Here is a 115,343-nt window from a genome sequence, read left to right as displayed (position 1 = left end):
CGCGCCGATATTCGCATCGACCTTGTAGGTGCGCTTCAGGATGTCGACCTTGATGTCGAGATGGAGCTCGCCCATGCCCTTGAGGATGGTCTGGCCCGACTCGTGATCGGTCGACACGCGGAAGGACGGATCCTCCGCGGCGAGCTTCGCCAAAGCGATGCCCAGCTTCTCCTGGTCGGCCTTCGACTTCGGCTCGATCGCGATCTCGATGACCGGCTCCGGGAATTCCATCTTTTCCAGGATCACCTGGTTGTTGGGATCGCAGAGCGTGTCGCCGGTGCGGGCTTCCTTGAGGCCGGCAAGAGCGACGATGTCGCCCGCATAGGCTTCCTTGATGTCCTCGCGGTTGTTCGCGTGCATCAGCAGCATGCGGCCGATGCGCTCCTTCTTCTCGCGGGTCGAGTTCACGACGCCGGTGCCCGAGGTCAGGATGCCCGAATAGATGCGGCAGAAGGTGATGGTGCCGACGAACGGGTCGTCCATGATCTTGAACGCCAGCAGCGACAGCGGCTCCTTGTCGTCCGCCTTGCGCACGACCTCGTTGCCGCGGTCGTCGGTGCCCTTGATCGCGGGCACGTCGAGCGGCGACGGCAGATAGTCGACGACAGCGTCGAGCAAGGGCTGCACGCCCTTGTTCTTGAAGGCCGAGCCGCACAGGACGGGATAGAACGCGCCGGTCAGCACGGCCTTGCGGATCAGCTGCTTCAGCGTCGCCTCGTCCGGCTCCTTGCCGTCCAGGAACGCGGTCAGCGCGTCGTCGTCGAGCTCGACGGCGGCTTCCACCAGCTTCTCGCGATATTCCTTGGCCTGGTCGGCCAGCTCAGCCGGGATCTCGACATGATCGAACTTAGCGCCGAGCGACTCGTCGTTCCAGACGATCGCCTTCATGGTCACGAGATCGATGCAGCCCTTGAAGTTGTTCTCGGCGCCGATCGGCAGCTGGATGGCCACCGGCTTCGCGCCCAGGCGGTCGACGATGTCGGACAGGCACTTGAAGAAGTCGGCGCCGGTCTTGTCCATCTTGTTCGCGAAGACGATCCGCGGCACCTTGTACTTGTCGCCCTGGCGCCAGACGGTCTCGGTCTGCGGCTCAACGCCCTGGTTGGAATCGAGCACGCAAACGGCGCCGTCGAGCACGCGGAGCGAACGCTCGACCTCAATGGTGAAGTCGACGTGGCCGGGAGTGTCGATGATGTTCAGGCGCTTGCCGTTCCAGAACGCGGTGGTGGCAGCCGAAGTGATCGTGATGCCACGCTCCTGCTCCTGCTCCATCCAGTCCATCGTCGCGGCACCTTCGTGCACTTCGCCGATCTTGTGGCTCTTGCCGGTGTAATACAGGATGCGCTCGGTCGTCGTCGTCTTACCGGCGTCGATATGCGCCATGATACCGAAGTTACGATAGTCTTCGATGGCGTGTTGGCGGGGCATGGATCTGTTCCCTGATTTCCGTTCGGGCCGCTGTTACCAGCGGTAGTGCGAGAAGGCGCGGTTGGCTTCCGCCATCCGGTGCACGTCTTCACGCTTCTTCACGGCGTTACCCCGGTTGTTCGAGGCATCGAGCAGCTCCGCAGAAAGCCGCTCGGTCATGGTCTTCTCGTTGCGGTCGCGGGCCGCCGAGATCAGCCAGCGGATGCCCAGCGCCTGGCGGCGGGTCGAGCGGACCTCGACCGGCACCTGGTAGGTCGCACCACCGACGCGGCGCGAGCGCACTTCGATGGTCGGCATGACGTTCTCGAGCGCCTGCTCGAACACCGTCAGCGGGCTCTGCTTGGTCTTCGCTTCGATGATGCCGAACGCGCCGTAGACGATTCCTTCGGCGACCGACTTCTTGCCGGCGTACATCACCGAGTTCATGAACTTGGTGACGATGATGTTCCCGAACTTCGGATCCGGAAGCACTTCACGCTTTTCGGCTGAATGGCGACGCGACATATGATCTGTTCCCGCTTTATCTCGAACGTCTTACCTAAGCGACTTACTTGGGCCGCTTCGCGCCGTACTTCGAACGACGCTGCTTACGGTTCTTGACGCCCTGGGTATCCAGCACGCCGCGGAGGATGTGGTAGCGCACGCCCGGCAAGTCCTTGACGCGGCCGCCGCGGATCATGACCACCGAGTGCTCCTGCAGGTTATGGCCTTCACCCGGGATGTATCCGATCACCTCGAAGCCGTTGGTCAGGCGCACCTTGGCGACCTTACGAAGCGCCGAGTTCGGCTTCTTCGGGGTCGTGGTGTAGACGCGCGTGCAAACGCCCCGCTTCTGCGGCGACTGCTGCAGCGCCGGCACCTTCTTGCGCGACTTCTGCACTTCGCGCGGATTTGCGATCAGCTGGTTGATCGTCGGCATCTTGGCCTTCACCCTTCTCAACGTTCACACGAAAACCGTCACCGGCTTCCGCAAATTCTGTTCGAGGTTCCCCGCCTCACCGGGCCGCCCAGCGCGACGAAAATCCGCGCAAAACGAAATCGCGCCAACCGTTCATCGCTGAACGGAAAGCGCTTGACGCCACAGAGGACCGCGATCACCCTCCTCTCGCTTGCGCTCGAGGCGGCCTACCGAGGTCATGCATCCGAAATTGGTCTCAAGAGAACGAGCTCGAGAGATCTAAAATCGTTCTGGCATTGCCTAGCTATGATCGACAGCGTTTGAGCGGCATTCGTCGAGGTTGGTGCCCATCGTGCCCTGTTCGGGCGGTCCGGGTGATCCGTACCGACGCTGGCGAAGCTCACCGCCTGTCGTTGAGTGCCGGCCTTTTATAAGTGGTAAAACCCCAAGTCAAGCAAAACGACGCCGCAGGACGCGCAAACCAGCCGTTTCTATGTCGCTGCCGGCTCCGATAGACCGGCGCGAGGCCTCCAAGACCGGATGAGCTTACCTATTCATTCAAGTCGGCCGGTCAAGTCTCTGACGATGTTGGAGATTGCGAGGTCGTAGGGTGGACAAAGTGGCCGCCGGAGGCGGCAGCGCGCCCACCGTCTCACCACGGAGCTTCCCGCCCGACGGTGGGCACGGCGCCATCACCGTCACGGGCCGAGGATGCAGCGGGTCGGCGCCTTTGCCCACTCTACGAGGCTGTGAATCTTTCGATGCCTATTCTCGCTGACTATGATTCTCTGAGCGGAGCGGTTTGCTGGAGGTCATGATGGCTAAGGACGAGCTTTTCGATGGATTGCCGGAGCAGTCGGGTCCCAAAGCGCGGGAGCTTCCGAAGGGTGCGCCTCGTCTGCGGGTTCCGGAGCGCAACCAGGTCGAGCTGCGCGCGGTCGATATCGACAGCCTGATCGGGCAGGATCATCCGGCGCGGATGATCTGGACCTATGTCGAGACGCTCGACCTGAGCGAGTTGGAAGACCGAGTGAAGGCGCGGGAGAACAGGCCTGGTCATCCGGCACCGTCGCCACGCCTTTTGCTGGCGCTCTGGCTCTATGCCACCAGCGACGGCGTCGGCAGTGCTCGGGCGCTGGATCGCCTGTGCGAGAGCCATGATGCCTATCGCTGGCTGTGTGGCGGGGTATCGCTGAACTATCACACGCTATCGGACTTCCGCGTCGGCTGTGCCGATGTGCTCGACCGCCTGATGAGCGAACATCTGGCGGCGTTGAGCGAGGCCGGGCTGGTCGATCTCGATACGCTGGCACAGGACGGGGTGCGGATCCGCGCCAATGCGGGGGCCAGCTCGTTCCGGCGCGAAGCGAGGCTGCAGCAGAAGCTGGCGGAAGCAACGGAGGTGGTGGAAGAGCTCAAGCGGGAAGTCGATGCAGATCCAGAAGCCAGCAACCGGCGCATCCGCGCGGCGCGTGAGCGCGCCGCACGCGAGCATAAACAGAAGGTCGAAGCGGCGCAGGCGGCGCTGGAGGAGATCAAGCGCAAGCGCCAGAAGCTCGAGGAAAAAGGCGGTAACGGCAAGAAGCCGAAGGAGCCTCGGGCCTCCACCACCGATCCGCAGGCGCGGCGGATGAAGATGGCCGATGCCGGCTTCCGTCCCGCCTACAACGTGCAGGTCGTCAGCGCTGCAGCTGCGATGATCGTGGTCGCAATCGACATCGACAACAACGGATCAGACGGCGGCCTGATGCGACCGATGCTGGAGCGGCTGCGCGACAAGCTGCAACGCCTGCCCAGGCGCTACCTCGTCGATGGCGGATACTGCCGTGGCGACGACATCGAATGGGCGCATGGCCAGAACATCGAGATCTACTGTCCGCCGCGCTCGCAAAAAAGCGGTGTTGATCCTTATCTGCCCCGAGATACCGATGGCCCTGGTGTGGCGGCCTGGCGAGCGCGCATGGCGAGCGAAGCCGGCAAGGCTCAGTATCAGCTCCGCTCGCTGTGCGAATGCATCCACGCCCGCTGGCGCAACTGGGACCTCCGGCAAGTGACGGTACGCGGCATCGACAAGGTTCGCGCCGTCGTGAGCTGGTACGCGTTCACCAACAACCTTCTGCAAGGATTGCACCTCATCGCCTGTCAAAAAGCAGCATCATAGTCGCCGGGAGCGGCATCCGAGGGATCCTCCGGGACAATCCGCCGCACAGAGCCGCCCACAACGGCTATCCCGCGGCGACAGCCCCCTCGTCGCAAACTCAGCCCTGAACTCAAATTGGCTCACAAGCTCTACGGACCACGGCGCCTCCGATTTTCGGTTCACCCTCCGCAACAATCTGAAACATCGCGGCTAAGGCTTTGTTCGGCTTTCGGAGCCAAGGATGGCGCTTCGACGAGGCGTCACATGCCCCACTATACCGACATCGCGATCATCGGCGGCGGGCTGGCCGGCTCGATCACGGCGGCCATGCTCGGGCGCGCCGGCATCGCGGCGATTCTGGTCGATCCGCACGTGGTTTATCCGCCGGATTTCCGAATCGAGAAGATCTCGGGCGCGGAGCAGATCGCGCGCTTCCGCTGCACCGGGGTGGCCGACAAGGCGCTGCACCGGGCGACCTTGGCGGCCGAGAACTGGATCGCCCGATTCGGCTATGTGCTCGATCGGGCGCCGGTCCATCAATACGGCATTCTCTACGATGCGCTGGTCGCGGCCGTTCGCGAGGAGATCCCCTCTCCAGTCCTGAAAATCGCGGCCAAGGCCACCGCGATCACCCCCGGCGAGGACCGACAGTCCGTCGTTCTCTCCAACGGCGAGACGATCTCGGCCCGGCTGGTCGTGCTCTCCAATGGCCTGAACGTCGGCCTGCGGCATCAGCTGGGAATCACTCGCACCATCACCAGCCCTGCCCATTCAATCTCGGTCGGTTTCGACCTGGAGCCGGTCGGCAGCGCTGCGTTCCCGTTCCCTGCCATGACCTATTTCCAGGAGCGCGCCGGCGCCCGCGTGCCCTACATCACCCTGTTCCCGATCGGCGCCCGCATGCGGGCGAATCTGTTCGCCTACCGCGAGGTCGACGATCCCTGGCTGCGGGCGGTCCGGCACCATCCAGCTGAGACGCTCGCGGCTGCCCTGCCCGGCCTCAAGCGGATCACCGGCGAGACCGCCGTCAGCGGTGAGGTCAAGGTCCGGCCGGCCGACCTCATTGTAAACAGCGGCTACAGAATGCCCGGCGTGGTTCTGGTCGGCGATGCCTTCTGCACCACCTGCCCGGTCACCGGCACCGGCTCCGACAAGGTCTTCACCGACGTCGAGCGGCTGTGCAACGTCCACATCCCGCGTTGGCTGGCCACCCACGGCATGAGCGAAGCCAAGATCGCGACCTATTACGATGACCCGGTCAAGACCGCCTGCGATGCCTGGTCGCTGCAGAAGGCTTGGCAATTCCGCGAGGTGTCGGTCGGCACAGGCCCGTATTGGCTAGCGCAACGCTGGGCGCGCTTCGCGGTGTCGCTCGGCCGCGGCGTGCGGCATCGGATGGTCGGCGCCCCGGTCGCGGCTACCGCTCGTAGCCCGGATGAGCGCAGCGATATCCGGGGTCTCACACACAGCCCATGAGGCCCCGCATGTCGCTGCGCTCATGCGGGCTACGGACTATTCCTCTTCCTCGTCGTCGTCCTCGTCATCCTTGAGGTCGTCTTCGTCATCGTCATCATCGTCTTCGTCGTCGACCTGATCCTGCCGGCCCGGCTGGTGACCCTGGTCGTCCCATAGCTTGCGGTAGGTGCCGTTCTTGGCGAGCAACTCGGCGTGGCTGCCGCGCTCGATCGCGCGGCCGCCGGAGATGACGATGATCTCGTCCATCTCGACCACTGACGTGAGGCGGTGGGTCGACCAGATCATGGTGCGACCTTTGGCGACCTTCAGCAGCGTACGGTTGATCGCGGCTTCCGTGGTCTGGTCGAGCGCCGAGGTCGCCTCGTCGAGCAGCAGCACGGAAGGATTGCGGATGATGGCGCGGGCGATCGCGATGCGCTGGCGCTGGCCGCCGGACAGCGTGTCGCCGCGCTCGCCGACCAGGGTGTCGTATTTCTGCGGCAGGCTCATGATGTAGCGGTGGATCTCGGCCTTCTTGGCCGCCTCCTCCACTTCCTCGTCCGTTGCGCCTTCCTTGCCGAGCCGGATGTTCTCCCGCAGCGACATGTTGAACAGCATGTTCTCCTGGAACACGACCGCCATGCTGCCGCGGAGCGAATCGCGCGTCACCTTGCGGATGTCGACGCCGTCGATGGTAACGCGGCCCTCGTCCGGCACGTAGAGCCGCAGAATGAGATTGAGCAGCGTGCTCTTGCCGGAGCCGGACGGGCCGACGATGGCGATGCGCTTGCCGACATCGAGCTTGAGGCTGAGATTGTCGAGTACCGGCGTCTCGCTGCCCTCATATTGGAAGCTGACGCGCTCGAAGGTGATGTCGTGGCTGATGCGCGGCAGGTCCGGCGCGCCGGGCCGGTCGGCGCCGCGCGTCGGCTCGTCGAGCAGCTCCTGCATGTGGCGGATCGCGGCGGCCGACGAGATCGACACCGGGATGAAGTGCATGACGTGGGCGATGTTATAGGACACCTCCCAGAATGCGCTCTCGAAGGTGACGAAGGTGCCGACCGTGATCTGGCCCTTGGTCGCCAAATAGGCGCCGAGCGCGAGCACGACCAGATGCAGCAGCAGCACCGCGATGGTCACAGTGCGCTCGACCATGGTCGAGAGGAACATCGCATCCGCGATCTTGCGCCGTGCCTCGTCGTTACGGAAGGAGAACCAGCCGAACACCTTGCGGTGCAAGCTGAAGGCCTTGATCACCGCTTGGGCTGCGATGTTCTCCTGGATCACGCCGAGCAGCGTGGCCTCGTTGAGCTTCTGCTCGTAATTGGCCTGCACGGCCTTGGGCGTCAGGATGCGCGGGCCGATCAGGGTGATCGGGAACACCAGCAGCGCGATCGCGGCGAGCTGCCAGTTGAGGAACAGCATCAGGATGATGCCGGCGATGAGCTCGAGCAGCGGCAGCGCGGCGCTGTTGGCGAAGGACTTGATCACGCCCTCGAAGGCCGACATGTCGACCGAGAAGCGCGACAGGATCTCGCCGCGCTTGGTGCGCTGGAAATAGGCCGCCGGCAGGTTCTGCACATGGTCGAACAGCCGGGTGCGGACATCCGAGATGACGCAGGCCGCCAGCCGCGCGTCCCAGCGCTCGTAGAGCACCGCGACGATCGAGGTGAAGATGCCTGCGACCGCGAGCACGCCGAGGATCCGATACAGCGCCTCGAAATCCTCCTCGCCGAGCGCGTCGTCGATCAGGAACTTCAGGCTCAGCGGCATGATGACGTTGAACAGCGTCTCGATCAGCACGCCGATCGTGACGAAGGCCAGCATCTTCTTGTATTTGCCGAGCAGCGGCGAGACGAAGCCATAGATCGTCGCGAGCGCGCCGGCGGCCTCGCGGGCGCTATAGACGACGAGATCCTCGTCATCATCGTCGTCGTCGAGATCGTCCTCGTCGTCCTCCTCGTCGTCTTCGTCGGAGGGCGGCGGCACGGGCTTGCCTGCCTGGGGCGGCTTGCTTGCCTGCGGCGGCTTGGTTGCCTGCGGCGGCCTGACGGCCTGCACCGGCTTCGATGCTTGCTGCGGTTTGGCCGCCTCCGGCACTTTGGCGGCCTGTGGCTGCTCGGAGGCCTGCGGCGCTTCGGATGTCAGCGGCGGGTCGGCGACCAGCGGGGTCTCCGGCGCTTGAGAGGCCTGCGGCGCTTGAGAGGCCTGCGGCGCTTGAGAGGCCTGCGGCGCTTGGGGAGCCTCTGGCGCTGGCGGCGACGGGGCGGTTCCGGACAGGCGCTTCGCGATCTCGGCTGCGGCGCCCGCGGCCGCTGCGATTCGTTCGCCGGCGATCCGATCGTCCGCGCTCTCGCCGGGCGACCCCGAGGTCGAACTGGATTTCGAACCTCGCTTCTTGCCCGATTTGGAGGCCGGGCCCGACCCCGACTTGGACTCTGGTTTCTTGGGCGACATGCAACCAACCGCAGCAGCGCGGCCGACGAGAGCGCCAGCCTTGCGCGTCAGGCCTTTAACATCTGCACGGCGCCGCGGCCAGCGTCCTCAATCCTCGTCCTCGACCTTGTCGAAGAACGAGTAGCGCAGGCTGTCCGCGTCGGCATACCACTGGCCCGGGCCCTTGTTCGCGGCGAGCGTCGCTGCCCAGACCTCGTCGGTGCAGTCGCGGCGGTGCATCGCCAGATCGAAGCCGTTGCCGAAGAACAGCTCTGACCACTCCCACCAGGTGCCGAGCTTCTTCACCCCGCGCAACAGGTCGTAGCGGTCGACCAGCGCGGGCGCCATGTCGGAGGTGATCGAGCCGAACACCAGGCCCGTCTTGACCACGCGGTTGAGCTCGCGAATCGCGCGCGCGACCTGCTTGTCGCCGAGATGGCACAGGCTGGTCTCGAACACGAAGTCGAACTCGCCCTTCTTGAACGGCAGGTCGGTGATCGAGCCGAGCTTGTTGTACTTCTTCAGCGCCTTCGGCGTCTTGCCATGGATGTAGCGGTTGTTCTCGATGCCCCAGGCATCGATGCCGCGCTCGCGCAGCGCGCCGACCAGCTCGCCGCTCGCGGAGCCCGCGACCAAGAGCTTGTAGCCTTTGCCCTTGCTCTTGTTCCAGACGATCTTGATCAGACCGAGCAGATAGTCCGGGTCGGTGAACTGCGACCAGGCTTCGCTGTACGGCCCCTGCCCGCGATAATTATCGAAATAGTCGCGATCGATCTTGTCCGACAGCGGCGTCTCCGCCTGCGACTTGACGCGGCGCAACCGCATCATCTCGGTGAGGATGATGTCGGTCGCGGCATCCGAGGAATCGAGCAGGCCGTTGAGCGTCGAATCGAACAGATAGTCGCCGACCACCACGATCCCCGGATGCTCCTTCGGCTCGGGGCGATGGTTGGTCATGACATCGCGCACCGGCAGGCCGCCGGGCAAGGCGTTGACCGACGACAGCCAGCGGTGGATCTTGCCCTCCATGAAATGCGCCCTGCAATCGCCGAGCGCGGCCGGCAGGGACTTGAGCGCGGCGTCGATCAGCTCCTGGTCGGAGAGATTGGCGAAGGCGAGCGCGTCGGAACCGGCGATCAGCCAGTTCAGCACGCCGTGCTTGCCGACGTCGTGGCGCGAGCCCTCGTTGTAGATGCAGCAGCCGCCGAAGGCCTCCGACATGAACCAGGAGCCCGGGATCTTGTCGCCCCAGAACGGGGAATCGAACAGGATCGAGACGCGCAGATAGTGCGCCGGACGATCGAAATAGGCGATGTGCTTGACCATCGAGCGGCGCAGCTTCTCGCCCTCCCAGCCCACCGTCGACAGCCAGGAATGCGGCAAGCACACCAGCACGAGATCGAACTCGCGCGTCTCCGGGCCCTTGCCATTCATCATGTTGAGGCGGTAGCGGCCCTGCTCGGTCTTGCCGATGCGCAGCACACGGTGGTTGAGCTGGATGTCGGCGTCGACCTCCGAGCGCAGGCACTCGATCAGCTGCTCATTGCCGTTCTGGATGGAATAAAGCCCGATGTAGTCGTCGATATCCATCACGAAGTTCTTGAGCGCGTTGAGGCCGTTGGTATTGTGGGCCTCGGTCGCGAGATCGGAACGCGCCATCACCTTGAAGAAGCGCTTGGCGGTGGGGTCCTCAACCTCCTCGTCGAGTAGCTCCTCGCAGGTCTTGTAGGCCCAGGGGTGCTCGTTGTCGTGCGCGCCAACGCCCTCGTAATACTCGACGGGCGAAATCACCTCGGTGCAACGCTTGCGGAACGCCTCGACGGCCGCCGCCGTCTTCGGCCCGTATTTGCGGCGCAGGCCCGGCACGTCGTCGAGCAGTTCGCCGTCGAGCTGCACCTGCATCGCGTCCATCGGAATCGTCTGCAGGCCGAAATGCTGGATCAGCTCGCGCAGCGGATCGGGGCCGGTCATCGAGTAGTCGTAGATCTCGGCGACACCGGCTTCGTACATCGCGGGCGCCGTGTCGAACTTGCGCGTGACGATCTTGCCGCCGAGCCGGTCGGATGCTTCGAAGATCGTCACCTTGCAGAGATCACCGAGCTTCCGCCGCAGATACCAGGCGCTCATCAGGCCGCCCGGGCCGCCACCAACAATCGCAAGGTCAAGCATAGAAATTCCGCCATCTCCGGCTGTCTGCGATATCGCCGGTCGTCCGTATCACGGGTCCTGCCACCCTCGGGGCTCGATCGGCCATAGCCTATCCGGCCCGCACAGGGTTTGCGCCCGAGCAAATCGGCGCAGCGCCACGGCAGTGGACGGGAATCAGCTCAGCGGATCTGATGCTCCCAGAAGCGCCTTTGTGCCTGAAGGGAAGATGAACAACGGGGCAGCAGCGCGGCAACGGGAGAATATCTTGTCAAAAAAAGGCCGGCGAATGCCGGCCTTTTCTAAGGTCGATGAACGGACGGCAGCACCGGACACCGTCAGGCGCTGCCGCAGCGTTCTGTTCACTCCGCGGGCGGCAACGCCAGCGGCTGCGGCTCGGGCTGCGACGGCACGATCGCGGCCTGCTTCTCGCGCTCGTCGAGAATCAGCTTGTCGCGCTTGAGAGCGACCTCGCGGATGCGAGCCATGGAGGCGCCGGTGCCGGCCGGGATGAGACGGCCGACGATGACGTTCTCCTTGAGACCCTCGAGCGGATCGATCTTGCCGTTCACCGCCGCCTCGGTGAGAACGCGGGTGGTCTCCTGGAACGAGGCCGCCGAGAAGAACGACCGGGTCTGCAAGCTCGCCTTGGTGATGCCGAGCAGAACCGGATTGCCGGAGGCGGGCTTCTTGCCCTCCTCCTGCGCCTTCGCGTTCAGCGCGTCGAACTCGATCTTGTCGACCTGCTCGCCGGCGATCATGTCGGTGTCGCCCTGGTCGGTGACCTCGATCTTCTGCAGCATCTGACGGACAATCACCTCGATGTGCTTGTCGTTGATGAGCACGCCCTGCAGCCGGTAGACCTCCTGGATCTCGTTGACGAGATAGGCCGCGAGCTCCTCGATGCCCTTGATCGCCAGGATGTCGTGCGGCGCCGGGTTGCCTTCGACGATGAAGTCACCCTTCTCGACGATGTCGCCATCCTGAAGGTGGATGTGCTTGCCCTTCGGGATCAGGTACTCGCGTGCCTCCTCGGTCTTGTCCACCGGCTCGATCGAGATGCGACGCTTGTTCTTGTAGTCGCGGCCGAACCGGATGGTACCGGCGATCTCGGCGATGATCGCGGCATCCTTCGGCTTGCGCGCTTCGAACAGCTCCGCTACCCGCGGCAGACCGCCGGTGATGTCGCGCGTCTTGGCGCTCTCGGTCGAGATACGCGCCAGGATGTCGCCCGGCTTGACCGTCGCCCCGATGTCGACCGACAGAATGGCGTCGACCGACAGCATGTAGCGGGCATCGCCGCCACGGGCGAGCTTGAGCACCTTGCCGTCCTTGCCCTTGATCACGATCGCCGGACGCAGATCCGCGCCACCGCGCGTTCCACGCCAGTCGATGACCACGCGCTTGGCGATACCGGTGGACTCGTCGAGCGTCTCCGAGATCGACAGACCTTCGGTGAGATCCTCGAACCCGATCGTGCCCTCCGCCTCGGTGAGGATCGGGCGGGTGTAAGGATCCCACTCGGCGATGCGCTGGCCGCGCTTGATCATGTCGCCGTCGTCCACATGCATGCGCGAACCGTACTGGATACGGTGCGTCGCACGCTCGGTGCCGTCGGGGTCGACGATCGTCACGACCATGTTGCGGACCATCGCAATCAGGTGACCCTCGCTGTTGCGAGCGATCGCCTTGTTGCGGATGACCACCTTGCCTTCGAAGTTCGATTCCACGAAGGACTGCTCGTTCAGCTGCGCCGCGCCGCCGATGTGGAAGGTGCGCATCGTCAGCTGGGTGCCGGGCTCACCGATCGACTGCGCGGCGATGACGCCGACAGCCTCACCATGGTTGACCGGCGTACCGCGCGCGAGGTCGCGGCCGTAGCACATCTTGCAGATGCCGTTGACCAGCTCGCAGGTCAGCGCCGAACGGATCTTCACCTCCTGCACGCCGGCCTGCTGGATGGCGTCGATGTGGCTCTCCTCCATCAAGGTGCCGGCCTTGACCAGCACCGCATTGGTGGCGGGATCGCGCACGTCGTCGCAAGGCACGCGACCGAGGATACGCGAGCCGAGCGAGGCCACCAGCGTGCCGGCGTCGACGATCGCGCGCATCTTGATGCCGAGATGGGTGCCGCAATCGTCCTGCGTGATGATGCAGTCCTGCGCGACGTCGACCAGACGACGGGTCAGGTAGCCCGAGTTCGCGGTCTTCAACGCGGTGTCCGCGAGACCCTTGCGGGCGCCGTGAGTCGAGTTGAAGTACTCGAGAACCGAGAGGCCTTCCTTGAAGTTCGAGATGATCGGCGTCTCGATGATCTCACCCGACGGCTTGGCCATCAGGCCGCGCATGCCGGCGAGCTGACGCATCTGTGCCGGCGAACCACGCGCACCGGAGTGAGACATCATGTAGATCGAGTTGATGTCGGCATCGGCCCCCGTCGCCGTCTTCTTGGTGACGGAGATCTCCTTCATCATCTCCTTGGCGATCTCTTCCGAGGCCTTCGACCAGGCGTCGACGACCTTGTTATACTTCTCGCCATGGGTGATCAGGCCGTCATTGTACTGCTGCTCGAAGTCCTTCGCCAGCGTACGCGTCGTGTCCACGATCTTCCACTTGCCGGCCGGCACGACCATGTCGTCCTTGCCGAACGAGATGCCCGCCTTGAAGGCGTTGTAGAAGCCGAGCGCCATGATGCGGTCGCAGAAGATCACCGTCTCCTTCTGACCGCAGTGACGGTAGACCTGATCGATGACGCCCGAGATCTCGCGCTTGGTCATCAGCTTGTTGATGACCTCGAAGGTCACGCGCGGATGCTTCGGCAGGAGGTTGCCGAGCATGACGCGGCCCGCGGTGGTCTCGATCCAGCGCTTGGCGATCTTGCCTTCCTCGTTCATCCCTTCCCAGCGATACTTGATCTTGCTGTGGAGATGGATAGCCTTGGCGTGCAGCGCATGCTCGAGCTCGGCCATGTTGCCGAACGTCATGCCCTGACCGGGCATGCCTTCGCGCATGATCGAGACGTAGTAGAGGCCGAGAACGATGTCCTGCGACGGCACGATGATTGGCTGGCCGTTCGCCGGATGCAGGATGTTGTTGGTCGACATCATCAGGACGCGCGCTTCCAGCTGCGCTTCGAGCGACAGCGGGACGTGCACGGCCATCTGGTCGCCGTCGAAGTCGGCGTTGAAGGCCGAGCAGACCAGCGGATGCAGCTGGATCGCCTTGCCCTCGATCAGCACCGGCTCGAACGCCTGAATGCCGAGGCGATGCAGCGTCGGCGCGCGGTTCAGCAGCACCGGATGCTCGCGGATGACCTCGTCAAGGATGTCCCAGACCTCCGGACGCTCCTTCTCGACCAGCTTCTTGGCCTGCTTGACGGTGGTCGACAGGCCCTTGGCGTCGAGCCGTGAGTAGATGAACGGCTTGAACAGCTCGAGCGCCATCTTCTTCGGCAGGCCGCACTGATGCAGGCGCAGCTCGGGACCGACGACGATGACCGAGCGGCCGGAATAGTCGACGCGCTTGCCGAGCAGGTTCTGACGGAAGCGGCCCTGCTTGCCCTTGAGCATGTCGGCGAGCGACTTCAACGGACGCTTGTTGGCGCCGGTGATGACGCGGCCGCGGCGGCCGTTGTCGAACAGCGCATCCACCGCCTCCTGAAGCATGCGCTTCTCGTTGCGGATGATGATATCCGGCGCGCGCAGCTCCATCAGCCGCTTCAGGCGGTTGTTGCGGTTGATGACGCGGCGATAGAGGTCGTTGAGATCCGAGGTCGCGAAGCGGCCGCCATCGAGCGGCACCAGCGGCCGCAGATCCGGCGGGATCACCGGAACGACGGTCATGATCATCCATTCCGGCTTGTTGCCGGAGTGGCGGAAGGCCTCGACGATCTTCAGGCGCTTGGCGAGCTTCTTGTGCTTGATGTCGGAGTCGGTCTCCTGCATCTCGGCACGCAGCGTCTGCTCGAGCTTCTCCAGCTCGAGGCCGCGCAGCAGCTCACGGATGGCCTCGGCGCCGATCATGGCGGTGAAGCTGTCCTGGCCGTATTCGTCCTGCGCCTTGAGGTATTCGTCCTCGGACAGCAGCTGCCGGTCCTTGAGCGCGGTCAGACCCGGCTCGAGGACGACGTAGTATTCGAAGTACAGGATCCGCTCGAGATCCTTCAGCGTCATGTCCAGCAGGAGGCCGATGCGCGACGGCAGCGACTTCAGGAACCAGATGTGCGCGACGGGGGCGGCGAGCTCGATGTGGCCCATGCGCTCGCGCCGGACGCGCGACAGCGTCACCTCGACCGAGCACTTCTCGCAGATGATGCCCTTGTACTTCATCCGCTTGTACTTGCCGCACAAGCACTCGTAGTCCTTGATCGGCCCGAAGATGCGGGCGCAGAACAGACCGTCGCGCTCCGGCTTGAAGGTGCGGTAGTTGATCGTTTCCGGCTTCTTGATCTCGCCGTAGGACCAGGACAGAATCTTTTCCGGCGATGCGATCGAGATCCGGATCTGGTCGAAGACCTGAGCCGGAGTCGTCGGATTGAAGAGATTCATAATTTCTTGGTTCATCGTATTCTCCTCGCGGACCGATCGGGGGTCAGCCGCAAATTCGAAAATCTCTCAGCAGAGGGCGCCCTGCCCCGACCCGCGGGAGGAAGGCGCCTGCACCCGGCCGCTTGAGGCGGCCGGGCTTGATCGCTTGAACTACTCGGCGGCTTCCGACGTCGGCGCCGGTCCGAGCTTGGAGTTGTGCAGGTCGACGTTGAGGCCGAGCGAGCGCATTTCCTTGACCAGCACGTTGAACGATTCCGGAATACCGGCCTCGAACGTGTCGTCGCCGCGCACGATCGCCTCGTAGACCTTGGTGCGGCCGGCGACGTCGTCCGACTTCACCGTCAGCATCTCCTGCAGCGTGTAGGCCGCGCCATAGGCTTCGAGCGCCCACACCTCCATTTCGCCGAAGCGCTGGCCGCCGAACTGGGCCTTTCCGCCCAGCGGCTGCTGGGTGACCAGCGAGTACGGGCCGATCGAACGCGCATGGATCTTGTCGTCGACCAGATGGTGCAGCTTCAGCATGTAGATGTAGCCGACGGTGACCTTGCGATCGAACGGGTCGCCGGTGCGGCCGTCATAGACGGTCGACTGGCCGGACGCATCCATTCCGGCGAGCTTCAACATCTCCTCGATGTCGCTCTCCTTGGCACCGTCGAACACTGGGGTGGCGATCGGCACGCCGCGGCTCAGATTGTGACCGAGTTCAAGAAGCTCATTGTCGTTGAGCGTCTTGATGGTCTCGTCCTCACCATAGATCCGCTTCAAGGTCTCCTTCAGCGGCTTGACGTCCTGCTTCGACAGATAGGCATCGACCGTCTGGGCGATGCGCTTGCCGAGGCCGGCGCAGGCCCAGCCGAGATGGGTCTCGAGGATCTGGCCGACGTTCATGCGCGAGGGCACGCCCAGCGGGTTCAGCACGATGTCCGCATGGGTGCCGTCCTCCAGGAACGGCATGTCCTCGATCGGAACGATCTTGGAGACGACGCCCTTGTTGCCGTGACGGCCGGCCATCTTGTCGCCCGGCTGGATCTTGCGCTTCACAGCGACGAAGACCTTGACCATCTTCATGACGCCCGGCGGCAGCTCGTCGCCGCGCTGCAGCTTCTCGACCTTGTCGAGGAAGCGCTGCTCGAGGCCCTTCTTCGACTCGTCGTACTGCTTCCGCATGGCCTCGATCTCGGCCATCAGCTTGTCGTTCGACGCCGCGAACAGCCACCACTGCGACTTCGGATACTCGTCGAGCACCGCACGGGTGATCTTGGTGTCCTTCTTGAACCCCTTCGGGCCGGAGATGCCCTGGCGGCCATCCAGCATGTCGGCGAGACGGCTGTAGACGTTGCGGTCCAGGATCGCCTGCTCGTCGTCACGGTCCTTGGCGAGACGCTCGATCTCTTCCCGCTCGATCGCCAGCGCACGCTCATCTTTGTCGACGCCGTGGCGGTTGAACACGCGGACCTCGACGATCGTGCCCTGCACGCCCGGCGGCACCCGCAGCGAGGTGTCGCGGACATCCGAGGCCTTCTCACCGAAGATGGCGCGCAGCAGCTTCTCTTCCGGCGTCATCGGGCTCTCGCCCTTCGGCGTGATCTTGCCGACCAGGATGTCGCCGGCACGCACTTCCGCGCCGATATAGACGATGCCGGCTTCGTCGAGGTTCTTCAGCGCCTCTTCCGACACGTTCGGAATGTCGCGCGTGATTTCCTCCGGACCCAGCTTGGTGTCGCGGGCCATCACCTCGAACTCCTCGATGTGGATCGAGGTGAAGACGTCCTCCTTCACGATCCGCTCGGAGAGCAGGATCGAGTCTTCGAAGTTGTAGCCGTTCCACGGCATGAACGCGACCAGCACGTTGCGGCCGAGCGCGAGCTCGCCGAGATCGGTCGAGGGACCGTCGGCGATGATGTCGCCCTTCTTGACGATGTCGCCGACCTTCACCAGCGGACGCTGGTTGATGCAGGTCGACTGGTTGGAGCGCTGGAACTTCATCAGCCGGTAGATGTCGACGCCCGACTTGGTCGGATCGAGATCTTCGGTGGCGCGGATGACGACGCGGGTGGCGTCGATCTGGTCGATCACGCCCGAACGGCGCGCCGCGATCGCGGCACCCGAGTCACGAGCGACCACGCCTTCCATGCCGGTGCCGACGAACGGCGCCTCGGCGCGAACCAGCGGCACCGCCTGGCGCTGCATGTTCGAGCCCATCAGCGCGCGGTTGGCGTCGTCGTTCTCAAGGAACGGAATCAGCGCCGCGGCGACCGAAACCAGCTGCTTCGGAGACACGTCCATGTAGTCGACCTTGTCCGGCGTCATCGGCACGACTTCGCCGGCATGACGGCAGACCACGAGGTCCTCGGTGAAGCGGCCCTTGGCATCGAGCGGCACGTTGGCCTGCGCGACGCGGTAGCGCCCCTCCTCCATGGCGGACAGATACACCACCTCGTCGGTGACGCGGCCGTCCTTGACCTTGCGGTACGGCGTCTCGACGAAGCCATACTTGTTGACGCGGGCGAACGTCGCCAGCGAGTTGATCAGGCCGATGTTCGGACCTTCCGGCGTCTCGATCGGGCAGATGCGGCCGTAATGCGTCGGATGCACGTCGCGCACCTCGAAGCCGGCGCGCTCGCGGGTCAGACCGCCCGGTCCAAGCGCCGACAGGCGGCGCTTGTGGGTGATCTCCGACAGCGGGTTGGTCTGGTCCATGAACTGCGACAGCTGCGACGAGCCGAAGAACTCGCGCACCGCGGCCGCGGCCGGCTTGGCGTTGATCAGGTCCTGCGGCATCACGGTGTCGATGTCGACGCTCGACATGCGCTCCTTGATGGCGCGCTCCATGCGCAAGAGACCGATGCGGTATTGGTTCTCCATCAGCTCGCCGACCGAGCGGACGCGGCGGTTGCCGAGATGGTCGATGTCGTCGATCTCGCCCTTGCCGTCGCGCAGGTCCACAAGGGTCTTGATGACCGCGAGGATGTCCTCCTTGCGCAGCGTGCGCTGGGTGTCCGGCGCATCGAGCTCGAGGCGCATGTTCATCTTGACGCGGCCGACCGCGGAGAGGTCGTAGCGCTCGGCGTCGAAGAACAGCGACTGGAACATCGCCTGCGCGGAATCGAGTGTCGGCGGCTCGCCCGGACGCATCACGCGATAGATGTCGAACAGCGCGTCCTCACGCGTCATGTTCTTGTCGGCCGACAGCGTGTTGCGGATGTAGGGACCGACATTGACGTGGTCGATGTCGAGCAGCGGCAGGTCCTTGTAGCCCTGCTCGTTCAGCACCTTGAACAGCTTGTCGGTGATCTCCTCGCCGGCCTCGGCGTAGATCTCGCCGGTCTTCGGGTTCACGAGATCCTCGGCGATGTAGTTGCCGAGCAGCTCCTCGTCCGACATGCGCAGCGCCTTCAGCCCCTTCTCCTGGAGCTGGCGGGCGGCGCGGACGGTGAGCTTCTTGCCGGCCTCGAGCACGACCTTGCCGGTGTCGGCGTCGATCAGGTCGTTGACGGTCGAATAGCCGCGGAAACGGTTGGCGTCGAACGGAACGCGCCAGCCTTCCTTGATGCGCTTGTAGATCAGCTTCTTGTAGAAGGTCGCCAGGATCTGCTCGCCGTCGAGGCCGAGCGCGAACATCAGCGACGTCACCGGCAGCTTGCGGCGACGGTCGATGCGCGCGAACACGATGTCCTTGGCGTCGAACTCGATGTCGAGCCAGGAGCCGCGATACGGGATGACGCGGGCGGCGAACAAGAGCTTGCCGGACGAATGGGTCTTGCCCTTGTCATGGTCGAAGAACACGCCCGGCGAACGGTGCATCTGCGAGACGATGACGCGCTCGGTGCCGTTGACGATGAAGGTGCCGTTCATGGTCATGAGCGGGATGTCGCCCATGTACACGTCCTGCTCCTTGATGTCCTTGACCGACTTCGCGCCGGTCTCCTCGTCGATATCGAACACGATGAGGCGCAGCGTCACCTTGAGCGGCGCAGCGAAGGTCATGCCGCGCTGGCGGCACTCGTCGACGTCATATTTCGGCGGCTCGAACTCGTAGCGGACGAACTCCAGCATCGAGGTGCCGGAGAAGTCCGAGATCGGGAACACCGAGCGGAACACCGCCTGCAGGCCCTCATCCGGCCGCCCGCCCGTGGGCTCGTCCACCATCAGGAACTGGTCGTAGGACGCCTTCTGAACCTCAATGAGGTTCGGCATCTCCGCGACTTCCTTGATGTGTCCAAAGAACTTGCGAACACGTTTGCGACCGGTGAATGTCTGCTGCGCCATCGTGGCCTCTCATGTCGTCGCCCGAAGGGGCGATCCTTCCGAAACAGCGGCTGCCACCGCCGTCCCGGGTTGAATTTCGATCCATTTCGAAGGTCGGAGGAACGGAACGCGGAACGGAAACGTCCCAGATCTGTTCTTCAGACCACCAAAACGCAAAACGACGCGCGAGGCGCGAGGGCGCACCCGCTCGTCAGAACCAGTTCGTCACGGACTGCAAAAGCCCGAAATTGCCTATCTCCCAACGGCTTACGACGGAGACGCCACTCCATCGCCAAAACCGGCTTTTCGTGCTGCCGACCCAATATGGGTTGACATTAGTCGAGATTCGAGAGCGACGTCCCCAAATCTCCACACTTTTCCGTGTTCGGCTCGCAACGGACTGAACCGTTGCACGCCTTTTGCAATGATTCCGGCCGATCCGGATACCCCCGCAAACGTCTTTGTCATTACGATGACCGGGCGATCTTACCACCCGGTCACCGAAATCGCCGGGAAGCGCCCCGCCGAGCCATGAGGCCACGGTGCGCTCCGCCGGAAATCGCCGATTACTTGAGCTCGACCTTGGCGCCAGCCTTCTCGAGCTGACCCTTGATCTTCTCGGCCTCTTCCTTGTTGACGCCTTCCTTGACCGGCTTCGGAGCACCCTCGACGAGGTCCTTGGCTTCCTTCAGGCCCAGGCCGGTGATGGCGCGGACTTCCTTGATGACCTCGATCTTCTTGTCGCCGGCCGAAGCCAGGACAACGGTGAACTCGGTCTTCTCTTCCGCCGGAGCGGCAGCGGCGCCACCACCGCCCGGAGCGGCGACGGCCACGGCGGCCGCGGCGGACACGCCCCACTTCTCTTCCAGGAGCTTTGCGAGCTCAGCGGCCTCGAGAACGGTGAGGGACGAGAGGTCGTCGACGATCTTCTGCAGGTCAGCCATTAGAGTACTTCCTTGATTTGATTCGGTTCGAAACCAGGTTGTGAGTGTTTGCGAAGGGCGTCAGGCCGCTTCGCCCTTTGAGGCATGAGCCTGAATGACGCGCGCGACCTTGGCCGCGGGAGCGTTGGCGAGCTGGGCCAGCTTGGTCGCCGGAGCCTGGATCAGGCCGACGAGCTTGCCGCGCAGTTCGTCCAGCGACGGCAGCGAGGCGAGAGCCTTGACGCTGTCGACATTCAGGACGGTTGAGCCCATCGAGCCGCCGAGGATGACGAACTTTTCGTTCGCCTTGGCGAATTCGATGGCAACCTTGGGCGCCGCGACAGGATCGTTCGAAGTTGCGATCACGGTCGGTCCCTTTAACAGGGGGCCGATGCCGACGACGTCCGTGCCTTCAAGAGCAATTTTGGCGAGACGGTTCTTCGAGACCTTCACCGATGCGCCAGCCTGCTTCATCTGCTTGCGCAGGTTCTGCATCTGAGCCACGGTAAGGCCGGAATAGTGAGCGACGACGGCAACGCCCGTGGTCTTGAAGACCTCGTGCAGTTGCTCGACCGCCTCTTTTTTTGCCGCTCGTTCCACAGCAAGCTCTCTCCGGTTGGCGGCCTTCGCCCGAAAGCGGGACCGCCGGGTTGCACCCGCCGCCCGCCAAACCTGACCTCCGGACCGATGACCCCGAGGACACGCAAGGCAAAACGGCGACGAATAGCCTGCCCTTCCACGCGGCCTTTTGGGCCCGGGGAGTGTCGAGGTTCGAACCAAACCTGCATGCCACAACGACCAGCGCAGTGGACATGCCGAAATCCGGTCTTCACCCGTCTATGCAGGCTGGATGATTAAGCCATTGAGGAAATTGGATTTCCGCGCCGGCGCCTGCAGTCTCGGACAGGATTCGGGGGATCGGCTGACCGACCTCCCCTGCGGCATTTCGAGAGCAGAAAGATCCTTCTTCCTTCCGAGAAATCCTGAAGGATATCCTCAAAAGGAATGCTGGCTCTCCACGTCTTTCGGAATGCGCGCACAGGCGCGCCGGCAACAGCCGACCCGCCCGGAAGCCGGTTCTTTAACGGGTCGATGACGGATTGCCAAGACCCCCTAGGGCAAAAATCGCACCAATTAGCGGCACGACCCACCTGCTAAGAGCTCCTAAACTCGCTCATAGGCCCCCGAGGATGCGGATACCGCGTAAGGCAGCTTCTCGCCGACGAAGAAAGCCGTGAGATTGGCTACCACGCAGGCCTGCATCGCCACATGCGACTCACGGGTGTTGCCGCCGATATGGGGTGTCACCACGACATTCGGAAGCGCCGTCAGTTCATCCGGCGCATGAGGTTCCTTCTCGAACACGTCGAGCCCGGCCCCTGCAATGGTGCCGTCCTTCAGCGCCGCGACCAGTGCCTGCTGGTCGATGACCGAGCCGCGCGAGATGTTGATGACGTGGCCGTCCGGGCCGAGCTTCTTCAGCAGATGCGCATTGACCACGTGGGTCGTCTCGGCGCTGGCGCGCACCGCGACCATCAGCACGGTGCACCACTCGGCGAGCGCATCCAGGCTCGAGACATACTGGTACGGCAGGTCGTCATAGCGGGTGCGATTGAAATACCCGACTTCGGTCTCGAACGCGGCGACGCGAGCGGCGATCTTGCGGCCGATCGCGCCCATGCCGTAGACGCCGACCTTGCAGCCAGCGAGGCTCGGCGGCGGCCTCATCAGCGGCGACGGCTTCGCCCCGGCCCAGCCGCCGTCGCGGACATAGGCGTCGGCGACGACCAGCCGCCGCGTGCTCGCCAGCATCAGCATGACCGCGACGTCGGCCACCGCCGCGGCATTAGCGCCGGGGCTGTGACCGACCGCGATATTGCGCGCCGCCGCCGCCTTCAGGTCGACCCCGTCATAGCCGGTGCCGTAGCAGACGATCGCCCCGAGTGCCGGCAGCCGGTCCATTTGCTCGGCCGCGAGCGGCGTCGCACCCGCCGTGATCAGCGCCCGGACCTGTGCCACCTCCTCCGCTGAAAACACCTCACGCGCCGGCTTGCCGCCGGTGTCGAGAAGGTCGAAGCGATCGGAAAACCGCTGGGTCATCGACTTTGGTAGGCGGGAGTAGATCAGGACTTTGTCGAGCATGCCGGATGGTACCACGAAATGCGAAGGGCGGGATCGTTGAACGATCCCGCCCTTCCTAATCTAGCTCATGCTTGGCCGCTTAGGCGAGCACGGTGCCCGGCTCGACCTTGACGCCCGGGCCCATCGTCGACGAGACGGCGACGCGCTGGACGTAGGTGCCCTTGGCGCCTGCCGGCTTGGCCTTCACGACCGCGTCCGCCAGCGCCTTGATGTTCTCCACCAGCTTGTCCTCAGTGAACGAGGCCTTGCCGACGCCGGCCTGGATGATGCCGGCCTTCTCGACGCGGAACTCGACCGAGCCGCCCTTTGCACCCTTGACGGCGCCGGTAACGTCCATGGTCACCGTGCCGATCTTCGGGTTCGGCATCATGCCGCGCGGACCGAGCACCTTACCGAGACGGCCGACCAGCGGCATCATGTCGGGAGTGGCGATACAACGGTCGAAGTCGATGTTGCCGTTCTGCACCTTCTCGACCAGGTCCTCCGCACCGACCACGTCGGCACCGGCGGCCTTGGCTTCTTCCGCTTTCGCGCCGCGGGCGAACACGCCGACGCGCAGCGTGCGGCCGGTGCCGTTCGGCAGCATGACGACGCCGCGAACCATCTGGTCGGCATGACGCGGATCCACGCCGAGGTTGATCGCGACCTCGATGGTCTCGTCGAACTTCGAGGTGGCGCGCTCCTTGATCATCTTGATCGCATCAGCAAGCGGGTAGAGCTTGGTGCGGTCGACGCCCTCGCGGGCCTTCTTCAAACGCTTTCCGAGTGCCATGGCCGCTTACCCCGCAACTTCCAAACCCATCGAGCGGGCGGAGCCCTCGACCATCTTCATGGCCGACTCGATCGAGTCGCAATTCAGGTCCTTCATCTTCTTCTCGGCGATCTCGCGCACCTGCGCCTTGGTCACCTTGCCGGCCTTGTCACGACCCGGGGCCTTGGAGCCCGACTGGATCTTGGCGGCCTGCTTGAGGAAGAAGGACATCGGCGGGGTCTTCATCTCGAAGGTGAAGGACCGGTCCGCGTAAATGGTGATGACCACCGGGATCGGGGTGTTCTTCTCTTCCTTCTGGGTCTGCGCGTTGAAAGCCTTGCAGAACTCCATGATATTGAGACCGCGCTGACCGAGCGCGGGGCCGATGGGGGGCGACGGGTTCGCCGCGCCGGCCGGGACCTGAAGCTTCAGGTAACCGGTTACTTTCTTTGCCATTGGACTCTCCAACGCGTTCGCTTGTTTGCCTGATGCGAACGCACCACCCTCCGGGCGACAAAACCCCTCGGGCGAGGTTTGGGACCGTGGTCCGGCGCGCTTCGATCCGGCTGGCAAAGCCGGCCGCGCCTCCCACGAACGAAATCGCCCCCCATTTGGGGAGCGGAGCGCGCCCGATACACGAGATCGGACGAAAAGGAAAGGGCTGGCCCTTTCGTAGCCCCGGCGAGCGCAGCGACTCCCGGGATCATCGCCGAGACCTGTGGGAACCCGGATGTCGCTGCGCTCATCCGGGCTACGGCCTTAGCCGACCACCTTCTCGACCTGGTTGAACTCCAGCTCGACCGGGGTGGCGCGGCCGAAGATCGACACCGCGACCTTGAGGCGAGAGCGCGCCTCGTCGATTTCCTCGACCACGCCGGAGAACGAGGCGAACGGGCCGTCGGCGACGCGGACATTCTCGCCGATCTCGAACGACACCGACGACTTCGGCCGCTCCACGCCTTCCTGCATCTGGTTCAGGATGCGCATCGCCTCGCCTTCGGAGATCGGCATCGGCTTGTTCTCGGCGCCGAGGAAGCCCGTCACCTTGGGCGTGTTCTTGATCAGGTGAAACGCCTCGTCGGTCAGCTTCATCTTCACCAGCACGTAGCCGGGGAAGAACTTGCGCTCGGCGTTGATCTTGCGGCCGCGGCGCACCTCGGTGACATTTTCGATCGGCACCAGCACCTGCTCGAACAGATCCTCGAGATTGCGCTGCTTGGCCTGCTCGCGGATCGACTCAGCGACCTTCTTCTCGAAGTTCGAATAGGCGTGGACGATGTACCAGCGCTTGTCGGACGATTGGGTTGCGATTGCCATCAGTGGATGCCCAACACGAGGGTGATGAGATAACGGATGATCTGATCGGCGGCGAAGAAGAACACCGAGGCCAGCGCCACCATCACGAACACCATGATCGTGGTGATGGTGACCTCGCGACGGCTCGGCCACGAGACCTTGGCGGTCTCCGAGCGCACTTCCTGCAGGAACTTGAACGGGCTTGTAGCCATCGTCAGGGGTCCTCGTCCGTCATCGGACGATTGAAGAGTTGACTGGGAAAACCGAACAGCCGACCGCTGCCCACCCTCTTGTCGGAGAGATGAGCCGGAATCCACGGGCTCGCTTGTTCGGGGAGTGAAAAGCCGCGCCGGATATCCGCTATCCGCGGGCCGGCTGCAGGTCCCCGATATCTACTGTCGGAGCGGCCTGAGGTCAAGATATGGGCAGGCCGGGTGTCCCCGGTCCTATCAGCGGCAAGCCCCCGCCTGCCGGGACCCGCATCGGTTTTTCGTGCCGCGGCAGGCCATTTCCGCACCACGGCAGGTTGAGCAGGTGCCGAGACGAAATGCCCGTGACGAGGCGGTTCCGGCCCTTGCCGCGCCCGCGACAGCCGCTCATGCTCGCGGGCACAATAATAACCAGGAGGAAACCCATGACCTTTGCCACGGGCAAGGGACGGACGTGCCTTGCCGCCGTCGGTCTCTTTGCCGGCCTTGCCCTCACCCTCACCGCCGCGCCTGCCCGCGCCCAGGCGCCGCTCAAGATCGGCGTGCTCAGCGACTTCTCGTCGGTCTATTCGGACATCGGCGGCCAGGGCAATCTCGAGGCAACCAAGCTCGCGATCGAGGAGTTCGGCGGCACCATGTTCGGCAAGCCGATCGAAGTGATCAGCGCCGATCCGCAGAACAAGGCCGACATCGCCGCCTCGATCGTGCGCAAATGGTACGAGAACGAGGCCGTCGACATGGTCATCGACATGCCGACCTCGGCGACCGCACTCGCCGGCATGGAGATGTCGAAGCAGTTCGAGAAGCTGATGATCGTGACGGACGCCGCGAGCTCCGACATCACCGGCAAATCCTGCTCGCCCTACACCATCCACTGGACCTACGACACCTACGGCAACGCCCACACCGTGGGCCAGGCCATCGTCAAGACCGGCGGCGACAGCTGGTTCTTCATCACCGCCGACTATCTGTTCGGCCATTCGATCGAGCGCGACACCGGCGACGTCGTGCGCGCGGCCGGCGGCAAGGTGGTCGGCAGCGCCAGGCATCCGCTCAACAACCAGGACTTCTCGTCCTTCCTGCTGCAGGCGCAGGCCTCCAAGGCCAAGATCATCGGCATGGCCAATGGCGGCGGCGACACCATCAACACCATCAAGCAGGCGGCCGAGTTCGGCATCGTCGCCGGCGGCCAGAACCTCGCCGGCATCGTGATGTTCATCTCCGACATCCACAGCCTCGGCCTGAAGCTCGCGCAGGGCCTGATCATCACCGAGGCCTATTATTGGGATCTCAACGACCGCACCCGCGCCTTCGGCAAGAGGTTCTTCGACAAGATGAAGCGGATGCCGACGATGAACCAGGCCGCGACCTACAGCGCCACCCTGCACTATCTCAACGCGGTGAAGGCCGCTGGTACCCGCGACACCAAGCCGGTGCTCGCCAAGATGCGCGAGACCCCCGTGCGCGACGCCTTCACCGACAATGGCGTCGTCCGCGAGGACGGCCGCATGGTGCACTCGATGTTCCTGTTCGAGGTCAAGAAGCCGGAGGAGTCGAAGGGCCCGTGGGACTATTACAAGGTGCTCGCCGAGGTGCCCGGCGACCAGGCGTTCCGGCCGCTGAAGGACGGCAATTGTCCCTACGTGAAGCAATAGGGCCCCGCCAAAACGCATTCGGGGCTCGCGCATCGCGGGCCCCGGGCAAACCGTCTTCGTCGATTTTTGAGTTAAGTGCTTGATCTCGCTGGCAGGAGTGGAGAGGCTCGAACTCCCAACCCCCGGTTTTGGAGACCGGTGCTCTACCAATTGAGCTACACTCCTAGCGAGCCGGGACTGTGTCGCCGGTTCGGGCGCTTTCAAGCATAGACCTCCCCCCGAATGCAAGGGTGCAATGGGGCAAATCGACTGGTCAGACCACAACTTCCGCGCCAGACTTGATGCAAACCGACAACATTGCCCAAGAGAACACTGCCCAAGGGAGAGCCCATGACCCCGTCCCCCGCCGCCTCGACCGCGCCCTTGTCCGCGCTCCGCTCCCTGAGCCCGCCGCTGCCGGATGAGCGCCCCGAGGCGCTCGGCCTGTCCCCGGCGCGGCTGCAGCGGGCGTCCGATGCGTTCAAGCGCGAGGCGGACAAGGGCACCATTCCCGGCGCGACCCTGCTGGTCGGCCGCCGCGGCCGGATCGGCTGGTTCGACGCCATCGGCCGCCAGGGCCCAGACGCCGACACGCCGATGCGGCCTGATTCGATCTTCCGCATCTTTTCGATGACCAAGCCGATCGTCTCGCTGGGCATCATGATGCTGGTCGAGGACGGCGATCTCCTGCTGTCCGATCCCGTCGCCAAGTTCATCCCCGAGTTCGGCGATCAGAAGGTCGGCGTCGACAATGGTGGCAAGCTCGAGCTGGTGCCGGTCACCCAGCCGATGACGGTGCAGGATCTGCTGCGCCACACCTCCGGCCTGGCGTACGAGCACACCGGCACCGGGCCGGTACACCAGCTCTACCAGCAGTCGCGGGTGCGCAGCCGCAAGATCACCAATGCTGAGCACGCAGCGATCGTGGCCGGCCTGCCGCTGATCTGCCAGCCCGGCGCGGAGTTCAACTACAGCCGCTCGACCGATATCCTGGGGCGCATCCTCGAGGTGGTCTCGGGTCAGTCGCTCGGCACGTTCCTCTCCGAGCGCATCTTGAAACCCCTCGGTATGAACGAGACCGCTTTCTTCACCAGCGAGGCCAATGCAGGCCGGCTGGCCGAGCCCTTCGCCAAGGACCCGTGGACCGGCGAGGCGGTCAATCTTTTCAAGATGACCGAGCAGCCGGTGATGGAATCCGGCGGCGGCGGTCTGGTCGCGACCACGATGGACTACGCCCGGTTCTGCGCGATGCTGCTCAACAAGGGCAGCCTCGATGGTGTCAGGCTGGTCGGCCGCAAGACGCTCGAACTGATGGCCTCCGACCATCTCGGCCCCGAAGTGAAGACGCAGGGCACCCTGCTGTCCCCCGGTCACGGCTTCGGCCTCGGCTTCGCGGTGCGCCGCGTGTCCGGCATCGCCCCCTTCCCCGGCTCGCCCGGCACCTTCTTCTGGAGCGGCATCGCCGGAACGTTCTTCTGGATCGACCCAAAGGAGGAGCTGTTCTGCGTGTTCATGGCGCAGGCCCCGGGACAGCGCGACTATTTGCGCACGCTGGTGCGCGACGTGGTGTACGCGGCGGTGGAGTGATCGCCTTGTAGCCCGGATGAGCGACTTGTCCGCCGAAGCCCGAAGGGCGAAGGCGGAAGCGACATCCGGGTTCTCCCGTGCTCCTCGTGTGAACCCGCATGTCGCTACGCTCATGCGGGCTACAAGCTCGACCGCGTTTGCCGCGATGCGTCGACACCCACCACCATCCCGGCGAACGCCGGGATCCATACCGCGTGATCTGTCGAGGGATGTCACTGCCAGTTGCCTGCCTCACACCGGCCGGTGGTTATGGGTCCCGGCGTTCGCCGGGACGACAATTGTGGGTGTGGCTGCACCGCGGGTTACGAGGAAAGCGGTCGATCAACTAATCGTCGCGCCGCCGTCGATCACCATGGTCTGGCCGGTCATGAAGTTGCCGGCGGCAGATCCCAGGAACACCGCGGCCCCCGCGATTTCGTCGGGGATGCCGATGCGCAGCAGCGGCGAGCGGGCGGTCGAGGCCTTCAGGTTCTCCGGATTGTCCCACAGTGCCTTGGCGAAGTCGGTCTTGATCAGGCCGGGCGCGATACAGTTCACGCGCACATTGTGCGGGCCGTATTCGCAGGCGAGATTGCGCGCGAGCTGCATGTCGGCCGCCTTGGAGATCGCGTAGGCGCCGAGGATGGTCGAGCCCTTCAGGCCGCCGATCGAGGAGACGATGATCACAGAGCCGTCCTTGCGCGCGATCATTTGCGGCACGACCATGCTGATCAGCCAGTTGTTGGCGACGATGTTGTTGTCGAGGATTTTCCGGAACTGATCGTCGGAGATGCCGGCCAGCGGCCCGTAATAGGGATTGGAGGCGGCGTTGCAGACCAGGACGTCGATCTTGCCGTAGATGCGGTTGGCCTCGTCGACGAGGTTCTGCAGGTTCTCCTTGCTGGAGATGTTGGCGGCGACCGCGGCCGCCGTACCCGCGCCGTGACGGTCGTTGATCTTCTTCGCCACGGCATCGCAGACATCGGCCTTGCGCGAGGAGATCACCACCTTGGCGCCGTGCTCGGCCATGCGCTCGGCAATGGCGAGCCCGATGCCGCGGGTGGAGCCGGTGATGACGGCCACCTTGCCGGTCATGTCGAACAGGGTCATGGGGAGTTCCTCCTGGTTATAGGTTTTGTTAGTTCAACGCGCACCGCACGGTCGGCATTGCTCCTCTACGGTGCCAGTTGATGTGCCCTCTCCTCTTGTGGGGAGAGGGCATGTCGGACGGCGCAGCACACCCGGTATGATCGCGCGACCGCGATCATACCACCCTCTCCGGCAAGGGGAGAGGGTGCACTGCCGTGTGGCGAAAGGTGTGCTGATATCGACCAACTTTAGGATACGGTGTTGTTGTGAACTTCGAGATGGCGGCCGCTGGCCCGACCGCGTAGCCCGGATGAGCGCAGCGACATCCGGGGTCTCACGAGCTCTCTCGGTGAACCCGCATGTCGCTACGCTTATGCGGGCTACAAACGTCCTCACGCCAGCTTGCTCGTCGTGACCTCCGGCCCCGCCGGCTGATGCATCGCCTTGTGCGCGGCGTCGGCGATCCAGGGCTGCTGATTGACCATCGGCAGGCGCCAGGTGCTGACGTCGCCCGCGACGATGTGATCGAGCCGGGTCACCGAGCAATTGTCGATGTCGAAGGCGAGGCCCTTCTCGACGAGGCCGCCGAGAGCGAGCCCGACCGCGGCCTTGATGGTGCCGCCATGCCCCACCGCGATGACGTCGCGGCCGGCTTCCGCCACCGTGATGCGCGCGATCGCGGCGGTGACGCGGGTGTACAGATCCATGTAGCTCTCGCCGCCCGGGGCCGGCTCGTCGATGGCGGCGAACCAGTTGCTGCCGGCGGGGCGGCTCGCCAGGAACGCCGCGCGGTTCATGCCCTGCCACTGGCCGAGATGCTGCTCGGCGAAGGCGGCTTCCTTGATCATGTCAACGGGGCGCGGAAAACCGGCCTGCCAGATCGCCTCCGCCGTCTGATGCGTGCGCATCAGATTGCTCGCATACCACACCGCGCTGCGCGGCAGGATCTTGGCCACCGCTCCGAACACCTCGCGATCGGAGGTGTCGCAGGCAATATCGGACTGGCCGTAGATGTTGCCACCGTCGCTGCGCACCGGCGCGTGGCGCACCCACCACCAACGTGTGGTGATCACGGCAGGCTTGCTCCCGTCACCCGTCATCGCTCACCCTTCCCTCGGCTCGTCTCTCGCTGTACGTGAAGGCATCAGTCGTCTCAAGCCGCTTGGCGATCCCGGCATGTTTGAAACGGCGTTCGAATTCCGTTGCGCGGGACGCAACTGATCAACAACGACACAGGAGGAAATATGGGCCGCCTCGAAGGCAAATCCGTCATCATCACCGGCGCCGGCAGCGGCATCGGCCGCGCCGCGTCCCTGATGTTCACGAAGGAAGGCGCGCGGCTGATCGCGGTCGATCGTACCGAAGGCGTCAAGGAGACGGTCGAACTTGTGAAGCAGCAGGGCGGCATCGCGGAAGCGGTGATGGCCGACGCCGGATCCGAGGCCGACATCTCCGGCTTCATCGATCGCGCGGTGGCGACCTATGGGAAGCTCGACGTGATCTGGGCGAATGCCGGCATCTCCGGCGGGCTGAAGCCGATCGCCGAGCAGACCGTGGAGCACTGGCAGGAGATCCTGCGCGTCAACCTGATCGGCCCGTTCCTGGCGGTGAAATACGCGATGCCGCACATGGTCCGGCAGCAGCGCGGCGCGATCGTCTGCACCGCTTCGGTCGCCGGCCTGAAGTCCGGCGCCTCCGGCCATCCCTACGCCGCCAGCAAGGCCGGCGTCATCAGCCTGGTGCAGACCACCGCCTATTCGCTGTCCGGCACCGGCGTGCGCATCAACGCGGTCTGTCCCGGCCTGATCGAGACCGGAATGACCAAGCCGATCTTCGACGGCGCCAAGGAGCGCGGCACCGAGGGCAAGATCGGTCAGCTCAATCCGCTGAAGCGTGCAGGCCAGCCGCACGAGATCGCCGCCATGGCCCTGTTCCTCGCCAGCGACGAAGCTTCCTACGTCAACGGCCAGGCCTTCCCGGTCGACGGCGGCCTCACGGCGTCGATGCCGTATGCGGGCAAGCCGATCTAGCCGAGTTGCCGCCTCGCTCTCCGCCGCCGTCCCGGCGAAAGCGGGGACCCATAACCACCGGCGGGAGTGAGGTCGGCAACTGACAGCGACATCCCCCGAGATATCACGCGGTATGGGTCCCCGCGTTCGCGGGGACGACACCTGTTGTTGCCGCGCGACTTCGGCCTTTTGACCACGACTGCGCGCAACACCCTCCGCTGTCGTCCCCGCGAACGCGGGGACCCATACCCCCAGGGAGCGGTTTGAGGCAGGCTGGCGGTTGGCTTTTTGCCCCACAGATCTACTGCGGCGTATGGATCCCGGCTCTGCGCACCGCCAGCGCAGTCGCGCTGCCGGTATTTTTCCGGGATGACAGTGTGTTTTGGAGCGGTCATCGCGAGCGCGGCGACGGGATCCAGGGTCGTATCCTAAGCGCTGAATTGCGCCGCGGAGGCGATCATCGGGCCGCGCTTCGCGTGGACCCTTCGGCTCGCAATGACAGAGTGCAATCATGCGCGTTCATCCCCGCAGCGCCTGCGCGCCCGAGTGATCCGATCGTCACCGCCCCTCGCAAATCGAAGGGCGCAGGGAAGGCCAGGCGTCGGCTGACGCCTGCGGCCCGCCTGCGAGAAAAAAATGCAGGCGGCAGGTACCACAGGTGCAGCCGGACAACGCCCGGCCTTCCCTGCGCGGTGGTCTTCACGCTTATACGCAGTCTGCCTGGTGCGCCGGGCTTGTTGGCCACCATGGCCCGTGCGGCGCGCATGCGCCGTCACGAACGTAGCACCAGCATCGGGGTGCCAGCACGCTGCGACTTCACGTCCGCGCCCTGCCGTTCGTCCGCGTAGCCAGGCTACGCTGCGACAGGATCGCGGCCACCGCTCCCCGCCCCGCGTGTCGTGACGATCGCGCGCAACGCCCCTTCGGTGGGACGGGATGGCTGCATCAGATCATGAAATTCGGAAAATCGCAAGATGAAATCTTGACTGGCCCGAGGTGGGTCGGACGATCGCTTTGATCGCGTTTACGAAATTTTTTCCTGCCGACCACGATCCAGCCTTCTCCCGCAAAGAGGACAAAGCATCGCGCACACACCGATTTGCCTGACGAGCGCCATGGACATCGCGAAGCCGCCGCAGCAAAGGGCGATGCAGGCCACCGTCGCGCAATAACCCTGTACGACATAGTCATGTCGCCGGCGCCTACCTATAGCCACGCCTCGCGGTTGCTGGCGCCGGTGCCAGCGACTCCTTATCGTGACGAGACCTCCCGCCCCAGCGCATGATGACAATGGATCAGAACCTCATCTTCCGCCTGCCGCTCTGGCCGACCATCCGACGTAGCTATGGGAGCTACCTACTCGGCTTCGGCGCGATCCTGCGCATCGCTTGGCCCTGGCTCGTGGTATGCGCGCTGCTGCCGGTGCTGGCCATGGCGCTGCGCATGGCCGGGCTGTTCGGCCCGGCGGGCACGACCGCGATCACGGTCATGGCCCAGCTCGTAGTGGTTCTCGCTTGCGCCAGCATCGCTGTTGCCTGGCATCGCTATCTGATCCTTGGCCAGGCGGCGGCTCCGAGCATCGGCAATGTCCTCACCCGTTATCTTTGGCGCTTCACGGCGGCCGCCGCTCTCGTCGGACTCATCGCGTGGCTCCCCATGCTGCTGACTGGATTCCTCCCCGAGCCCAACTTCGCGGGGCCGACGACAACAGGCGAGTTGATCGCTCTCGCGCTGCCTGCGGTGTTGGTCAGGCTCGTCCTCGTCACGCTGGTCTGCCGTTTGTGTCTGGCGATGCCCGCCAGCGCCATCAACGCCGGCGGGCTCGGGTTGTCCGCGTCATGGCGCGCCACGCGCGGCAACCTCGTGCGCCTGATGCTCTGCGTCGCAGCCTGTGTGATCTTGCCGAACGCGCTTCTCAGCCATCTGGAGGTGATGATCAATCGCGCTCTCCTGATCTCTGACACCGGCCTGCCAATCCTGCCGATGAAGGCGCTGCTCGTGTTGCAGGGGGCGACGAACATCGTCCACCTGCTCATGGTCCCACTAGCGGCAGGCCTGTTGTCGATCGTGTATCTGCAGCTCCGTCCAGTACCGATGACTCCGGCTGATTGAAGGCCGCACTCGATCCGGCCGAAGGACACTCAAAAGCACCGTACCTGATCCCCGCCGATCGGCGGCCGCGGACGATGATAGCGTACCACGTCGCAGTGAGCTGCGATCCGGTTCAGGCGTGGACGTCCCTGCGTGATGGGATTTTTCAGCTGTCATCTTCGAACCGCCCGCTCGGACGTGCCGTCGAACCTCGCAAGCGGACCATTCCGGCTTCGCCGAAATTAAGGATGGACACCATGTCGAGATTATCGAAGCTAGCCCTGCTCACCTGTATCGGCGCATTGGCAGCCGGTACGGCCATCACGAGCGCGAGCGCGCGCGAGGTCGTGTGGCCGGGCTGCGAGCTGGTGTCATGGACGGCGTGCGGCACTGACGTGCAGGTGCAGCAGGCCCAGCGGCGTCAGAGCCGCGACACCTCGCCGATCTACATGAAGCAGACCGACCCGCGCTACAGCAGTGCGATGACCGCGGCCGGCGGTGGTGGAGGTGGCGGCGGCGGTGGTGGCGGCCGGCGCTAGCTTAAACGGCTGCGAGGGGCCGTAGGGTGGGCAAAGGCGCAGCCGTGCAATCTCCACGTCCGCGATCGTCGTGGCGCCGTGCCCACCATGCTTGCCAATGAGTTTGCTGATGAGTTCAGATGGTGGGCACGCCGCCGCCGTCGGCGGCCGCTTTGCCCACCCTACGAGCTACACCGCCCCCGCCTTTTGCGCGTATTCCCAGGCCTGCTTGGTCATCGGCACCATGCGCTTGACCGACTCGATCGCCTTGTCGTTGGCGGCGGTGCCGTCGCGGATGCGGCCGATGATGCCCTGCAGAATGCCGGCGAGGCGGAACAGGTTGTAGGCGAAATACCAGTTGAGGTCGGGCAGCGCCGTGCCGGTGACCCCGCCATAGATCGCCGCCGCCTCCTCCAGGGTCGGGATGTTCAGCGCCTTGAGATCGACGCCGGCGAGGCCGGGCATGATCCACTGCATCAGGAGATAAGTGAAGTCGGCCATGGGGTCGCCGAGCGTCGACAGCTCCCAGTCGAGCACCGCGATGACGCGCGGCTCCGATGCGTGGAAGATCATGTTGTCGAGTCGGTAGTCGCCATGCACGATCGAGACGCGCTGCTGCACCGGCAAGGTGCGCGGCAGCCATTCGATCAGCTTTTCCATCTCCGGCAGATGCTCGGTCTCGGAGGCGCGGTACTGCTTGGTCCAGCGATCGACCTGGCGGGCAAAATAGTTGCCGGGCTTGCCGAAATCGGCGAGGCCAATCGCTGAGGGATCGTAGGTGTGCAGCTTCGCCAAGGTCTCGATCTTGCTCTCGAAGATCGCGCGACGCTCGGGAGCGGCGACATGCGGCAGGGTCGGATCCCAGAACACCCGGCCCTCCTCCATCGACATGATGTAGAAGGCCGAGCCGATGACGCTGTCGTCGTTGCACAGCGCATAGGCGTGCGCGACCGGAAAGCCCTGCTTGCCGAGCGCCGCGATGACGCGGAATTCGCGATCGACCGCATGCGCCGACGGCAGCAGCTTGCCGAACGGCTTTCGCCTGAGCACGTAGGAGCGCGACGGCGTGTTCAGCCGATAGGTCGGATTCGACTGGCCGCCCTTGAACTGCAGCACGGTCAGTGGGCCCTGGTAGCCCTCGACATGCTCGGCCATCCAGGCCGCGAGCCTGGCCTCGTCGAACCGATGCCGCTCCTCGACCGGCTTGGTGCCGGAGAATTCTTCGTCCTTCTTGACGCCGTCGGCCACGACGAACTCCCTTGGTCGCTTGATTCTGTCTCTGATCCGGCGAGCGGCGGCCCCGTTGTCCGCCGATCGTCCTTTTCGTCATTGCGAGCGAAGCGAAGCAATCCAGGGCTCCGCCGGGACTCTGGATTGCTTCGCTTCGCTCGCAATGACGGAGTGTCGTGGTCGCGAGCGTGCCACGAATCGTAGGGTGGCAAGGCGAAGCGTGCCCACCGTCTTACTTCAAACGCGAATGGTGGGCACGCCTCCGCCTGCGCGCTTCGCGCACAGCCGGACGCTTTGCCCACCCTACGAGACTACACTCAGTGCCGCGGCTCGTTGGCGTATTTCTTCATCTCCAACCGGGCGATGGCGCGGTTGTGCACCTCGTCGGGGCCGTCGGCGAGACGCAGCGTGCGGATGTTGGCGTAGTCCTTGGCGAGACCCGCATCATCCGAGACACCGGCGCCGCCGAACGCCTGGATGGCGTCGTCGATGATCTTGAGCGCCATGTTGGGAGCGGCGACCTTGATCATGGCGATCTCGCCCTGCGCGGTCTTGTTGCCGACCTTGTCCATCATGTCGGCGGCCTTGAGGCACAAGAGCCGACACATCTCGATGTTGGTGCGGGCCTCGCCGATGCGCTGCTCCCACACCGAATGCTCGATGATCTTCTTGCCGAAGGCAGTGCGCGTCATCAGCCGGCGCACCATCTTCTCCAGCGACTCCTCGGCCTTGCCGATGGTGCGCATGCAGTGATGGATGCGGCCCGGACCGAGCCGCCCTTGAGCGATCTCGAAGCCGCGGCCCTCGCCGAGCAGGATGTTCTCCGCCGGCACGCGCACGTTCTCGAGCAGCACCTGGGCGTGGCCGTGCGGAGCGTCGTCGAAGCCGAACACCGGCAGCATCTTCTCGACCTTGATGCCGGGGGTGTCGAGCGGCACCAGGATCTGCGACTGCTGCTGATGCTTGGCGGCGGACGGATCGGTCTTGCCCATCAGGATCGCGATCTTGCAGCGGGGATCGCCGACGCCCGACGACCACCATTTGCGGCCGTTGATAACGTAGTGATCGCCGTCTCGCTGAATGCGCGTCTCGATGTTGGTGGCGTCCGACGAGGCCACCGCCGGCTCGGTCATCAGGAACGCCGAGCGGATCTCGCCGTCCATCAGCGGGCGCAACCATTTGCGCTTCTGCTCCTTGGTGCCGTAGCGGATGAACACCTCCATGTTGCCGGTGTCGGGCGCCGAGCAGTTGAACACCTCGGAGGCCCAGGAGATGCGGCCCATCTCCTCCGACAGCAGCGCATATTCGAGATTGGTCAGGCCGGCGCCGCGAAACTCGTCGTCCTCGTGCGGCGACGGCGGCATGAACATGTTCCACAGGCCTTCGGCCTTCGCCTTGGCCTTGAGGTCCTCGAGGATCGGGATCACCTTCCAGCGGTCGCCCTCAGCGTCCTGCTGCTTGTAGATCGGCACCGCCGGGCGGACATGCTTGGTCATGAAGCTGCGCACGCGCTCCAGCCATTCCTGCTGCTTCGCCGACATCGTGAAGTCCATGGGACTCTCCTTGAGCGTTTCCTCGAACGTGTTTTGGCCACAGTGTCGGTCCGCCGACCACATCCGCGCAAGAGCGTTCTTGCGCGGCTCGAATTCGCGGGCCGCCTCGCTGCAGCGCCGAAATGTCATGCCGCGGAAGCACCGCGATTGACATTCCGGCCGTCTCAAACAATAGTTTCATACAATTGTTTGAAACGCAACTCCCCCACCCCTCTTCGCCGTTCGGGAGGACGAGCATGGCAACCGACCAGACCCGGACTGCGATCCTCGTTGCCGCCGAGCGGCTCTATGCCGAACGCGGCTTCTCCGACGTGACCCTGCGCGATATCGTCGCGGCGGCGAACGTCAATCTCGCCGCGGTGAACTATCATTTCGGCTCCAAGGACGAGCTGATCGCCGAGCTGTTCGTGACGCGCTCGATCGCGCTCAACCGCGAGCGGCTGCGCGAATTGCGCGCCGCTGAGGATGCCGGCGGCGGCCGCGCCGACATCGGCGCCATTTTGCGCGCCCTGGTCGGCCCGATCCTGCGCGGCTGCCTCGGACCTGAGAACCAGCGCTCGCCCGTGGCGCAGTTCATGATCCGCGCCTCGATCGAATCGGTGCCGCCGATCCGCCGCATCAAGACCAAGGAAATCGACCATTTGCGGAAATTCGCCGCGGCGATGCAGCGCGCGCTGCCCGACAGCGCCGAGGTCGACCTGTTCTGGGGCCTGCATTTCGCGCTCGCCATGGCGCATCACACCATCCGCGAAAGCGAACGTCTCACCAAGCTGTCCGACGGACAATGCGACCTCGACGATGTCGAGGATGTGATCGACCGCGTGGTGCGCGGCGCTGTGCTCGGCTTGACCGCGCGCGAGAGCGCGGCAAAGTCGAAAGCCAAGATCGCCGCGCGAAACCCGTAGCCCGGATGAGCGCAGGCGATATCCGGGTTCAACGCAGGCGGTCGTGGCGAACCCGGATGTCGCGCACGCTCATCCGGGCTACGAGATCCCGACGTCATCATGGAGTCTCGCCGTGACGCACCGACCGCAAATCTTGCTCGCCCAAATCTTGCTCGCCCTCGTCGCATCATCCCTCGCGCTGCTGACGACGAGCGAGCCGGTGCTGGCGCGCGGCGGCGCCGCCAATCTGATGAATTCACCAGGCTATCAGCGCCGTCTGCAGGAATCGCGGCAGCAGCTCGGTGCGCCGGCGCCTGCTCCGTACGTGGCAGAGCCGCGCTATCATGCGCCAAGGCATAAGGCGAAGCGCTACCATCACCACCGCCACAACTGAGGCACACTCTCTCCACGGGTCGTCCCGGCGAACGCCGGGACCCATACCGCGTGATCCGTCTTGAGGCACGCGGGGAGAGATCGAGGATCAGCACCGCGGCCGGTGGTTATGGGTCCCGGCGTTCGCCGGGACGACACCGGAGAATGCCGCGATTGTCGCGCCCTACACCACGCCCTGCTGCTTCAGCGCCGCGATCTTGTCGTCGTCATACCCGATCCCCGCCAGCACGTCCCTTGTATGCTGGCCGAGCAGCGGCGGCGCGCGGTACTCGGTGATCGGCGTGCCCGAAAACGTCAGCGCGTTGCGGATCAGCGACAGCTGCGGCTCGAACGGGTGATCGACCTTCACCTCCATGCCGCGCGAGCGGACATGCGGGTCGGCGAAGACGTGGGCGAAATCGTTGACGGGGCCGCAAGGCACACCGGCCTTCTCCAGCTCGTCCAGCCAATGCGCGACCGAGTTCTTCAGGAACAGGCCGGCGAAGATCGCCATGATCTCCTTGCCGTTGACGACGCGGTCGTTGTTCTTGACGAATTTGGGATCGGTCGCGAGCTCCGGCGCCCCCAGCACCGCGCAGGTGCGCGCGAACTGCGCGTCGTTGCCGACCACCAGCATCAGCTCGCCGTCGGTGCAGCGGAACACGCCGGCCGGCATGCCGCCATTGCCCCAGGTGCCGCGGCGCGGCGGCGACTTGCCGTTGACCAGGAAGATCTGCGCGTAATGCGACAGCGAGGCGATCACGGTGTCGAACAGGCAGACGTCGATGTGCTGGCCGCCGCCGCCATTGACGTCGCGATGGTACAGCGCCGAGAGAATGCCGATCGAGGTGTTCATTCCGGTCATGTAGTCGACGATCGAGGGGCCGACCTTCATCGGCCCCGCCCCCGGCTCGCCGTCCATGTGGCCGGTGACGCTCATGAGGCCGCCCATCGCCTGGAAGATCGCGTCATAGCCGGCGCGCGGCGAATAAGGGCCGGTCTGGCCGAAGCCGGTCACGGAGCAGTAGATCACGTCGGGATTGATCGCCCTGATGGCCTCGTAGTCGAGGCCATAGCGCTTGAGATCGCCGACCTTGTAGTTCTCCATGAACACGTCGCAGTCCTTGGCGAGCGCGCGGATGATCTCCTGCCCTTCAGGCGAGGCGATGTTGACGGTCACCGACTTCTTGTTGCGGTTTGCGCAGAGATAGAACGAGTTGTTGTTGTTGGCCTTGCCTTCGGGATCCTTGAGGTAAGGCGGGCCGAAGGCGCGCGCGTCGTCGCCGGTGCCCGGGCGCTCGATCTTGATCACCTCGGCGCCGAGATCGGCCAGCATCTGAGCCGAGAGCGGACCGGCCAATACGCGCGTGAGGTCGAGAATCTTGATGCCAGACAGCGGCAGGGCCGACATGGAGTTCCTCCGGGAGCTTATTCCTTGTGGCGGACAGCCCTGGAGCCGCCGCCTGTCCCCCGCGGATACACCATTTCGCCGCGTCGAGCACTGCGCTCTCGGCATGCCGCAATGCCGGTGGCGGCTGTAGCCCGGATGAGCGCAAGCGACATCCGGGTTCGTGACGGACCATGGAGTTGAACCCGGATGTCGCTTCGCTCATCCGGGCTACGGGACTGTCCTTAGGCCGCCCTGAGCTGGCTCACGAACTGGTCGACGTCGTGGCGCAGGTCGGCCGAGAGCTTCGACAGCGTGCGGACGGAGTCGAGCACCCCTCCGGCGGCCTGGCCGGTGGCGGCAGTGGCTTCCGAGACGCTGGAGATGTTGTGCGACACCGCGTTGGTTCCCTCCGACGCCTGCTGCACGTTGCGGGCGATCTCGCGCGTCGCGGCGCCCTGCTGCTCGACCGCGGCCGCAATCGCCGCGGCAATCTGGTTGACGCGCTGGATGGTCGAGGAGATCGCCTGGATGGCATCGACCGAGGCCTTCGTCGCCGACTGGATGCCGGCGACCTGCGAGGTGATCTCCTCTGTCGCCTTGGCGGTCTGGTTGGCGAGCGTCTTCACCTCGGCCGCGACGACCGCAAAGCCCTTGCCGGCCTCGCCGGCCCGCGCCGCCTCGATGGTCGCGTTCAGGGCCAGGAGGTTGGTCTGCTCGGCGATGCCGCTGATCAGCGCGACGACGTCGCCGATGCGCTGCGCCGCATCCGACAGCGCCCGCACCTCGTCATTGGTCTTCTCTGCCTGCATCGCTGCCGCGCCGGCGATGGAGGTGGATTCGGTCACCTGGCGGCTGATCTCGCTGATCGAGGCCGACAGTTCCTCGGTCGCCGCTGCGACCATCTGCACGTTGCCGGAGGCGCGCTCGGAATCCGAGGCCACCGAAGACGCTTTCGTGCGGCCCTGGTCCGCCGTCGCCGACATCGATTGCGCCGTGCTGTTCAACTCGTTCGACGCGGAGGTCAGGGTCTGCAGCGACGAGGTGACGGTCGCCTCGAACTGCCGGATGAGATGGTCGACCGTGGCCTGGCGGCGCTCGCGCCGGCTCTGCTCGGCCTCCTTCTCGCTGGCGAGGCGGTCGCCGGTGATCATGTTGTCCTTGAACACCGCGAGCGCCCGCGACATCTCGCCGATCTCGTCGCCGCGATTGATGCCCGCGATATCGATAGTGTAATCGCGATCCGCCAGCCGGCGCATCGCCGCTGCCAGCGAGCGGATCGCAGCGGAGATGCGGCGCTGGACGATCAACAGTCCGGCGAAAGCCACGGCGAGCGCGATCACCATCATGACGGCATTGAGGATCAGGCTGTCACGCGCATCGCTGATGCGACGGCCGGCCACGGCCACCATCTCAGCAAGCACGGCATTGGCCGCATCGACGCTGTAGGAGAGCAGTGCGGTGTTGAGCTTGGACAGTTCGGCGAACTTGACCTCGACGGTCTGGTTGTTGCGAAGCGCCTTGATGAGCGCGGCCTGCTGCTCGGCCATTGCCGTCGCGTCCGCCTGCTTCGAGCGGTTGACCGCATCTACCAGCGCGGCCGGCGCGTCGGGACGCGCCGCCGCCGTGAGCACCTGGCTCCAGGCCTGGCTCTGGCGGCCGGCATCCTCGGCGCCGCCGACGATCTCCGCGACCGTCCACGGCTTGCCCGACGCCGCCGCGTTTTCGAGCCGGATCGCGAACTGGCCGCCGAAGTTGCGCGCAGCCCAGGCCGCCTGCTTGACGTTGATCATCTGGTCGACGACCGGATCGACCAGTTTCATGGTCTCTTCGAGATCGGCTGCGGTGACCAGCAGCGCATCGAGGTAATCCTGCGCGGCCTTGCGGAACGAGTCCGCCAGCTGCATGTCGCGCGAGGCCTTGGGCTGATGGATGGCCCGCTCCGCGTCGGCCCGCAGCGATGCCAGACGATCATGGGTCGAAACGAGACTGCCGAGGCGGCTTGCGATCCTGGCGTCGGCAAAGCCGGCGAGCGCGTCCTGAACCTGCTTGTAGGCTTTCTCCGACAGCTCGCGATTGGTCGCGATGCGCGTATCGGCCGCCTGGTCGGCGGTGCCGTCGGCCGCCAAAGTCGCCAGGAACGTGCCCCGCTCCAGCCGGAAACCGATCAGGGTATTGAACAGCTGCTGGTCGGCGCCGGCCAACCGCGCGATCCGTTGCGCGGACTGATAGCGGGTCAGCGCGTCGACCACGCCGGTCGCGAGGCTGCCGATCAGCAAAACCGCAAGCGCACCGATGATCAGGCCGAGAACCGTCCGTATCGTCAGGCCGTCGAGCAGGCGCATCCCGAGACTCCGTTGTCTTGTGACTACGCCGGCCAACTTGGCCGAGCGGTATTAACATTTTCTCTCAAAAGCTCCGTAATCGCCGCAGTATGCCGTGCCGCGATCTCGCGCCCCGTATTCCTACGGAGCGCCGAACATTTCTGCTTCGTTTTATGTGAAGTCGACCGGCAGACACATTCGGAAACAACGAACAAGGTGCTGTTAAGCGTTGGAGCCGCACCTGGACGCAGGTTTGATGTCGCAACCTTCGGAGCACGCCATGACGTCGATCTCTGCCTCCTCCATGAGCGGGTATTCGCCGCTCGACCTGCTCAAGCAGGAGCTTTCCAAGGAAGTCTCGTCCGGCACGGTCAGCTCGACCGACCAGACCGCACTGTCATCGGCGCTCGACGATATCGATTCCGCGTTGAAGAGCGGCGGCAGCAGTTCGTCGTCGACGACCTCAAGCACGCCGCCGTCGCCCAAGGAGATGCAGTCGAAGATCGACGATCTGATCCAGAGCGAGGTCGACAGCGGCAAGCTCACCTCGGACCAGGCGAGCGAGCTGAAGAACGTGTTCGCCAACGCCTTCTCCGGTGGCCCGGGCGGTGCCGGTGGCGCGGGTGGCCCTCCGCCCGGTCCGCCGCCGAGCGATAATTCGAGCAGCGACGACACCACGTCGAGCACCTCGTCTTCGTCGGACTCGTCGTCGCAGGTCGAGGAGCTGCTGAAGAAACTTCTCGAGGCGCTGCAGAGCTCGAATAGCAGCAAGACGTCGTCCTACAGCGCCAGCGGCAGCAGCTCGTCGAGCTCGACCAGCAAATCGCTGGTGGTGGATTTCTCGGCCTGAGCGATCACCTGTTGACGTAGCACGTAGCCCGGATGAGCGAAGCGACATCCGGGTTCATCGCAACAGCGCGTGAGACCCCGCATGTCGCTGCGCTCATGCGGGCTACGCCACGGCGACACCACGACACGACCTTCACTCTGGCGCGTTGAACGTGCGCGCGAAGTACACCGGCGCCGCAGCGGCTTTCAGCCGGTAGAGCTGCGCCGGCCGGTTCGGGCCCTTGCGCATCTTGGCGATCGGCTCGATCAGGTCGGCTGAGAGCATGCGGGTGCGGAAGGCACTCTTCTCCAGGGGACGATCGAGCACGATCTCGTAGGTGCGCTGCAGCTCCGGCAGGGTGAACTCCTCAGGCATCAGATAGGCCGGCAACGAGGTATACTCGACCTTGTTGCGCAGCCGCTGCACGGCCGCCTCGAGGATCTCGGCATGGTCGAAGGCGAGCTTCGGCTTCACGCCGGTGCCTTGGAGCGGAAACCATTGTGCATCGGCCGCCGGCGCCGCCTCGGCCGCTGAGGCCGGGACCAACGCGAAATAGGCATGGGTCGCCGACCAGCCGCGCGGATCGCGCCTGGCGCTGCCCCAGCTGCCGAGCTGCTCCAGATAGGGACTGACGACGCCGGTCTTCTCGGCGAGCTTGCGCCGCGCGCAAGCGGCGAGATCGGCATCCCTGGCCACGTCGACGAAGCCGCCCGGGAGCGCGAATGCGTCCGGACACGGCTCGCCCTCGGCATGGCCGCGGCGTACCAGCAGCACGTGCAGCGCGTCCTGGCGGATCGTGAAGATGACGACGTCGACCGTGGTCAGCGGGCGCGGGAAATCCAGCCCCGCCGCCGCCCCGCCGCCCTGCCCTTGCCGTCCTGCCATACCGCTCGCCCCCCAAAAATGCCCTTGACACTAGCACACTTAGTTGTACTGTCCAACTTACTTAGTTGGCATGACCCACTTATGTCACCAGCCAGTTGCCCGGGTGAGCGCAGCGACACCCGGGTTCACCTCAGCAAGTCGTGAGACCCCGGATATCGCTGCGCTCATCCGGGCTACGCGATCACCAGACGACAGGAGGCCGCCATGTTCGGCATTCGCTTCATCAAGGCCCAGCCCACCACCTACCTGCTCAAGTACCGCGCCGGCACGATCGTCGAGGAAGGCGCCGGGCTCTCCACCTTCTATTACGGCCCCGCCACCTCGCTGGTCGCGATCCCCATCGGCAGCCGCGACGCCGCCTTCATCTTCCAGCAGATCGCCCGCGACTTTCAGACGCTGACGATCCAGGGCCAGGTCACCTACCGCATCGGCGAGCCGAAGAAGGCGGCCGCGATGCTGAACTTCACCCTCAAGCGCGACGGCAAGACGTACGAGTCCGACGACCCGGAGGAGCTGCCGCAGCGCGTGCTCGGCGCGGTCGAGGTGCTGGCGCAGCAAACGGTCAAGGACATGACCCTCCGGGAAGCGTTGCGCGCCTCCGACCGCATCGCGGAGGCGATCGCCGTCGGCTTGAAGCAGCGCGCCGACATTGATGCGCTGGGCCTGGAGATCCTCGGCGTCGCGGTGCGCGCGGTGAAGCCGACGCCGGAAACGGCCAAGGCGCTGGAGGCCGAGGCGCGCGAGGCGATCCTGAAGACCGCGGATGAAGCCATCTTCGCCCGGCGCAACTTCGCGGTCGAACGCGAGCGCGCCATCCGCGAGAGCGAGCTCGATACCGAGATCGCGGTCGAGCAGAAGAAGCGGTCGATCCGCGAGACACAGATGGACGCGGAAGCCAGCGTGTCCGCGAAGAAGAACGAGCTGCGCGAGGCCGGCATGGTTGCGGACATCGGGCTGGAGGCCAAGCGCCGGGATTTCGTCGCGCTGAACGCGGCCAACACCCGTACGCTGGCGGACGCCGAGGCGTATCGCGTCGGCGCGCTGATGAAGATCTTCGAGGGCGTCGACACCCGCGTGATCCAGGCGCTCGCGGCGACCGGCATGCAGCCGGGCCAGCTGATCGCGCAGGCGTTCTCCGGCCTCGCTGAGAAGGCCGAGAAGATCGGGCAGCTGAACGTCTCGCCGGAGCTGCTGAACAGCCTGATGCAAAAGCCCGCGGAGGCGCCCCGTGTCCGGCAATGACCGCAAGGTGGTGCTGGTCACCAGGAGAACGCGTCTGGAGGAGCTGATCGCAAGATTCCTCACCGCGGACCAGGCCCGCTTTTATGTCGAGCATCTCGGCGCCGACTTCTCCGACTACGAGCGCGAGCACGCGGCCTACCAGACCGCGCGCGCCACGGCGACGCAGACCCTGGAGCGCTGGGGCCGCTACCAGATCGTCGACCGCGGCTTCCTGCCGAACTTCATCTTCGGCCCCGCCGATATCGTCGCCGTGCTCGGTCCCGACGGGCTGGTCGCCAACACCATGAAATATCTCGACGGCCAGCCGCTGCTCGGCCTCAACCCGGACTCGCTGCGCCACGACGGCGTGCTGCTGCCGTTCGCGCCGGCCGACCTCGCAGCGCTGCTGCCAGAGGTCGCCGCCGACAAGCGCGCGGCCAAGGCGGTGACCATGGCACGCGCCAGCCTCGCCGACGGCCAGGTTCTCTACGCTGTCAACGACCTCTTCATCGGCGCCCGCACGCATGTCTCGGCGCGCTACGAGATCACGACGCGCGAGCAGCAGGAGCGGCAATCGTCCAGCGGGCTCATCGTCGCCACCGGTCTCGGCTCGACCGCCTGGTTCAAAAGCATCGTCACCGGCGCGCTGGCGATCGCCGGCAGCTATAGCAGCCATGGCGACGGCGAGTACACCACCCTGCCCTGGGACGCGCGCTCGCTTCGCTTTGCGGTCCGCGAGCCGTTCCCGAGCAAGACGTCGCAGACGACGCTGGTGTGCGGCGGGCTCGATGGCATCGAGACCCTTCGCCTGCGCTCGCTGATGCCGGAGAACGGCGTGATCTTTTCGGACGGCATCGAAGCGGACCATCTCGATTTCAATGCGGGGACCGAGGCGGTGATCTCGATTGCGGAGCGGCAGGGGCGGCTGATCGTGTAGTCTGCCTCTCGAAATCGCTCCGCCAATGAGGTGCCCCGCTCTCACCACGTCATTGCGATCGCAGCGAAGCAATCCAGAGTCCCGCCCACCATCCTGGATTGCTTCGCTGTGCTCGCAATGACGGAGGAGAGACCGGAGGTCTCTCTCGCATATGGCCGCCCCGACCGCGGTGTCGTAGGGTGGGCAAAGCGGCCGCCGAAGGCGGCGGCGTGCCCACCGTGGATCCGCGAGCACGCCGGCAAGATGGTGGGCACGGCGCCTCTGCGATCGCGTTTGTCGAGAGAGCAGTGCAGCGCCTTTGCCCACCCTACACACCTCATGTCCTGGCAAACACCAGCACGCCGTTGGCAGGGATCGTCACCATGGCCGAGCTCGGCTGGCCGTGCAGCGCGGGGCCGTTCGCGGTCACCGCGCCGTTGTTGCCGACCACGCCCGGATTGACCCAATTGTCGTAGACGTCGCTGTTGAACACCTCGTGCCAAGTGCCGCCTGCCGGGAAGCCGATCGCGTAGTCGCGCCACGGCGTCTCGCTCAAACTGACGATCACCATGACGTCGTCGCCCTTTCCGTCCCAGCGGTGGAAGGCGAGCACGCGATTGCCGTCGTGGACGTGGACGATGGCGCAGCCCTCGGCGGTCAGCGCCGGATGGGTGCGGCGGACAGCGATCAGCTCCGACGTGAAGCGGATCGCATCCGCCGTGATCTTGTCCTCGCCGTCGAGCAGCGCCCATTGGATGGTGGTGTCCGGGCTCGGCGTGTCGCTCCAGGGACGGTCCTCGAACAGCTCCTGGCCCATGAACAGCATCGGGATGCCCGGCGCGGTCAGCAACAGGCCGGTGGCGACACGGCAGCGGCTGCGCGCGTACCAGCAGCGGCTGTCGACGGGATCGGCCAGACGCGAGATGCGCGGCTCGCGGCCGGCATAGACGATGTCGTGGTTCTCGATCGAGTTGACGGCGCGCCAGCGCTCGCCCAGGCCGAGATCGGCGAGCGCGGCGGCGATCGGCTGCATGGCGACTTGAGCCCCTGCTCCGCCTGCTGCGCTGGCAATCGCGCCCCGCACCGCGAGCCGCAGTCCATCGCTCCACGTCGCGTCGAATCCGGCGCCGCCGGCGGCGATGTCCTTCACGATCCACGGATTGACCGGCCAGTACTCCGCGATCTGGATCGCGTCCGGTTTCTCCGCGCGCAGCGCCTCGGTGAGCTGCTGGCAGGTCGCCCAGCCGCCGAAGCGGTCCATCACGCTGACCTCGTCGAAGCGCAACCCGTCGGCGTGATACTCGCGATAGAGCATGATAGCGTTGTCGACGAGGTACTGCCGCACGTCGGCATTCCAATAGGCAAACACCTGGCCGCCGGCCCAGCCCTGATCGGTGAAATACAGGCTGCGGTTGGGATCGCCATAGGCCTGACGGTCGAAGAACCAGATGCTGTTCTCATCGAACCCGCCGCCAGCGTGGTTGTAGACGACGTCGAACAGAACGGCGATGCCATGGACATGGCAGACGTCGATCAGCGCGCGCAGCTGGTCGTCGCAATGCCTGACGACGCCGATATCGGCGTAAGCTGCTGCGCCCGCGGCCGTGAGAATCTCGTTGGTCCGGGCGAAATAGGCGGCGAGATGCCCCGCTTCGTGCTCGCCATACTCGGTCTCCGGGCTGAACAGGTCGGTGCCGTTGTAGCCCATGCTGAACATGGTCGGGAATTCCTGCACAGGCAGCAACTCGATGGCATTGATACCGAGCCTCTTCAGATGCGGCACGCGCTCGATCACGTCGAAGAAGCAGCCATCGGGATTGCCGGCTTTCATGTCGAAGACGCCGACATGAAGCTGATAGATCACCAGCTCGTTGCTGGGCGGCGGCGTGAAATCCGTGTCGTGCCAGGGAAAGGCTTGCGGGTTGCGCAGCACCGAATGCGCCTGCGGGAACGGCGGCTCGACGGTGAGCAGCCGCGCATGCGGATCACGCTTGTAGCCCGCATTGCCCTCGCCCTCGACGAAATACATGTAGGCGTCGCCGTCCTTCAAGCCGGGCACGAAGATCGCCCAATGGCCGTTGCCGATCGGCGCGAGACGGCAGTTCGCGTCCTGCGCCCAATCGTTGAACGGGCCGGAGACGTAGATCGCCTTGGCATGCGGTGCGAACACGCGGAAGGTGGCGCCGCCGGTCACCAGGGTGCCGCCCATGGGAGCCTGGAGAAGATGCATCTGCCTCAAGGAAATTCGGATGCCTTCGGGGAATGGCGGCAGCGTAACAGGTTCCAGCAGCATATCCACGGTCTCGCCCCCCGCTCAGAACAGCCGCGCGCCGTTCGGCACGGCCTTGTCGGGCTTGAACAGCACGACGTTCCCGGCCTCGTCCGGAAAGCCGAGCGTCAGCACCTCGGACATGAACTTGCCGATCTGCCGCGGCGGGAAGTTGACGACGGCCGCGACCTGGCGGCCGACCAGGGTGGCCGGGTCATAGAGCGCGGCGATCTGCGCGCTCGAGCGCCTGGTGCCGATGGCAGGGCCAAAATCGATGGTGAGCTTCAGCGAGGGCTTGCGCGCCTCCGGATACGGTTCAGCCGCGACGATGGTGCCGACGCGGATGTCAACGGCGAGGAACTGGTCGAAGCTGATCTGGGCGGCCGCCGGTGCTGTGGGCTCGTGGGCAAAATGCATGGCGGCCTCTTCGAACGCGGGACAGGCCGGCCGAGGGGTGGTTCCCGGCGCGGCGCGAATTGGAGATTCCTCAACCGGATCAATTTCTAGTCGCCGGGTCGGGCGGTGACAATGCACCGGCCTGGGAATGGCGCATCCCCGCGGGCGATTGGGCAGGCCGGTGTGGCCGATGAGCAGCAGGCGAGCCGCCGCCACCCGCCCGGCTCGGGAAAAGCCTTGCTGCGCCGCCGTCGTCGTCCCGGCGAACGCCGGGACCCATAAATCACAGGAAGATGTCGTGACACGAGATGGCCAGGCTTGCGCAAGCCAACAACCGACACGGGTGATGGGTCCCGGGTCAGCACCCACCGCCGCTTCGCGTCGGCGGGCGTGTCCGGGACGACAGCGGAGGCTGGCGTGAGAGCGGAGGATCGGAGCCGAATGACGGTGCCTGCGATCACCTGTAGCCTTCAAGACGGTGGTCGAGTTGAACGCATCGTCTCTCCTCCGTCATTGCGAGCGCAGCGAAGCAATCCAGGGCGTCACGAGGACTCTGGATTGCTTCGCTGCGCTCGCAATGACGCGGTGAAGGCTCGTGTGACCGCGTAGCCCGGATGAGCGCAGCGATATCCGGGGTCAACCGCACTGGTCATGAGAACCCGGATGGCGCTGCGCTCATCCGGGCTACGGCTTCACACATTCTCCAGATGGCACGCGACCCACTGGTCCTCGCCCTTGAGCCTCAGCTCCGGCACTTCGCTGCGGCAGCGGTCGAAGGCGAGCGGGCAGCGCGTGTGGAAGCGGCAGCCCTTCGGCGGATTCACCGGGCTCGGCACGTCGCCTTTCAGGATGATCGGCGTGCGCTCGGCGCCGGGCTCGGGCACGGGGACGGCTGACAGCAGCGCCCTGGTGTAGGGATGGCCAGGTGACGCGAAGATCTGGCGGCGCGGGGCGATCTCGACGATGCGGCCGAGATACATCACGGCGACGCGGTGCGTCATGTGCTCGACGATGGCGAGGTCGTGGCTGATGAACAAGAGCGCGAGGCCGAACTCGCGCTGCAGATCCTGCAGCAGGTTCACGATCTGCGCCTTAACGGAGACGTCGAGCGCGGACACCGCCTCGTCGCAGACGATCAGCTCGGGCTTGGCGGCGAGCGCGCGCGCGATGCCGATGCGCTGGCGCTGGCCGCCGGAGAATTCGTGCGGGCGGCGGTTCACGGCGTCGCGCGGCAGGCGCACGATGTCCATCAGCTCCGCGATGCGCGCGTCGAGCTCGGCTCTGTCCTTGGCGAGCCCGAAATTGTTGATCGGCTCGGCGAGGATGTCGCGGATCCGCATGCGCGGATTGAGGCTGGAGAACGGATCCTGGAACACGACCTGGACGCGGCGGCGCATCTCGCGCAGCCGGTGCGGGCCGAGATCGTCGATGCGCTCGCCGTCGAGCACGATCTGCCCGCCAGTGATGTCGAACAGCCTGAGGATGGCGCGGCCGACGGTGGACTTGCCGCAGCCGGACTCGCCGACCAGCGACAGCGTCTCGCCGCGCGCGATCTCGAACGACACGCCGTCGACCGCATGCACCTTGCTTTTGGTACGGCCGAACAGCCCGCCCGAGATCGGGAAATGCTTCTTGAGGTCGTTGACCTGGAGCAGCGGCATGGTCATGCGGCGGCCTGCTCCTTGGCGGCGAAATGGCAGGCGGCGATGTGATGCGGCGCCTTCTGCTCCAGGCCCGGCGCGTATTGCCGGCACAGATCGGTCGCGAGCGCGCAGCGGCCGGCGAACACGCAGCCGTCGATGCGCTGCTTGAGGTCCGGCACCTGGCCGGGAATTTCCGCGAGGCGCTTGGTCTCGCCCGACAACGACGAGCCGAGCTTCGGCAGCGCGCCGAGCAGGCCCTGCGTGTAGGGATGGCGCGGCGAACGGAACAGCTCTTTCACCGGCGCTTCCTCGACCTTGCGTCCGGCATACATCACCATCACGCGCTCGGCGACCTCGGCAACGACGCCGAGATCATGCGTGATCAGGATGATCGCGGCGCCGACGCGCTGCTTCAGTTCGAGCATCAGCTTGAGGATCTGCGCCTGGATGGTGACGTCAAGCGCGGTGGTCGGCTCGTCCGCGATCAGGAGCTTTGGATTGCACGCCAGCGCCATCGCGATCATCACGCGCTGGCGCATGCCGCCGGAGAGCTGATGCGGATATTCGCGGACACGGCGGGCGGGCTCGGGGATGCCGACGAGGGTCAGCATCTCGACGGCACGCGCCTCGGCCTGGGCCTGGTCCAGCCCCTGATGCAGCCGCAGGGTCTCGCCGATCTGGCGGCCGACGGTCAGCACGGGATTGAGGCTGGTCATCGGCTCCTGGAAGATCATCGAGATATCGTTGCCGCGCAGCGCGCGCATCTCGCGGTCAGAGAGCGACAGGATGTCCCTGCCCTCGAGCTTGATCGAGCCCGCGATCTTGCCGGGCGGCTCCGGGATCAGCCGCATCATCGACATCGAGGTGACGGACTTCCCGCAGCCGGATTCGCCGACGATGGCGAGCGTCTCGCCGGGGTTGACGTGGAATGAGACGCCGTCGACGGCCCGGTTGATGCCGGTGGGCGTGCGGAAATGGACCTGGAGATTCTCGACCTCGAGCAAAGGCATCAGTTCAGCTCCTGGCGATGTCTCACGCTGCGGCTCATGGCGACTTCGCCATGCGCGGGTCGAGCGCGTCGCGGAGTCCGTCACCCACCAGATTCACGGCGAGCACCGTCACCGACAGGAACGCCGCCGGGAAGAACACGATGTAGGGCTTGACCTGCCAGAGCGCGCGGCCCTCGGCCATGATGTTGCCCCAGGACGGGATGGTCGGCGGCGTGCCGGCGCCGATGAAGGACAGGATCGCCTCGGTGATCATAGCGCTGGCGCAGATGTAGGTCGCCTGCACCAGCATCGGCGCCATGGTGTTGGGTAGGATGTGGCGCAGGATCACCATCGGCGTGCGCGTGCCCGAGGCGACCGCGCCGTCGACATAAGGCTGCTCGCGCAAGGACAGCACGACGCCGCGGATGAGGCGCGCGACGCGCGGGATCTCGGCGATGGTGATGGCGAGGATGACGTTGCCGACGCTGCCGCGCGTCAGCGCCATCAGCGCGACCGCGAGCAGGATCGGCGGGATCGACATCAGCCCGTCCATGCAGCGCATCAGCACGCCGTCGGCCCAGCGCACGAAGCCGGCGACGAGGCCGATCGAAAGCCCGATGAGCGAGGCTGCGAGCGCCACCGAGAGGCCGACCGTGAGCGAGACGCGGGTGCCGTAGAGCACGCGCGAATAGATGTCGCGGCCGAGCGCATCCGTGCCGAACCAGAAGTCGGCCGACGGCAGCCGCGTGCGCTTGGCCGGCGCGATCGCGGTGGGATCGACGGTGAACAGGAACGGCGCGAACACGCCGATGATGACGAGCACGAGCAAGAGCGCGCCGCCGATCGCGACCGTCGGATGGTTGCGCAGGAAGCCGATGATGCCTCGCCGGACCTTCGGCGCCGCCATCAGGTCCGGCAGACGGGGCGCGACGACGAGGCCGGGTGGCGGAGACGTTGTGGTCGTGACGGTCAATAGCGGATCCTCGGGTCGACCAGGGTGTAGGTGATGTCGATCAGGAGATTGACAAGCACGTAGACGAAGCTGAACAGCAGCACGATGCCCTGAATGACAGGATAGTCTCGGCGCAGGATCGCATCGATGGTGAGCCGTCCCAAGCCGGGAATCGCGAACACGCTCTCGGTGACCACGGCGCCGCCGATCAGGAGCGCGATGCCGATGCCGACCACGGTGACGATCGGCACCGCAGCGTTCTTCAGCGCATGGATGAACAGGATGCCGCCCTGCCCGAGGCCTTTGGCGCGCGCGGTGCGGATGAAGTCCTGCTGCAGCACCTCGAGCATCGCGGCGCGGGTGATGCGCGCGATCAGCGCGATGTAGACGCAGCCGAGCGCCACCGCCGGCAGAATGAGGTTCTGCAGCCACGGCCAGAACCCTTGCGCGAGCGGCGTATAGCCCTGCACCGGCAACAGGTCGAACTTCAGCGCGAACACGTAGGCGAGGATGTAGCCGACCACGAACACCGGCACCGAGAAGCCGAACACGGCGAAGGCCATGATCACGCGATCGATCCAGGTGCCCGCCTTCCACGCCGCGATGACGCCAAGCGGCACCGCGATGAGGATGGTGAGGACCAACGTCACCATCATCAGCGACAAGGTCGGCTCGATGCGCTGGGCGATCATCGCCGACACCGGAAGATTGGTGAAGATCGATGTGCCCAGGTCGAAGTGCAGCAGGCGCCACACCCAGCTGCCGAACTGGACCAGGAAGGGCTGGTCCAGTCCGAGATTGGCGCGGATGCGCTCGACGTCGGCCGGGCTCGCCTGGTCGCCCGCGATGACAACGGCCGGATCGCCCGGCGCGATGTACAGCAGGCTGAAGACGAACAGCGCGACGATCGCCATCACGGGCAAGGTCGACAGCACGCGTCGGAGCGCATAGCTGAGCATGAGTTGTCAGCGCCTCATGCCGTCTTCGACACGCCCCAGAACAGCGGGATCGGCCCCTTGGTCACGCCGGAGACGTTCTTGCGCCACGCCGTGTAGCCGAGGAAGAAGCCGGTCGGCGCGAACACCACGTCCTCCAGCGCCGCCTTGTTGATGCGGGCCGCAACCGTCTTCTCCTCGTCGAGCGACTTGGCGTTGAACCAGTTGGTGATCTCGGTCTCGACCTTCTCACTGGTCGGCCAGCCGAACCAGGCCTTGTCGCCATTGGCGCGCAGCGCGGTGTAGGCGGCCGGGTTGATGCAGTCGGCGCCGGCATGCCAAGTGTGGAACATGTGCCAGCCGCCTTGGCTCGGCGGCGTCTTCTGCGCGCGGCGGGCGCCGACGGTGCCCCAATCGGTGGCGACGAAATCGACGGTCATGCCGAGCTTTTTCAGGAGATCCGCGGTGACGTCGCCGAACGCCTTGGTGATCGGCTGGTCCTGCGCCACGACGCAGGTGATCGGCTCGCCCTTGTAGCCGGCCTCTTCCAGCAGCTTCTTCGCCGCGGCGAAGTCGCGCTTGCCCTTCAGGATCTCGCCACCGGCCTCGGTGTAGAGCGGCGTGTCCGGGGTGAAGAAGCCCGGCAGTGGCTTCCACAGCGCGTTCTCGTCGCCGACCAGCGCGCGCATGTAGTCTTCCTGGCTCAGCGCCATCAGGATGGCCTGGCGCGCCTTCACGTTGTTGAAAGGCGCATGCAGGTGGTTCATGCGGAACGAGCCGACATTGCCGAGCGGATCGCCGATGTCGACGCCGATGTTCTTGTTGCCCTTCAACACCGGCACCAGGTCGGTGATCGGGTTCTCCCACCAGTCGACCTCGCCGTTCTGCAGCGCGGCCGCGGCCGTCGCGGGATCCGGCATGATCACCCATTCGACGCGGTCGACCAGCACCTTCTTGCCGCCCGCGAGCCACACCGGCTTCTCGTCGCGCGGCACGTAGTCGGCGAACTTCTCGAACACCGCCTTGGCGCCCGGCACCCATTCGCCCTTGGCGAATTTGAACGGGCCGGAGCCGACATATTCCGACATCTGCTTGAACGGATCGGTCTGCGCGATGCGCTCGGGCATCACGAAGGCGCAGGGCGCGTTGCCCTTGCCGAGCGCGAACAGCATCTTCGGATAGGGCTGCTTCAGCACCCATTTGAAGGTCTTGTCGTCGACCGGGGTAAGTTCGTTCTGGATGGCTTTGAGCATCAGGCCCATCGGATCGCGCGCCGACCAGCGCGTCAGGCTGGCGACGACGTCCTTGGCGAGCACCGGCTCGCCGTCATGGAATTTAAGGCCCGGACGCAGCTTGAAGGTCCAGGTCAAACCGTCGGAGGAGACCTCTTCGGATTCCACCATCTGGCGCTGCGGCACGAACTTGTCGTCGATGCCGTACAGCGTGTCCCACACCATCGCCGCCGCGTTGCGCACGACATATTGCGTGCCCCAGATCGGATCGAAATTGGCGAGATTGGCCTGCGGCACGAAGCGCAGGGTGCGCGCGTTTGCGCCTTGCGCGATCGCGGGTGCAGCGAAGCCCGTCAGTGCCAGACCACCCGCGCCCGCCAATCCCTTCAATACCGTTCTGCGATCCATGGTTGCTCCTGATGCAAGATGCTTGAGTTCAATTGCCGAAATTGTAAGCAAGGCCCATGCCATGCACGCCGCGTGCATTCATTTGAACGCAAATGAGGCATGGGGCGCAAGGCTGTCGTAGCCCGGGCGAGCGCAACGACCCCGGGTTCTCCAAGACAGCGCGTGTAAACCCGCATGTCGCTGCGCTCATGCGGGCTACGGACTTGCCGCGCGCGGAGTGCTGTAGGGTGGGCAAAGCAGCCGCCGATAGGCGGCAGCGTGCCCACCATCGCGCCGCGCAGTCCGCAGCGAGACGATGGGCACGGCGCCATTGCGATCTTGGATCAGGAAACAGCACGGCAGCGCCTTTGCCCACCCTACGCGTCACGATTTCCGCACCGGCGAACCGTCCGCCATCAGCCGCTCGCCCTTGCGCTCGACGATCATGCCGTAAGCCCGGGGCTGGCGATGGATGTCGAAATTGAAGATCGTCTGCTTGTACGACTTGCACAGGTCGAGATCGCAGCGGGCCAGCGCGATCTCGTCGCCCTTGGTAGCGCAGGCCGCCACGATTTCGCCTGAGGGCGCGATGATGCAGCTGCCGGCGATATGATCGACGCCCTCCTCGATGCCGCCCTTCGCCACGCCGATCACCCAGGTGCCGTTCTGATAGGCACCGGACTGCATCACGAGGCGGTTGTGGAACAGCGAGAGATCATCGTGCTCCGGCGCAGGCGGATTGTGCACCGGCGTGTTGTAGCCGATCAGCACCATCTCCACACCTTGCAGGCCCATCACGCGATAGGTCTCGGGCCAGCGCCGGTCGTTGCAGATCGCCATGCCGATGACGCCGCCGAAGGCATCGGCCACGCCGAAACCCCTGCCCGGCTCGAAGTAACGCTTTTCCAGATGCTGGAACTTGCGCCACGGTTCGTGCTCGGCATGTCCCGGCAGATGCACCTTGCGGTATTTCGAGACGATGCGCGCGTCCTTGTCGACGAGGATGGCGGTGTTGTAGCGGTGCACGACGCCATCTTCGACCGTCAGCTCGGCGTAGCCCAGGCAGAAGCCGATCCGCAGCTCCTTCGTGAGCGCGAAGAGCGCCTGCGTCTCCGGCCCGGGCATCTCGCGCTCGAAGTACGTATCGATCTCGGCCTGATCGGCCATGTACCAGCGCGGGAAGAAGGTCGTCAGCGCGAGCTCGGGATAGACGATGAGGTCGCAGCCGTTGGCGTGCGCCTGACGCATCAGGGCGATCAGCCGCGCGACGACCACGCTGCGCGGCTCGCTCCTGGCGATGGGGCCGAGCTGGCCGATGGCGACGTTGACGAAGCGCGGCATGATTCTGTTCCTTTTTCCGGAACTGTTTTGTGGTTCGCGGGGTGCGCTGCTCCTGCAGTCATCATGCCACGCGGCTCTACTCGCGCAAGCCCGGCGCATAGCCGAACGCGATCGCCGGCTCGGCCGCGGTCTCGACCCACACGCTCTTGACCTGCGTGTACTCGTACAGCGCCTCGACGCCGGAGGAGCGGCCATGGCCGCTGTTGTTGAAGCCACCGAAGGGCGAGGCGACGTTGATCGTCTTGTAGGAGTTGATCCAGAACGTGCCGGCCTTGACCTGTGCGGCGACGCGATGCGCGCGCGCGACGTCCTTCGTCCACACCGCACCGGCAAGACCGAACTCGCTGTCATTGGCGATCGCGATCGCCTCCTCCTCGGTCTCGAAGCGGATCGCGGCGACGACGGGGCCGAACACCTCCTTGCGCGCGATGCCCATCGCGTTGGTCACGTTCTTGAGCACCGTGGGCTTGACATAGTAGCCGCCGCCCGCGCTTTCACCTGTGCTGCCGGTTACGATCTCAGCTCCCCCCTCCGCGCCCTCGCGGATCAGCGACAGCACGTGATCATACTGCTTGGCGTTGTTGATCGGGCCGATCTCGGTGTCCGCCGACAGCGGATCGCCGCATTTGATCTTGGCCGCGCCCTTCGCCACCAGATCGACGAAGCGGTCATACACCGCGCTCTGCACCAGGAGCCGCGAGCCGGCGACGCAGCTCTGCCCGGCGCCGCCGAAGATCGCGGCCTGGGCGCCGATCGCGGCGCGCTCGAGGTCGGCGTCGGCGAACACGATGTTGGCCGACTTGCCGCCAAGCTCGAGCACCGACGGCACCAGCCGCCGTGCCGCCGCCTCGCCGATCAGCCGCCCCGTCGGCACCGAGCCGACGAACACGACCTTCTTCACCGCGGGCTGTGCGAGCGCCGCCTGCCCCGTGGTGTGGCCGAAGCCGGCGAGCACGTTGACGACGCCCTTCGGCAGGCCCGCTCGTTCGGCGAGTACCGCGAGCGCCAGGGAGGTCAGCGGCGTCAGCTCCGAAGGCTTGAGAATGACGGCGTTGCCCATGCTGATCGCCGGCGCGATCTGCCAGCCCGCGGTGAAGATGGGCGCATTCCACGGCGTGATCTGCAGCACGACGCCCATGGGCTCGCGGCGCGTGTAGTTGAGATGGCTGGTCGGCACCGGGATGACGTCGCCGTGGAATTTGTCGGCCCAGCCGGCGTAGTACTCGAACATCTCCGCGACCTTGGCGACCTCGCCGCGGGTGTCGCGGATCGGCTTGCCGGCGGAGAGCGATTCCAGCTGCGCAAGCGGCTCGGCCAAAGCGAGGATCGCGCGTGCGACCGCCTGCATCACGCGGCCGCGGCCGGCGGCGGTGACGCGCGCCCACTCGGCCTGGCCGGCGACGGCCGCGGCTGCGGCCTTCGCCCCGACGTCGGCGCCGGCATCGGTATAGCTGAACAGCAATTTGCCGGTGGCGGGATCATTCACGGAGACCGCAGCGCCAATGCCGATGACGAGCTCGCCGCCGACATGCGAGCCGATCGTCTCGAACTCGGGCCAGAACGGCAGCGCCGCGTCGCGTAGGCGGGGATCGATGAAATGCGTCATGGCTTGCGCTCTCACGGCTGGCTGATCGGGCCGAGCTGCAGCTCGACGATGCGGTTGAAATCCTCGGAGTCGGTGATGCTGCCAGCACTGTCCGCCCAGATGCGCGCGGTGTCCGCGGCCATCGGCAGCGCGAGGCCGAGCTCACCGATGAACTGCGCCGCCAGTCGCACATCCTTGCGCATCAGCTGCATCGTGAAGCCGGAATCGAAGGCGCCGTTGAGGATCCAGTTAGGCACATTGACTTGCGTCACGCCGGAGCGGCCCGAGCCCGCATTGAGGCCGTCGAGCAGCCTGAAGGCATTGACGCCGGCCGCAGCCGCGATGCGCAGCGCTTCGGCGGCGGTGAGCAGATGTGCGGCGCAGAGAAGATTGTTGACGATCTTGGCGACGTTGCCGGCGCCGACGCCGCCGACATGCACGCGCCTGGCGCTCATCTTCTCCAGCACCGGCAGCACCCGCGCGAGATCCTCGTCGGCGGCACCAATCACCATCGTCATGGTGCCGGTCGCGGCCCCCTTCGGCCCGCCGCTGACCGGCGCATCGACGAAGCCCATGCTTTTCGCCTTCAGCAGGCCGGCCAGTCGCCGCGAGGTCTCGGGGTGAGAGGTCGAGGTGTCGACGATGACGACACCCGCTTCCGCATGCGCGAGGATGCCGCCCTCGCCCGCCACCACGCGCTCGACGATCTCGGCGGTCGGCAGCGACAGGATCACGATATCGGCTGAGGCGACGACTGCGCCGATGCCGTCCACGATCACTATGTCCTCTTTGGCGAGCGCGGCCCGCGTCGCTTCGGATGCGTCGTATCCGGTGACGGCGAAGCCCGCGCCCTTGAGCGTCGTGGCCATCCCCCGCCCCATGTTGCCAAGTCCGATGATGCCGATCGTGGTCACGAGGCCTCCTGCGCCATTGCCGAGGAAGCCTAGCCGCCGCGATTTGCGGCAGACATGAGCAGCCCGCGGCGTTAGTGTTGACTGCAAGTCAACGCTTTTCGGATCGCCCGTGATCTTCCTGCTCGACCATCACCGGCTGCATTATCTCCACGAGACCGTCCGCCTGGGCTCGGTGCGCGCCGCCGCCGAAGCACTCGACATCAACGCGTCAGTGATCAGCCGGCAGATCGCGCTGCTGGAGAAGGAGCTCGGCCTCACGCTGATCGAGCGGCTGAGCCGCGGCATCCGCGCCACCGAGGCCGGCGCTCTGCTCGTCGAGCGCTTCCGGCAGTGGCAGGCCGATCAGGCCGACACCGTCGCCAAACTGCGCGAGCTCACCGGCCTGACGCGCGGCCACGTCGACATCGTGCTCGGCGAAGGTTTTGTGAGCGATCTGATGTCCGGCCCGCTCGGCCGGTTCTGGCAGCGGCATCCGGACCTCACGATGGCCTTCGACCTCGCCGGCACCAACGAGGTCGTGAACGCCGTGGCCGAGGACCGCCATCACATCGGCCTGGTGTTCAATCCGTCGGCCGATCCGCGCATCCGCGTTGCCACGGCGAGCCGCCAGCCGCTCTGCGCGATCGTCCCGCCGGACCACGCGTTGACCCGGCTCGGCCGTCCCCTGCGTCTGCGCGAGCTGGGCGACCATCCGCTCGGGCTGATGCATCCGAGCTACGGCACGCGGCAGATCGTGGCCATGGCGGAGGCCGCCGAGCACATCGCGCTGCGGCCCAAGCTGACCACCAGCTCGATCAACGTGCTTCGACATTTCGTCAAGAGCGGCCTCGGCCTGACGCTGCTGCCGGCGTTCTCGATCGCCGCCGACCTCGCCGACGGCTCGCTCAAAGCCCTGCCGATCGACAACCGTCTGCTGGCGACGAGCGAAGCCTGCGTCATCACCCGCCGCGGCCGCGAGCTGCCGCACGCGGCCAGTCATCTGCTGCGCTTCCTCAGCGGCCAGATGCGGGCGTTCCGGGCGGCGGAGGCGAGACGAAGGACGAGGTCGTAGGCTGCGCGAAGCTGCGAGCGTGCTTCCGTCGATTCGCGAGATCGCGCATGCGCCGTGCCCACGCAGATCTCGTGCGTCGCGGCGTGATGGTGGGCAGCGTCGCCTTCGGCGCTGCCCACCCGGGGGTTGCTGCGGGTTGCGCGCTCGCCCGCATTGCGGTTCAATGTCGCAACACGAGGATTCAGGATGATGCGCATGAGGCTCGCGGTCGCACTCAGCCTGGCGGCGATGACGGCCGCCCGAGCGGAGACCTGCCAGCTGATCGGTCATCAGATTCATTGCGACAACGGCCTGTCCGGGCAGCGTCTCGGCAACAACACCTATTGGAGCGACGGCTCCTCCTCGCAGCGGATCGGGCGCTCCACCTACAACAGCGACGGCACCAGCTCGCAGCAGATCGGCAACCAGACCTATTTCAGCGACGGCACCTCGTCACAGACGATCGGCAACACGACGTATTTCAGCGATGGCCGGTCATGCCGGCGGATCGGACAACAACTCCACTGCGATTGAGGGCGCTACGGCCGATTGAAGAGGCTGAGGGCGCTGCTCGGCGCGTTGGAGCGGGTGAAGGGAATCGAACCCTCGTATTCAGCTTGGAAGGCTGCTGCTCTACCATTGAGCTACACCCGCGTCGCGGCGTTCCCTAACATGGTCCGCAGCCGGTCTCAACCTCCCTTGAGGCGCCTGTTGGAAGCAGCGCCGGAGAGTTTCCCGAACCATGGGGCCATCGTCCCACCCGTCCTGGCCGGCCTCGCCCCGGCCATCCACATCGTTCGGCAGCCTTGGAACGACGCGGATGCCCGGGATGAAGCCCGGGCACGACGATGTCGAGGCCGTTTCGCCAAAAACCTCGCATTTGCGCTGTGCGATGGGCCCTGCCGCCGAACGCGTGCGCCGCATCAGAGGCGCGGGTTCCGTAGTTGGCCCCCCTACCCACGCGGCCCGGGCCGTCGTATATTGCCTCCATCGTCAACAACGAAAGGAGGTGATCCAGTGTCTTTCACCAAGCGCTGTCACCTCGCTGGGATCGCCCGCTGAGCGGCTCTTCGTGAGCAAGGTTCGATGAGCGCGTGATTCGTCAGCGGATCGTGCCCATCGCGGCTCGGCAACGGGGCGGTCTCGGCCCTGGACCAGCGAGTTCAAGATCTGGAACGCGGCGGGTCGGATGGCCCGCCGCGTTTTTCATCCGCTCTCGCCCGCCGCTGTCTCCGGCTTGGTGGCAACGAAGCGACGCGCAAGAAACCCGCCGAAGCCGAGCATCCAGAAATACTGCACGTATTCGGGCGCGTACGCGGCCATCACAATCCCCGGAACGAACACGATGACCGGGAAGACCGCGCCGGCGATCTCGGCATGACGACCTGACGGAAGGCTGAGCCACCAGAGTGCGGCGTTCAGCGCGGCAATGATGGTGAGATGCACGCCGTACATCACTGCTACCGCGCTCGACAGCCGATAGCTGCTGTAGAGCCCGTTGGTGACCGGCAGCAGCACGATCGACAGCAGAAAAAACAGGTTGAGGATCACGACGAAGCGGCTGCCATAGGGCTGCCGGGCCAGCCGGCGGTGGTGGCTGATCCAGAACACGCCGGCGATGATGAAGCTCAGCACCAGTCCGGCGAGCCGGCCGGAATAGGTGTGCACGAGGTCACTCCAATCCGGCATCTGGGCGAAGTTCGGTTTCGGCAAGTCATAGGCGAGAAGCGTCATCGCCACACCGAAGATGGTGTTGGACAGCGACTCCAGGCGGCGCATCTCGAACAGGTCGGATTGGAGCTCGGGCATGAGTAATCAGGGAGGGCACGCAACCGTTTCAAGGATCGGGCGCTCTATAGCAGGTCTTTCGCGACGTCGCCTGCCCCTGTGCCATGACGACGCGGTCGCGCCGTCATACCGGTCCGCGCCAAGCCTCGTCGCAGCGTCAGCGGCAGGCGTAGATGTGCCCGTCGAAGCCGCGATAGCTGCGAGTCGCTGCATTGTAGCTGCGGAATTGCATGCAGCCCGGCATGTTCGCGGTGCGCAGCCGGGGCCGGTCGTCGGATTGCGGCCGGGCCGCCGGCGTGCCGGTATTGGCGGGCTTGGCCATCACGATCATCGATTTGATGGCCGCCATCGCCGTGGGCTTGCTGGCGGCCTTGGGCACCTCGCCCTGGCCTGACTTCGCCGAATCCTTGGGCGCTGAATCCTTGAGGGCCGGCTCCTTCGACGATGGCTCTTTGGCAGCGACCGCCACGGTCTTGGCTGCAGGCGTCTTGGCGGACGATGGCCTTGTCGCCGCGCTCGCGGCTGCGGTCTTGGCCGGGCCCGCGATGCCGGACGTCATGGCGGACTTTGCAACAGCGGACTTGTCAGAAGCAGATTTGGCCGACGGCGGATTGATCGTGCCTTGTTTGGTCATCCCACCCTTGGTCTTCGCAGACCGGCCAGCCGCCGAAGGATCGGTAACGGCGGCTTTGCGGGTCTCCGGCTTGTCCACGACCATTGCGGGCTTCGGCTCGGCTGCGGGCGAAGCCAGCCCGGCCGCCGCCTGATTCGCAGAACTGGTCTCCGGAACGGCAGCCGTGTCTGCGGCGGCCGGCGCGGCCGGCTTTGCGTCGGTCGAGGCCGTACGATCCTCGGCAGCCGCCCTGTCGTCGCCCGCAACCGGAGCGTCCGCCGGCTTCTTGATCAGCTTCTTGCATTCGAGCGGGAATACCAGCTCGCCGGATGCGGTGAGACCGATCGGCTCGCATCCGCCGAAGGGACCGCCTTCCTTGGCCATGCCGGGTGCTGCGGCAGCAGCACTCCCCGCTTCTGCTCCCCACGCCAGGGGCGCAGCCAACGCAACTTGAAATAGAACGACGCCGCATAACAAGCCAGCTTGGCCGGCCTTCCGCCCCGATGTACGCATGACACGCTCGCTCGACCCACAAACTGAGATTGAGGCCAACACGCCATTGAGGCAAGTCTGTGAAGCCGCACCGCAACGTGTGCCAAGCCATGTCGATTCAGTGGCATTGTGACTTGTCTGCACAATAGCGGGCACGGTCCCGGTTGTAGTCCAAACCTGGGACGGCGGCATTGACGCCGGCTAGTCGCCGCGCCCGCCTAATCGTCGGCAAGGAATGTCGCGAAGATCGGCGCGGCGCGCTCGCCCATGCGCTGCGCGCCGGCGACGGTGAAATGGCCCGCGTCCTGGAACAGCCAGACGCCATCCTGAACCACCGGACAATCCTGATCGCAATAGACCTCGGAGGGGCGCAGCAAGGTCACCTTGGCCAGCGGCCTGATCGCCTCGCCTAGCACGGCATCGATGGTCGCGTTGGCGGCGACGGCCTCGCGTCTCGGCACCGGATCGCAAGGCTTGGCGGGCGCGTGCCAGCGCGGTCCGGGCAGCATACGCAGCGGATCGAAGGCGCAGTTCACGGGCCGGACCTGGCCGCCGATGACGAGGAAATGCCGACCCGGCCGGTCGAGCAGGCGGACCGTCTCGACCAGATGCCGCGCCACCTCGGCATTGCGCGCCCCCGCCTGCGGACCCTCACTGAGATCAAGATAGTTCTGCCAGGCCTGCCCGATCACGATGAAGTCGGCCTGCGACTGCCGGATGCGCGGCAACTCGCTGTCGCGAAGCTCCGCGCAGACTTGCGCGCGCGGCCCTTTGGCCACCAGGCCGGCGAGCGTCGGACAGCCGCTCATGGTCGAGACGTGCCCGATCATGCCGCGCGCCTTGAGAGAGTCGTCGAGCGCGGCGACATATTGCTGGACGTAGGAATCGCCGAGCAGCTCGACGCCACGCGTGCCCTGGAGATCGCCGAACGTGCAGAGGCGGCCAACAGCCCGGCCGCATTTGTTGAGGCCGAAGCCTTGCAGATGAAACAGCGCGAGCTGGTCGTCGGGCAACCGCGAGGCCACGCCGTTGGCACGGAACGTCACGTGAGTCAGGCCGGCCCCGACGATGAGCATCGTTGCAAAGCTCGCGACCTGGGCAACCCGCGGCCATGGCAGCCGGCGCAGCGGTTGCTCGATCACGACGAACATGAGCGTGGCCAATATGCCGATCAGCGCAAGCTGAGCCAGCGTCCCTGCCATCGTTTGCGCCGCGTCGCCGACAATGAAGCGGGCGAAGAAGATCACCGGCCAATGGACGAGATAAAGCGAATACGAGATGAGACCGACCGCGCGCACCGGGCGCGCCATCAACAGCGATGTCGGCGCATTGGCGGCGATGATGATCGCAGCGGCGATGCACGGCAGCAGGGCCGCGACGCCCGCATAGGCCTGATAACGGCCGATCACGACCAGGCTGCCAAGCAGGAAGATGTCGCCGCATGCGGCTGTAATCGAGCGTACCCGCGGCAAGGCCGCGAGGCGGGCCTCGAGCGGGATGGCAAGCGCGCCGAGCGCGAACTCGAACACGCGGAACGGCGTGAGGAAGAATACGGCGTCGGAATCATGCGGCAGCCAGAGCGCCGCCGCGGCGAGCGACGCCAATCCGATCGCGGCGATGACGCGGAACACATGCCGGCCGGCGGCCGCCCGCATCAGCAGCAGCGGCGCCAGGGCATAGAACTGCACCTCGAGCGACAGCGACCAGAGGTGCAGCAGCGGCAGCTGCTCCGCCGTCGGCGCGAAATAGTCGCTGGCCTCGCGCCAATATTGGATGTTGGAGATCGAGAGCAGCCCGTGCGTCGCCTCCTTCGCGAGCTGCCGCAACGCTTCGGGCGACAGGAACAGCCACCCCACCGCAAAAGTCAGCGCGATCGTCACCACCAGCGCCGGCAGGATGCGCCGTGCCCGCCGCAAGTAGAACTCTCCGAGCGAGAAGTGCCCTGCAGCCACGCCGCGCAGGATCTGGCCGGTGATCAGATACCCGGAGATCACGAAGAAGATGTCGACCCCGGCGAAGCCCGCCTCGAAGCCCGCGATCTTCAGATGGAACAGAATGACGGTCGCGACGGCGATCGCCCGGAGGGCATCGATGTCGGCACGATGACTGCGTTCCACTCGCGTCCTCCCCGCTTCGTCTTGGAGGCGAACGAGATGCACAGACACCAGTGGCAACAGCGGGAAACAGTCATGGCGGCATCAGACCCATCCAATGACGCCGGTCAGGCGGCCGAATGGCCGCGCCGCGGAATGGCCAAGGTCGCGGCCGGCCGACGCTGCGCTACGGCATGGAGCTTTCGGAGAAGAACCGCGAGATCAGACCGGCCGCGCGCTCGCCCATGATCTCTCAGGAAAAGGAGGCCCAACGAAGCTCGTCGGAAGAAGATTCCAGGTCTCGCCAGGGATGGTGGGGGAGGCAGGACTCGAACCTGCGAAGCCATGAGGCGGCTGATTTACAGTCAGCTCCCTTTGCCACTCGGGACACTCCCCCGCATCGATGGCAGTTGAAGGCCGGCCGCGGAAACAGCGGTTGAGGGACCATCAGCGCCATTGAGACGGTAAGGCCGCGGGCCCGATGAGGGCTGCCGCGCGGCCGGGGCCCTTATGATCGAACCGGCACCGTAAAGTCAACCAAGCGGCGACGAATTTTCCCGCTTTGGCGGTGCCAAATTGCCAGAATCCGCCGGCCATGACAGAAGCTCGGGTCATGAGCGAACGCGACCGAAAGTCCCCATTCCGCCGCCAAGGTGGTAAATCCGCCGGCAAGTTCACCGGCAAACCGCGCGGTTTCGACCGGCCGCACGGCCGCTGGGAGCGCGACTCGGACGCGGACGGTCCCGTCATTCTCTATGGCTGGCACACGGTCAGCCTGGCGCTGGCCAACCCCAAGCGCCGCATCCGCAAACTGTACCTGACGGAAAACGCCGCGCGGAGGCTTGCCGACGAGCACATCGAGACGCGGGTGACGCCGGAAATCGTACGTCCGAGCCAGATCGACCAGCGACTCGGTCCCGACGCCGTGCATCAGGGCCTGCTCGCGGAGGCCGATCCCCTGCCCTCGCCCGACATCGACACGCTGGCCCCCGAGGGGATGATCCTGGTGCTCGACCAGATCACCGATCCGCACAATGTCGGCGCTATCCTGCGCTCGGCGGCGGCGTTCGACGTCAAGGCAATCGTGACCACCGCGCGGCACAGCCCGGAGGCGACCGGCGTGCTCGCCAAATCGGCGTCGGGGGCGCTCGAACTGGTGCCGATGATCACGGTGCAGAACCTCGCCCGCGCCCTCACCCGGCTCAACGAGCGCGGCTTCCAGACCGTGGGGCTCGACAGCGCCGGCGACACCGACATCGCCGCGGTGACGCTGCGGCAGCCGCTGGCGTTGGTGCTCGGCGCCGAGGGCAAGGGCCTGCGGCAGCTGACGCGCGAGACCTGCAGCGCGGTGGCGCGGCTCGACATGCCCGGCGCCATCAAGAGCCTGAACGTCTCCAATGCGGCCGTGCTCGCACTCTATGTCGGAGCCAGCCGGCTGGGATTGATGGGCGGCTGACGCGACGTTCGATCGAAGGCGAAGGGAGCGCAATAGCAAACGCCCGCGCGCGGCATGCGAGCGGGCGTGTGCGGATGGTGTCAGACCGGCTGATCAGTAATAGCGGCGCAGCACGCGCTGGCCGTGATAATAAGGCGAGGCGCCCCAGCGATAGGCGCGATGCGGCTGCGCATACACCACCTCGGGGGCGACACGTGTCGCCTCGTAGGCATGATGACGGTGGTGATAACGATAGACCGGGATCGCCTGCTCCTCATAGGCCGGATACGGCGCGAACGCGCCGGGACCGCTGTAGGTCGGACCCTGATTGACGTAGTAGTACTGCCGGGTCGGCTCCGGCAGCCGCTCATAAGTGGCGCCACAGCTGCCGCATCCCGTGTAGCCGTAGGTGTAACCGGGGTGATAGGTGTAGGCCGGCTGGTAGCTGTAGGTCGGCTGATAGGCAACGGTCGGCGCGCACGGGCTCGCATAGCCGCACGGCGCACAGGCGGTCGCTCCGCAGGCGGCAGCCGGCGCACTGCCTGCCGCAGCCAGGCCGATGACGGCAACAACTCCTGAAATCAGTCCACGCATAACTCTCTCCTGATGATGTGCTTTTTTGTTGGATCGCGTCGTCGTTGGATGGATGGCCGTTACCGGCGATCCTCCAGCGGATTGGCATAGTCGCGCGGCATTCCGCCCTCCCGTGGCGCGAGGATCACGTTCGGCGGATACATCGGCACCGCGGGCTGCGGCGGCTGCATCTGGGACTCGGCGCCCCAGGCGCGCGAATAGCTTTCGGCCGGCTTCGGCAGCTTGCGATTGGCCGGCGGCTCGATCTCCATGCGGCCGTAACCGGGCTTGGCGCCCAAGGTCGGATAATAGTGACCGACATAGGGCTCGGGCTCGACCGGACGGCCGCCGTAGATGGTGGGCTGCATGTAGTTGCCCTTGCCGAGACTGGTCTGGCCCTCGACGATCGCATAGGACGCGTCGATGCCGTTGATCACGACGGGGACACCCGGCCGCTGCGGGATGACGATCTCGAAGCCTTCACTGGCGAGCGCGGCGGATGCCGTCCCGATCAGTATCGCGAGAGCTGTTGCACAACGCATGAATTCACGCCCCGGTTGCCATCCTACCAATACCGCAACGTCCGCCCTCATGGGTTAAGCGCGCGGCTCAATCTGCCGGTAAGCCTAACGCGCAGCCCGTTCGCGCGAGTTAAGGCACCGCGCGCATTCGCGCGCGAGGGTTAACGGCTCATCATCGGACGGCGCGCGGCGAAAAACATCGCTGCGACCGCGGAACAGCAAAGGCCGGATGCACTTATGGTTCGGGGCGCAACGACGGAGTCAACCCATGATCAAATCTGCAATTCTCGGGGCTGCTGTTCTCGCGACCGCGCTCGCCGGCCCGGCGATGGCGCGCGACATGCACCATCGTCACAACATGGCCCGCCACGACGGCGCGATGATGCAACAGCGCGCTGACGCCGGCTGGAATAACAACGGCTGGAATAATAACGGCTGGAACAACGACTGGAATCGCCGCGGCACCGGCTTCTGGCCGGCCGACGTCGCGGCTGGCGCGGTTGGCGCCGCCGCAGGTGTCGCCGGCGCGGCGATCGGGACCGCCGGCGCAATCGCGACCGCGCCTTTCCGCACGGCCGATGCCTACGCCTACGACCCCGGCCCGTACCGCTACGGCCAGCCGACCTATGACCGCGGCCAGCTCGGATATTACGGCGACTGGAACAGCTACGCGACCCGCAACGGCCTCGTGTGCCGCCCCGGCACGATGTTCAAGGGCGGCGACGGGCTGATGCACATCTGCCAGTGACCCGGACTCGCTGATCCGGCTTGTACGAAGGGCGGCCTCACGGCCGCCCTTTTTGCGATCTGGACTCGTTCACTTAGACGGTCGTGAACAGTAGCCTCGGCCCATCAACTCTGGTAGGAACACCGCGCTCTGGAGGTCCTGACTTCAGACGCGATCTCCGCCACCATCCGAAGGCGCATTCGCCGGCTTAGCTCAGCGGTAGAGCAGCGGTTTTGTAAACCGAAGGTCGGGGGTTCAATCCCCTCAGCCGGCACCAGCCGCCATGCCGTTCGGCGCGCCTCTTCTGACCCCGGCATTGAAGATCTCAGCGGCGCATCAGCACAGGCGTCACGCGCGTTCGAGATGGAGGTCGCTTTGGGGAGCGGCGCCGGGACGCCGTCCTTCGGCGTCACTGTTCGGAGAGGAGATCCATGCAGGCTAAATCCGTTGCCGGTCGAGCTGGGCTCTTGTGCCGGCCCATTCACCGTTCCGCGCGATAGGAACGATCCGGGCAGTGGTGGTTTAAGAGCACCGACTTGGGTCGCGTGGGGGTAAACCAAGTCCAGAGTGTGGCAACATGATTGCCACAGCTCAACCAGGACTCTCGCTTATCCCCAGAAGTCACTGGCCCTGCAACTTGATTTCGCAGCGGGCATTTGTTGCAATTGTGACGCTTGGGGGGCGATCGTCATGACGTGGAAGGAAGAGCGTGATGCGCTGATCGCGCAGACCATGGCCTTCGTGCAATCGGTCACCGGCAAGCCGGCCGACTTCGCCAAATTCGAGCTGCCGGCCCTTCCCATCGAAACGCCCGCCCCGCCCCAGCACACCATCGCAATGGAGGGAGCTGCCGGCGTGAGGCACGCGCCCATGGCTCCATCCGACCAACCAGATCGGACAGCGCGGGAAAGCACGGAGGCCGTGGATGATCCTGACGCGGCCCCGAAGGCCGCTCCCCTCGCGCAGCCATTCGCGACGTCGGCGGTGCCCATCGCCCCGGCCAGCCCGGTCCTGCCAAAAGGCTTCACCAGCATCGCATCGCAGATCGATCTGCAGCGCGACATGCAGACCGAAATCCGCGCTCGGGTCGCGCGCTTCCGCGCGCATCAGGAACGTTTCAACCGTGAGCGTCAGGAATATCTCAGCGCGACACTGGCCCGGTTGAAAGCGACCGCCCGGGGTACGGTGCTTCCCGAAGATTGAGCGCGCCCTCCTCCAGGATGCTAGACGACAGCACGCCGGCTCACAGCCAGGCGCACAACAGCGCCACATTGGCTACCAAGGCGAGCAGCAATCCACAGGCGAGTGTGAGCTGGATCCGCCCGCAAAAAATGTGGAGATCGGTTCCCATGGCTTAACCATCTGGCGATTCTACCTCCGGAGTCCCACGGATTCTTTTTCCAAAAATTTAGGACTCGTTTACGACTCGCCCGAACCGAAAAGGCCACTTTCCGGCCGCGAACACGCCAGTGTCTCGCTGCAACCCCTGTTCATCCTCGGTTCATCCTTCGCCTCTCTGGAGCTGCTTGGAATGCCCTATGCCCTGTTTTGCAATGAGGCCAAGTTGAGCAAGGCCTATCCGACCGAGGCCGATGTCTGGCGGCTGGCGCGGCAAAGCGGGCTGGTGGTGGATGTGATGATGACCGCGCGCCGATCGGCGGGATATCTTCAGCTCGACAATGATTACGAGATTCGTCCCTGCGCCGCGGAGCCGGAGGAGGATCCGTGGCAGAACTGCGCCGAGGCCGAGCAGGAGTTCAATATCCCGTTCGCCTGTTAGCATTTCGCGGGCAAGCTGCCCCGATACAGGCGCGGCGGTCCCGAAGCGACGACCGATGTCGCGAAGCGATTAGACGGGACAATTCAAAGAGACGACACCGCGATCAGCGGGCAGCCGGAGCTGCCCGCTGCAGCGTTGCCATGACGTCCGGACTACGGCGTGGCCGTCGCCAGCGAGGCGGTTTCAGCCGGGAGGGCGATGCAGGCGCGCTTGCGGCTGACGCCGCGGATCGCGCCGGTCACCTTGAGCACCTTGCCCGAGGGGCACGATGCGGCTTGCACCAGCGCGACCTCGTAAGGAGCCAGCATCAACGGTTCGGACTTCAGGACGGTTTGGGCAGAGCACGGCAAAGCGGCCGCCGAGAGCAACAGCACGGACAACAAGGTACGCATGTGGGATGATCCATCAAACCGGCGGACTCATAATAACAACTGGTGGCTAAAGTTTCACGAAGGTTTGAAAATTTTTTTGCACTGCGTGAGCCGTGCCGAAACCATCGCCGTCCGCGGATCGGACACAGCAAAACGCCCGCACCGGGGCGCGGGCGTGTCACATGTGATCGGGACGACAGCCTCAGTCGTCTCGTGCCTCAATACTTGCTGGCGACCGGACCACCCCAGCCGAAGCGATAATTCACTCCGACCTTCACGGTGTGATCCTCGTTGTTGAAGCGGCTGCCGACCACTGGCGCCGGCCCACCCGTAAAAGTGGTGTTGCCGAAATTATAGTACTGATACTCCGCTTTCGCCGACCAGTTCGGGGCGAACATGTATTCAAGGCCGGCGCCGACGGTGTAGCCGTCCTTGGCGTTGCCGCTGGTCGTGAAGCCGGCCGGCACGCCGGCCACGTTCACGCCGAGGCCGTTGCCGTCACGCCAGGCATAGCCGCCCTTGGCATAGAGCAGCGCCGGGCCCCAGGTATAGCCGAGGCGGCCGGTGACCGAGCCGAGTTGGTTGGCGCCAGTCGACGTCACCACGGTCGCGCCGGGGAAGCCGAAATTCGTCGTGTTGCGGTCCATCCAGCTGTACTGGGCCTCGATGCCCAGCACCCAGTTCGGCGCAAACTGGTAGTCGAAGCCGCCCTGCACGCCGCCAAGGAAGCGAGCGTTGTTGCCCTCCAGGCCGTTGCCACCGGCAAACGCCCCGCCGAGATGTCCGCCGATGTAGAAGCCTGTCCAGTCATAGATGGCCTGGGGCGGCGTCATCGGGGGCGCCTTGGTGTAGGTGCGTGCGGGCATGTCGGCGGCAAACGCCGGGACAGCCAGAGCGGTCAAAGCCACTGCACTGAGGAAAACGCGTTTCATGGGACGTCCCTGTTCTTCGTTTGCGACATCTATCGAACATCGTGGCCGCAATTGGGTTGCCCGGTGGCGGTGACGCAGCTGTGATTGCCTGGACCGTGTCACCAGCGAGCAACAAAGACCTTTTGTTCCATAGACTTCCCGAAAATTCCGTGAAGCCGCGCGCCGCGCCCGACATTTGGTCGCAGTAGGGCGACAACGCGTTTGACCCCTCCCTGAGTTGTGATCGGCCCCGGCGTCCGCAACCGGCTGCGACGTCGTGGCAGGGCTGCGAAATGAGCACGGCGAGCGTTGTCGTGGATTGCCGCTCCGATGAGCGCAGCGACATCCGGATTCAACTCTATGGCCGGCGACCAACCCGGATATCGCTGCGCTCATCCGGGCGACACGGGGTCACCGCGTCAGGGCAGCAAGCTCCGGAAAAGGGGCATAGGTCGAGGCGGCGCAGAGCTCGGCGGCATCCTCGATCATCCGGTCGAACCGGCCATCGACATAGACCGCGGCACGTTCTCGGGCCGGACCGTAGCTGCCATCGGATTCGCGGGCCGCAAAACGCAGGCAGGCGACATAGCGCAACCGGCCGCCCACGGTCCGCTGCACCGGCTCGGCCATGACGCCGTCGTGGATCCCGACAGGGTTGTTCAGATAGGTCCTGAGATAAGCCAGGATCTCGCTGCGGTAGTTGGCGGGAAATGGCTGGTTCGCCACGCCGCGATCACCCGTGTAGGAGATCGCGCGATTGTCCTCGCTGACGAACGCGGCAGGTCCTCCGCTGGCGCAGCCGGCGAGCCACAGCGCCAGCGTCGCCGCTGGCCACCAACCCGATCTCCCCATCCCCACCGTCGAACCCCGAATACACGTCCGTCACAGCTTCTAGCCGAAAGCCGATCGCCTGGGAAATCAACCCGCTCACAAGCTGACAGGAGCCGCCGCCGGCATGCCCGAGGCGCGCCGGCGGCAGGACGGGCATGCGACGAAGGCAAAAGCCGGTCAGCCGCGGCGGGTTGCCGGGGTGGCGTGCTTGAAGCTCAGCCTCTTGTGGCCGCTCACCGACGCGTGCTGAACCTTCACCTTGTTGTGATGGCGCAGATGCGCGGTATGACGGTGCGCGTGGCGGAGGAGCGAAGCCTGCGGCTTGGTCTTGGCCTTGCCGACGGTCGGCTTCATCTCGTTGGTCTTGTCGCCGACCTGCGTGCCACCCGCCTTCGCGGCGTCGGTCTTGCTCGCGGTGGTCTTGTTCACGCCGGTCTTGGCAGTGCCGGTCGTGGCGCCGGTGATCTGGGTCGATTTCGCGTTCGTATCGGTTTTTGCAGGACCAGCGGCGAACGCGGGCGCAGCAAGAATCGAGGCGGCGAGCAGCGCAACGGACATGGACTTCAGCATGGTCGTCTCCGTGGTGTTGAAGATCTGGAGACACCATCCAGTGGCGGATGGGCTCGTGATCATGGAGTCGACCATAGGAAACCGGCACTGAACCCACCCTGAAGTAAAGCGAATGTTTCAGTTCATGCACATGAAGGGATAGTCATCGAGATGACTGGCCTGTCATCATCTGGCCAGTATAATGCACCGATCGCGGCGCAAAATCCGCGCAAACGACCGGGAATATTTCGCAGCTGCGGGAGTTCTATCCGCATGCAGTCACCACCTGTTGGATCGACAACTCGGGAGATACGAATGAAAAAGTCTGCGATCAGGATTGCCACGCTGGCACTGTGCGCGATGGCCGTGGCCTCCGGGCCGCTGCTTCTGTCGAAGGCTTATGCCGCGGGCAGCGAGACGCCCTCCTCGCCGCCGCCGGACAAGAAGAAGAAGGACAAGAGCTCGAGCATCGACGATCCGAAGTTCCTTGCGGCCTATCGCACGGCCTACACCTCGATCTATGATCGCGGCGACTACGCCACCGCGATCCAGCAGCTCAAGGCACTCAACCGTGAGGACGTCGCCGACGTCGCCAACCTGATCGGCTACTCCTACCGCAAGCTCGGCAACTACCAGGCCTCGAAGCAGTACTATGAGCAGGCCCTGGCGGATGATCCGAACCACGTGCGCACCTGGCAGTATTACGGCCTGTGGCAGCTCGAGCAGGGCAACCGCGAGCAGGCCAAGTACCACCTCGACAAGGTGGCGCAGCTCGCCGGCACCAACAGCCCCGAGTATCGCTCGCTGGCCGACGCGCTGGAGAAGCAGCCGGGCACCGGCCTCGTCTACTGAGCACGCGATCGGACCTGATCCGATCTCGACAGTGGCGCAACCCGAAAGGGTTGCGCCATTTTCGTTGTTATAGTCGTAGCCCGGGTGAGCGAAGCCACCCGGGTTCTCCGAAACTGCGCAGGTGAACCCGAATATCGCTGCGCTCATCCGGGCTACGACAGCTCAGCCCCCGCCTTGTCCCCTGCTGGTGCTCCGGTCATGATGGCGCATCGGCGCACGACTGGGTCGCGCCTTCAACGGGAGGCGTCGTCGTGGAGCCCCGGCTTGGCGCAGCGATTGGTTACATCAAGGATTGGCTGGCGTTCCAGGTCGAGCTCTCCGGGCAGCCCGGCTGCATCGTCGCCATCGCCCATCGCGGCGAGATCGTCCTGGAGGCGGCCTATGGCCACGCCAATCTCGACAGCGGCGAGAAGCTGACGCCTCGGCACCGTTTCCGCATCGCCTCGCACACCAAGGCGTTCACCGCCGCCGGCATCCTGCGCCTGCGCGAGCAGAAGCGGCTGAAGCTCGACGATGCGGTCGGCCACTACGTCGAAAACCTGCATCCCGACGTCGCCGCCGCCACGCTGAGTCAGCTGCTGTCGCATACGGCGGGCTTGACCCGCGACGGCAAGGATTCCAGCCAGTTCACCGACGGCCGCTCCTACCTGACCAAGGACGAACTGCTGGCCGAGCTCAAGCTGTCACCGGTGATCGACGCGAACAGCCGCTTCAAATATTCCAATCACGGCTACGGCCTGCTCGGCCTCGTTATCGAGGCGATCACGGGAGAGGCCTACCCGGCCTGGCTGCAACGCGAGATCATGGCCCCGGCCGGCTTGCGCGAGAGCGCGCCGGACATGACACTGCTCGCGAAAAACGCGCCCTTCGCACGCGGCCATTCGCGCCTCGTTCCGGTCGGCCGCCGCGTGGTGATTCCCGGCGACAATCCGACTTATGCCATCATGGCCGCCGCCGGCATCGTCGCGACCGCCGCGGACACGGCGCGCTTCTTTGCCCAGCTGGCGCCGAACGCGAAGAAGAGCCTGCTCTCGGTCGCGAGCCGCCGCGAGATGATCCGACGGCAATGGCGCGTGCCGCAGGACATCGAGGAGGCGTATTACGGCCTCGCGCTGATGAGCGGCACCACCGCCGGCTTCGACTGGTTCGGCCATGGCGGCGGCTTCCAGGGCTACATCTCGCGCACATCGGTGATCCCTGCACGGGAGATCGCGATCACCGTGCTCACCAATGCCATCGACGGCTGGGCACCGGCCTGGGTGAACGGGGTGAAGTTCATCCTGCAGGCCTTCGCCACCCATGGTGCGCCGTCGCGCAAGACACGCGATTGGACCGGGCGCTGGTGGACGCTGTGGGGCACCTTCGATCTTGTCCCGGTCAGTGCGCAGGTCATGGTGGCCAATCCCGGCTTCGTCAATCCGTTCATCGATGCGCCCCGCATCGAGGTGACCGGGCGCGACACCGGCCGGATCGCGCAGGCCGCCGGCTATGCCAGCCATGGCGAGCCCGTGCGGCGCATCCGCGCCAAATCCGGCGTCAGCGAGATCTGGCTCGCCGGCGCGCGGCTACGGCCGGAGCGCGTGGTCAGGGCCGAGATGGAGCGCAAGTATCCGAAGGGACGGCGGAGGAAGGACGCATGAACCCGTAGCCCGGGTGAGCGCAGCGATACCCGGGTTCTCCGAGACCGCGCGTGTGAACCCGGATGTCGCTGCGCTCATCCGGGCTACGAATTATTTCATCAGCGCCTCGGCCTCGCCGCGGAACGCCTTTCGCGCGTCGTCGCGCGAATAGAACATATGTCCGCCCGGATAGACCACGAGCTTGACGCGCGGCGGCTGGGCGAAGGCCGGCAGTTGGTCGAGCACGATCTTCGAGCCGTAATAAGGTGTGGCGAGATCGAACAGGCCGTGACCCACCAGCAGCTTGAGCTTAGGGTCGAGCGCGAGGATCTGCCGGATGTCGCTGCTCGATTCCGGCGGGCTGATGCCGCGGCCAAAATCCCAGGATTGATTCACCGCTCCGCTCAAGAGCTCATAGGAGCCGTCCGGGCGCCAGTTGAGCTTGCGCGTCGTCAGCTCGACCGCCGCGCCGGTCAGCGGCGCGGTGAGCACGTCGCCGGAGGGATCGGAGCTGCGCGATCGGCTGGAATCGGGAAACGGATCGATGCCGAGCACCGAGCCATCATAGCGGCCGGTGACTCGGCCGTTCTTGCGATCGAACTCGCGACGAAACTCCGAGTCGTCGAAGCGGCCGGCGAGCCTGCGGCTGACGGCCTGGTCGATTCCGGTCAGCGCCGCAACTTGGTCGGCGAGGCGGTTGGTCGCCTCGGTGTCGGCCTCGCCCTTCACGAGATCGAGCAGGAAGTCGCCGCTGGCGTAGCGTTCGACCTCGGCGAGATCGGCCCGTGTCACCGGTCCTTTCATCTGCCTGGCGACGGCGGCGTAGCTCGGCAGGCTTGCAACATACTGCAGCAGGCTCGAGCCGGAATAGTCGCGGAAGTCCAGCAGCGGCGACAGCAGGATCAGGCCATTGATGCCGACGCCCTGGTCCTGCTGCAGGTTACGCACGATCTTCGGCCCGCGGATGCCGCCATAGCTTTCCGCTGTGATGAACTTCGGCGAGGCCAGCCGGTCGTGCTTCTCCAGCCAGCGGCGCATCACCTGCGACAATGAGCGCACATCGCCATCGACCGAGAAGAAGCGCTTGCGGACTTCGTCGCCCGTCGCGACGAAGCGGCTGTAGCCGGTGCCGACGGGATCGATGAAGACGAGGTCGGTGAAGTCGAGCCAGGTGTCGGCATTGGGTGTCAGCTCCGGCTTCGACGACGGCGTGACGCTCGCCGCATCGATACCGATCCGCCACGGCCCGGCGTTACCGAGTTGCAGATAGGCCGATGACGCTCCGGGGCCGCCATTCAAGAAGAACGTCACCGGACGGCTACCTCGCTCGGTGCCGTTGAGCTGGTACGAGGTGTAGGCGATGTCGGCCTGCGGCTCGCCCTTGTCGTCGAACAGACGAATTGAGCCAGCCGTCGCTGTGAAGGTCAGCGTGCGCCCGGGCAAATCGACCGTCTGTGTGGTGGTCGAATCGGCCGGCAGCTTGTGCTGCTCCGCTGCCGACGGGGAAGCAGGGGCACTGGCGACGCGCGTGCCGGCCGAACCGCCGCGAGGACCGGAGGCAGCAGCGTTCTCCTGCGCGGCGGGCGGCGCGTCCTGGGCGCGCAGAGCCGGGCCGGCGCCCAGGAGGGTCAGCGCGATGGCCAGCAGGCTTGGCCGCACGATGGAGGACGTCAAACCTGGCATCAATTCACTCCCTGGCCACCGGGCGGCATCTTGCCACCTTCTGCAACGCATGAAGCGCGGCTTGGGACCAACCTCAACCAACTCTTCCGTGATCTTCATCACACCGGGGCAAGTGCCTGTTCCCGGCGAGTGTGCTATGCGCTCGAACCTCTCGCTGGCGTCCGACGTCACACTCACGGGGACAAGCGGCGCGCCGCCGGTTGCGATCACGGAGTTCAGCATGAAGTTGCCGACGTTCATCGTCGCAGCCCTGACCGGGCTCGCGGCTCCCGCTTGGGCCGGGCCGCCGGCGGCTCTGGTCGAGGACGTCCAGGGGGAGGTCGCCGGCGCCGAGTTGATGGACTATGTCGCGCCGGGCCAGATCATCAAGCTCGGCCCCGATGGCGCGGTCGTCATGAGCTATCTCAAATCCTGTCGCCGCGAGACGGTCAGCGGCGCCGGCAGCGTCACGGTCGGCCCGGCCGAGAGCACGGCCAACGGCGCCACACTGAAAAGTGACATTGTCAATTGCGACGCCAGTCACGCGCAGGCGACCTCCCGCGAGACCAGCGAGGTGGCGGCGACGATCGTGCGCGGACTCGGGCCGGACAGCGCGCCGGTGGCCGAAGCCGTCATCTACGGCGCCTCGCCGATCGTCGAAGCCAAGGGACGCGGCAAGCTGATCGTGGAAAGGCTCGACCAGCCCGGCGAGCGGCAGGAGATCGAGCTGACCGGACGGCAATACAAGGGCCGCTTCTACGACTTTGCTGGCACCAGCCATCCGCTGACGCCCGGCGGCATCTATGTCGCGAGCTTCGGCACCTCCCGCCTGGTGTTCAAGGTCGACGCGCAGGCCAAGGCGGGCCCCGGGCCGGCCATCGGGCGCTTGATCCGGCTCAACTGAGACTGAAAGCGGGTGTCGGTGGCGATCGGACGCCGGACGCGCGACGCGCTGGCCGTCATGGCCATCGCGCTGGCCTGCGCGGGACTGCTCGTCTCGCCCGCCTTCGAGCGCGGCCGCGGCCTGTCGCTGGATGCGCTGACCTGGCTGCGCTTCGAGGCCTTCGGCAACCCGCATGACGCGGCGACCAGTCCGGCGGTGGTGATCGCGATCGACGAGGAAAGCTATCAGGCGCCGCCGTTCAAGGGCGCGCCGCTGCTGACCTGGACCGGCGAGATCGGCCGGGTGCTGACGTCGGTGCTCGACGGCGGCGCCAGGGTGGTCGGCTTCGACATGATTTTCCAGACCTCGATCGAGCAATCGGAAATTCCGCTGGGCGAAGCGACGCTCGGCGACAGGACGCGCGGCTTCGACCGCGATTTCCTGCGCGCGCTCGCGGCCGGTGCGGCCGGCGGCAGGGTCGTCCTCGGCGAGATCTTCGGCGAGCCGCCGATCCTGCCCGCGCCCGGTCAGCGCATCGCGGTGCGCCAGCAGCAGAACCTGCGGCCGCTCAACACCTACACCGACAGCGACGATGTCGTCCGTCGTCATCCGCTGACCCTGAGCGCCGACGGCAAGGTGGTGCCGAGCATGGCGCTCGAGCTCGCGTCGCGCGCTGTCGGCAGCGCGCCGATCATCTCAGCCGATGGCGTCGCGCTCGGCGACTACAAAGTGCCGAGCAGCGTGCCCGGCACCATGACCCTGAACTTTGCCGGCGGCGCCCAGGACATCCCGACCTACTCCTTCGCCGACCTGCGCGCCTGCGCGGTCAAGGGCGACAAGGATTATTTCCGCCGCGAGTTTGCCGGCAAGGTCGTGCTGGTCGGAACGGTCGGCATCGAGGACCGGCGGCTCACCTCCAAGCGCTTCGCCACCCGCGCCGAGGGCGCGCGGCGGCCGCGGTGCGCGCTTGAAGCGCGCAAGGTGACGGAGAGCTTCGCCCGCAGCACCATCGCCGGCGTCTACATCCATGCGACCGCCGTCAACAATCTGCTGCGGCAGGACGCCGCGCGTGAGATGAGCCGGCCAGCCGCCTTCGTCATCGCGTTCGTGCTCGCTCTGCTCGCAGCGCTGCTGGCCCGGCTGCTGCGGCCCGCCTCGGCCGCCACGATCCTGGCGGCGCTCGCCCTGCTCTACGTTGCGATCGCCACCGCGGTCTTCAACCGGGCCGAGGCGCTGCCGCTGACAGAGCCGCTGGCCGCCGGCGTGCTCGCGCTGGCCGCGACCACCGGCTATCGCTTCATGGTGACCGACAAGGACCGTCGGCTGCTGCAGAAGAGCTTTGCCTTCTATCTCGCGCCGCGCGAGATCGACCGCATGCTGGCGTCGCGGCGGCTGCCGCAGCTCGGCGGCGAGACCCGCGAGGTCACCGTCTTCTTTTCGGACATCGAAGGCTTCTCGCGCATCGCCGAGCAGATGACGCCGGAGCAGCTGATGGCGCTGACGAACGAATACCTGTCCGCGATGACCGATGTCATCGAAAGCCACGACGGCTATGTCGACAAATATATCGGCGACTCCGTCGTCGCGGTGTTCGGCGCCCCGCTCGACGATCCCCACCACGCCAAGAGCGCGGCGCACGCGGCGCTCGACTGCAAGGCGAAGCTCGCCGAACTCAACCGCACGTCCACCGCATTCCAGGGCATCAAGGTGGCGCAGCGTATCGGCATCAACAGCGGCCCGGCGCTGGTCGGCAATTTCGGCTCGCAGCGTCGTTTCAACTACTCGGTGATGAGCGATGCGGTGAATGTGGCCTCGCGGCTCGAAGGCGCAAACAAGTTCTACGGCACCACGATCATTGCGTCCGAAAGCACGGTGGCGCTGGCGGGCTCCGACTTTGCCTGGCGCGAGCTCGACACCATCCGCGTCAAGGGCCGCGAGCAATCGCTGAAGATCTACGAGCTCTACGGCGAAGCCGCCGAGACCAAGGCCGACGATGACGCCTTGCTCGCCGCCTACGCGGCCGGCCTGGCACATTGGCGTGCCGGCGAGTTGTCGCTGGCTGCGGCCTGCTTTGCGTCAGTGGCTGCGAACGATGTACCGAGCGCCTTGTTCGGCGCGCGCGTCACCGCCGCCGTGCAGGGCGGCCCAGCCGCCTGGGATCCCGTCCGCAGCCTTCAGGAAAAATGACGCCACGATGACGCTCCCGTAGCCCGCATGAGCGATAGCGACATGCGGGGTCATCTCGGGCGTTCTTGAGAACCCGGATGTCGCTGCGCTCATCCGGGCTACGAGCGACACCATCCGACGTGAAACCTGCACGCTCGGCCCAGTTCCGGCCATATCGGCCCTCATCCGGGCCGCAATGCCCAGGCATACCCGGCGGCGATGGACAAGCATGGCCAAGGTCGGCTAGACGACACGGCGCCTTCAACCCGGTCGACCAGCGAGCCCTGCGAGTGATGACCACGCACAAGCGATATGAGCGGATCGCCTTCGTCGCGAGTCCGAGTGCGGAGGCGCAGGCCGCGTTGACGCAGCTCTCCTCGCTCTACGGCAATTCCGATCCGGATCTCGCCGACGTCGTCGTGGCGCTCGGCGGCGACGGCCTCATGCTGCAGACGCTGCACGACCACATGCGGTCGGGCAAGCCGATCTACGGCATGCATCGCGGCACGGTCGGCTTCCTGATGAACGAGTTCTCGACCATCGACCTGCGTGGCCGGCTCGAGGCGGCGCAGGAATCGGTGATCCATCCGCTGTTGATGCGCGCGACCGATGCCAGCGGCGTCGTCCACATCCATCATGCGATCAACGAGGTCTATCTGTTCCGGCAGACCGCGCAGACGGCGCGGCTGCGCATCCTGATCGATGAGCGCGAGCGCATGCCCGAGCTGATCGCCGACGGCGTGCTGGTGGCGACGCCGGCGGGATCGACCGCGTATAATCTCTCGGTACAGGGCCCGATCCTGCCGATCAACGCCGCGCTCTTGGCGCTGACGCCGATCAGCGCGTTCCGGCCCCGGCGCTGGCGCGGCGCCCTGCTCCCGAACACGGCCTATGTCATCATCGAGGTGCTCGAGGGCGACAAGCGGCCGGTGGCTGCCGTTGCCGATCACGACGAGGTGCGCAACGTCCAGCGCGTCGAGGTGCTGTCCGACAAGACCATTTCAATGCGCATGCTGTTCGACGCCGGCCATAGTCTCGAAGAGCGGATCCTGAGCGAGCAGTTCGGTTACTAGCGCGGCATCGGCCGCGGCGACCCACTCCCTCCACTCGTCATTGCGAGCGCAGCGAAGCAATCCAGGATCCCGCCCGCGACTCTGGATTGCTTCGCTTCGCTCGCAATGACGGAGAGAGAGCCGTACAGAACCGGAAAGAAAAGCAAGTCTCCCCCATCAGGCTGCGAACTGCCCTGGCCGCAACGCTTTGTTAACCCGGCGCTCCGTATGGTTAATGCGCGTTGACCACCTTCATCGGTGATCCCCTTCGGGCCGCCCAAAATGTATCGCATCGACTTCAACAAGCTGCGCTTTCTCGTCTGCGACGACAACCCGCATATGCGCCGCATCCTGCGGACGCTGCTGCATTCGTTCGGCGCGCGCGAGGTCAACGAGGCCGAGGACGGCGCAACCGCGCTCGAAATGTACACCCATTTTTCGCCCGACATCGTCATCACCGACTGGGCGATGCCGATCTTCGACGGGCTCGAGCTCGCGCAGATGATCCGCCAGCCGGAAGCCAAGGGTAATCCCTATGCGCCGATCATCATGCTGACGGGCCATTCCGAGAAGCGCCGCGTGACCGTGGCGCGCGATGCCGGCGTGACCGAGTTTCTCGCCAAGCCGATCTCGGCGAAAGGCCTCTACCAGCGCATTCTCAACGTCGTCGCCAATCCCCGGCCCTTCATCAAGACCAAGACCTATTTCGGTCCGGACCGGCGCCGCAACACCAACACCGCCTATATCGGGCCCGAGCGCCGGGTCGGCGGCGAAGCCGAGATCTTCCAGCAGCCGTCACTTCTGGATAAAGCGCGCTCGGCAGTTTGAGGGCGCGGCAGTGAGTCTCTGTTAACGCCGTCCGGGAATCGCTGCACAGCCCAGCCGGTTCGTCGGCTATCAATCGTCGGTCAGATCGCGTTGGTCGGCATCACCTTGAGGACATCGAGATGGCGAAAGACAAGGCTCCTGCGATCCAGATCAAGAGCTACGCCTCGCACCACGTGATCACCCAGCCCAATCCGCTGAAGAAGGTGCTGCGCCGCGCCGACGAGAAGGATCTCGACGATCCGGTCGCGCGCGCCGAGGCGGCGCTGGCGGGGTTGTCGGGCGAGTTCAAGTCGTGGATGGACACCGAGGCCGAGCGGCTGTCGAAGGGCTATGCCAACGTGCTCAAGACCCGCTTTGACGACGACGCCTGCGAGGAGATGTTCCGAGCCGCTCATGACATCAAGGGTGACGCCGCGACGTTCGGCTATCCGGCGGCGGCCGAGGTCGCCGACAGCCTGTGCCGGATCATCGAGCACGCGCCGGACCTGGACAAGGTCCCGACCGAGCTGTTCGAGCACCACGTCAATGCCATCCAGGCGATCGTGCACGACCACACCAAGTATCACAGCCCGACCGTCGCCGCCGAGCTGAGCCGTCGCCTGCGCCGCGTCGCGGACGACTATCTGATCCAGGTGAACCGCAATCGCCCCGAGCATCTCGAAGCGATCCTTGCCCCGAGCCTTGTTCCCAGCGATCAACCGTAGTCATGATGCTGTAGGGTGGGCAAAGCAGCCGCCGCGAAAGCGGCGGTCGCGTGCCCACCGTCCATCAACACGCTCGCGCCACGACGGTGGGCACGGCGCATCGACGAGCGCGCACGCGGAGAGACCGGCGTCCGCCTTTGCCCACCCTACGGCAGTGTCTTTTCGTTCGTAGCCCGGATGAGCGCAGCGACATCCGGGGTCACGCGAGCTGCCTCGGAGAACCCGGATATCGCTTCGCTCATCCGGGCTACGCAACCTCACGCCGCGATCAGCCCGAACTCCAGACCCGCCACGAAATCCTCGGCCATCACCTCGTCGCAGAACTCGCGGGCTGCGTCGCGAGCGGATTCGGTGGCGAACCTGCGTAGCAGGATCAGGAGCGGCTCGGCCGCGTCGCGATCGGTGGCGCAATGCGTCAGCACGCGCTCGACCATCTTGCGGCGCAGGATCGCCGCGCCGCTCAGGCTGTCGGCGAAACCGTTCTCGCGGCAGACCTCCAGCGCGATGATGAACGCGTCGAACGTCGTATCGGGGATGCCCGCCTTGCGCAGCAGGCCCTGCAGGCTGGCGCGGCCGCGGTCCTTGAGCAGCGCGGACACTCGCCCCCGTGGCAGACCTGAAAGCTCCGACAGCGCGATCTCGAACAACTCGACATTGCCCGAAAGCAGCGCGCGCAAGATCAGGCCTGCCGTGAGCTGCGACGTCGCACGCAGGTGCTGGACCAGCCCGCGCAGCTCCTCGCCCCGCGTCCGCGACGCGATGGTGATCGTCGAGCGGTCACGCGCCTCGTCGGTGATGCGCCCGGCGCGTTCGGCGCTGAGCCAGTTGCGGGCGACGACGAACTGGGCGAGCGTCTGCGAGAGCTTGTCGACCAGCGCCGCGCGCGTGGCGGCCGGCAGATCATCGAGCACCAGCATGGCTTCGCGGATGGCGGCGAGATGGCCGTGGCGCTCGACGATGCGATCCCAGGAGAACGGCGCGAGCTCGGCATAGGCGTTCTCGATCAGCTCGAGCGCAGCCGCCGCGCTGCCGACCTCGGCGATGGCGGCGCACACTGGCGCCGGCACGCCGATGCGCCGGGCGATCGCGCACTGCGTCTCCGAGTTGCCGAGCGCGACGATGTCGACGAGGTCGGCATCGAGCAGCAGCGGTGAATGTTCGAGGATGATGGCGGCCACGGAGGCCTGGTCGGTGGCGAGCGCCTGGACGATGGCGGCCGGGGCATCCTCGCTGCGCGCGAACACCTCCGCCATGGCCTGCCGCACCAGCGGCGACGGATCATCCAGCAGCATGAGGAGCGCGCCCTCTGCGGCGAAGCGATCCTCCTCGCCGAGATCCGACACCAGCCACGCCCGCGCGAGAGCCCTGGTGGCCTCTGCCCGCTCACCGGCGGGTGCGGTTCTGACCCAACTGAGAAACTGCCGAACGATCATGGTCTTTCCGGCTTACGCAACTTTGCAAACAAGGCACGAGGGCCTCAACAGCACCGAAAATAAACCACGACGCTTAACAAAGCGTTCACCATAAGTGACTGGTTTTCTTGATGTTTTATTAAGCCCCCAACGAATTGATTACTCAAATACCGAAAATGACAGATTTATCAGTAGTTCGACGGACCCCATGCGCACCCAGCCTGCCGCGTCAGGCGCGGCGGGATCACCGGAAAAATACCGTCGGATCAATCTTTGAGGTGCGCGACAGGTGCCGTGCCGTCAGCCCGAGAATGTCCCGTTGGGATCGCTGAAAAGGTCGAGCCGCCGCTGACCGCTACCGCCGCCATTGTTATTGCTGCTGGTGCCATCGCCGGCAGCGGCGCTCGCCACCGAGGACCGGCCCCACAATTCGCGGACGGTCGGCGATATGGTCTGGCCCGGCTGGCCGTCGACCTGGAACAGCGAGCGGAACATTGGATCGGCCGGCCGGCCGGCAGAGGCGTCAGCCGTGGTCGCCGACGCGGCCTGCGACGATCCACGGGCATCCGGGAACATCGACAGGAAGGTCGCGGTGTCGGTGGTCGGCAGCGCGCCGCCCCCGGCGGCATTGGCCGCGACATTGGTCGACCCGCCATACAGCGCCAGCGCGCCGCGCGTGGCCGAGGAATTGGCGGCGCCGGCGTAGCGCGAGCTCAGCACCGAATAGACCTGCGAGACGCTGCGGGCCTCACCGTCGCGATCGTAGAAGATGGAGCGATTGGCGGCGGCCGCGCCGGGAAAGATCCTTGCTGCCGAAGCATTCGGGGTGTCCTGCGCGCTGGTGATCAGCTTGGCTGCACCGCCGGCTCCCATGAAATGCGCCATGTAAAGCTCAGCGTCGGTCGGCCGCCGGCCGATCATGCCGGTGAGCTGAAAACTGTTCGACTGCGTCAGCGCCGCGGCCATGGCGGACGACGCCTTGGGGTCGTCGCGGAGCTTCATGATCGCCTGGCGCATGGCGGGATCGCTGACCGTGTAGTCGCCTGACGACGTCCGGGTGATCGCGTCGGCATATTGGCCGTAGCCGAGATCGGGGCCGGCCTGCTTCACCGTGCCGAGCCAGGTCTGGTCGATGAACTGATAAAGCCCGCGCGCCGACGATGTCGACGCGCCGGCGGTCGGGTTGAAGTCCGACTCCATCTTGGCCGTCGACAACAGATATTCGAAACTGGTGCCGACCGTATCGGCCGCCTGCTTGATGGCGCCGGCGACCTTGGCCCGGACGTTGTCGAGGAGACCGGTGGGCGAGGAATTGGATGCGTCGACCGACATGAGAAGACCCGCTGTTTGCAGAATCGCTGGCAGACAACGCGCCGGAAACGTCAGGCAAAATGCGGCTTCCATGGTTAATGGCCGGTTAATTTGACAGGCCTGACAAGGCCAATGAACCAGACCGGAAATCTCCGGATGCAGGCCTATGACCCACCGGCCCGCACGCGCGTGGCTCTCTGGGCCACCTATTTGCGATACACAGCAGCCGGATCGAACAGCCGGTCGGCATCGACGAAAACAAGCCGTGCCCCGCCCTCGCCCGCCATCTCGACCTTGCGATAGAAGCAGGAATGCCGGCCGGTGTGACAGGCTGCGCCGCGCTGCTCGACACGCAACCACACCGCATCCTGGTCGCAATCGGTGCGCATCTCGACCACGCGCTGGGTCTGGCCCGAGCTCTCGCCCTTGCGCCACAGCGCATTGCGCGAGCGGCTGAAATACCAGGCCTCGCCGGTCGCGATGGTCTTGCGCAGCGCCTCGTCGTTCATGTGCGCGACCATCAGCACGTCGCCGCTCACGGCGTCGGTGGTCACGCAGGTGACGAGACCTGCCGAATCGAATTTCGGGAGGAAGGCCAATCCCTCCTCGCGCTCAGCTGAGGATGAAGACACGGAGTTTCTCTGATCGAGGCCTGTAACAGCCGAAATATGCTGCGCTCAGCGTTGCGGCGAGCGCACCATGGAGAGGAAGCGGGACTGCTCCGCCGGATTGTCGCGGAACATGCCGGTGAAGCGACTGGTGAAGGTGACCGCGCCGTGCTTGGCGACGCCGCGCACCGACATGCAGGTGTGCTCCGCCTCGATCATCACCGCGACGCCGCGCGGCTTCAGCACCTCGTCGATCGCGGCCGCGATCTGCGCCGTCAGATGCTCCTGGGTCTGCAGGCGGCGGGCGAAAATGTCGGTCAGGCGCGCCAGCTTGGACAGCCCGACGACACGCTCGACCGGCGTATAGGCGATGTGCGCGCGGCCGTAGAAGGGCATCATGTGATGCTCGCATTGCGACGTGAACTCGATGTCGCGAATCAGCACGAAATCGTCGTACCCGGCGGTCTCACCGAAGGTGCGGTCGAGCACCTCGGCCGGGCACTGATGGTAGCCCTGGAACAGCTCGTCATAGGCCTCGACCACCCGGCGCGGCGTATCGATCAGGCCCTCGCGCGTCGGATCCTCACCGATGTAATTGAGCAGCGTATAAACCGCGGCTTCCGCCTCGGCGCGCGACGGCCGGGGGCGGTCGGCGCGCACGGCCGCAGCCAGGAACTCGGCCGGATCGAGCTCCGCCGGTCGTTCGCCGGCCAGCTTGGTCTCAGACGGCTTTCCCTCGGGCTTGTTGGCGCGCAGCGTCTTGATCAAAGTGTCCATCTCGTCTCCGTTCGACCGGTCGGCGGACCGACCGGAGTGTCACCGGCAGAGCGTCACCTTGGACGGCGTCACCTGCAGAGGTGTGATCCGCAGGCTCGGCGCTTCCGGCGCCGCTCGCCTGTGGATGTGGCTGGAATTCCTGCCAATCGTTTCCATATAGTCGCAATATAGGGCGATGAAACCCGGCCGCCAAGGCCGACCCGCCGGTAATTCCGGCGGGATCTCTTGGACGTCTGACACATGCTGAATGACATTTACAACAAGCGCATCATCGAGCTCGCCGGCAACATTCCGCGTCTCGGACGGCTGGAGCACCCCGATGCGACGGCAACGGCCCATTCCAAGTTGTGCGGTTCCACGGTGAAGGTCGACCTCAAGATGGACGGCGCGGTCGTGACCGATTTCGCCCACGACGTGAAGGCCTGCGCCCTCGGCCAGGCCTCGTCCTCGATCATGGCGCGCCACGTCGTCGGGTCCAGCGCCAGCGAGCTGCGTGAGCTCCGTGACACCGTCCGGCGGATGCTGAAGGAGAACGGCGCGCCGCCCGAGGGCAAATGGGCCGATATCGCCCTGCTCGAGCCGGTCCGGGACTACAAGGCCCGCCACGCCTCCACGATGCTGACCTTCGATGCGGTGGTCGACGCCATCGGTCAGATCGAGGCGAAGGCGTCAGGCGAACCAGCCGCCGCACAGGGCTGAGCTGGCCCGTCCAAGACTGCGCTCGGATTGCCCATTGCGACCGCCGGCGTCACGCCGGCCAGCGGGTAACGCCGTCGGCTATTGCTGCGGCGTGGCCGCGACCGTCGCCTGCGGAAGAGCTTCGGCCGTGCGCGAGAGCGGCTTGTCCGCCGCCACGGGGAAGCGGTCCTGCTGCTTGTCGCGCGTCTTCTCCTGACCGCGCGAAGCAAGCTCGGCCACTGGCGTCGTGCCCTTGGGGGGCATCACATCGGCGAGAAGCTCCGTGGTCATCACGTTGGTCGACCGCAACTCGGCGCGCGACAGCTCGTGCAAATCCTCCCACGGCGGGACATTGAGGGCGAGCAGCAGGAGATCCCCGGCGCCACCCATATCGAAGGTGTATTTGGCGAGACGCCCGATGTCGCGCTCGACGATCATCAGATCCTGCGCCGAATAGCTCGCCGCCTTGGCATCATCGGCGCGATCGCCCATCCAGATCTGGTGGACGCGGACATGGGCCGTATCGGGAACATAGCGCGTGGTGCCGGCAAGCAGCAGAAACACGCACATCGACTCGCAATACGCCTCCGGCACGATCCGGGGCCGCTCGTTCCCCCGGCTTGGGCGCTGCGTCATGCCGACGGTGGTGCGCATCTTGAGGGCGCGGAAGCGGCGGCCGAGCGTGATCGCATCATTGACCGAGCCGCCGCTGGAGTCGAGCACGATGGTCGCCCCTGTCAGATCGCGGTCCCGCGCGAACTCCTCGAAATCCCTGGGGCTATCCCCGGTGACGATGCCGACCGCGCTGACCCAGCTGCAATTCGGCTCGCATGCCACCCAGCCGAACCGCATCGGGAGCTTGCGCTCTTCCAACGCGCCGCCGGCGCGCGCGGAGTTCGACAAGAGGGACACCGTGCCACCGAGCACCGCACCCAGCGCTGCAACACCGAGAAGCATCCAGCGCAAACCACGCGACCGCAGCAATCTCACGCGCACTCCGTTCCCCCCGTTACGTTCGGTATGCAGTTCCCCGTCGTGCTCGCTGTCAAACCTGACAAATCAGCCTCAAATCCGTTATGAGTCTGTCACATCGTTGTCTGGAATCGTATCCGGGCAATTCCTGAGCGTCCAGGTGCGCCGCACCGCAGCGTTGCTGAAAACCGGCCATTGTTGCATCACATCATCACACGAGCACGCGAGCATGCGGTTCCTGCCAAGGAACTGATCATCCTGCGCACATCAGTCCGGCAGCGCGCCCATGAAGCATTCATGCACTGATCCAAGCTGCCGTTCTGCGCACATTCTGTCAGGACTGCTGTCACACATGCCGCGCCGCGGCGCGCGCGCTTTGATCTGGCTGTACCGCCACACATTGTCGCCGCTGGTGGGCTACAATTGCCGGCACGTGCCGACCTGCTCGGTGTATGCCGACGAAGCCATCTCGCGTTACGGCCTCTGGGCCGGTGGGTGGATGACCCTGGCGCGGCTGCTGCGCTGCCAGCCGTTCGGCACGTCGGGCATCGACAATGTCCCAGCCGCGATTCCCGACGACGCAAGCTGGTATCTGCCCTGGCGCTACGCGCGCTGGCGCGGCGTGAATGGGCCCAACTAATGCAGCGCAGCAGAGCTGTCTGCGCCCTTCGCTTGATTTGACGCAAATCGGACTAGCAAAGTTTCAAAGTAGGATTAGTGTTATACGACGAGATGCGGCGTTAAGAGGAACGGCGCCGCGCGCACCTGCATTGATGTTGAACTCCGTTTGGGAGGACCAACGATGCGCTGGACGATCCACCCGAGATCACGCCGATCGCGCACGGGCGTCGGCTCGGATCACACGCACGATCATCACGCCAGCCACGACGTCCGACAGATCGACCTGCTCTGCATCATCGCGCTGCTCATCGCCATTGTCGGCGCCTGGCGCTATCTCGCCGACAGCACAACCCTGCCCCCGACGACGACGTCCTACATCGTCCCGAGCCAGAGCGTGCATTGGTAAAAAGCCGAGGGCCGTCAAAGTCCGGTCGCGCGCTTCCGATAGCCGCGACTCAGTTACCGTGATGCTGATCGTTAGCTGAGACAGGTCGGCACCTTCGCGCGCAGCCAATCACCAGCGCGGAAAGAAGAAAAAATCGTCGCGGCGCGGGGCAGGATAGTTCGGGATCGATGCCGGCGGACGCGGGACGCGGCGCGCGCGCGGCACCGCGGCGGTCTCCGCCGGGCCCGTCGCCTCCGCCGAAATGGTTGAATCGACCGGCGGCGCGCGCACCGACAGCAACACGTTGGATTCGCGCGTACGCCAACGATAGCCGATGCCGAAGTCGAGCGGCTGCGCGCGCTCGAACAGCCTGGCGTAGCTGTGCTGATACATGTCGGGGAACTTGTCGATCGGGCCGGCATAGCGCCCGAATGGAAAGAAGCGCCACGCCCGCGCATCGTAGCTCGCCAGCGGAATGCCGGAATCATCCTGGATGATCGTGGCGCTGTTCCTCAAGAGCCAGCTTCGCACCTGGGAGAAGCTGCCCATGTGCAGCAGGTAGGATGCGCTCTTCAGCAGACTGTTGCCAGGCGCCAGCGGCTCGCAGAACTTGAGAAAGCCGCTGGTCTTCACGCCGGAGTCGGACAGGTCGGTCGAGAAGTAGTACAGCGTCTTCTCGCTTCCGTCGGCACCGGCGAAGACGATACGGGCCCCCTTGGTCGCGTTGCGGCTCGACGGCTCGGTAGCCTCATGCACAGCGCCGCTCTCATCCAACCAGATAAGGCTCGCTGCGCGGATCGTCTTGCCGGTGCGCGCCAGGAACACGTAGAGGATCGGCAGCGTCCCCTCGATCTCGCCCTCGCGCAGATCCGTCTTCATATTCTTGGTGATGAAGAACGAGAAGCTGAGGACTGACTGCAATGACTGCGCGACATAGGACAGCTCCGGCCCGATGCTGCCGCGTGGCAATCGCGTGAGATCCGGGATCGGCCCGGTCGGCTCCAGCGCCGCCATCACATAGGTCGAGGCCTTCGGGTAGAACGCGTCGGCATAGAGGAAGTCCGGCCCGGAGAAGAAATAGAACATCGTCGGCCGCGGCGCCGCGAGGTTGGCATCCGTCCAGGCCCTGATCTTCGACAGCTGGCGCTGGTCCAGCTGACCGAATGCGTTGTCGAAGAACGCGGCGTGCCGCCGCCACGCGGTATCCTGCGTCAGTGGCGTGAGCGGCGACCCCGCCTGCGGTGCCAGACCCGCTAGCACGCGCGCGGTATCATCGGGCGTGATGGTCTGAGCCTGGAGGTCGCCACTCATCGCAACGATGAAGCACGCAGCAGCAAAGCACAGTCTCGACAGCAGCAGCATCTTTCAATCCGGACCTGACATCGCTGCTGCGGCGGTGCGCGACCGCGCTTGAGCGAACCAATAGATCAGCAGTCCCGACAACATCGCCGCAGCACCGAACCCGGCCTGCCACGGCCGTGCTGTAACGAGGTAGTACATCATGAAACCGGTCACGCTGAGGAAGATCAAGGGCGTCACGGGATACCCCCATGCGCGATACGGCCGCGACAGATCGGGCGCGGTGATGCGCAGCCAGAGCAACCCCAGCACCGTCAGGAACGAGCAGGACAACAGCGAGAACTGGACGACGTCCAGCACCGCCTCGAAGCTCTCCGTGAACAGCATCAGGGTTGCCACTGCGAGCTGGAACAGGACCGCGTAGACCGGCGCGCCCTGGCGCGACCGGCGGGCGAACAGCGCGAGCGCCGGGATATCCTCGCCCATCGTCATCAGCACGCGCGGGCCGATCCACATCATCGCAGCGATCGACGGCACCAATCCGACGCAGATCATCGCCGCGACGAAGCGGCCTCCCGTCTCGCCGAAGATGTGCGCGCCAGCGATGCTGGCCACCTGCAGCTGCCCTGCAAGCTCGCTCGTCGGCGCCGCCCGGAGGAACACGGCGTTCAGCGACACGTAGAGCACGATCACGATCAGGGTGCCCACGAGCAGCGCGCGCGGCAGGCTGTGATCGGGCGCATGCAACTCGCCGATGATGTAGGTCGCCGCATTCCAGCCGGAGAACGCGTACATCACGAACACCAGGCCGGTCGCGAAGGCCGCGCTGGTGATATAGCCGACATCGGCAGCGGCAGGCGCGAACCTGACCGGTTGCGGATCCGAAATGATCGCGCCCGCGATCAGGAAGGCGAGGATCAGGCCGAGCTTCAACATTGTCGACAACAGCTGGAAACGGCTGGATTGCTGGATGCCGCCGAGTTGCACAACCGTCACCAGCCAAACGGCGCCGACAGCCAGCACCATCGGCGGCACGCTCGGCAGCACGGCGCGGCCATATTCGCCAAATGCCATCGCCGCCAGCGCCACCGGAGCGGCGAAGCCGACCGTGGACGACACCCAGCCGGCCATGAAGCCGACCGCAGGATGAAACGCCCGGGTCAGAAAATTGTATTCGCCGCTCGAGCGCGGAAACATTGTGCCGAGCTCGGCATAGGAGAGCGCCCCGCAGATCGAAACGAGACCGCCGACGGCCCACAACAGCAGGATGGCGAAACCCGAAGGAAGATCCTTGACCTGGAAGCCCAGGCTGGTGAAGACGCCGACCCCGATCATGTCGGCGATCACGATGGCAATGGCGACCGGCAGCGACACGGATGGGAGTGCGGTGTTGCCCGACCGGCTTGCCCGCTTGCTGTCGTGCGCCTCAGCTGCAGCCATGTCGTTCGACGGGCAAGTGACGCCCCTTCCCTCAAGCTTCAGGCCCATGCTCCGGCAACGCCATTCAATCATAGTTAACGCGCGATAAGTATGGCGATGTTTTGCGGTAACATGAAACCTATTTTCCGGGATTTGACTGCCGGTGCGTTGCATCGGAGGCCAACGGGTCCCACAATCACGACACGATCACGTGCTGTGTCCTTGCCCGCTGCGCCGGGCCTTCGGCCATCACCCTTAACGCGACCTCAACGTCGGCAGCGCAGATTGAATGAAACTGACAGTTGCGGCGGGCCCCTGTTTCGGCCCTGACCCGTGTTGGAGATGCATGATCGGGACGGGATCGAGATCGTCGCGGTGTCATCGCACGAGCCGAAGGGCTCGGTCGTGGGGCCGCCGGCACGCGGCCCGTTGCATCGCCATTGCGGTTCTCGCCCTTGCTTTGGCCGATTGCGACCAGGCGCCTGATCCGTCCGCGCTGGCGGCCAATGCCGCCTCGACCCAGCAGCTGACATTCGACGAGCGGTTTCCGGTGCCTGGGTTCAGCGATCGGTTCCCGTCCGCGCAAGACAGCTTCGAGCTGCACACGCAGAGCGATTTCGCGCCGAAGCCGCCCGCCTATCAGGTCGCGGCCCTGGAGCCGCAGGCGCCGGCGCGCCGGCTGCGCGAGGATCTGACGACGCTCGTCAGCATGAAAGCGTCTGCGTTCCCCTATTTCGGCAACAATCCAGCATCCGACGCGCCATTCCTGAACGTCACGAGCGGAGAGCGCCACGGCCATCGCAGCTTCTCGGGCCGCGTCTATTGGCAGGACCAGACCTACAATGACAGCCGCGTGCTGGTGCACGTGCCCGAGCAGTTCGACGTGCGCAAGCCCGGCGTGATCGTGGTCTTCTTCCACGGCAATGGCGCCACGCTCGAGCGCGACGTGCGCGACCGGCAGTTGGTGCCGCAACAGATCACCGGATCGGGCGTCAACGCCGTTCTGCTCGCGCCGCAGATGGCAGTGGATGCCGCCGATTCCAGCGCGGGCAAGTTCTGGCAGCCTGGCGGCTTCAAGCGCTTCATGGACGAGGCGGCGATCAACCTGGCCCGGCTGACCGGCGATCCCGCCAACGCGACGGCATTCGCCGGCATGCCGATCGTGATCATTGGCTACAGCGGCGGGTTCCTGCCGACGGCGTGGAGCCTGGAGGTCGGCGGCCTCAGCGAGCGCGTGCGCGGCGTGGTGCTGCTCGACGCGGTCTATGGCCAGCTCGACAAGTTCGCCAACTGGATCGAGCGCAACCGCTCCGGCTTTTTCATCAGCTCCTACACACGCTACACCGCGCGTCACGATCAGGAGCTGATGACGACGCTGCGCAACCGCGGCATCGAGGTGTCCGAGGACATGGACAGGCCGCTGCGTCCCGGCAGCGTGGTGTTCGTCGAGACCGACGAGGGCGTCACTCATCGGGATTATGTGACGCAGGCCTGGACCCGCCAACCGATCGCGGACGTGCTGACCAAGATGGCGGCCGCTCAGCCGCCGATCCGGATCGCGGCCGGGGCGTCCGGCTCATCCAGTCGCTGAGGCCGTCAGTTCGCCATCAGCGTGCAATCAGGTCTTGGGCAGCTTCGGCATGCTTTCGACGAAGCCGTTGAAGCAGGCCAGACGCTCGTCCTGCTCCTTGGTGAACTTGCAGTCGGCCACGGCTTTCGCCTTCATCGCCTTCGGCTTGGCGGCGGGCGGAATGACGGCGTCGTAGCAGTCCAGCCGCTCTTTGGTGCCGTCCTCAATCTCGAGGCAGGCCTGGAGCTTGGCGCCGGCCGACTGCGGCTTGGCAGGCGCGGCAGCCGCGGTCTTCGTGCCCTTGGCCCCCTTCGGCTTGACCTGCACCAACGGGCGGTCGCCGACCATCGGAGCGCCGCTCTGGGCCAGTGCCGAGGTGCAGAACAGCGCAGCGGCAAGGCTCAACATCGTCTTTTTCATGCCATGTCTCTCACATCTGGCCGCGGGCTTGGGCGATCGCCCTGCCGAGACCGGCGCCTGCAATTGGCGCGATCTCCGCCCTCCAGCCTCCCACCCCAGCGGCTTTAATCCGGTCCGACCGGTTTTGCCAAGCGCCTCGCCGCTGATTTGCAGTGGACCTCAGGCGAGTGCCGCGACCGGCGACCGCGGCCGGCTCGCCAGAATGGCGAGCAGCGCCAGCATCACAAACGCCATGGCGACATAGCCGGTGGCGCCGAGGGCGCCCCGCGCGAACAGGCTTCCACCCACCGCGGAACCGATCGCCTGCCCGATATAGAGCACCGAGGTGTTGAGCGACACTGAGGCGGATGCGAGCGGCGGCGCCGCCGCGACCAGGCGGACCTGCTGCATCGAGTTGGTCGACGCGAACCCAAGTCCCCAGATCGCGACCGCCAACGCCATCGCCGCATAGACGCCGGCGCTGGCGGTCCAGAGCGCAATCCCGGCGAACAACAGGCAGGTGAACAGCAGCGACGTCCGATACGGCCCCCAGCCGTCGACGATCCGGGTGGCGATCACGACGCCGACGAAGCCGCAGATGCCATAGATCGCGAACACAAGTCCGACCGCGTTAGGCTCCGCGCCGGTCAACGTCTTCAGCAGCGGGCCCATGAAGGTGAAGATGACGAACTGTCCCGACATCTGCAGGGTCGTGATCAGGAGCAGCAGCACGACCAAGCGGTTGCGGCCGAGCTCGCTCCAGGTCTTCAGCTCGACCGGCGCACCCTTCAAGCCGGATGGCAGCCGCCATGTCAGCAGCAACAGGCTGACCGCACCGGCGGCGCCGACCGTGAGATAGGCCGCGCGCCAGCCGGAATGACTGCCGATGAAAGTGATCAGCGGCAGTCCGACGGCGGCGGCCAGCGACCAGCCGAGAAACACATAGGCGATCGTGCTGCCGCGCTTCTCGACCGGACTGATCAGCGCCGCTGTCCCTGCCGCCTGCGGCGTATACAGGGCGCCAACCGCCAGCATCACCAGCCTGATCACGAGCAGGCTCGCGTAGCTCGGGGCGAATGCCGAGGCGAGGTTCCCCAGCGCGAGCACCAGCAACGTGAACGCCAGCAGGAGGCGGCGGTCGAAGCGGCCGGTCAGCCAAGCCGTCAGGGGCGAACAGATGCACAGCACGACGGCGCCGAAGGTGATCAGCAGGCCGGCGGTGTGAACCTCGACCGAAAGACCCTCGGCGAGCTCGGGCAGCAGGCCGGCGGGCGCCAGCACCGAGCAACCGGTAATGATGTTGCCGAGCATCAGCGCGGTCGGCGCGAAGCGCGGCGGGGTCTCGGCGTGCATGGTCGAAGCGGATGTCATGACCGTTCAATAGCAGGGATTTTCATGCACCTGCATGAAAATTCCTCATGCCGCACATGATATTCTTTCGTCCCGTCAGCGTACGGGCTGGGCCGACGCTTGTGGTGACGGCGCTTGCATCCACGGCACGGGCGTGCCCGAAGGAGAAGGATAAGTCACGGCCTTCGACGGCGGACAGCTGTCCGTCAGCTTCTTCACGACGTTCTGCAGTCCATCGCCCCCGACCGGAAAACCCGATCCGCCCAGACGCGCCCCGCTCAACGACGCATCGCTCAACTCGACAGCGGCGGATGATGCCAGCGTCTTCATCTGACTGCCGTTGAGAAACACCCCCCACGTCTCGCGCTCGCCCGACCGGCGCGGCGGCGACAGGAAGTTGAGCCTGAGGTCGCCGCTGGCGATCGACAGAATCCCGACACCACCGGCCGGTCCCGCGTTGCGCTCGACATCGAGCTCGAAGCGGTCCTGGTGGAAGCAGACGAGCTGGAAGCGCGTGGTGCGGAACGTGGATTCGCCGCCGTTGCGCGACAGGATGGTCTTGTAGGCGATGCCGCGGGCGGCCGCCTCGAACATCCAGGGACTCTCGACCCGCTCGCGCTTGTCGAGCGCGAAGCGCACGATCTCCTCCCGCGTCAGGATGCGCATGCTCTCGAACGGCACCGAGCGCGCCGCCGTCAAGAGGCCTGGATCGGCGCCGAGCTTGTTGATGTAGTCGAGCACCATCTTGTCGGCCCGCTCCATCGCCCGCTGCAGCGCCTGCACGCGCATCTCGTGCGTCGGCACGCCGCCGGTGAAGTTCAGGATCACGCGCGGCGAATGCACCGCGAGCGTCACGTCCGGAGCGAGCTCGCGGCTGGGCGCGCCGAGGATGATATAGGGGCAGGCCGAGTTGCACATCGACCCGCGGGTCCAGACCTCGCCATGCAGCTCGCGGCCGGACAGCTTCAGCTTGGTGCAGACCTCGCCCTCCTGCGGCTCGAAGCCGCATTCGCGCGCGGTGGTCCTTCCCACGCGAACGGAGGCCTTCTTCTCGCGGAGCCAGTTGCCCATCGCGAGCGCCTGCTCGACATTGCCGCCGGGCGAGTTGAAGTAGATCGGCAGCTTGCGCTCGCCGATCTGCTTCATGAACTTGCGCAGCCGCGCCAGCGCGCTGCCATCGATCTTGCCTTCCGCCGCGATCCAGGTGTCGCAGCCCGGACCGCAGGAATCAGGCCCGCCTTTGACGAGCGCGAATGAGATCGGCGCCGAATTGTCGGCAATCCGGGGCGAGGCCGCAGGCTTCTTCGCCGGCGCGGCATCTGCCGCCGGCTTCGCCGGCGCGGCTTGCCTCGGCAGCATCGCCGGTGCGGCCGGCCTGACCGGGATCGCCGGCTTGCCGATCAATGGCTTGCTCGCCAGCGGCTTGGTTGACGAGGGCTGGGTTGTCGGCGGCACGGCCGCGAACGCTCCAGATCCCATCAGCCCCGCGATGACGATCGCGGCAGCGGCCTGTCTGCTGCCGCGCCGGATCGAAAGCCAAAACGGCGTCCCCCCGAAAGACACCATCACCACGCGCTCCCACGCTTTGAATACTTGAAGTTGTATCATACCGGCCAGCGGCGACAATGTCCGCACCGCAACAGCCGCCCCCAATCGACCGGTTTTCCCGTCTTCCCCGAGGGTTGCAGCCTGGAAATCCCCTGCTATACCCCAGGCTCCCGCTTACCTGCGCTCGTTCGCAGGAGTGAGCTAACGGAGAGAGAAAATGCCCGACTCGAAATCCCCCGATTCGAAATCCGACCAGTCCAAGTCCGGCTTCCAGTACAGCCTCAGCAACCTCAAGCCCGCCGCTCCGGTCGAGAAGATCACCATCAGCTTCCCGGACGGCGCCAAGCGCGAATATCCCAGGGGCACCACCGGCTTGGACATCGCCAAGGGCATTTCGCCCTCGCTCGCCAAGCGCACGGTCGCAATGGCGCTGAACGGCGACGTCGCCGACCTCAACGATCCGATCAACGAGGATGCCAGGCTCGAGCTCGTCGACCGCGACGATCCACGCGCGCTGGAGCTGATCCGGCACGACTGCGCGCACGTGCTCGCGGAAGCGGTGCAGGCGCTGTGGCCGGGCACCCAGGTCACGATCGGCCCGGTCATCGAGAACGGCTTCTATTACGACTTCTTCCGCAACGAGCCGTTCACGCCCGAGGACTTTGCCGCGATCGAGAAGAAGATGCGCGAGATCATCGGCCGCGACAAGCCCTTCACCAAGGAGGTCTGGGACCGCGAGAAGACCAAGCAGGTGTTCCGCGACAAGGGCGAGGCGTTCAAGGTCGAGCTGGTCGATGCCATTCCCGGCAACGAGCCGATCAAGATCTACTATCAGGGCGACTGGTTCGATTTGTGCCGCGGCCCGCACATGACCTCGACGGGGAAGATCGGCAACGCGTTCAAGCTGATGAAGGTGGCGGGCGCCTATTGGCGCGGCGATTCCAACAACCCGATGCTGACCCGCATCTACGGCACCGCCTTCGCCAAGCAGGAGCAGCTCGACGCCTATCTGAAGCAGATCGAGGAAGCCGAGAAGCGTGACCACCGCAAGCTCGGTCGCGAGCTCGACCTGTTCCACTTCCAGGAGGAAGGCCCTGGCGTCGTGTTCTGGCACCCCAAGGGCTGGAGCATCTTCCAGGCGCTGATCGCCTATATGCGCAGGCGTCTTGCCGGCGACTATGACGAGGTGAATGCGCCGCAGATCCTCGACAAGTCGCTGTGGGAGACCTCCGGCCACTGGAACTGGTACCGCGAGAACATGTTCGCGGCGCAGTCCGCCGGCGACGAGGCCGAGGACAAGCGCTGGTTCGCGCTGAAGCCGATGAACTGCCCGGGTCACGTGCAGATCTTCAAGCATGGCCTGAAGAGCTACCGCGACCTGCCGATGCGGCTCGCCGAGTTCGGCGTCGTGCACCGCTACGAGGCCTCCGGCGCCATGCACGGGTTGATGCGCGTGCGCGGCTTCACCCAGGACGACGCGCATGTGTTCTGCACGGAAGACCAGCTCGCCGAGGAGTGCCTGAAGATCAACGATCTGATCCTCTCGACCTACTCCGACTTCGGGTTCGAGGGCGAGTTGACGGTCAAGCTGTCGACCCGGCCGGAGAAGCGCGTCGGCACCGACGAAATGTGGGATCATGCCGAGCGCGTGATGGCGACCGTGCTGAACGAGATCAAGGCGCAGAACAACCACATCCGCACCGAGATCAATCCGGGCGAAGGCGCGTTCTACGGGCCGAAGTTCGAATACGTGCTGCGCGACGCCATCGGCCGCGACTGGCAGTGCGGCACCACGCAGGTCGACTTCAACCTGCCGGAGCGGTTCGGCGCGTTCTACATCGACGCCGACGGCGCCAAGAAGGCGCCGGTGATGGTGCATCGGGCGATCTGCGGCTCGATGGAGCGCTTCATCGGCATCCTGATCGAGCACTATGCCGGCAGCTTCCCGCTGTGGCTGGCGCCGACCCAGGTCGTCGTCACCACCATCACCTCCGAAGGCGACGAATACGCCAAGCAGGTGCTGGCGGCGCTGCGCCGGGCGGGTCTTCGGGCCGAGATCGATCTTCGCAACGAGAAGATCAACTACAAGGTCCGCGAGCATTCGCTGCAGAAGATCCCGGCGCTGCTCGTGGTCGGCAAGAAGGAGGCCGAGACGCATTCGGTCTCCGTCCGCCGCCTCGGCCGCGACGGCCAGACGGTGATGCCGACCGCGGATGCCATCGCCGCGCTCGTCGACGAGGCGACGCCGCCGGACGTGCGACGCAGGCAGCGCGAGGCGGCCTGAGCGAAGGCCGCTTCGTAGCCCGCATGAGCGCAGCGAGATGCGGGTATCCGCAACAATGCGTGAGATCCCGGATCTCGCTCCCGCCGCAGCCCTGACGGGCTTCGGCGTGCGCTCATCCGGGCGACATGGCTAGGCCGACAGGCTGGCCACCGCATTCGTCGCCCTCCCTTCCCTGCCCGCAGCCTGCCGCGCCACCTCGGCGCATTCGGCGAGGTAAAGAAACATCGTCGCCAGCATCTGCTCGATCGCCTCGCGTCCGCGGGGCAGGATCGTGACCGCGTCGCCGGCGCCGCCGCGGGCCAGAAGGCCTTTGTCCTCGGCCGCGCGGATCAGCGACAGCACGTGCTTGCGCGACACCGAGAAGCGCGTCGACAGGCCGTTGATGGACAACGGCACGGGCCGCTCTGGCGGGAACGGCTCCGCCGCTCCGCCGCCCTGGGCGAGGCTGAACAGGATCACCATGCCGGCGGTGCGCTCGGCAAATGGTTCCAGCTCCGGTGCGCCGTCGAGCACGCGCAAACCGGCGATGAAGCGGCGGCCGAGCTCGAGCACGAAGGTCCTGACGAAGGCGGGATCATTCAGTGCTGCGCGGTAGGTGACCGCCGCCGGGACCACCGCGCTCATGGCATCGAACTGCACGCCCCAGCGCTCGCGATGCAGCGCGAACAGCTTGTCGGTCGGCACCAGCGGCCGCCGACGACGGTCCAGATGCGGCGCCGCGGCCACGAGCCCCGTCGCGCGCATGAGTGCCAGCATCGCCTCGCAGCGGCCTGCGCTGCACAGGTCGAGCCTGGCGCACATCTCCTTCATGGCGCCGACGGTGAGACCGAACTCGCCGTCGCGCTGCTGGGCGAGATGAAGATACAGCGCGACGTGCGGAAACAGCGCCCGCGCTCGGTCGCTGAGCAGCGCATTGAGGATGCGATCACCGCGGTACAGCCGGACGGCGGCATCGGTCGATGCCCGCATCGCCTGGGCAAAACCCGGCTTGCGCCGCAGCCGCATGACGGCTTCGGGTGCTGGCGTCATCGCGGTCGTCGGCATGGCAGATCGTGCAATTGAAGCAGCCCCTGGAAGACACTCAGCACTATGTTTTTACCGACCTTCGCAAGGTTCGACAATTTGCTGCGGAATATGGGACGTTCGGACAGAAAGCCGCACCTGCCGCGTATCGCGCATGATGGTGTGCCGGAACCAGCGTTGGGCTTGAACAGGCCTGCACCGGTAGAAGCGATCAAATCGAGGGGTCTTGGCCTCGTTGCGGCCAGTTCCGCATGCTATCTGTTCGCCGTCCAACGAACGAGATGCCCCGACGTGACCGACGCCCTTGAACTCTTGAAGACCCGCCGCTCCGTGAAGCCGCGCGAGATGAGCGGCCCCGGCCCCTCGCCCAGCGAGATCGACACCATCCTGACCATCGGCGCCCGCGTGCCCGATCACGGCAAGCTCGCCCCCTGGCGCTTCATCGTGTTCGAGGGCGACGGTCGCCGCCGCGCCGGCGAGGTGATCGCAGCCGTGGCCGCCAAGAAGAACCCGCAAGCGAGCGCCGCCGAGCTCGAGGTGGAGAAGAACCGCTTCATGGAGGCGCCGCTGGTGATCGGCCTCGTCAGCTTCACCAGGCCGCATCCGAAGGTGCCGGCCTACGAGCAGGAGCTCTCGGCCGGCGCCAGCGCCATGAACATCCTGACCGCGGCGACCGCGCTCGGCTATGGCGGCTGCTGGCTGTCCGGCTGGTTCATGTTCGACCGCGACGTGCTCGACGGCTTCGGGCTGAAGCCGGAGGAGAAGCTCGCCGGTCTCATCCATATCGGCAAGCCGACCAAGCCGAGCGAGGACCGCCCGCGCCCCGCGCTGACAGATATCGTGACGCGGTTCTGATCGCCGCAGCGTCGGCCGTCGTCCCGGCGAACGCCGGGACCCATAACCACCGGCGGGTGTGATCATGGACTCTGGGTCGGCACTGCCCCTCACCAACATCGCTCCGTGGCTATGGGTCCCGGATCGGCGCGTGCCCGCGGCACGCTTCTTCGGGACGACCAGAGAGGGTGTGGCGGCCGTCATATACTTACGCCGTTCTCGATGCTCTTCGGCCGAAGCGCGCCAGCTGCTGCAGCCCGGATGAGCGAAGCGATATCCGGGGTCACACACGCAGCCGATGAGAACCCGGATATCGCTCCAGCCTTCGCCCTGCGGGCGCAGGCTCGAGCTCATCCGGGCTACACATCGGTGCATCACGCCGCCCTCGATTCTCTCGCGCCGAACCGCGCCAGCAGCCCCGCGATCTCCGAGGCGGGGCGCGCCGCGCTGAACAGGAAGCCCTGGACCTGGTTGCAGCCCTCCGCGCGGAGCCAGTCGAGCTGATCCGAGGTCTCGACGCCCTCCGCCGTGGTCGTGATGTTGAGGCTCTTGCCGAGGCCCGAGATGGCGCGGACGATGGCGAGGCAGTCGGAGCGCTGGGCCAGATCCTTGACGAAGGAGCGGTCGATCTTGATCTTGTCGAACGGGAAGCTGCGGAGATAGCTGAGGCTGGAATAGCCGGTGCCGAAATCATCCATCGAGATGCGGATGCCGAGCGCGCGCAGCTGATGCAGGGTCGCGAGATTGGCCTCGGTCTCGGCGAGCAGGATTGACTCGGTGATCTCCAGCTCGAGCCGCGCCGGCTGCAGCCCCGACTGGGCCAGCGCCTGCATTACGACCTGCACCAGGTTGCGGCTGCGGAATTGCACCGGCGAAAGGTTCACCGCGACCTTGATATCATCCGGCCATGTCGCCGCTTCGCGGCAAGCCTCGCGCAGCACCCATTCGCCGAGCGGCACGATCAGCCCGATGTCCTCGGCCACCGGAATGAACTCCGCAGGCGAGATCATACCCTTCTCCGGATGGCGCCAGCGCAGCAGGCATTCGAAGCCGGAGATCGTGTTGGTCGCAAGCTCGACCAGCGGCTGGTAGTACAGCTCGAACTCGCCTTCCGCGAAGGCATGGCGCAGGTCGTGCTCCATGTCGCGTCGCTTCTGCGCCTGGAGGTCCATGTCTTTCTCGAAGAAGCGGTGCACGCCGCCACCCTCCTCCTTGGCGCGGTACAGCGCCATGTCGGCGTTCTTCATCAGCTGTTCGCTGGTCGAGCCGTCGGATGGCGCGAGCGCAATGCCGATCGAGGCGCCGATGACGAGTTCCTGGCCATCGATCTCGTAGGGCGCGCTCAACGCCTGGATCAGCCCGGCCGCGAAATCGCTGGCCTCGTTGAGTGACGGCGCGTTGGCCAGGATCACGGCGAACTCGTCGCCGCCGAGCCGCGCCGCCAGGTCGCCGCCATGCACGCGCTCCCGAAGCCGGTCGGCCACCGCCTGCAGCAGGCGGTCGCCCATGGGATGACCGAGCGAGTCGTTCACATTCTTGAAAAGATCGAGATCGACGCACAGCACCGCGATGGGCTTGGGGCCGCCAGGTCCGGGCTGCAGCGCCTGCCTGAGACGCTCCTGATACAATTCGCGGTTCGGCAGATTGGTCAGCCCGTCGTGATGCGCCATGTGCGCGATGCGGGCCTCGACCTTGCGGCGCTCGGTGATATCGACGATGGCGACCAGAAACCCGTCGCGGCCGTCGTAGGAGATCCTGCGGCCATAGGCCAGGACGTCGATCAGAGAGCCGTCCGCCGTATAGTGCCGCCATTCGCGATGGAAATCGTCGCGCGCCGTCAGCCGCGCCATGGCCTCGCCCAGGTCGGTCGTTTCGCTCTCCGGCCAGAGCTCCCAGATGGTCATGCCGAGCAGCCGGTCGCGGTCGTAGCCATAATGCGCGGCGGCGGCGGCGTTGACCTTCAGGATGCGCCCCGTCTCGGTATCGAAGATACCCATCGGCAGCGGATTGGCATCGAACAGCAGGCGGAACGACGCTTCGCGGCGCTTCAGCGCGGTGACATCGGAGACGGTGAGAGACACAATGTCGCCGAACGCGTGCACACCGAGGCGCAGATTGCGATCGTCGCAATCAAGCTCGAACTGGTCGCGGCCGCTGTGCGTCACGACGGAGAACAATCGCGCGAGCACGTCCGCCGTGCCGAGCATCGTGCCGCCCTGCCTCAGCCGGCGCCATTGCAGCTCGGCCGGCGAAAGCTTGAGGAGGATGGCCGCGGACTGATTGTGATGCACCACCTGGAAATCGCACGGCACACCGGCACTGTCGCGAATGGTGGCCAGCGAGACGACGCCGTCCTCGGTGGTCGAGAAGATCGAATCGAGCAGATTGTACTGCGCGGCGCGCTCATTGATGTAGGTGCCGACCAGCGTCCTGCCCCAGCGCGAGCTGGTCGGCAGCGCCAGCACGTCATAGGTGCGCACCATGCCATCGCGCACGCAATAGGCGGTCGATAGATGCGGCTTGCAGCTGGTCACGGCACAGATCGCAGCTTCCGTCAGCACGGTCGCGCAGTCCGGCGAGACGGATTCGACCGGAATATCCCAGCCATCGTTCTGCAGCCATTGCTGGACGTAGCGGCCGCTGCGGGTGATTTCGAGCCTGTCATCCTCCTCCCGCAGCAGCGCGACGTGGTCGGCGAGACGGCCGAGGCTTCCCAGCATCACGTCTTCGTAGCGCGGCAGGCTCTGGCCGGGCTTCAACGCCGCGTGCCATTTGCGCTTGAGCACCGGAATGTCGTCGAACAGATCATTACTGACCGTCGCGGACGTCTTCTTCTTCGCGGGACTCATCGGATCTTGCTCAATCGCCAGCTGCTCGTAGCGGTATTCCAAGCAGATTTGTTTTTAATGAGCTGTAAATCCAGAATGGCGGTGCAGCGGTCACGATCGAATATGACAGTTCGAAGTGGTTCCATGGTTAGCGCGCTTTAGAGACTATGACAGTGGCTCAGCATCGGCTGATCGCCTGCACTTGACGTCCTGCGCTCATTGCGACGATCTTCAACTAATAAGTGTGACGACGCTTCCCGCGGCGTGTCATCCGCCCGGGTGATGCGTCATGGCTGCCCTCGATCAGATGAGGGCGCAGGGAGGACCGGACCTCGACTGAGGCTCGTGGCCCGCCTGCGAAAAAAATTCAGGCGGCAGGTACCACAGGTTCAGCCGGACAGACCCGGCCCTCCCTGCGCGATGGCTTTAACGGCTGCTTCGCGTTCTCCCTGGTGCGCCGGGCTTTCGGGCCACCATCCCCGCACGACGCGCGAGCATCGATATGAGGTTGATATCAGCATCGGGATATCAGGACCGCGCGACTTGACCGTGCGTGAGAGACCGTTCGTCCGCGCGAGCAACCCGCGCTGCGATCCACCACGCCCACCGCCTCCCCGCCCCGCGTGCCGTGACGACCGCGATACGCCCCTCATCCCGGGATGGGATGCCCGGAAAGATCGTTCCGATTTGCCCGACGGCGCAAGGACTCATAACTGCGACAAATCAACCCGCCGGGCAGACACACAGAGCATAGCCTGTGTGTCGCCTCGTCAACGACGGCTGGCGTCCCGCCCTAGTGAACGCGCCGCGCGTGCACGACATGCGGTCCTGCCTCTCTCGCGCCTCCGCCGACGGACGCGCCGAGATAGCGGCCGACGATCTCGGCGAGGCCGAAATCATCGATCTCGTCGAAGCCGCATGCGCGCAGTTCGCCGTTGAGATCCAAAGGATCGAACCGGCTCAGCCAGGGCTCGCCGATCGCGGCAGTGCGTGCGGCGAGTGCTTCGACATGGGCGCGCCGCGCCGGAGCGTAATTGTCGAGCGGCTCGGTGTAGTCGAACACGACCTCCGCGGCGGGCACGCTGGCCATGAATCGCAGCACCGCCAGGATCGCCTCGCGCCGAAGATAGGGCACGACCCCGAGCCAGGGAAAGAAGGCGGGTTCGTCGGTTCGAAAGCCGGCACCGGCCAGCGCATCGGCGAGACTTTGCCGCTCGAAATCGACCGGCACGAAGATGAGCGAGGGCGGCAGAGCAAGGCCGGCTGCGGCGATGCGCTCCCGCTTCCAGGCCTGAGTGTCCGGATGGTCGACCTCGAAGACACGCAGCCCGCCGCCTTGGTGCGGGTTGCGCAGACTGAACGTATCGAGGCCTGCGCCGATCACCGCCGCCTGGCGAACGCCGCGGGCCACCGCCGCGGCCAGGGTATCCTCGGCGAAACGGCTGCGCGCGGCGATGAAGCGCCTGAGCTGCTGTCTCGTCTCGTCCACGGATGCGGCCGCCACCAGCGCGTCGGCCTCGTCGCCGAGAAGCACGCGGGCCAGCGGATCAGCAAAGATGCTCGCGCCATCGACGGTCTGATGCGCGGCGCGAAGGATCGCCGCTCCGAAGGCGGTCCGGCTGGGCTGTCCCTTCTGCATGACGATCGTTCCCTTCCATCCCGAGCCATCGGGTTGCGCGCCACGACGCGATAACGCATAATTCTAACACTGTAAAGATTTGACCGGAAACGAGGCATATGGCGAGGCCAGCGAAGAAGCCGCGCAAGACCTATCATCATGGCGACCTGCGCAACGCGCTTCTGACCGCGGCGCGCGAGGTGCTGGAGGAGCGCGGGCCGTCATTCCTCGGCCTGCGCGAGATCTCGCGCCGGGTCGGCGTCTCGGCGCCGTCCGCCTATCATCATTTTCCGAGCCGCGACGCCATCGCGCTCGGCCTCGCCGAGCAAGGCGCGGCCGAACTCGCCGCGTGCCTCGCCGCCGCGCCGGCGAACCCGAACGGCTCGCTGCTCAGCTATGGCGAAGCGTATATCGCCTTCGTGCGCGCCAATCCGGCGCTCTACCGGCTGATGTTCGGCGAAGGTTTTCCGGAAGTCTCACAGCACAGCAACGCGATCCGCGCGCTGCGGGCGCGCAGCTACGAGATCATGAAAGCGAGCCTCGAGGCGCGGCTGCCCGCCACGGACGTGCGCATCGCCGGTCTGTTTCTATGGGCGCTCGTGCACGGTCTCGGACTGCTTCTGATCGACCGCCAGGTCGTGCGCGACGACGATTTGAACGAGGTCATCCGCAGAGTTCTCACCCTGGCCGGAACGGGACTTTTGCAGGACCGAGCACCGGTCCCACGAGACGCTGGCGCGTCGATCGAAGCAAGGTGACAACGGCCCTACGCACTCGCGTCAGCACTCGCAATGACGGCTCCGTAGCGTGGGCAAAGCGGCCGCCGGAGGCGGCAGCGTGCCCACCGTCCATCAGCGCGTCCCGCTGCAACATGGTGGGCACGGCGCCACTCACGGGCTCGCCCGTCGAGGATCTCGCATTCGCCTTTGCCCACCCTACGAGGCTGTGAATCTTTCGATGCCTATTCTCGCTGACTATGATTCTCTGAGCGGAGCGGTTTGCTGGAGGTCATGATGGCTAAGGACGAGCTTTTCGATGGATTGCCGGAGCAGTCGGGTCCCAAAGCGCGGGAGCTTCCGAAGGGTGCGCCTCGTCTGCGGGTTCCGGAGCGCAACCAGGTCGAGCTGCGCGCGGTCGATATCGACAGCCTGATCGGGCAGGATCATCCGGCGCGGATGATCTGGACCTATGTCGAGACGCTCGACCTGAGCGAGTTGGAAGACCGAGTGAAGGCGCGGGAGAACAGGCCTGGTCATCCGGCACCGTCGCCACGCCTTTTGCTGGCGCTCTGGCTCTATGCCACCAGCGACGGCGTCGGCAGTGCTCGGGCGCTGGATCGCCTGTGCGAGAGCCATGATGCCTATCGCTGGCTGTGTGGCGGGGTATCGCTGAACTATCACACGCTATCGGACTTCCGCGTCGGCTGTGCCGATGTGCTCGACCGCCTGATGAGCGAACATCTGGCGGCGTTGAGCGAGGCCGGGCTGGTCGATCTCGATACGCTGGCACAGGACGGGGTGCGGATCCGCGCCAATGCGGGGGCCAGCTCGTTCCGGCGCGAAGCGAGGCTGCAGCAGAAGCTGGCGGAAGCAACGGAGGTGGTGGAAGAGCTCAAGCGGGAAGTCGATGCAGATCCAGAAGCCAGCAACCGGCGCATCCGCGCGGCGCGTGAGCGCGCCGCACGCGAGCATAAACAGAAGGTCGAAGCGGCGCAGGCGGCGCTGGAGGAGATCAAGCGCAAGCGCCAGAAGCTCGAGGAAAAAGGCGGTAACGGCAAGAAGCCGAAGGAGCCTCGGGCCTCCACCACCGATCCGCAGGCGCGGCGGATGAAGATGGCCGATGCCGGCTTCCGTCCCGCCTACAACGTGCAGGTCGTCAGCGCTGCAGCTGCGATGATCGTGGTCGCAATCGACATCGACAACAACGGATCAGACGGCGGCCTGATGCGACCGATGCTGGAGCGGCTGCGCGACAAGCTGCAACGCCTGCCCAGGCGCTACCTCGTCGATGGCGGATACTGCCGTGGCGACGACATCGAATGGGCGCATGGCCAGAACATCGAGATCTACTGTCCGCCGCGCTCGCAAAAAAGCGGTGTTGATCCTTATCTGCCCCGAGATACCGATGGCCCTGGTGTGGCGGCCTGGCGAGCGCGCATGGCGAGCGAAGCCGGCAAGGCTCAGTATCAGCTCCGCTCGCTGTGCGAATGCATCCACGCCCGCTGGCGCAACTGGGACCTCCGGCAAGTGACGGTACGCGGCATCGACAAGGTTCGCGCCGTCGTGAGCTGGTACGCGTTCACCAACAACCTTCTGCAAGGATTGCACCTCATCGCCTGTCAAAAAGCAGCATCATAGTCGCCGGGAGCGGCATCCGAGGGATCCTCCGGGACAATCCGCCGCACAGAGCCGCCCACAACGGCTATCCCGCGGCGACAGCCCCCTCGTCGCAAACTCAGCCCTGAACTCAAATTGGCTCACAAGCTCTACGGACAGTCGCTCTCGCGGCGCGAATCTTCCCGCCAAGAACCTCCTCGTCATTGCGCGCGCAGCGGCGCAGCGAAGCAATCCAGAGTCCCGCCCGCCACCCTGGATTGCTTCGCTACGCGTAACTGCCCAGGTCCCCGCTCGGTCAAGCGAGGCGGATTTTATGGGTGAGCTGTGTTGGGCATGCGGACAATGTTTCGAGCATGTTCCATCCGCGCTTTCGAGCGGTGCCGATCAAGGTACGTAGCGTTGCGAAGTTGTCCGCGCCTTGAGAGGTGCGAAAGCCGCCAGAGATCTTCTGCCGCAACTTCATCATGCGGGCATCGCGCTCGGCCTCGTTGTTGGTAAACGGCACCGCCGGGTTGCGCAGGAACAGTAGCACTGCCTCTTTGTGCAGCTTGAGGCGCAGCAGGAGATTATGGCCGGTGCGCCGCCTGATCCGTCCGCGTTTGACATCGCGCGGCAGTGCGGGAAGCGCCTCGTGCCAGGCGATGCCGGCGCGGATGATACGGTCATACTTCCGCTCGGCGGTGCGGATTTTGGCGGGAGGCAGCGCACCTGTCTGGCCGGCTGGACGCTCCGGCGCCAGATTGACCTCATGGCACAGGTCTCGGAGCAGCGTACGCATGCGTCGAGCCCAGGCCTCGCCGTCGATGTCCACCAGCGCCGTCAGCTCGCGCAGATGATGCGCATTGCACAGCGCATGCGTGACCCCCGGCATCTGAAAATAGGATGTCCAGTGGTCGTGCATCACGATATGCGCCGCTTGCGTCAGCACCTCGCCGCGCCTTTGGGACACGCGATAATGCACCAGCCCGTTGATCCCGGCGGTGCCCGCGACATGCAGCCATTGCGGCGTGGCACCCACCCAAAACCCGGTCTCATCCAGATGCTTGACCGGTGCTCCGCGGATCTCTTCGCAGACTGCCGCAGCGAAATCCCGCGTCCGACTGGCGGCACGGGCGATCATCTGCCCGATCGTGCCGGCCGAGACAGTCACGCCAAACAGATCGGTGAGGACCTGTCCCAAACGATCTTCAGGCAGGAACTGTCCAGCCGACAGATACGTCACCACGGCGGACAACCGTGCGCCATATTGCGCTGGCGCCTTGACCTCCGTGGGAAACGTTCCCGTCGTGACTGCGCCACAGCCGCTGCATGTGCAACGATAGCGCTGATGCTCCGTGACGATCAGCGGCCTCGGCGCCGGCAGATCGAACACCTGACGGCTGTCGACAAAGTCCAACGGCTCCTCGCCCAGCGCCGCTTGGCAGCCTCTGCACGTGGCGGGGCGATGGATGATTGTATGATCGACCTGGTCCGACCGCTTCAAGTGCTTGCCTGGATGACCTGGCTGGCCGCCGGGCTTCCTCACCCCTCGCTCGCGAAGGCTGCGTGTCCGGCGCGGACCCTGGCCCGGCCCATCGCTCGAAGGCGGTTTGCTGCTATTGGAGCTATCCAGACCAAGCCGGCGCTCCAGATCGGCCACACGGGCCAACAGCAACGCGTTCTGCTGTTCCAGCATCAGGTTGCGCGCCTGCAACTCCCCAATCAGGGCCAGCAGCGAATCAACCGACAATGAGTGCGGTGGCTTCATCCATACCTTGACTCACAAACGCATGGGGTCAGTCAAGGGATGAGGTCGGGTACCTGGGCAGTTACCGCTACGCTCGCAATGACGCGTGGAGAGAGATCGCGTTCAAATGGGCGCTGTCGTGCCCGCATGAGCGCAGCGACATGCGGGTTCAACGGACTGCGCGTGAGATCCCGGATATCGCTGCGCCCATCCGGGCAACGCAGCCGCAGCTACGACGTGGCAGCGACATGCTTGGCTGGGTTGCGCGCCTAGCGCGCCAGCACCTCGACCTCGCCGTCGACGCCGTTGACGACACTGAAGGATCGCTCGAAGACCTTGCCTTCGTTCTTGGCGATGGCGCGGTAGTCGCCTTCGGACAGCACGACCTTGGGGAAGGCGCCGACCGATTCCTTGATCACGTCGCCGCCGGGGTTGATGACCGACCATGCGGTGTTGGCGAGCGCCTCGCCGCCCTTGTCGGAGACGAGCTTCAGGGTGATGACAGCGGCGCGGTGGGTGACGGTGACGTCGGTCAGCTTGCTGGCCTGGACGCGGATATCCGAGCGGACCACCGCATTGGCGTCACCGTAGTTGGAGACGATGTAATAGGTCCCCTCCGGCAGCATCAGGATGTCGCCGGCCGCGACGTTGGGCACGATCGGCGCGCGCTCGCGGCCGTCGAACTGGCTGCCCTTGTAGATCGCGAACGAGATCTGGTTCTGCGGGATCTTGGTGCTGCCGACGCGGCCCTCGAGGCGCAGCCCGCCGGCCGGCAGCAGGAACGATTCGCGGTCGGTCTCGGCCTTCAGGTTCACCGTCCGGACCGCGCTGACGAGGCCGAGCGCGACGTGAACGACGTAATTGCCGGGCGGCAGCACGATGTTGGGCGTGGGGCCGCGATCCTCGCGCAGCATCTTGAACGTGCCGGTCTCATCGGGCCGGTCGGCGAACACGCGCCAGACCAGGCCGCCATTGATGTTCGGCAGATCCTTGCCGTAGCGCGCCGACAACGACAGCACGCCCTGATTCGGCACCGCGGCCGGCGGAGGCGTAGCCAGCGGTGGAGCCCCGGGGGGAACGGCGGCGGGCGGAATGGCGGCGACCGGCGGCCCTGGGAGGGCCTGCGGTGCGGGCGGCGGCACCGGACCGGCCGCCGGACCGGAGGGCGGCGCCAGGCTCACGGCGGCGCCGGGATCCGGCACCGAGGCCGGCGGGATCGGCGGGGGACGATCGCTGAACAACTGCGCCGTCGCCGGCGACGTGGCGAGGAGGCATGCGACGGCAAGGACAGGCCAGGACAGCCGCCCGCTACGCCGGAATCTGGGGAACCCAAGCCCTGTCGTCATCATCCTGCTTTTGACCGAAAACGGGGCAAATTCAAGCCTCTGCTGCTTTGATCCAGTAACCGTAACGCCGCAACCTGCGCTCGATCGCAACCGGCCGCACGGCCGCCGGCCGCGCTCCTGCGCTGCCCGGAAGATCAAATCGACGGCATCTGCGCCGCCCGTCAACCGGCATGAAGGATGCTTCTGCTAGCTTGATCGCAGACGGGGCGACGACGCGGCCGCGGCGGCGGACCGCACGTCGCCGATTGGCGTGAGCGTGGAGACGACGGTGCTGGATATGCTGATGGGACGCCGCCAGAGCGGAGATGGTACCAATGTCGGGCTCGGCACGATCCGCAAGCCGGTCATCGGGCTGGCGCTCGGCGGCGGCGCGGCGCGCGGCTTCGCCCATATCGGCGTGATCCGGACCCTGATGGCCCATGGGATCGTGCCAGACGTCGTCGTCGGAACCTCGATCGGCGCGGTGGTCGGCGGTGCCTACGCGGCCGGCCAGCTCGACACGCTGGAGGAATGGGCGCGCAGCCTGCAGATGCGCAGCGTGCTCGGCTATCTCGACATCCGCCTCAACGGCTCCGGCTTGATCGGCGGCGAGAAGCTCGCAGCGCAGCTCGAGGCCTCGCTCGGCCGCGTCGCCATCGAGGAGCTGCCGATGAAGGTCGCGACCGTGGCGACCGAGATCCGGACCGGGCATGAGATCTGGCTGACGCATGGCAGCCTGGTCGACGCGATGCGCGCCTCCTACGCTCTGCCCGGTATCTTCGCGCCGGTCCTGATCGGCGATCGCTGGCTGGTCGACGGCGCCATGGTCAATCCGGTGCCGGTGTCGGCGGCGCGCGCGCTGGGCGCCGAGATCGTCATTGCCGCCAATCTGTCCAGCGACGTGTTCACGCATTCGACGACGATCTATTCGCATGGCCAGCCGGTCGAGGTGCCGGAGACGGTGATCGAGAGCACCCCGCCGAAACGCCGCTTCGGCAAGCTGTTCTCGCCGGAGAAGGCGGTAAAGCGGCAGTTCTTCGGCGGCGGCGGCCGGCCCGGGATCTCCTCGGTGATGGTCGACGCCTTCAACATCATGCAGGACCGTATCACCCGCGCGCGGCTCGCCGGCGATCCGCCGGACCTGTTGATCTCGCCGCGCGTCGGCCAGATCGGCTGGTTCGATTTTCATCGCGCGGCCGATCTCATCGCGTTCGGCACCAAGGCGGCCGAACGAGCGCTGGATTCGATCCATGAGGCGATCGGCGCGACCGCGCCGGCCGGCGGGACTACGCCGTCTTGATGTACTGCCGCAGCGCTTCCTGCTCGTTCTCATATTCCTGGACGCGCCACTTCACGACGTCGCCGATCGAGATCAGGCCGACGACGAGGCCGCCCTCGATGACCGGCAGGTGGCGGAACTTGCCGTTGGTCATCATCTCCATGATCTCGGCCACCGTGTCCTGCGGCCGGCAGCTGACGACGCGCCGCGTCATCACGCTCGACACCGGCTCGGTGAGTGCGCCGGCGCCACGCTCGCCGAGCGAGCGGACGATGTCGCGCTCGGAGAGAATGCCCTCCATCCGCGTGCCCGACATGACCAGGACAGCGCCGATCTTGCGATCTGCGAGCAGCTTGGCGGCTTCGGCGAGTGTGGTCTGAGCTTCGACGCTCTCGACCTTGTGGCCCTTGGTGTCGAGGATCGCACGTACTGTCATTGCTCGTCTCCTTGAGAGGCCGGCGCGCCTTCTTCCGCGAGGCGTCTTGCGGCCGATGCTTGCAGCAGTCTTTAGTCAGGCGCGTGCTGAGTCACGAGTGTCAATCAACAGTCTGGCCATGCACCAGTCGCGCTTGATCGCAACGCGTTCTGGTTGCACTGCGCTCGGCAGGCTGCCCGCCGCAACGAGCGCCCTGCTCTATTAGCCCGGAATCGTGCTCCGGTTGCATCAGGCGCAAATGATGGATGAATTCACGCGCGCTCGCAAGCGCAGCCTTGAGGCAACTAACTGTCGGCCGACTCCGACGGCAACGCAGGTGCAGCATCTTCACGCACATGCGGGATCGGATCGAACAGCGCAAACAGCAGCAGTCCCGTCAGGAAGCCGCCGATATGCGCCTGCCAGGCAACGCTGGCGCCCTCGGCACCGGGCGTCAGGTCGCCGACGCCGAACACGATGTTGACCCCGAACCAGACCGCCAGAAAGCCGAGCACGCGCGGATTGCGCAGTGCACTCGCCAGCGACAGCGCCGGCACCCTGGCCGCCGCATCGGCATCGCCGCGGCCGAACGACAGGAAGCCGCCGCGCACGAACGCGAAGCGCATCGCGGCGGCCATCGCGCCGGAGACCGAGGCCGATGCCCCGATCATCGGCGCCAGCTCATGCTCATGCGTGATGAGATGCGCGAGCGCGCCGCCGGCCGCCGTGACGGCCATGAACAGATAGAATCGCACCGCCCCGAAGCGCCGCGCCAGCGCGCTGCCGAACGGCAGCAGCCACAGTATGTTGAAGCCGATATGCGTCAGATTGGCATGCAGCAGCGAGTAGCTGACGAAGGTCCACAGCTTGGCCGGCGTGCCCCCGGGAAACGCAGCGTCGAGTAGCGTGAGGTCGTATCGTTTCGGGACGAAGGCGAACAGGTCGATGACGTAGTTGTCCCACTCGTCCGGAAGCAGCACGCGCAGATGGATCGCCGCGATCAGAGCGATGTAGGCCGTCAACGCGCCCGGCAGGTTCAGGATCGGCTCTCGCGGCGTCTCCTGAAGCGGTTGCTCTTGCGTGGGATCTGACGGGGAATCCAAGGGAACGCACGCCTTCGACGGGAGGAACAGAACCGTCAGATAGGCGGCTTTGCCGGCGTTGTGCAAGCGCACACATGCAAAGTTGATGTGCGGCCTGATGGCCCGGGATGTGCGGAGATCTGAAAAAGAAAGAGGGAGAGCCCTGAGAAAGCCCTCCCTCGCGAGATCGCCGGTCTTTTTTCTGCGTCCGGGGAGCCCTGGGTTTGTTATCCCCACCCCTCCCCGTCGCGACGACCGGACGTGTTTGACGCCGCCTTCGTGTACCCTTCCGATCGCGGCGGACCTTCCACCTTCCGGCCGCGACCTGATGAACGCTTTCTTAACGATCCCATGGGCGCTGCCAAGGACATCGTTAATTTAACCTTAACGCGCGGAAGATCGGGAGAAAGCCGGCACGATCGCACCATCGGCATGGACGCTGCACCGCCCCTCCTGCGACAACAATCCAGGGAGGCGCCTGGACGAAAGCGGGACAGCGATGTCCTGACGACGTCGAGGGCGCGAGGGGTCTTCAGATGAAACATCCGTCCAATCGCGAGCTCTTCGCCTATTGGAACGACAGGCGCGGCCACGCCAAGGCGCCTGAGCGCAGCGAGTTCGAACCGTCAGCCGTGCGCGAGCTGCTCGGCGACATCTTCGTGCTGTCGTGCGACGCCGAGTTGGGCTTTCCATTCCGCATGGCCGGCACGCGGCTGTGCGCCCTGCTCGGCGGCGACGTCAAGGACAAGAGTTTTCCGGCGCAGTTCACGCCGGCGAGCCGCCGCGAGATCGAGGAGATCGTCACTGTCGTCTCCGAGGAGACGCTGCCCGCGATCGCCGGCGTCAAGGCGCAGGCGCCGGATCGCACGACGGCGTCGTTCGAACTGCTGCTTCTGCCGTTCGCGACGCGCGCCCATGAGCCGATCAGCCTGACCGGCCTGCTCGCGCCGTTCGAGACGCCGCAAGGCGCGCTCGGGCCGCTCGAGGTCGTGTCCTGGCGCTACATCCATCCGCCCGTCGAGCCGATCGTGCCGCGCGCCTTGCGCAAGCTCGCGCTGGCCCGCGGCCTGATGGTGTATGAGGGCTTGCGCTGAGGCGCTGACTCGTAGGGTGGGCAAAGGCGCGGCCGTGCTCTCACCACGCATTGCGCCGGGAGTGGCGCCGTGCCCACCATCTCTCACAGAGTAAACCGACAGACGGTGGGCACGGCGCCACTGCGATAGTTGCCCGGTGCGGCAGCACGGCCGCGCCTTTGCCCACCCTACCGGTTACGTCATCCGCGCCCCGATAACGCTGAATTAACCGTGCAGGATTTAGTTTCGTTGCTGGATCCCCCGGCGCTGCTAAGAGCCGGCTTTGAGTGGCGAAACATGGCGTTGCCGAATATCAAACAATCCCTTCCGGCCGCCGAGGAGCGCCGCCGTTTCCAGCGGGTCAAGGTCCACCTGCTCGGCCGCTACATGCTGCCGGACCGGCGGGAGTATCCCTGCCAGGTCATCAACATGTCGCCCGGAGGCCTGGCGCTGCTCGCGCCCGGCATCGGCAATGTCGGCGACCGCGTGATCGCCTATCTCGACCATATCGGCCGCGTCGAGGGCAAGATCACCCGCATCATCGACAACGGCTTCGCCATGACCATCGGCGCCACCGCCCGCAAGCGCGACAAGCTCGCCGCGCAGCTGACCTGGCTCGCCAACCGCGACATCCTCAATCTGCCCGAGGATCGCCGCCACGACCGTATCATCCCGCGCAACCCGATCGCGGTGCTCACCCTCGAGGACGGCACCAAGATGACCTGCCGCATCATCGATATGTCTCTGTCGGGCGCGGCCATCGCCGCCGAGACCAAGCCGGCGATGAAATCGCAGGTCATGCTCGGCCGCGTGCAGGCCCGCGTGATCCGCAATCTCGAAGGCGGCTTCGCCATCGAGTTCATGCATCCGCAGCTCGCCGAAACGCTCGAAGAGAGCGTTACCGCGCGGTAAAGCCGCGACTTCGGCAAATTCCGCAACTTCACGGATCCCACGGCGCCCGCTCCCACGGGCGCCGTGTCGCGTTCGGCGACCGCACAGCGTGTCCAGCGCAGTTAATTCAGCACGTGAAAAGCCCCGTTGAGGCTGCAAACGCAGCGGTTCGCGCCTTAATCCAGAGCATTTGAACTAATTGCGGTCGATTCAAATTTTAGGCTTATTCGATTCAACAAAGATCCTAATTAGCCCTTTGTTTGAATTGGGTTTTCGTCAAATCCATCGTGGCGGTTTAGCGGCAGCGAAAAATCTTTGTGAGACACATGGTCCCAACAAAACGGGGGCCAAAATGGTCAAGCGGACGGGACAGGCGAAGGGATTGGCGGTTGCAGCCATCCTGATGGCGATGGGGACGATGGCGCATGCCGGTGATGACCGCGTGCTCTATGCGAGCCTCGGCGACACCACGCGGGCCCCGATCGGCTGGATCGAGTTCTGCACCGAGACTCCCGAGGAATGCCGCGGCGGTGCGTCGCAGCCCCGCGACATCGTGCTGTCCCAGACCGCCTGGCGTGATCTGCTAAAGGTCAATCGCTGGGTCAACGAGAACGTCAAGCCCATCACCGACATGGACCATTGGGGCGTGGTCGAGAAATGGTCGCTGCCGACCGACGGCTATGGCGACTGCGAGGATTACGTGCTGCTGAAGCGCAAGCTGCTGATCGATGCCGGCTGGCCCCGCGAGGCGCTGCTCATCACTGTGGTGCGCGACAAGAAGGGTGAAGGACATGCGGTCCTCACCGTGAAGACCGACAAGGGCGAGTACATTCTCGACAATCAGAACGAGAACGTCGTTGCCTGGACCGAGACCGGCTACCGCTTCGTCAAGCGGCAGTCGCAGAGCGACCCCAACGTCTGGGTCTCGCTCGGCGACGGTCGCCCGGCAGTGGCCACCGCCAGCGCCAGAGAACGCTGAAGCGTTCGCGAGCGCAGAGACGAGGCACGACAACAGGAATCGAGTTACGCGA

The 115,343-nt window shown here is 65.5% G+C and carries 95 protein-coding genes and 4 tRNA genes (1 of these 99 running past the window's edge); 38 read left to right on the top strand and 61 right to left on the bottom strand.

What is annotated here, in order from left to right; all coding sequences use genetic code 11:
- The 3 genes in view from fusA to rpsL are tightly spaced (at most 43 nt apart) and all read right to left on the bottom strand, a layout consistent with a single transcriptional unit that may run on beyond the window.
- Positions 1-1,428, bottom strand: partial view of an elongation factor G gene (gene fusA, locus BRADO_RS14350; RefSeq protein WP_011926050.1) — the 5' portion only. Its footprint begins 645 nt before the window's first position; the window shows 1,428 of its 2,073 coding nt (coding positions 1-1,428); its start codon is at positions 1,426-1,428; the stop codon falls past the left edge of the window.
- A 33-nt stretch (positions 1,429-1,461) separates the two neighbouring features.
- A complete protein-coding gene (rpsG, locus tag BRADO_RS14345) occupies positions 1,462-1,932 on the bottom strand; it encodes a 30S ribosomal protein S7 (RefSeq protein WP_006611835.1) in 471 nt (156 codons plus the stop codon).
- Positions 1,933-1,975: 43 nt separating this feature from the next.
- The gene (rpsL, locus tag BRADO_RS14340) at positions 1,976-2,347 is read right to left on the bottom strand and encodes a 30S ribosomal protein S12 (RefSeq protein WP_006611834.1); all 372 of its coding nucleotides are present in this window, start codon (positions 2,345-2,347) and stop codon (positions 1,976-1,978) included.
- A 793-nt stretch (positions 2,348-3,140) separates the two neighbouring features.
- On the opposite strand from rpsL, the gene BRADO_RS14335 reads away from it, so the two are divergent.
- Positions 3,141-4,487: an IS1182-like element ISBrsp2 family transposase gene (locus BRADO_RS14335; protein ID WP_050781079.1), complete on the top strand. Its 1,347-nt coding sequence runs from the start codon at positions 3,141-3,143 to the stop codon at positions 4,485-4,487.
- 243 nt (positions 4,488-4,730) lie between these two features.
- Entirely contained in the window at positions 4,731-5,942 is a 1,212-nt protein-coding gene (locus tag BRADO_RS14330) for an NAD(P)/FAD-dependent oxidoreductase (protein ID WP_011926049.1), read from the top strand.
- A 36-nt stretch (positions 5,943-5,978) separates the two neighbouring features.
- Here the strand turns inward: BRADO_RS14330 and BRADO_RS14325 are convergent, their stop codons facing one another.
- The 11 genes from BRADO_RS14325 to secE form a co-directional block, all read right to left on the bottom strand.
- Positions 5,979-8,378 (bottom strand): ABC transporter ATP-binding protein, encoded by a 2,400-nt coding sequence (locus BRADO_RS14325; RefSeq protein WP_011926048.1) that lies wholly within the window; start codon positions 8,376-8,378, stop codon positions 5,979-5,981.
- Positions 8,379-8,465: 87 nt separating this feature from the next.
- Positions 8,466-10,526, bottom strand: coding sequence for an FAD-dependent oxidoreductase (locus BRADO_RS14320; protein ID WP_011926047.1), 2,061 nt, complete (start codon positions 10,524-10,526; stop codon positions 8,466-8,468).
- Between the two features lie 338 nt (positions 10,527-10,864).
- On the bottom strand, positions 10,865-15,064 hold the full coding sequence (gene rpoC, locus BRADO_RS14315) for a DNA-directed RNA polymerase subunit beta' (RefSeq protein ID WP_011926046.1): 4,200 nt from the start codon (positions 15,062-15,064) through the stop codon (positions 10,865-10,867).
- A gap of 135 nt (positions 15,065-15,199) precedes the next feature.
- Positions 15,200-19,318: a DNA-directed RNA polymerase subunit beta gene (gene rpoB, locus BRADO_RS14310; protein WP_011926045.1), complete on the bottom strand. Its 4,119-nt coding sequence runs from the start codon at positions 19,316-19,318 to the stop codon at positions 15,200-15,202.
- Between the two features lie 545 nt (positions 19,319-19,863).
- Positions 19,864-20,241 carry a 50S ribosomal protein L7/L12 gene (rplL, locus tag BRADO_RS14305; RefSeq protein WP_011926044.1) on the bottom strand — a complete coding sequence of 126 codons (378 nt, stop codon included), beginning with the start codon at positions 20,239-20,241 and terminating at the stop codon, positions 19,864-19,866.
- Positions 20,242-20,301: 60 nt separating this feature from the next.
- Positions 20,302-20,820 carry a 50S ribosomal protein L10 gene (gene rplJ / locus BRADO_RS14300; RefSeq protein ID WP_008963452.1) on the bottom strand — a complete coding sequence of 173 codons (519 nt, stop codon included), beginning with the start codon at positions 20,818-20,820 and terminating at the stop codon, positions 20,302-20,304.
- A gap of 564 nt (positions 20,821-21,384) precedes the next feature.
- Positions 21,385-22,362 (bottom strand): 2-hydroxyacid dehydrogenase, encoded by a 978-nt coding sequence (locus BRADO_RS14295; RefSeq protein ID WP_041756496.1) that lies wholly within the window; start codon positions 22,360-22,362, stop codon positions 21,385-21,387.
- Between the two features lie 79 nt (positions 22,363-22,441).
- Positions 22,442-23,134, bottom strand: coding sequence for a 50S ribosomal protein L1 (gene rplA / locus BRADO_RS14290; RefSeq protein WP_011926041.1), 693 nt, complete (start codon positions 23,132-23,134; stop codon positions 22,442-22,444).
- 6 nt (positions 23,135-23,140) lie between these two features.
- Complete coding sequence (gene rplK, locus BRADO_RS14285; RefSeq protein WP_006611824.1) at positions 23,141-23,569, bottom strand: 50S ribosomal protein L11; 429 nt, start codon at positions 23,567-23,569, stop codon at positions 23,141-23,143.
- A 303-nt stretch (positions 23,570-23,872) separates the two neighbouring features.
- Complete coding sequence (nusG, locus tag BRADO_RS14280) at positions 23,873-24,430, bottom strand: transcription termination/antitermination protein NusG (protein WP_009031827.1); 558 nt, start codon at positions 24,428-24,430, stop codon at positions 23,873-23,875.
- Positions 24,430-24,621, bottom strand: a complete 192-nt coding sequence (secE, locus tag BRADO_RS14275; protein ID WP_006611822.1) for a preprotein translocase subunit SecE — start codon at positions 24,619-24,621, stop codon at positions 24,430-24,432. Before secE ends, nusG begins: the two co-directional genes overlap by 1 nt.
- 422 nt (positions 24,622-25,043) lie before the next feature.
- Between secE and BRADO_RS14270 the strand changes: the two genes are divergently transcribed.
- Positions 25,044-26,273, top strand: coding sequence for an ABC transporter substrate-binding protein (locus tag BRADO_RS14270; protein WP_011926040.1), 1,230 nt, complete (start codon positions 25,044-25,046; stop codon positions 26,271-26,273).
- 89 nt (positions 26,274-26,362) lie between these two features.
- On the opposite strand, the gene BRADO_RS14265 is transcribed toward BRADO_RS14270, so the two are convergent.
- A tRNA-Trp gene (locus BRADO_RS14265) sits at positions 26,363-26,438 on the bottom strand.
- Between the two features lie 165 nt (positions 26,439-26,603).
- Here BRADO_RS14265 and BRADO_RS14260 point away from each other — a divergent pair.
- The gene (locus BRADO_RS14260) at positions 26,604-27,839 is read left to right on the top strand and encodes a serine hydrolase (RefSeq protein WP_011926039.1); all 1,236 of its coding nucleotides are present in this window, start codon (positions 26,604-26,606) and stop codon (positions 27,837-27,839) included.
- A 321-nt stretch (positions 27,840-28,160) separates the two neighbouring features.
- Here BRADO_RS14260 and BRADO_RS14255 read toward each other — a convergent pair whose 3' ends face one another.
- Together BRADO_RS14255 and BRADO_RS14250 are read right to left on the bottom strand one after the other, a co-directional pair.
- Complete coding sequence (locus BRADO_RS14255) at positions 28,161-28,928, bottom strand: SDR family NAD(P)-dependent oxidoreductase (RefSeq protein WP_011926038.1); 768 nt, start codon at positions 28,926-28,928, stop codon at positions 28,161-28,163.
- Positions 28,929-29,299: 371 nt separating this feature from the next.
- A complete protein-coding gene (locus BRADO_RS14250; protein ID WP_011926037.1) occupies positions 29,300-30,007 on the bottom strand; it encodes a histidine phosphatase family protein in 708 nt (235 codons plus the stop codon).
- A gap of 144 nt (positions 30,008-30,151) precedes the next feature.
- On the opposite strand from BRADO_RS14250, the gene BRADO_RS14245 reads away from it, so the two are divergent.
- The 3 genes from BRADO_RS14245 to BRADO_RS14235 all read left to right on the top strand — a co-directional run bounded on the left by BRADO_RS14245 (position 30,152) and on the right by BRADO_RS14235 (position 33,546).
- Positions 30,152-30,937, top strand: a complete 786-nt coding sequence (locus BRADO_RS14245) for an SDR family NAD(P)-dependent oxidoreductase (protein WP_011926036.1) — start codon at positions 30,152-30,154, stop codon at positions 30,935-30,937.
- 1,269 nt (positions 30,938-32,206) lie between these two features.
- Positions 32,207-33,028 (top strand): hypothetical protein, encoded by an 822-nt coding sequence (locus tag BRADO_RS14240; RefSeq protein ID WP_041756494.1) that lies wholly within the window; start codon positions 32,207-32,209, stop codon positions 33,026-33,028.
- A 236-nt stretch (positions 33,029-33,264) separates the two neighbouring features.
- On the top strand, positions 33,265-33,546 hold the full coding sequence (locus BRADO_RS14235; protein ID WP_041757498.1) for a hypothetical protein: 282 nt from the start codon (positions 33,265-33,267) through the stop codon (positions 33,544-33,546).
- Between the two features lie 168 nt (positions 33,547-33,714).
- Here the strand turns inward: BRADO_RS14235 and BRADO_RS14230 are convergent, their stop codons facing one another.
- Together BRADO_RS14230 and BRADO_RS14225 are read right to left on the bottom strand one after the other, a co-directional pair.
- Positions 33,715-34,773: a phosphotransferase family protein gene (locus BRADO_RS14230; protein ID WP_011926032.1), complete on the bottom strand. Its 1,059-nt coding sequence runs from the start codon at positions 34,771-34,773 to the stop codon at positions 33,715-33,717.
- A gap of 299 nt (positions 34,774-35,072) precedes the next feature.
- Entirely contained in the window at positions 35,073-36,308 is a 1,236-nt protein-coding gene (locus tag BRADO_RS14225; RefSeq protein ID WP_011926031.1) for an acyl-CoA dehydrogenase family protein, read from the bottom strand.
- A 236-nt stretch (positions 36,309-36,544) separates the two neighbouring features.
- On the opposite strand from BRADO_RS14225, the gene BRADO_RS14220 reads away from it, so the two are divergent.
- Positions 36,545-37,213 (top strand): TetR/AcrR family transcriptional regulator, encoded by a 669-nt coding sequence (locus tag BRADO_RS14220; RefSeq protein ID WP_011926030.1) that lies wholly within the window; start codon positions 36,545-36,547, stop codon positions 37,211-37,213.
- Between the two features lie 112 nt (positions 37,214-37,325).
- The gene (locus tag BRADO_RS14215) at positions 37,326-37,586 is read left to right on the top strand and encodes a hypothetical protein (RefSeq protein WP_011926029.1); all 261 of its coding nucleotides are present in this window, start codon (positions 37,326-37,328) and stop codon (positions 37,584-37,586) included.
- A 162-nt stretch (positions 37,587-37,748) separates the two neighbouring features.
- Here BRADO_RS14215 and BRADO_RS14210 read toward each other — a convergent pair whose 3' ends face one another.
- Together BRADO_RS14210 and BRADO_RS14205 are read right to left on the bottom strand one after the other, a co-directional pair.
- Positions 37,749-38,975 (bottom strand): CaiB/BaiF CoA-transferase family protein, encoded by a 1,227-nt coding sequence (locus tag BRADO_RS14210; RefSeq protein ID WP_011926028.1) that lies wholly within the window; start codon positions 38,973-38,975, stop codon positions 37,749-37,751.
- A gap of 221 nt (positions 38,976-39,196) precedes the next feature.
- Complete coding sequence (locus BRADO_RS14205) at positions 39,197-41,296, bottom strand: methyl-accepting chemotaxis protein (protein ID WP_011926027.1); 2,100 nt, start codon at positions 41,294-41,296, stop codon at positions 39,197-39,199.
- Positions 41,297-41,555: 259 nt separating this feature from the next.
- Here BRADO_RS14205 and BRADO_RS14200 point away from each other — a divergent pair, with 259 nt between their 5' ends.
- Positions 41,556-42,125 (top strand): hypothetical protein, encoded by a 570-nt coding sequence (locus BRADO_RS14200; RefSeq protein WP_011926026.1) that lies wholly within the window; start codon positions 41,556-41,558, stop codon positions 42,123-42,125.
- Positions 42,126-42,257: 132 nt separating this feature from the next.
- On the opposite strand, the gene BRADO_RS14195 is transcribed toward BRADO_RS14200, so the two are convergent.
- Positions 42,258-42,989: an NUDIX domain-containing protein gene (locus tag BRADO_RS14195; RefSeq protein ID WP_011926025.1), complete on the bottom strand. Its 732-nt coding sequence runs from the start codon at positions 42,987-42,989 to the stop codon at positions 42,258-42,260.
- Between the two features lie 204 nt (positions 42,990-43,193).
- Between BRADO_RS14195 and BRADO_RS14190 the strand changes: the two genes are divergently transcribed.
- Positions 43,194-44,231, top strand: a complete 1,038-nt coding sequence (locus BRADO_RS14190; protein WP_011926024.1) for an SPFH domain-containing protein — start codon at positions 43,194-43,196, stop codon at positions 44,229-44,231.
- Positions 44,218-45,147, top strand: coding sequence for a sugar kinase (locus BRADO_RS14185; RefSeq protein ID WP_011926023.1), 930 nt, complete (start codon positions 44,218-44,220; stop codon positions 45,145-45,147). Before BRADO_RS14190 ends, BRADO_RS14185 begins: the two co-directional genes overlap by 14 nt.
- A 316-nt stretch (positions 45,148-45,463) precedes the next feature.
- Here the strand turns inward: BRADO_RS14185 and BRADO_RS14180 are convergent, their stop codons facing one another.
- The 10 genes from BRADO_RS14180 to BRADO_RS14135 all read right to left on the bottom strand — a co-directional run bounded on the left by BRADO_RS14180 (position 45,464) and on the right by BRADO_RS14135 (position 57,769).
- On the bottom strand, positions 45,464-47,419 hold the full coding sequence (locus BRADO_RS14180) for an alpha amylase C-terminal domain-containing protein (protein WP_173363501.1): 1,956 nt from the start codon (positions 47,417-47,419) through the stop codon (positions 45,464-45,466).
- 21 nt (positions 47,420-47,440) lie between these two features.
- On the bottom strand, positions 47,441-47,812 hold the full coding sequence (locus tag BRADO_RS14175; protein ID WP_011926021.1) for a tRNA-binding protein: 372 nt from the start codon (positions 47,810-47,812) through the stop codon (positions 47,441-47,443).
- Positions 47,813-48,483: 671 nt separating this feature from the next.
- A complete protein-coding gene (locus tag BRADO_RS14170) occupies positions 48,484-49,458 on the bottom strand; it encodes an ABC transporter ATP-binding protein (RefSeq protein ID WP_011926020.1) in 975 nt (324 codons plus the stop codon).
- The gene (locus tag BRADO_RS14165) at positions 49,455-50,444 is read right to left on the bottom strand and encodes an ABC transporter ATP-binding protein (protein ID WP_011926019.1); all 990 of its coding nucleotides are present in this window, start codon (positions 50,442-50,444) and stop codon (positions 49,455-49,457) included. The genes BRADO_RS14170 and BRADO_RS14165 overlap by 4 nt, the downstream gene beginning before the upstream one ends.
- A 34-nt stretch (positions 50,445-50,478) precedes the next feature.
- A complete protein-coding gene (locus BRADO_RS14160; RefSeq protein WP_011926018.1) occupies positions 50,479-51,396 on the bottom strand; it encodes an ABC transporter permease in 918 nt (305 codons plus the stop codon).
- Positions 51,393-52,334, bottom strand: coding sequence for an ABC transporter permease (locus BRADO_RS14155; protein WP_011926017.1), 942 nt, complete (start codon positions 52,332-52,334; stop codon positions 51,393-51,395). The genes BRADO_RS14160 and BRADO_RS14155 overlap by 4 nt, the downstream gene beginning before the upstream one ends.
- Before the next feature lie 14 nt (positions 52,335-52,348).
- Entirely contained in the window at positions 52,349-53,950 is a 1,602-nt protein-coding gene (locus BRADO_RS14150) for an ABC transporter substrate-binding protein (protein WP_011926016.1), read from the bottom strand.
- A gap of 363 nt (positions 53,951-54,313) precedes the next feature.
- Positions 54,314-55,270, bottom strand: coding sequence for an N-carbamoyl-D-amino-acid hydrolase (locus BRADO_RS14145; protein ID WP_011926015.1), 957 nt, complete (start codon positions 55,268-55,270; stop codon positions 54,314-54,316).
- Positions 55,271-55,346: 76 nt separating this feature from the next.
- Positions 55,347-56,876 carry an aldehyde dehydrogenase family protein gene (locus tag BRADO_RS14140; protein WP_041756493.1) on the bottom strand — a complete coding sequence of 510 codons (1,530 nt, stop codon included), beginning with the start codon at positions 56,874-56,876 and terminating at the stop codon, positions 55,347-55,349.
- A gap of 11 nt (positions 56,877-56,887) precedes the next feature.
- On the bottom strand, positions 56,888-57,769 hold the full coding sequence (locus BRADO_RS14135) for an NAD(P)-dependent oxidoreductase (RefSeq protein WP_011926013.1): 882 nt from the start codon (positions 57,767-57,769) through the stop codon (positions 56,888-56,890).
- A gap of 109 nt (positions 57,770-57,878) precedes the next feature.
- Here BRADO_RS14135 and BRADO_RS14130 point away from each other — a divergent pair, with 109 nt between their 5' ends.
- Positions 57,879-58,820 carry a LysR family transcriptional regulator gene (locus tag BRADO_RS14130; RefSeq protein ID WP_011926012.1) on the top strand — a complete coding sequence of 314 codons (942 nt, stop codon included), beginning with the start codon at positions 57,879-57,881 and terminating at the stop codon, positions 58,818-58,820.
- Between the two features lie 186 nt (positions 58,821-59,006).
- Positions 59,007-59,333 carry a hypothetical protein gene (locus BRADO_RS14125; protein ID WP_011926011.1) on the top strand — a complete coding sequence of 109 codons (327 nt, stop codon included), beginning with the start codon at positions 59,007-59,009 and terminating at the stop codon, positions 59,331-59,333.
- A gap of 46 nt (positions 59,334-59,379) precedes the next feature.
- Here the strand turns inward: BRADO_RS14125 and BRADO_RS14120 are convergent.
- The 5 genes from BRADO_RS14120 to BRADO_RS14100 all read right to left on the bottom strand — a co-directional run bounded on the left by BRADO_RS14120 (position 59,380) and on the right by BRADO_RS14100 (position 64,182).
- Positions 59,380-59,453, bottom strand: a tRNA-Gly gene (locus BRADO_RS14120).
- 552 nt (positions 59,454-60,005) lie between these two features.
- On the bottom strand, positions 60,006-60,608 hold the full coding sequence (locus tag BRADO_RS14115; protein ID WP_011926009.1) for a TMEM175 family protein: 603 nt from the start codon (positions 60,606-60,608) through the stop codon (positions 60,006-60,008).
- Between the two features lie 136 nt (positions 60,609-60,744).
- Entirely contained in the window at positions 60,745-61,584 is an 840-nt protein-coding gene (locus BRADO_RS14110) for a hypothetical protein (protein ID WP_157872562.1), read from the bottom strand.
- Between the two features lie 326 nt (positions 61,585-61,910).
- Complete coding sequence (locus tag BRADO_RS14105; RefSeq protein ID WP_011926007.1) at positions 61,911-63,809, bottom strand: acyltransferase family protein; 1,899 nt, start codon at positions 63,807-63,809, stop codon at positions 61,911-61,913.
- 287 nt (positions 63,810-64,096) lie between these two features.
- Positions 64,097-64,182 (bottom strand) — tRNA-Tyr (locus BRADO_RS14100).
- Positions 64,183-64,398: 216 nt separating this feature from the next.
- On the opposite strand from BRADO_RS14100, the gene rlmB reads away from it, so the two are divergent.
- Positions 64,399-65,241, top strand: coding sequence for a 23S rRNA (guanosine(2251)-2'-O)-methyltransferase RlmB (gene rlmB, locus BRADO_RS14095; RefSeq protein ID WP_041756491.1), 843 nt, complete (start codon positions 64,399-64,401; stop codon positions 65,239-65,241).
- Positions 65,242-65,334: 93 nt separating this feature from the next.
- Here rlmB and BRADO_RS14090 read toward each other — a convergent pair whose 3' ends face one another.
- Together BRADO_RS14090 and BRADO_RS14085 are read right to left on the bottom strand one after the other, a co-directional pair.
- Positions 65,335-65,814, bottom strand: coding sequence for a hypothetical protein (locus BRADO_RS14090; protein WP_011926004.1), 480 nt, complete (start codon positions 65,812-65,814; stop codon positions 65,335-65,337).
- 59 nt (positions 65,815-65,873) lie between these two features.
- Positions 65,874-66,335 (bottom strand): hypothetical protein, encoded by a 462-nt coding sequence (locus BRADO_RS14085; protein ID WP_011926003.1) that lies wholly within the window; start codon positions 66,333-66,335, stop codon positions 65,874-65,876.
- A 247-nt stretch (positions 66,336-66,582) separates the two neighbouring features.
- On the opposite strand from BRADO_RS14085, the gene BRADO_RS14080 reads away from it, so the two are divergent.
- The 4 genes from BRADO_RS14080 (at position 66,583) to BRADO_RS14060 (ending at position 68,821) form a co-directional block, all read left to right on the top strand.
- Positions 66,583-67,062, top strand: coding sequence for a hypothetical protein (locus BRADO_RS14080; protein WP_011926002.1), 480 nt, complete (start codon positions 66,583-66,585; stop codon positions 67,060-67,062).
- Between the two features lie 181 nt (positions 67,063-67,243).
- Positions 67,244-67,318: transfer RNA gene (locus tag BRADO_RS14075), tRNA-Thr, on the top strand.
- A gap of 413 nt (positions 67,319-67,731) precedes the next feature.
- Positions 67,732-68,244: a hypothetical protein gene (locus BRADO_RS14070; protein ID WP_041756489.1), complete on the top strand. Its 513-nt coding sequence runs from the start codon at positions 67,732-67,734 to the stop codon at positions 68,242-68,244.
- A gap of 328 nt (positions 68,245-68,572) precedes the next feature.
- Positions 68,573-68,821, top strand: coding sequence for a hypothetical protein (locus tag BRADO_RS14060; RefSeq protein ID WP_011926000.1), 249 nt, complete (start codon positions 68,573-68,575; stop codon positions 68,819-68,821).
- A 152-nt stretch (positions 68,822-68,973) separates the two neighbouring features.
- Here the strand turns inward: BRADO_RS14060 and BRADO_RS14055 are convergent, their stop codons facing one another.
- From BRADO_RS14055 to BRADO_RS14040, 4 genes are all read right to left on the bottom strand, one after another.
- A complete protein-coding gene (locus BRADO_RS14055; RefSeq protein WP_041756486.1) occupies positions 68,974-69,213 on the bottom strand; it encodes a DUF6719 family protein in 240 nt (79 codons plus the stop codon).
- A gap of 197 nt (positions 69,214-69,410) precedes the next feature.
- A complete protein-coding gene (locus BRADO_RS14050; protein WP_011925998.1) occupies positions 69,411-70,124 on the bottom strand; it encodes an outer membrane protein in 714 nt (237 codons plus the stop codon).
- Positions 70,125-70,514: 390 nt separating this feature from the next.
- Positions 70,515-70,961, bottom strand: a complete 447-nt coding sequence (locus tag BRADO_RS14045) for a hypothetical protein (RefSeq protein ID WP_011925996.1) — start codon at positions 70,959-70,961, stop codon at positions 70,515-70,517.
- Positions 70,962-71,111: 150 nt separating this feature from the next.
- Complete coding sequence (locus tag BRADO_RS14040) at positions 71,112-71,504, bottom strand: hypothetical protein (RefSeq protein WP_011925994.1); 393 nt, start codon at positions 71,502-71,504, stop codon at positions 71,112-71,114.
- 294 nt (positions 71,505-71,798) lie between these two features.
- Between BRADO_RS14040 and BRADO_RS14035 the strand changes: the two genes are divergently transcribed.
- Both BRADO_RS14035 and BRADO_RS14030 read left to right on the top strand, forming a co-directional pair.
- The gene (locus BRADO_RS14035; protein ID WP_011925993.1) at positions 71,799-72,335 is read left to right on the top strand and encodes a tetratricopeptide repeat protein; all 537 of its coding nucleotides are present in this window, start codon (positions 71,799-71,801) and stop codon (positions 72,333-72,335) included.
- Between the two features lie 251 nt (positions 72,336-72,586).
- Complete coding sequence (locus BRADO_RS14030; protein ID WP_011925992.1) at positions 72,587-73,975, top strand: serine hydrolase; 1,389 nt, start codon at positions 72,587-72,589, stop codon at positions 73,973-73,975.
- Between the two features lie 90 nt (positions 73,976-74,065).
- Here the strand turns inward: BRADO_RS14030 and BRADO_RS14025 are convergent, their stop codons facing one another.
- Complete coding sequence (locus BRADO_RS14025) at positions 74,066-75,637, bottom strand: S10 family peptidase (protein WP_011925991.1); 1,572 nt, start codon at positions 75,635-75,637, stop codon at positions 74,066-74,068.
- A 220-nt stretch (positions 75,638-75,857) separates the two neighbouring features.
- On the opposite strand from BRADO_RS14025, the gene BRADO_RS14020 reads away from it, so the two are divergent.
- The 5 genes from BRADO_RS14020 (at position 75,858) to BRADO_RS14000 (ending at position 81,249) form a co-directional block, all read left to right on the top strand.
- A complete protein-coding gene (locus tag BRADO_RS14020) occupies positions 75,858-76,520 on the top strand; it encodes a hypothetical protein (RefSeq protein ID WP_011925990.1) in 663 nt (220 codons plus the stop codon).
- A 57-nt stretch (positions 76,521-76,577) separates the two neighbouring features.
- Positions 76,578-78,686: a CHASE2 domain-containing protein gene (locus tag BRADO_RS14015; RefSeq protein ID WP_371259365.1), complete on the top strand. Its 2,109-nt coding sequence runs from the start codon at positions 76,578-76,580 to the stop codon at positions 78,684-78,686.
- Positions 78,687-78,958: 272 nt separating this feature from the next.
- Positions 78,959-79,738 carry an NAD kinase gene (locus tag BRADO_RS14010; protein WP_011925988.1) on the top strand — a complete coding sequence of 260 codons (780 nt, stop codon included), beginning with the start codon at positions 78,959-78,961 and terminating at the stop codon, positions 79,736-79,738.
- 261 nt (positions 79,739-79,999) lie between these two features.
- Positions 80,000-80,545, top strand: a complete 546-nt coding sequence (locus BRADO_RS14005) for a response regulator (RefSeq protein WP_006612921.1) — start codon at positions 80,000-80,002, stop codon at positions 80,543-80,545.
- Positions 80,546-80,664: 119 nt separating this feature from the next.
- The gene (locus tag BRADO_RS14000; protein WP_011925987.1) at positions 80,665-81,249 is read left to right on the top strand and encodes an Hpt domain-containing protein; all 585 of its coding nucleotides are present in this window, start codon (positions 80,665-80,667) and stop codon (positions 81,247-81,249) included.
- Between the two features lie 257 nt (positions 81,250-81,506).
- Here the strand turns inward: BRADO_RS14000 and BRADO_RS13995 are convergent, their stop codons facing one another.
- The 4 genes from BRADO_RS13995 to folE all read right to left on the bottom strand — a co-directional run bounded on the left by BRADO_RS13995 (position 81,507) and on the right by folE (position 85,357).
- The gene (locus BRADO_RS13995) at positions 81,507-82,682 is read right to left on the bottom strand and encodes a DUF2336 domain-containing protein (protein WP_011925986.1); all 1,176 of its coding nucleotides are present in this window, start codon (positions 82,680-82,682) and stop codon (positions 81,507-81,509) included.
- 279 nt (positions 82,683-82,961) lie between these two features.
- Positions 82,962-83,993, bottom strand: coding sequence for a transglycosylase SLT domain-containing protein (locus BRADO_RS13990; RefSeq protein ID WP_011925985.1), 1,032 nt, complete (start codon positions 83,991-83,993; stop codon positions 82,962-82,964).
- 185 nt (positions 83,994-84,178) lie between these two features.
- Positions 84,179-84,604, bottom strand: coding sequence for a phosphoribosyl-AMP cyclohydrolase (gene hisI / locus BRADO_RS13985; RefSeq protein ID WP_041756484.1), 426 nt, complete (start codon positions 84,602-84,604; stop codon positions 84,179-84,181).
- A gap of 45 nt (positions 84,605-84,649) precedes the next feature.
- Positions 84,650-85,357 (bottom strand): GTP cyclohydrolase I FolE, encoded by a 708-nt coding sequence (gene folE, locus BRADO_RS13980; RefSeq protein ID WP_011925983.1) that lies wholly within the window; start codon positions 85,355-85,357, stop codon positions 84,650-84,652.
- Positions 85,358-85,597: 240 nt separating this feature from the next.
- Here folE and BRADO_RS13975 point away from each other — a divergent pair, with 240 nt between their 5' ends.
- Entirely contained in the window at positions 85,598-86,056 is a 459-nt protein-coding gene (locus tag BRADO_RS13975; protein WP_011925982.1) for an iron-sulfur cluster assembly scaffold protein, read from the top strand.
- A gap of 78 nt (positions 86,057-86,134) precedes the next feature.
- Here BRADO_RS13975 and BRADO_RS13970 read toward each other — a convergent pair whose 3' ends face one another.
- Complete coding sequence (locus tag BRADO_RS13970) at positions 86,135-87,031, bottom strand: hypothetical protein (RefSeq protein WP_011925981.1); 897 nt, start codon at positions 87,029-87,031, stop codon at positions 86,135-86,137.
- A gap of 262 nt (positions 87,032-87,293) precedes the next feature.
- Here BRADO_RS13970 and yidD point away from each other — a divergent pair, with 262 nt between their 5' ends.
- Together yidD and BRADO_RS13960 are read left to right on the top strand one after the other, a co-directional pair.
- The gene (gene yidD, locus BRADO_RS13965; protein WP_041756482.1) at positions 87,294-87,647 is read left to right on the top strand and encodes a membrane protein insertion efficiency factor YidD; all 354 of its coding nucleotides are present in this window, start codon (positions 87,294-87,296) and stop codon (positions 87,645-87,647) included.
- Between the two features lie 162 nt (positions 87,648-87,809).
- Positions 87,810-88,034 (top strand): hypothetical protein, encoded by a 225-nt coding sequence (locus BRADO_RS13960; RefSeq protein WP_041756480.1) that lies wholly within the window; start codon positions 87,810-87,812, stop codon positions 88,032-88,034.
- 108 nt (positions 88,035-88,142) lie between these two features.
- On the opposite strand, the gene BRADO_RS13955 is transcribed toward BRADO_RS13960, so the two are convergent.
- Both BRADO_RS13955 and BRADO_RS13950 read right to left on the bottom strand, forming a co-directional pair.
- Entirely contained in the window at positions 88,143-89,375 is a 1,233-nt protein-coding gene (locus BRADO_RS13955) for a hypothetical protein (RefSeq protein ID WP_011925977.1), read from the bottom strand.
- Positions 89,376-89,378: 3 nt separating this feature from the next.
- On the bottom strand, positions 89,379-90,752 hold the full coding sequence (locus BRADO_RS13950; RefSeq protein WP_011925976.1) for an APC family permease: 1,374 nt from the start codon (positions 90,750-90,752) through the stop codon (positions 89,379-89,381).
- Between the two features lie 439 nt (positions 90,753-91,191).
- Here BRADO_RS13950 and BRADO_RS13945 point away from each other — a divergent pair, with 439 nt between their 5' ends.
- Entirely contained in the window at positions 91,192-92,322 is a 1,131-nt protein-coding gene (locus BRADO_RS13945) for a hypothetical protein (RefSeq protein WP_011925975.1), read from the top strand.
- A gap of 27 nt (positions 92,323-92,349) precedes the next feature.
- On the opposite strand, the gene BRADO_RS13940 is transcribed toward BRADO_RS13945, so the two are convergent.
- The 3 genes from BRADO_RS13940 to BRADO_RS13930 all read right to left on the bottom strand — a co-directional run bounded on the left by BRADO_RS13940 (position 92,350) and on the right by BRADO_RS13930 (position 95,409).
- Positions 92,350-92,721, bottom strand: coding sequence for a hypothetical protein (locus tag BRADO_RS13940; protein WP_011925974.1), 372 nt, complete (start codon positions 92,719-92,721; stop codon positions 92,350-92,352).
- Positions 92,722-92,880: 159 nt separating this feature from the next.
- Entirely contained in the window at positions 92,881-94,071 is a 1,191-nt protein-coding gene (locus BRADO_RS13935; protein ID WP_011925973.1) for an MFS transporter, read from the bottom strand.
- A 75-nt stretch (positions 94,072-94,146) separates the two neighbouring features.
- Positions 94,147-95,409, bottom strand: coding sequence for a hypothetical protein (locus BRADO_RS13930; RefSeq protein ID WP_011925972.1), 1,263 nt, complete (start codon positions 95,407-95,409; stop codon positions 94,147-94,149).
- 406 nt (positions 95,410-95,815) lie between these two features.
- Between BRADO_RS13930 and thrS the strand changes: the two genes are divergently transcribed.
- On the top strand, positions 95,816-97,882 hold the full coding sequence (thrS, locus tag BRADO_RS13925) for a threonine--tRNA ligase (protein ID WP_011925971.1): 2,067 nt from the start codon (positions 95,816-95,818) through the stop codon (positions 97,880-97,882).
- A gap of 129 nt (positions 97,883-98,011) precedes the next feature.
- Here the strand turns inward: thrS and BRADO_RS13920 are convergent, their stop codons facing one another.
- Complete coding sequence (locus BRADO_RS13920; RefSeq protein WP_011925970.1) at positions 98,012-98,926, bottom strand: hypothetical protein; 915 nt, start codon at positions 98,924-98,926, stop codon at positions 98,012-98,014.
- Between the two features lie 270 nt (positions 98,927-99,196).
- Between BRADO_RS13920 and BRADO_RS13915 the strand changes: the two genes are divergently transcribed.
- Positions 99,197-99,760 (top strand): nitroreductase, encoded by a 564-nt coding sequence (locus BRADO_RS13915; RefSeq protein ID WP_041756479.1) that lies wholly within the window; start codon positions 99,197-99,199, stop codon positions 99,758-99,760.
- Between the two features lie 353 nt (positions 99,761-100,113).
- On the opposite strand, the gene BRADO_RS13910 is transcribed toward BRADO_RS13915, so the two are convergent.
- Together BRADO_RS13910 and BRADO_RS13905 are read right to left on the bottom strand one after the other, a co-directional pair.
- On the bottom strand, positions 100,114-102,588 hold the full coding sequence (locus BRADO_RS13910; RefSeq protein WP_050781095.1) for a bifunctional diguanylate cyclase/phosphodiesterase: 2,475 nt from the start codon (positions 102,586-102,588) through the stop codon (positions 100,114-100,116).
- 772 nt (positions 102,589-103,360) lie between these two features.
- Entirely contained in the window at positions 103,361-104,206 is an 846-nt protein-coding gene (locus tag BRADO_RS13905; protein ID WP_011925967.1) for an SAM-dependent methyltransferase, read from the bottom strand.
- A 98-nt stretch (positions 104,207-104,304) separates the two neighbouring features.
- Here BRADO_RS13905 and BRADO_RS13900 point away from each other — a divergent pair, with 98 nt between their 5' ends.
- Both BRADO_RS13900 and BRADO_RS13895 read left to right on the top strand, forming a co-directional pair.
- Positions 104,305-104,943, top strand: coding sequence for a TetR/AcrR family transcriptional regulator (locus BRADO_RS13900; RefSeq protein WP_011925966.1), 639 nt, complete (start codon positions 104,305-104,307; stop codon positions 104,941-104,943).
- Positions 104,944-105,195: 252 nt separating this feature from the next.
- Positions 105,196-106,542, top strand: coding sequence for an IS1182-like element ISBrsp2 family transposase (locus tag BRADO_RS13895; RefSeq protein WP_050781079.1), 1,347 nt, complete (start codon positions 105,196-105,198; stop codon positions 106,540-106,542).
- Between the two features lie 274 nt (positions 106,543-106,816).
- Here BRADO_RS13895 and BRADO_RS13890 read toward each other — a convergent pair whose 3' ends face one another.
- Together BRADO_RS13890 and BRADO_RS13885 are read right to left on the bottom strand one after the other, a co-directional pair.
- Complete coding sequence (locus BRADO_RS13890; RefSeq protein ID WP_011925530.1) at positions 106,817-108,268, bottom strand: IS66-like element ISBrsp5 family transposase; 1,452 nt, start codon at positions 108,266-108,268, stop codon at positions 106,817-106,819.
- 248 nt (positions 108,269-108,516) lie between these two features.
- Positions 108,517-109,596, bottom strand: coding sequence for a hypothetical protein (locus tag BRADO_RS13885; RefSeq protein WP_041756477.1), 1,080 nt, complete (start codon positions 109,594-109,596; stop codon positions 108,517-108,519).
- A 265-nt stretch (positions 109,597-109,861) separates the two neighbouring features.
- Between BRADO_RS13885 and BRADO_RS13880 the strand changes: the two genes are divergently transcribed.
- Entirely contained in the window at positions 109,862-110,872 is a 1,011-nt protein-coding gene (locus tag BRADO_RS13880; RefSeq protein ID WP_011925964.1) for a patatin-like phospholipase family protein, read from the top strand.
- Here the strand turns inward: BRADO_RS13880 and BRADO_RS13875 are convergent.
- Both BRADO_RS13875 and BRADO_RS13870 read right to left on the bottom strand, forming a co-directional pair.
- Positions 110,859-111,287, bottom strand: coding sequence for a CBS domain-containing protein (locus BRADO_RS13875; RefSeq protein WP_011925963.1), 429 nt, complete (start codon positions 111,285-111,287; stop codon positions 110,859-110,861). The genes BRADO_RS13880 and BRADO_RS13875 overlap by 14 nt on opposite strands.
- 284 nt (positions 111,288-111,571) lie before the next feature.
- Positions 111,572-112,369, bottom strand: coding sequence for a rhomboid family intramembrane serine protease (locus BRADO_RS13870; RefSeq protein WP_011925962.1), 798 nt, complete (start codon positions 112,367-112,369; stop codon positions 111,572-111,574).
- Positions 112,370-112,884: 515 nt separating this feature from the next.
- On the opposite strand from BRADO_RS13870, the gene BRADO_RS13865 reads away from it, so the two are divergent.
- The 3 genes from BRADO_RS13865 (at position 112,885) to BRADO_RS13855 (ending at position 115,291) form a co-directional block, all read left to right on the top strand.
- A complete protein-coding gene (locus tag BRADO_RS13865) occupies positions 112,885-113,442 on the top strand; it encodes a PAS domain-containing protein (protein WP_011925961.1) in 558 nt (185 codons plus the stop codon).
- A gap of 276 nt (positions 113,443-113,718) precedes the next feature.
- Positions 113,719-114,333, top strand: coding sequence for a PilZ domain-containing protein (locus BRADO_RS13860; RefSeq protein ID WP_041756475.1), 615 nt, complete (start codon positions 113,719-113,721; stop codon positions 114,331-114,333).
- 331 nt (positions 114,334-114,664) lie between these two features.
- Entirely contained in the window at positions 114,665-115,291 is a 627-nt protein-coding gene (locus BRADO_RS13855; protein ID WP_041756474.1) for a transglutaminase-like cysteine peptidase, read from the top strand.
- The last annotated feature ends 52 nt before the right edge of the window (positions 115,292-115,343 follow it).

This window comes from Bradyrhizobium sp. ORS 278 (assembly GCF_000026145.1).
GTDB lineage: Bacteria > Pseudomonadota > Alphaproteobacteria > Rhizobiales > Xanthobacteraceae > Bradyrhizobium.
The sequence above is the reverse complement of the archived record's forward strand: the minus strand, read 5'-3'. Positions and strand labels throughout refer to the sequence as shown.

What these genes read in the sequence shown, in the direction of transcription:
- BRADO_RS14245 (WP_011926036.1), top strand. Translation starts at nt 30,152, where the DNA reads ATGGGCCGCCTCGAAGGCAAATCCGTCATCATCACCGGCGCCGGCAGC.
- BRADO_RS14190 (WP_011926024.1), top strand. Translation starts at nt 43,194, where the DNA reads ATGTTCGGCATTCGCTTCATCAAGGCCCAGCCCACCACCTACCTGCTC.
- BRADO_RS13895 (WP_050781079.1), top strand. Translation starts at nt 105,196, where the DNA reads ATGATGGCTAAGGACGAGCTTTTCGATGGATTGCCGGAGCAGTCGGGT.
- BRADO_RS14330 (WP_011926049.1), top strand. Translation starts at nt 4,731, where the DNA reads ATGCCCCACTATACCGACATCGCGATCATCGGCGGCGGGCTGGCCGGC.
- BRADO_RS14295 (WP_041756496.1), bottom strand. Translation starts at nt 22,362, where the DNA reads ATGCTCGACAAAGTCCTGATCTACTCCCGCCTACCAAAGTCGATGACC.
- BRADO_RS13995 (WP_011925986.1), bottom strand. Translation starts at nt 82,682, where the DNA reads ATGATCGTTCGGCAGTTTCTCAGTTGGGTCAGAACCGCACCCGCCGGT.
- BRADO_RS13900 (WP_011925966.1), top strand. Translation starts at nt 104,305, where the DNA reads ATGGCGAGGCCAGCGAAGAAGCCGCGCAAGACCTATCATCATGGCGAC.
- secE (WP_006611822.1), bottom strand. Translation starts at nt 24,621, where the DNA reads ATGGCTACAAGCCCGTTCAAGTTCCTGCAGGAAGTGCGCTCGGAGACC.
- BRADO_RS14255 (WP_011926038.1), bottom strand. Translation starts at nt 28,928, where the DNA reads ATGACCCTGTTCGACATGACCGGCAAGGTGGCCGTCATCACCGGCTCC.
- BRADO_RS14325 (WP_011926048.1), bottom strand. Translation starts at nt 8,378, where the DNA reads ATGTCGCCCAAGAAACCAGAGTCCAAGTCGGGGTCGGGCCCGGCCTCC.
- BRADO_RS13930 (WP_011925972.1), bottom strand. Translation starts at nt 95,409, where the DNA reads ATGCTGCCGAGGCAAGCCGCGCCGGCGAAGCCGGCGGCAGATGCCGCG.
- BRADO_RS14210 (WP_011926028.1), bottom strand. Translation starts at nt 38,975, where the DNA reads ATGTCGGCCCTGCCGCTGTCTGGCATCAAGATTCTCGACCTCACGCGC.
- rpoB (WP_011926045.1), bottom strand. Translation starts at nt 19,318, where the DNA reads ATGGCGCAGCAGACATTCACCGGTCGCAAACGTGTTCGCAAGTTCTTT.
- BRADO_RS13860 (WP_041756475.1), top strand. Translation starts at nt 113,719, where the DNA reads ATGGCGTTGCCGAATATCAAACAATCCCTTCCGGCCGCCGAGGAGCGC.
- BRADO_RS14090 (WP_011926004.1), bottom strand. Translation starts at nt 65,814, where the DNA reads ATGCGTGGACTGATTTCAGGAGTTGTTGCCGTCATCGGCCTGGCTGCG.
- BRADO_RS13865 (WP_011925961.1), top strand. Translation starts at nt 112,885, where the DNA reads ATGAAACATCCGTCCAATCGCGAGCTCTTCGCCTATTGGAACGACAGG.
- BRADO_RS14240 (WP_041756494.1), top strand. Translation starts at nt 32,207, where the DNA reads ATGGATCAGAACCTCATCTTCCGCCTGCCGCTCTGGCCGACCATCCGA.
- BRADO_RS13935 (WP_011925973.1), bottom strand. Translation starts at nt 94,071, where the DNA reads ATGACATCCGCTTCGACCATGCACGCCGAGACCCCGCCGCGCTTCGCG.
- BRADO_RS14155 (WP_011926017.1), bottom strand. Translation starts at nt 52,334, where the DNA reads ATGCTCAGCTATGCGCTCCGACGCGTGCTGTCGACCTTGCCCGTGATG.
- BRADO_RS14020 (WP_011925990.1), top strand. Translation starts at nt 75,858, where the DNA reads ATGAAGTTGCCGACGTTCATCGTCGCAGCCCTGACCGGGCTCGCGGCT.
- BRADO_RS14175 (WP_011926021.1), bottom strand. Translation starts at nt 47,812, where the DNA reads ATGCATTTTGCCCACGAGCCCACAGCACCGGCGGCCGCCCAGATCAGC.
- BRADO_RS14260 (WP_011926039.1), top strand. Translation starts at nt 26,604, where the DNA reads ATGACCCCGTCCCCCGCCGCCTCGACCGCGCCCTTGTCCGCGCTCCGC.
- BRADO_RS14070 (WP_041756489.1), top strand. Translation starts at nt 67,732, where the DNA reads ATGACGTGGAAGGAAGAGCGTGATGCGCTGATCGCGCAGACCATGGCC.
- BRADO_RS14320 (WP_011926047.1), bottom strand. Translation starts at nt 10,526, where the DNA reads ATGCTTGACCTTGCGATTGTTGGTGGCGGCCCGGGCGGCCTGATGAGC.
- BRADO_RS14115 (WP_011926009.1), bottom strand. Translation starts at nt 60,608, where the DNA reads ATGCCCGAGCTCCAATCCGACCTGTTCGAGATGCGCCGCCTGGAGTCG.
- BRADO_RS14180 (WP_173363501.1), bottom strand. Translation starts at nt 47,419, where the DNA reads ATGCTGCTGGAACCTGTTACGCTGCCGCCATTCCCCGAAGGCATCCGA.
- BRADO_RS14015 (WP_371259365.1), top strand. Translation starts at nt 76,578, where the DNA reads ATGGCCATCGCGCTGGCCTGCGCGGGACTGCTCGTCTCGCCCGCCTTC.
- BRADO_RS13910 (WP_050781095.1), bottom strand. Translation starts at nt 102,588, where the DNA reads ATGAGTCCCGCGAAGAAGAAGACGTCCGCGACGGTCAGTAATGATCTG.
- BRADO_RS14150 (WP_011926016.1), bottom strand. Translation starts at nt 53,950, where the DNA reads ATGGATCGCAGAACGGTATTGAAGGGATTGGCGGGCGCGGGTGGTCTG.
- BRADO_RS14200 (WP_011926026.1), top strand. Translation starts at nt 41,556, where the DNA reads ATGACGTCGATCTCTGCCTCCTCCATGAGCGGGTATTCGCCGCTCGAC.
- BRADO_RS14035 (WP_011925993.1), top strand. Translation starts at nt 71,799, where the DNA reads ATGAAAAAGTCTGCGATCAGGATTGCCACGCTGGCACTGTGCGCGATG.
- BRADO_RS14080 (WP_011926002.1), top strand. Translation starts at nt 66,583, where the DNA reads ATGATCAAATCTGCAATTCTCGGGGCTGCTGTTCTCGCGACCGCGCTC.
- BRADO_RS14005 (WP_006612921.1), top strand. Translation starts at nt 80,000, where the DNA reads ATGTATCGCATCGACTTCAACAAGCTGCGCTTTCTCGTCTGCGACGAC.
- BRADO_RS14110 (WP_157872562.1), bottom strand. Translation starts at nt 61,584, where the DNA reads ATGGCCAAGGAAGGCGGTCCCTTCGGCGGATGCGAGCCGATCGGTCTC.
- BRADO_RS13990 (WP_011925985.1), bottom strand. Translation starts at nt 83,993, where the DNA reads ATGTCGGTCGACGCATCCAATTCCTCGCCCACCGGTCTCCTCGACAAC.
- yidD (WP_041756482.1), top strand. Translation starts at nt 87,294, where the DNA reads ATGAAGCATTCATGCACTGATCCAAGCTGCCGTTCTGCGCACATTCTG.
- BRADO_RS13885 (WP_041756477.1), bottom strand. Translation starts at nt 109,596, where the DNA reads ATGATGACGACAGGGCTTGGGTTCCCCAGATTCCGGCGTAGCGGGCGG.
- BRADO_RS14010 (WP_011925988.1), top strand. Translation starts at nt 78,959, where the DNA reads ATGACCACGCACAAGCGATATGAGCGGATCGCCTTCGTCGCGAGTCCG.
- BRADO_RS14335 (WP_050781079.1), top strand. Translation starts at nt 3,141, where the DNA reads ATGATGGCTAAGGACGAGCTTTTCGATGGATTGCCGGAGCAGTCGGGT.
- BRADO_RS14125 (WP_011926011.1), top strand. Translation starts at nt 59,007, where the DNA reads ATGATGCGCATGAGGCTCGCGGTCGCACTCAGCCTGGCGGCGATGACG.
- BRADO_RS14225 (WP_011926031.1), bottom strand. Translation starts at nt 36,308, where the DNA reads ATGGACTTCACGATGTCGGCGAAGCAGCAGGAATGGCTGGAGCGCGTG.
- folE (WP_011925983.1), bottom strand. Translation starts at nt 85,357, where the DNA reads ATGGACACTTTGATCAAGACGCTGCGCGCCAACAAGCCCGAGGGAAAG.
- BRADO_RS14205 (WP_011926027.1), bottom strand. Translation starts at nt 41,296, where the DNA reads ATGCGCCTGCTCGACGGCCTGACGATACGGACGGTTCTCGGCCTGATC.
- BRADO_RS14220 (WP_011926030.1), top strand. Translation starts at nt 36,545, where the DNA reads ATGGCAACCGACCAGACCCGGACTGCGATCCTCGTTGCCGCCGAGCGG.
- nusG (WP_009031827.1), bottom strand. Translation starts at nt 24,430, where the DNA reads ATGGCAATCGCAACCCAATCGTCCGACAAGCGCTGGTACATCGTCCAC.
- rplA (WP_011926041.1), bottom strand. Translation starts at nt 23,134, where the DNA reads ATGGCACTCGGAAAGCGTTTGAAGAAGGCCCGCGAGGGCGTCGACCGC.
- BRADO_RS13890 (WP_011925530.1), bottom strand. Translation starts at nt 108,268, where the DNA reads ATGAAGCCACCGCACTCATTGTCGGTTGATTCGCTGCTGGCCCTGATT.
- BRADO_RS13875 (WP_011925963.1), bottom strand. Translation starts at nt 111,287, where the DNA reads ATGACAGTACGTGCGATCCTCGACACCAAGGGCCACAAGGTCGAGAGC.
- rlmB (WP_041756491.1), top strand. Translation starts at nt 64,399, where the DNA reads ATGAGCGAACGCGACCGAAAGTCCCCATTCCGCCGCCAAGGTGGTAAA.
- BRADO_RS14170 (WP_011926020.1), bottom strand. Translation starts at nt 49,458, where the DNA reads ATGACCATGCCGCTGCTCCAGGTCAACGACCTCAAGAAGCATTTCCCG.
- BRADO_RS13960 (WP_041756480.1), top strand. Translation starts at nt 87,810, where the DNA reads ATGCGCTGGACGATCCACCCGAGATCACGCCGATCGCGCACGGGCGTC.
- BRADO_RS13905 (WP_011925967.1), bottom strand. Translation starts at nt 104,206, where the DNA reads ATGCAGAAGGGACAGCCCAGCCGGACCGCCTTCGGAGCGGCGATCCTT.
- rpoC (WP_011926046.1), bottom strand. Translation starts at nt 15,064, where the DNA reads ATGAACCAAGAAATTATGAATCTCTTCAATCCGACGACTCCGGCTCAG.
- rplK (WP_006611824.1), bottom strand. Translation starts at nt 23,569, where the DNA reads ATGGCAAAGAAAGTAACCGGTTACCTGAAGCTTCAGGTCCCGGCCGGC.
- BRADO_RS14165 (WP_011926019.1), bottom strand. Translation starts at nt 50,444, where the DNA reads ATGCCTTTGCTCGAGGTCGAGAATCTCCAGGTCCATTTCCGCACGCCC.
- rpsL (WP_006611834.1), bottom strand. Translation starts at nt 2,347, where the DNA reads ATGCCGACGATCAACCAGCTGATCGCAAATCCGCGCGAAGTGCAGAAG.
- BRADO_RS14040 (WP_011925994.1), bottom strand. Translation starts at nt 71,504, where the DNA reads ATGCTGAAGTCCATGTCCGTTGCGCTGCTCGCCGCCTCGATTCTTGCT.
- BRADO_RS14050 (WP_011925998.1), bottom strand. Translation starts at nt 70,124, where the DNA reads ATGAAACGCGTTTTCCTCAGTGCAGTGGCTTTGACCGCTCTGGCTGTC.
- BRADO_RS14145 (WP_011926015.1), bottom strand. Translation starts at nt 55,270, where the DNA reads ATGCCGCGCTTCGTCAACGTCGCCATCGGCCAGCTCGGCCCCATCGCC.
- BRADO_RS14270 (WP_011926040.1), top strand. Translation starts at nt 25,044, where the DNA reads ATGACCTTTGCCACGGGCAAGGGACGGACGTGCCTTGCCGCCGTCGGT.
- BRADO_RS13975 (WP_011925982.1), top strand. Translation starts at nt 85,598, where the DNA reads ATGCTGAATGACATTTACAACAAGCGCATCATCGAGCTCGCCGGCAAC.
- rpsG (WP_006611835.1), bottom strand. Translation starts at nt 1,932, where the DNA reads ATGTCGCGTCGCCATTCAGCCGAAAAGCGTGAAGTGCTTCCGGATCCG.
- BRADO_RS13955 (WP_011925977.1), bottom strand. Translation starts at nt 89,375, where the DNA reads ATGCTGCTGCTGTCGAGACTGTGCTTTGCTGCTGCGTGCTTCATCGTT.
- BRADO_RS14140 (WP_041756493.1), bottom strand. Translation starts at nt 56,876, where the DNA reads ATGACGCATTTCATCGATCCCCGCCTACGCGACGCGGCGCTGCCGTTC.
- BRADO_RS14000 (WP_011925987.1), top strand. Translation starts at nt 80,665, where the DNA reads ATGGCGAAAGACAAGGCTCCTGCGATCCAGATCAAGAGCTACGCCTCG.
- BRADO_RS13940 (WP_011925974.1), bottom strand. Translation starts at nt 92,721, where the DNA reads ATGAAAAAGACGATGTTGAGCCTTGCCGCTGCGCTGTTCTGCACCTCG.
- BRADO_RS13950 (WP_011925976.1), bottom strand. Translation starts at nt 90,752, where the DNA reads ATGGCTGCAGCTGAGGCGCACGACAGCAAGCGGGCAAGCCGGTCGGGC.
- BRADO_RS13920 (WP_011925970.1), bottom strand. Translation starts at nt 98,926, where the DNA reads ATGCCGACGACCGCGATGACGCCAGCACCCGAAGCCGTCATGCGGCTG.
- BRADO_RS14250 (WP_011926037.1), bottom strand. Translation starts at nt 30,007, where the DNA reads ATGACGGGTGACGGGAGCAAGCCTGCCGTGATCACCACACGTTGGTGG.
- thrS (WP_011925971.1), top strand. Translation starts at nt 95,816, where the DNA reads ATGCCCGACTCGAAATCCCCCGATTCGAAATCCGACCAGTCCAAGTCC.
- BRADO_RS14025 (WP_011925991.1), bottom strand. Translation starts at nt 75,637, where the DNA reads ATGCCAGGTTTGACGTCCTCCATCGTGCGGCCAAGCCTGCTGGCCATC.
- BRADO_RS14195 (WP_011926025.1), bottom strand. Translation starts at nt 42,989, where the DNA reads ATGGCAGGACGGCAAGGGCAGGGCGGCGGGGCGGCGGCGGGGCTGGAT.
- rplL (WP_011926044.1), bottom strand. Translation starts at nt 20,241, where the DNA reads ATGGCTGACCTGCAGAAGATCGTCGACGACCTCTCGTCCCTCACCGTT.
- BRADO_RS14085 (WP_011926003.1), bottom strand. Translation starts at nt 66,335, where the DNA reads ATGCGTTGTGCAACAGCTCTCGCGATACTGATCGGGACGGCATCCGCC.
- BRADO_RS14060 (WP_011926000.1), top strand. Translation starts at nt 68,573, where the DNA reads ATGCCCTATGCCCTGTTTTGCAATGAGGCCAAGTTGAGCAAGGCCTAT.
- BRADO_RS14055 (WP_041756486.1), bottom strand. Translation starts at nt 69,213, where the DNA reads ATGCGTACCTTGTTGTCCGTGCTGTTGCTCTCGGCGGCCGCTTTGCCG.
- BRADO_RS14235 (WP_041757498.1), top strand. Translation starts at nt 33,265, where the DNA reads ATGTCGAGATTATCGAAGCTAGCCCTGCTCACCTGTATCGGCGCATTG.
- BRADO_RS13855 (WP_041756474.1), top strand. Translation starts at nt 114,665, where the DNA reads ATGGTCAAGCGGACGGGACAGGCGAAGGGATTGGCGGTTGCAGCCATC.